Source organism: Oligoflexus sp. (assembly GCF_035712445.1).
Taxonomy (GTDB): Bacteria; Bdellovibrionota_B; Oligoflexia; order Oligoflexales; family Oligoflexaceae; genus Oligoflexus.
The window spans coordinates 1-92,236 of record NZ_DASTAT010000013.1 but is presented as its reverse complement, the minus strand read 5'-3'; the positions used below and the strand labels follow the sequence as shown (position 1 = coordinate 92,236).

The 92,236-nt window shown below is 54.4% G+C and carries 79 protein-coding genes and 2 pseudogenes; 35 read left to right on the top strand and 46 right to left on the bottom strand.

Annotated features, from left to right (window positions below; all coding sequences use genetic code 11):
• Positions 1 to 23: 23 nt before the first annotated feature.
• The 4 genes from VFO10_RS02075 to VFO10_RS02060 all read right to left on the bottom strand — a co-directional run bounded on the left by VFO10_RS02075 (position 24) and on the right by VFO10_RS02060 (position 4,668).
• Complete coding sequence (locus VFO10_RS02075) at positions 24 to 443, bottom strand: hypothetical protein (RefSeq protein WP_325137009.1); 420 nt, start codon at positions 441 to 443, stop codon at positions 24 to 26.
• 31 nt (positions 444 to 474) lie between these two features.
• Positions 475 to 1,893 carry a transposase gene (locus tag VFO10_RS02070; protein WP_325137008.1) on the bottom strand — a complete coding sequence of 473 codons (1,419 nt, stop codon included), beginning with the start codon at positions 1,891 to 1,893 and terminating at the stop codon, positions 475 to 477.
• Positions 1,894 to 2,233: 340 nt separating this feature from the next.
• Positions 2,234 to 3,304: a hypothetical protein gene (locus tag VFO10_RS02065; protein WP_325137007.1), complete on the bottom strand. Its 1,071-nt coding sequence runs from the start codon at positions 3,302 to 3,304 to the stop codon at positions 2,234 to 2,236.
• Positions 3,304 to 4,668: a helix-turn-helix domain-containing protein gene (locus tag VFO10_RS02060; RefSeq protein ID WP_325137006.1), complete on the bottom strand. Its 1,365-nt coding sequence runs from the start codon at positions 4,666 to 4,668 to the stop codon at positions 3,304 to 3,306. Before VFO10_RS02060 ends, VFO10_RS02065 begins: the two co-directional genes overlap by 1 nt.
• A 391-nt stretch (positions 4,669 to 5,059) precedes the next feature.
• Here VFO10_RS02060 and VFO10_RS02055 point away from each other — a divergent pair, with 391 nt between their 5' ends.
• Entirely contained in the window at positions 5,060 to 5,632 is a 573-nt protein-coding gene (locus tag VFO10_RS02055; protein ID WP_325137005.1) for a GNAT family N-acetyltransferase, read from the top strand.
• A 70-nt stretch (positions 5,633 to 5,702) separates the two neighbouring features.
• On the opposite strand, the gene VFO10_RS02050 is transcribed toward VFO10_RS02055, so the two are convergent.
• Positions 5,703 to 6,302, bottom strand: a complete 600-nt coding sequence (locus tag VFO10_RS02050; protein WP_325137004.1) for an outer membrane beta-barrel protein — start codon at positions 6,300 to 6,302, stop codon at positions 5,703 to 5,705.
• Between the two features lie 223 nt (positions 6,303 to 6,525).
• On the opposite strand from VFO10_RS02050, the gene VFO10_RS02045 reads away from it, so the two are divergent.
• The 3 genes from VFO10_RS02045 to VFO10_RS02035 all read left to right on the top strand — a co-directional run bounded on the left by VFO10_RS02045 (position 6,526) and on the right by VFO10_RS02035 (position 8,800).
• The gene (locus VFO10_RS02045) at positions 6,526 to 6,651 is read left to right on the top strand and encodes a hypothetical protein (protein ID WP_325137003.1); all 126 of its coding nucleotides are present in this window, start codon (positions 6,526 to 6,528) and stop codon (positions 6,649 to 6,651) included.
• Positions 6,652 to 6,831: 180 nt separating this feature from the next.
• Positions 6,832 to 8,022, top strand: a complete 1,191-nt coding sequence (locus VFO10_RS02040; protein ID WP_325137002.1) for a phosphopantothenoylcysteine decarboxylase — start codon at positions 6,832 to 6,834, stop codon at positions 8,020 to 8,022.
• On the top strand, positions 8,006 to 8,800 hold the full coding sequence (locus VFO10_RS02035; RefSeq protein ID WP_325137001.1) for a lysophospholipid acyltransferase family protein: 795 nt from the start codon (positions 8,006 to 8,008) through the stop codon (positions 8,798 to 8,800). Before VFO10_RS02040 ends, VFO10_RS02035 begins: the two co-directional genes overlap by 17 nt.
• Positions 8,801 to 8,807: 7 nt before the next feature.
• Here VFO10_RS02035 and VFO10_RS02030 read toward each other — a convergent pair whose 3' ends face one another.
• From VFO10_RS02030 to fliD, 3 genes are all read right to left on the bottom strand, one after another.
• Positions 8,808 to 10,127: a flagellar hook protein FlgE gene (locus VFO10_RS02030; RefSeq protein WP_325137000.1), complete on the bottom strand. Its 1,320-nt coding sequence runs from the start codon at positions 10,125 to 10,127 to the stop codon at positions 8,808 to 8,810.
• Between the two features lie 162 nt (positions 10,128 to 10,289).
• Positions 10,290 to 10,802 (bottom strand): flagellar export chaperone FliS, encoded by a 513-nt coding sequence (gene fliS / locus VFO10_RS02025; RefSeq protein ID WP_325136999.1) that lies wholly within the window; start codon positions 10,800 to 10,802, stop codon positions 10,290 to 10,292.
• A 14-nt stretch (positions 10,803 to 10,816) separates the two neighbouring features.
• Positions 10,817 to 12,175 (bottom strand): flagellar filament capping protein FliD, encoded by a 1,359-nt coding sequence (fliD, locus tag VFO10_RS02020; protein WP_325136998.1) that lies wholly within the window; start codon positions 12,173 to 12,175, stop codon positions 10,817 to 10,819.
• Positions 12,176 to 12,211: 36 nt separating this feature from the next.
• Between fliD and VFO10_RS02015 the strand changes: the two genes are divergently transcribed.
• Entirely contained in the window at positions 12,212 to 13,135 is a 924-nt protein-coding gene (locus VFO10_RS02015; RefSeq protein ID WP_325136997.1) for a GNAT family N-acetyltransferase, read from the top strand.
• Positions 13,136 to 13,154: 19 nt separating this feature from the next.
• On the opposite strand, the gene VFO10_RS02010 is transcribed toward VFO10_RS02015, so the two are convergent.
• The 6 genes from VFO10_RS02010 to VFO10_RS01985 form a co-directional block, all read right to left on the bottom strand.
• On the bottom strand, positions 13,155 to 14,000 hold the full coding sequence (locus VFO10_RS02010) for a flagellin (RefSeq protein WP_325136996.1): 846 nt from the start codon (positions 13,998 to 14,000) through the stop codon (positions 13,155 to 13,157).
• Between the two features lie 206 nt (positions 14,001 to 14,206).
• On the bottom strand, positions 14,207 to 15,169 hold the full coding sequence (locus tag VFO10_RS02005) for a DUF4340 domain-containing protein (RefSeq protein ID WP_325136995.1): 963 nt from the start codon (positions 15,167 to 15,169) through the stop codon (positions 14,207 to 14,209).
• Positions 15,166 to 17,004 carry a Gldg family protein gene (locus tag VFO10_RS02000; protein WP_325136994.1) on the bottom strand — a complete coding sequence of 613 codons (1,839 nt, stop codon included), beginning with the start codon at positions 17,002 to 17,004 and terminating at the stop codon, positions 15,166 to 15,168. Before VFO10_RS02000 ends, VFO10_RS02005 begins: the two co-directional genes overlap by 4 nt.
• Entirely contained in the window at positions 17,004 to 17,732 is a 729-nt protein-coding gene (locus tag VFO10_RS01995; protein ID WP_325136993.1) for an ABC transporter permease, read from the bottom strand. The genes VFO10_RS02000 and VFO10_RS01995 overlap by 1 nt, the downstream gene beginning before the upstream one ends.
• Positions 17,732 to 18,661, bottom strand: coding sequence for an ABC transporter ATP-binding protein (locus tag VFO10_RS01990; protein WP_325136992.1), 930 nt, complete (start codon positions 18,659 to 18,661; stop codon positions 17,732 to 17,734). The genes VFO10_RS01995 and VFO10_RS01990 overlap by 1 nt, the downstream gene beginning before the upstream one ends.
• A 106-nt stretch (positions 18,662 to 18,767) precedes the next feature.
• Positions 18,768 to 19,268 carry a hypothetical protein gene (locus VFO10_RS01985; RefSeq protein WP_325136991.1) on the bottom strand — a complete coding sequence of 167 codons (501 nt, stop codon included), beginning with the start codon at positions 19,266 to 19,268 and terminating at the stop codon, positions 18,768 to 18,770.
• Positions 19,269 to 19,443: 175 nt separating this feature from the next.
• On the opposite strand from VFO10_RS01985, the gene VFO10_RS01980 reads away from it, so the two are divergent.
• Both VFO10_RS01980 and VFO10_RS01975 read left to right on the top strand, forming a co-directional pair.
• Positions 19,444 to 20,454 carry an iron ABC transporter permease gene (locus VFO10_RS01980; protein ID WP_325136990.1) on the top strand — a complete coding sequence of 337 codons (1,011 nt, stop codon included), beginning with the start codon at positions 19,444 to 19,446 and terminating at the stop codon, positions 20,452 to 20,454.
• Positions 20,451 to 21,206: an ABC transporter ATP-binding protein gene (locus VFO10_RS01975; RefSeq protein WP_325136989.1), complete on the top strand. Its 756-nt coding sequence runs from the start codon at positions 20,451 to 20,453 to the stop codon at positions 21,204 to 21,206. The genes VFO10_RS01980 and VFO10_RS01975 overlap by 4 nt, the downstream gene beginning before the upstream one ends.
• Here the strand turns inward: VFO10_RS01975 and proC are convergent.
• On the bottom strand, positions 21,203 to 22,012 hold the full coding sequence (gene proC, locus VFO10_RS01970; RefSeq protein ID WP_325136988.1) for a pyrroline-5-carboxylate reductase: 810 nt from the start codon (positions 22,010 to 22,012) through the stop codon (positions 21,203 to 21,205). The genes VFO10_RS01975 and proC overlap by 4 nt on opposite strands.
• 94 nt (positions 22,013 to 22,106) lie before the next feature.
• On the opposite strand from proC, the gene VFO10_RS01965 reads away from it, so the two are divergent.
• Positions 22,107 to 23,129: a hypothetical protein gene (locus tag VFO10_RS01965; protein ID WP_325136987.1), complete on the top strand. Its 1,023-nt coding sequence runs from the start codon at positions 22,107 to 22,109 to the stop codon at positions 23,127 to 23,129.
• Between the two features lie 99 nt (positions 23,130 to 23,228).
• Entirely contained in the window at positions 23,229 to 24,206 is a 978-nt protein-coding gene (locus VFO10_RS01960; protein WP_325136986.1) for a hypothetical protein, read from the top strand.
• 43 nt (positions 24,207 to 24,249) lie between these two features.
• On the opposite strand, the gene VFO10_RS01955 is transcribed toward VFO10_RS01960, so the two are convergent.
• Positions 24,250 to 25,086 carry a GNAT family N-acetyltransferase gene (locus VFO10_RS01955; protein ID WP_325136985.1) on the bottom strand — a complete coding sequence of 279 codons (837 nt, stop codon included), beginning with the start codon at positions 25,084 to 25,086 and terminating at the stop codon, positions 24,250 to 24,252.
• 98 nt (positions 25,087 to 25,184) lie between these two features.
• A complete protein-coding gene (locus VFO10_RS01950; protein WP_325136984.1) occupies positions 25,185 to 27,539 on the bottom strand; it encodes an adenylate/guanylate cyclase domain-containing protein in 2,355 nt (784 codons plus the stop codon).
• Positions 27,540 to 27,660: 121 nt separating this feature from the next.
• Here VFO10_RS01950 and VFO10_RS01945 point away from each other — a divergent pair, with 121 nt between their 5' ends.
• The 4 genes from VFO10_RS01945 (at position 27,661) to VFO10_RS01930 (ending at position 32,946) form a co-directional block, all read left to right on the top strand.
• Positions 27,661 to 28,287, top strand: coding sequence for a hypothetical protein (locus VFO10_RS01945; RefSeq protein ID WP_325136983.1), 627 nt, complete (start codon positions 27,661 to 27,663; stop codon positions 28,285 to 28,287).
• 118 nt (positions 28,288 to 28,405) lie between these two features.
• Positions 28,406 to 29,623: a hypothetical protein gene (locus VFO10_RS01940; protein ID WP_325136982.1), complete on the top strand. Its 1,218-nt coding sequence runs from the start codon at positions 28,406 to 28,408 to the stop codon at positions 29,621 to 29,623.
• Positions 29,624 to 29,794: 171 nt separating this feature from the next.
• Positions 29,795 to 30,979: a hypothetical protein gene (locus tag VFO10_RS01935; protein WP_325136981.1), complete on the top strand. Its 1,185-nt coding sequence runs from the start codon at positions 29,795 to 29,797 to the stop codon at positions 30,977 to 30,979.
• 5 nt (positions 30,980 to 30,984) lie between these two features.
• Entirely contained in the window at positions 30,985 to 32,946 is a 1,962-nt protein-coding gene (locus tag VFO10_RS01930) for an ABC-F family ATP-binding cassette domain-containing protein (RefSeq protein WP_325136980.1), read from the top strand.
• Here VFO10_RS01930 and VFO10_RS01925 read toward each other — a convergent pair.
• Entirely contained in the window at positions 32,943 to 33,416 is a 474-nt protein-coding gene (locus VFO10_RS01925; protein ID WP_325136979.1) for a hypothetical protein, read from the bottom strand. The genes VFO10_RS01930 and VFO10_RS01925 overlap by 4 nt on opposite strands.
• 87 nt (positions 33,417 to 33,503) lie before the next feature.
• Positions 33,504 to 34,028, bottom strand: coding sequence for a hypothetical protein (locus tag VFO10_RS01920; RefSeq protein WP_325136978.1), 525 nt, complete (start codon positions 34,026 to 34,028; stop codon positions 33,504 to 33,506).
• A gap of 35 nt (positions 34,029 to 34,063) precedes the next feature.
• Here VFO10_RS01920 and VFO10_RS01915 point away from each other — a divergent pair, with 35 nt between their 5' ends.
• Both VFO10_RS01915 and VFO10_RS01910 read left to right on the top strand, forming a co-directional pair.
• Positions 34,064 to 34,705, top strand: coding sequence for a hypothetical protein (locus tag VFO10_RS01915; protein ID WP_325136977.1), 642 nt, complete (start codon positions 34,064 to 34,066; stop codon positions 34,703 to 34,705).
• A gap of 142 nt (positions 34,706 to 34,847) precedes the next feature.
• Positions 34,848 to 35,423 (top strand): superoxide dismutase, encoded by a 576-nt coding sequence (locus VFO10_RS01910; protein ID WP_325136976.1) that lies wholly within the window; start codon positions 34,848 to 34,850, stop codon positions 35,421 to 35,423.
• A 69-nt stretch (positions 35,424 to 35,492) separates the two neighbouring features.
• Here the strand turns inward: VFO10_RS01910 and VFO10_RS01905 are convergent, their stop codons facing one another.
• Entirely contained in the window at positions 35,493 to 36,083 is a 591-nt protein-coding gene (locus tag VFO10_RS01905; protein ID WP_325136975.1) for a hypothetical protein, read from the bottom strand.
• A 301-nt stretch (positions 36,084 to 36,384) separates the two neighbouring features.
• Between VFO10_RS01905 and VFO10_RS01900 the strand changes: the two genes are divergently transcribed.
• Positions 36,385 to 36,561: a hypothetical protein gene (locus VFO10_RS01900; protein ID WP_325136974.1), complete on the top strand. Its 177-nt coding sequence runs from the start codon at positions 36,385 to 36,387 to the stop codon at positions 36,559 to 36,561.
• Here the strand turns inward: VFO10_RS01900 and VFO10_RS01895 are convergent.
• Genes VFO10_RS01895 through VFO10_RS01885 form a run of 3 tightly spaced genes read right to left on the bottom strand, consistent with a single transcriptional unit; the run spans position 36,558 to position 40,455 of the window.
• Entirely contained in the window at positions 36,558 to 36,794 is a 237-nt protein-coding gene (locus VFO10_RS01895) for a hypothetical protein (RefSeq protein WP_325136973.1), read from the bottom strand. The genes VFO10_RS01900 and VFO10_RS01895 overlap by 4 nt on opposite strands.
• On the bottom strand, positions 36,791 to 38,065 hold the full coding sequence (locus tag VFO10_RS01890) for a hypothetical protein (protein WP_325136972.1): 1,275 nt from the start codon (positions 38,063 to 38,065) through the stop codon (positions 36,791 to 36,793). Before VFO10_RS01890 ends, VFO10_RS01895 begins: the two co-directional genes overlap by 4 nt.
• Before the next feature lie 2 nt (positions 38,066 to 38,067).
• The gene (locus tag VFO10_RS01885) at positions 38,068 to 40,455 is read right to left on the bottom strand and encodes an adenylate/guanylate cyclase domain-containing protein (protein ID WP_325136971.1); all 2,388 of its coding nucleotides are present in this window, start codon (positions 40,453 to 40,455) and stop codon (positions 38,068 to 38,070) included.
• Between the two features lie 192 nt (positions 40,456 to 40,647).
• Between VFO10_RS01885 and VFO10_RS01880 the strand changes: the two genes are divergently transcribed.
• Complete coding sequence (locus VFO10_RS01880; RefSeq protein ID WP_325136970.1) at positions 40,648 to 42,315, top strand: ABC transporter substrate-binding protein; 1,668 nt, start codon at positions 40,648 to 40,650, stop codon at positions 42,313 to 42,315.
• Positions 42,316 to 42,317: 2 nt separating this feature from the next.
• Here the strand turns inward: VFO10_RS01880 and VFO10_RS01875 are convergent, their stop codons facing one another.
• From VFO10_RS01875 to VFO10_RS01850, 6 genes are all read right to left on the bottom strand, one after another.
• The gene (locus VFO10_RS01875; protein ID WP_325136969.1) at positions 42,318 to 43,460 is read right to left on the bottom strand and encodes a hypothetical protein; all 1,143 of its coding nucleotides are present in this window, start codon (positions 43,458 to 43,460) and stop codon (positions 42,318 to 42,320) included.
• A 52-nt stretch (positions 43,461 to 43,512) separates the two neighbouring features.
• Positions 43,513 to 44,895 carry a DUF1501 domain-containing protein gene (locus VFO10_RS01870; protein WP_325136968.1) on the bottom strand — a complete coding sequence of 461 codons (1,383 nt, stop codon included), beginning with the start codon at positions 44,893 to 44,895 and terminating at the stop codon, positions 43,513 to 43,515.
• Complete coding sequence (locus VFO10_RS01865; RefSeq protein ID WP_325136967.1) at positions 44,892 to 46,547, bottom strand: hypothetical protein; 1,656 nt, start codon at positions 46,545 to 46,547, stop codon at positions 44,892 to 44,894. Before VFO10_RS01865 ends, VFO10_RS01870 begins: the two co-directional genes overlap by 4 nt.
• Positions 46,544 to 47,251 (bottom strand): hypothetical protein, encoded by a 708-nt coding sequence (locus tag VFO10_RS01860; protein ID WP_325136966.1) that lies wholly within the window; start codon positions 47,249 to 47,251, stop codon positions 46,544 to 46,546. Before VFO10_RS01860 ends, VFO10_RS01865 begins: the two co-directional genes overlap by 4 nt.
• Before the next feature lie 91 nt (positions 47,252 to 47,342).
• On the bottom strand, positions 47,343 to 48,410 hold the full coding sequence (locus VFO10_RS01855; protein ID WP_325136965.1) for a hypothetical protein: 1,068 nt from the start codon (positions 48,408 to 48,410) through the stop codon (positions 47,343 to 47,345).
• Between the two features lie 50 nt (positions 48,411 to 48,460).
• The gene (locus VFO10_RS01850) at positions 48,461 to 50,284 is read right to left on the bottom strand and encodes a single-stranded-DNA-specific exonuclease RecJ (RefSeq protein WP_325136964.1); all 1,824 of its coding nucleotides are present in this window, start codon (positions 50,282 to 50,284) and stop codon (positions 48,461 to 48,463) included.
• On the opposite strand from VFO10_RS01850, the gene VFO10_RS01845 reads away from it, so the two are divergent.
• The 4 genes and pseudogenes from VFO10_RS01845 to VFO10_RS31365 form a co-directional block, all read left to right on the top strand.
• Entirely contained in the window at positions 50,262 to 51,092 is an 831-nt protein-coding gene (locus VFO10_RS01845) for a hypothetical protein (RefSeq protein WP_325136963.1), read from the top strand. The genes VFO10_RS01850 and VFO10_RS01845 overlap by 23 nt on opposite strands.
• Positions 51,093 to 51,210: 118 nt before the next feature.
• On the top strand, positions 51,211 to 52,503 hold the full coding sequence (locus VFO10_RS01840) for a M23 family metallopeptidase (protein WP_325136962.1): 1,293 nt from the start codon (positions 51,211 to 51,213) through the stop codon (positions 52,501 to 52,503).
• Positions 52,504 to 52,598: 95 nt separating this feature from the next.
• Positions 52,599 to 53,222 (top strand): carbonic anhydrase, encoded by a 624-nt coding sequence (locus tag VFO10_RS01835; RefSeq protein WP_325136961.1) that lies wholly within the window; start codon positions 52,599 to 52,601, stop codon positions 53,220 to 53,222.
• Positions 53,215 to 53,481 (top strand): annotated as a pseudogene (locus tag VFO10_RS31365) (M28 family peptidase); the annotation flags it as partial. The gene VFO10_RS01835 and the pseudogene VFO10_RS31365, both read left to right, overlap by 8 nt.
• 57 nt (positions 53,482 to 53,538) lie before the next feature.
• Here VFO10_RS31365 and VFO10_RS01830 read toward each other — a convergent pair.
• A complete protein-coding gene (locus VFO10_RS01830) occupies positions 53,539 to 54,864 on the bottom strand; it encodes a TldD/PmbA family protein (protein WP_325136960.1) in 1,326 nt (441 codons plus the stop codon).
• Positions 54,861 to 56,318, bottom strand: coding sequence for a TldD/PmbA family protein (locus tag VFO10_RS01825; RefSeq protein ID WP_325136959.1), 1,458 nt, complete (start codon positions 56,316 to 56,318; stop codon positions 54,861 to 54,863). Before VFO10_RS01825 ends, VFO10_RS01830 begins: the two co-directional genes overlap by 4 nt.
• A 91-nt stretch (positions 56,319 to 56,409) precedes the next feature.
• Between VFO10_RS01825 and VFO10_RS01820 the strand changes: the two genes are divergently transcribed.
• Together VFO10_RS01820 and VFO10_RS01815 are read left to right on the top strand one after the other, a co-directional pair.
• Positions 56,410 to 57,153, top strand: a complete 744-nt coding sequence (locus tag VFO10_RS01820; RefSeq protein ID WP_325136958.1) for a hypothetical protein — start codon at positions 56,410 to 56,412, stop codon at positions 57,151 to 57,153.
• Positions 57,154 to 57,241: 88 nt separating this feature from the next.
• Positions 57,242 to 57,631 (top strand): hypothetical protein, encoded by a 390-nt coding sequence (locus VFO10_RS01815; protein WP_325136957.1) that lies wholly within the window; start codon positions 57,242 to 57,244, stop codon positions 57,629 to 57,631.
• 545 nt (positions 57,632 to 58,176) lie between these two features.
• Here VFO10_RS01815 and VFO10_RS01810 read toward each other — a convergent pair.
• The 5 genes from VFO10_RS01810 to VFO10_RS01790 all read right to left on the bottom strand — a co-directional run bounded on the left by VFO10_RS01810 (position 58,177) and on the right by VFO10_RS01790 (position 65,905).
• The gene (locus VFO10_RS01810; protein ID WP_325136956.1) at positions 58,177 to 58,869 is read right to left on the bottom strand and encodes an LOG family protein; all 693 of its coding nucleotides are present in this window, start codon (positions 58,867 to 58,869) and stop codon (positions 58,177 to 58,179) included.
• Between the two features lie 100 nt (positions 58,870 to 58,969).
• Positions 58,970 to 61,321: a hypothetical protein gene (locus VFO10_RS01805; RefSeq protein ID WP_325136955.1), complete on the bottom strand. Its 2,352-nt coding sequence runs from the start codon at positions 61,319 to 61,321 to the stop codon at positions 58,970 to 58,972.
• Positions 61,322 to 61,362: 41 nt separating this feature from the next.
• Positions 61,363 to 63,918, bottom strand: a complete 2,556-nt coding sequence (locus tag VFO10_RS01800; protein WP_325136954.1) for a DUF4159 domain-containing protein — start codon at positions 63,916 to 63,918, stop codon at positions 61,363 to 61,365.
• Positions 63,918 to 64,859 (bottom strand): DUF58 domain-containing protein, encoded by a 942-nt coding sequence (locus VFO10_RS01795; protein ID WP_325136953.1) that lies wholly within the window; start codon positions 64,857 to 64,859, stop codon positions 63,918 to 63,920. Before VFO10_RS01795 ends, VFO10_RS01800 begins: the two co-directional genes overlap by 1 nt.
• Positions 64,859 to 65,905: an AAA family ATPase gene (locus VFO10_RS01790; RefSeq protein WP_325136952.1), complete on the bottom strand. Its 1,047-nt coding sequence runs from the start codon at positions 65,903 to 65,905 to the stop codon at positions 64,859 to 64,861. Before VFO10_RS01790 ends, VFO10_RS01795 begins: the two co-directional genes overlap by 1 nt.
• Before the next feature lie 157 nt (positions 65,906 to 66,062).
• On the opposite strand from VFO10_RS01790, the gene VFO10_RS01785 reads away from it, so the two are divergent.
• The 6 genes from VFO10_RS01785 to VFO10_RS01760 all read left to right on the top strand — a co-directional run bounded on the left by VFO10_RS01785 (position 66,063) and on the right by VFO10_RS01760 (position 72,160).
• A complete protein-coding gene (locus VFO10_RS01785; RefSeq protein WP_325136951.1) occupies positions 66,063 to 66,254 on the top strand; it encodes a hypothetical protein in 192 nt (63 codons plus the stop codon).
• A 352-nt stretch (positions 66,255 to 66,606) separates the two neighbouring features.
• Complete coding sequence (locus VFO10_RS01780; protein ID WP_325136950.1) at positions 66,607 to 66,909, top strand: DUF503 family protein; 303 nt, start codon at positions 66,607 to 66,609, stop codon at positions 66,907 to 66,909.
• A gap of 8 nt (positions 66,910 to 66,917) precedes the next feature.
• Entirely contained in the window at positions 66,918 to 67,727 is an 810-nt protein-coding gene (locus tag VFO10_RS01775; protein WP_325136949.1) for an enoyl-ACP reductase, read from the top strand.
• Between the two features lie 67 nt (positions 67,728 to 67,794).
• On the top strand, positions 67,795 to 69,675 hold the full coding sequence (locus tag VFO10_RS01770; protein WP_325136948.1) for an ABC transporter ATP-binding protein: 1,881 nt from the start codon (positions 67,795 to 67,797) through the stop codon (positions 69,673 to 69,675).
• Between the two features lie 3 nt (positions 69,676 to 69,678).
• Positions 69,679 to 71,460: an ABC transporter ATP-binding protein gene (locus VFO10_RS01765; protein ID WP_325136947.1), complete on the top strand. Its 1,782-nt coding sequence runs from the start codon at positions 69,679 to 69,681 to the stop codon at positions 71,458 to 71,460.
• Positions 71,447 to 72,160 (top strand): HAD family hydrolase, encoded by a 714-nt coding sequence (locus tag VFO10_RS01760; protein WP_325136946.1) that lies wholly within the window; start codon positions 71,447 to 71,449, stop codon positions 72,158 to 72,160. The genes VFO10_RS01765 and VFO10_RS01760 overlap by 14 nt, the downstream gene beginning before the upstream one ends.
• On the opposite strand, the gene VFO10_RS01755 is transcribed toward VFO10_RS01760, so the two are convergent.
• Entirely contained in the window at positions 72,153 to 72,914 is a 762-nt protein-coding gene (locus VFO10_RS01755; protein ID WP_325136945.1) for an endonuclease V, read from the bottom strand. The genes VFO10_RS01760 and VFO10_RS01755 overlap by 8 nt on opposite strands.
• A 182-nt stretch (positions 72,915 to 73,096) precedes the next feature.
• On the opposite strand from VFO10_RS01755, the gene glpK reads away from it, so the two are divergent.
• The 4 genes from glpK (at position 73,097) to VFO10_RS01735 (ending at position 78,631) form a co-directional block, all read left to right on the top strand.
• A complete protein-coding gene (glpK, locus tag VFO10_RS01750; RefSeq protein ID WP_325136944.1) occupies positions 73,097 to 74,623 on the top strand; it encodes a glycerol kinase GlpK in 1,527 nt (508 codons plus the stop codon).
• A 178-nt stretch (positions 74,624 to 74,801) separates the two neighbouring features.
• Positions 74,802 to 76,778 carry a hypothetical protein gene (locus tag VFO10_RS01745; protein ID WP_325136943.1) on the top strand — a complete coding sequence of 659 codons (1,977 nt, stop codon included), beginning with the start codon at positions 74,802 to 74,804 and terminating at the stop codon, positions 76,776 to 76,778.
• Positions 76,779 to 76,940: 162 nt separating this feature from the next.
• Positions 76,941 to 77,594 carry a hypothetical protein gene (locus VFO10_RS01740; RefSeq protein WP_325136942.1) on the top strand — a complete coding sequence of 218 codons (654 nt, stop codon included), beginning with the start codon at positions 76,941 to 76,943 and terminating at the stop codon, positions 77,592 to 77,594.
• Between the two features lie 323 nt (positions 77,595 to 77,917).
• Positions 77,918 to 78,631, top strand: a complete 714-nt coding sequence (locus tag VFO10_RS01735) for a hypothetical protein (protein WP_325136941.1) — start codon at positions 77,918 to 77,920, stop codon at positions 78,629 to 78,631.
• Here VFO10_RS01735 and VFO10_RS01730 read toward each other — a convergent pair.
• The 9 genes from VFO10_RS01730 to VFO10_RS01690 are packed head-to-tail and all read right to left on the bottom strand — an operon-like array spanning position 78,625 to position 90,199.
• Complete coding sequence (locus VFO10_RS01730; RefSeq protein WP_325136940.1) at positions 78,625 to 79,572, bottom strand: ABC transporter ATP-binding protein; 948 nt, start codon at positions 79,570 to 79,572, stop codon at positions 78,625 to 78,627. The two genes, VFO10_RS01735 and VFO10_RS01730, sit on opposite strands and share 7 nt — an antisense overlap.
• Positions 79,572 to 80,459 carry an ABC transporter permease gene (locus VFO10_RS01725; protein WP_325136939.1) on the bottom strand — a complete coding sequence of 296 codons (888 nt, stop codon included), beginning with the start codon at positions 80,457 to 80,459 and terminating at the stop codon, positions 79,572 to 79,574. The genes VFO10_RS01730 and VFO10_RS01725 overlap by 1 nt, the downstream gene beginning before the upstream one ends.
• Position 80,460: 1 nt before the next feature.
• Entirely contained in the window at positions 80,461 to 81,441 is a 981-nt protein-coding gene (locus tag VFO10_RS01720) for an ABC transporter permease (RefSeq protein ID WP_325136938.1), read from the bottom strand.
• Between the two features lie 2 nt (positions 81,442 to 81,443).
• The gene (locus VFO10_RS01715; protein WP_325136937.1) at positions 81,444 to 83,105 is read right to left on the bottom strand and encodes an ABC transporter substrate-binding protein; all 1,662 of its coding nucleotides are present in this window, start codon (positions 83,103 to 83,105) and stop codon (positions 81,444 to 81,446) included.
• The gene (locus VFO10_RS01710) at positions 83,089 to 84,342 is read right to left on the bottom strand and encodes an ROK family transcriptional regulator (RefSeq protein WP_325136936.1); all 1,254 of its coding nucleotides are present in this window, start codon (positions 84,340 to 84,342) and stop codon (positions 83,089 to 83,091) included. Before VFO10_RS01710 ends, VFO10_RS01715 begins: the two co-directional genes overlap by 17 nt.
• A 17-nt stretch (positions 84,343 to 84,359) precedes the next feature.
• Complete coding sequence (locus tag VFO10_RS01705; RefSeq protein WP_325136935.1) at positions 84,360 to 84,953, bottom strand: hypothetical protein; 594 nt, start codon at positions 84,951 to 84,953, stop codon at positions 84,360 to 84,362.
• Positions 84,934 to 88,047, bottom strand: coding sequence for a glycoside hydrolase family 2 TIM barrel-domain containing protein (locus VFO10_RS01700; protein WP_325136934.1), 3,114 nt, complete (start codon positions 88,045 to 88,047; stop codon positions 84,934 to 84,936). Before VFO10_RS01700 ends, VFO10_RS01705 begins: the two co-directional genes overlap by 20 nt.
• Complete coding sequence (locus VFO10_RS01695; RefSeq protein WP_325136933.1) at positions 88,044 to 89,396, bottom strand: GH1 family beta-glucosidase; 1,353 nt, start codon at positions 89,394 to 89,396, stop codon at positions 88,044 to 88,046. The genes VFO10_RS01700 and VFO10_RS01695 overlap by 4 nt, the downstream gene beginning before the upstream one ends.
• Positions 89,393 to 90,199, bottom strand: a complete 807-nt coding sequence (locus VFO10_RS01690) for an ABC transporter ATP-binding protein (protein ID WP_325136932.1) — start codon at positions 90,197 to 90,199, stop codon at positions 89,393 to 89,395. Before VFO10_RS01690 ends, VFO10_RS01695 begins: the two co-directional genes overlap by 4 nt.
• 328 nt (positions 90,200 to 90,527) lie before the next feature.
• On the opposite strand from VFO10_RS01690, the gene VFO10_RS01685 reads away from it, so the two are divergent.
• Positions 90,528 to 91,535, top strand: a complete 1,008-nt coding sequence (locus VFO10_RS01685) for a glycosyl hydrolase family 17 protein (RefSeq protein WP_325136931.1) — start codon at positions 90,528 to 90,530, stop codon at positions 91,533 to 91,535.
• 35 nt (positions 91,536 to 91,570) lie between these two features.
• Positions 91,571 to 92,236 (top strand): annotated as a pseudogene (locus VFO10_RS01680) (thiol oxidoreductase); the annotation flags it as partial.

Genomic DNA, 92,236 nt, shown 5'->3' with positions numbered 1-92,236 from the left:
CTTGAGAGTCAGGAGTTCTTGATCTATTGCCACGGCATAAGATCCCAGTTGAAGAACTCCTGAATACTGTCTTCTGCTATACTGTAGCCATGACCCTTGGAATTCTGCCGTTTCCACTTTACTCCAGCATCTTTGAATAGCTGTTCTACGAGGGGAAGTAGCAAGACCTCCATCTCTTCATAATCCGCTCCCTCGGCTTCATCGATGATCGCTCGAACGGAGTTATCACTATCGGCTTTTTGTCCCCAAGCATAGTACAACATTCCAGCAACAATGACCGAAAGACGGTGAGTGCGGCCACCGGGCACCAGTTTTTTCAACATTGCGATCCAGGTTCCATATACTTCCTTTCCAACCAAGCTTTCGAAGTCGCGACTTGTTCGTGAGCGACGCGTCTTCATTGGACTTTTTTTTGCCGATCTTGAAACGGTCTCTTTCTGCATGATATTCCCTCGTAACTGGGGTCAGGAAATTTTAAGCCGCGTTCAGTTTAATCCATACTGCTCCACCCGGGTTTGACTTTTCGCGCAGAAATTTCTTGAAGGAATACGGATCATCTTTGCTTTGAATATATTCAGATAGGCTCTCCCTCAAGGCTTCCGAAGTCACACCTTCGCTTGGTGGCAGATCCTTCCTGATTGTCCTCATCCATGCACCGAAAGACTGCCAAACAAGATCCTTATGAGCTATGGCCAGGTAACACAGAATCCCTTGAGCGATCGCGGCAAGGTTGACGAAGACATGGTATGACTTTAGTTTGGTTCGGACGTTTTCGCGATAACCGTCGCTCTTCCGATGAAGATACTGCCCGTCATCGCCTCGCTTAAGCTTGTCCATGTCTCTCATCCAGAAGTGATAATCAAAGCCACCGAGTGTATGAACGAGGGCCTTAAAGGACATCTCGATCCCGAACCGCGCGTGATAAAGTCGAATGGCCTCCTCTGGCTTTAGATTCCAGTCGTTGGTCATCAGAATGCATTGACCTCGAACCGGGTGATCGCTGAGGATGAATCGCACCTTTCCCTTCAGCTGCTTCCAAAGAAGATCGACGACCAGATACCTTGTCATGACTCCATTCTCGTCGCGAATTGGGCTTGGAATCTCTTCAAATTCAGCGCTTTTGGACTTGAATAGATCAAAGATTGCAATACGTTCGCCATACTTTTTGGGTCGCCCTCTCGCGGGCTTAACCGAAGGCAGTGCTGGCATATAGCCGACTGCATTGTTCCTTACACGAACGAGCATGGCCCCGTTTTGCTCCGCCATGGAATCCAGCATGGTCGCTGAAGAATAATAGGCATCCGCGACCAGGAGAAAGCTCCGATTTTTCTGGCTTAGAGTAGACGCGACCATGGTGTTCATCTTGTCCAGTAGAGTCCTATGATCACGATTGCTAAAAATAAGACCCTCGTGTATGCGCGCCGAGAGGAGGACGGCGCTTATCTTATTACCGAAGCCCTCCACCAAAAGCGAGAGCATTTGCATCGAATGAGCCATGATGAATTCCGGCTTTGAGTTGTTCGTCGATGATTGATAGCAAAGCTTTACTGAAGGCATGCGCCGCCCTTCTCGCGGTGCTTTGATACCGTCACACGCAAGAACGATGCGACCCTGGACAGTCACCGGCTTGAAGATCCTGAGGCAGAGCTGCAGCCACAGCTGATTCAATATATCCAATTTGACTGCACAGGATGAGAAGCTATCGAGGAGCGACTGGTATGAGTTCGGCCTCAAACCGAAGGACCTTACGAAGCTGGTTACACCAGCGGTGTCACGCCGGACGCAAAAGCCAAGGACAACCAGGGCAGCCCACTGGGCGGTTCGGAGCCTGGAAAAAGCAGGTCGAAGTTCAAAAAACACTTGGATCAAAACGGAGCAAAGATTAACATCCATGTTGTAGCTCTGCCGGTGTTGATTGTCATTTTTTTCGCAGAAAACAACATGGGACATTGGCTTGAGCTGCTCAATTTCTTTTTATTCAAAAGCTGGCGTAATGCTGGCTATTTTTATGTACGGAGTTCGAAGAACTCCGGACTCTCCAGTTGCTAGCTATCATAGTTAAAACATCAAGAATTCGAACGAAAATTCAGTGAAAACGGGATCTTTAGACGCCAACTACCCCATCCAGTAAAAGGAACGAGAACACACGCTGTGCAAGGAAACGAACATCAACCGAGAGACATTCTTAATATCTCGGGAAGACACCCGCACTGTACTGAATTGCGTCCCTCAATCACCCGGGGAAGATCTTCATTTCGCGAATCTGATCTCTTAGCCTTAGAGCGTTCAGCGCAGATGCCGCCAGAAGCAGCGCGCGTAGCAGAATGAGGAGCACTGCCTCCATCAAGAAGGCCTCATCCGACGTTGTGCCGAGGACCTGGGCCCTCGGAGTTGCACCGCTCAGCTTTCTCAGCCTGGAAACTTCAGCCCCAAAGATTTCCATGCTCTTCCATGCCCGCCCTTTTGTTGCAACGTCGAGAGATCGTTCAGCTTGTTTCAGTTGATCTTCACTTTCAGTAATTTCTGGAACAGAAGCTAATGCCCCAGAGGCAGCTTTGGATCTTGATTTGGCGTAGACATGGAAGGAGAGCGCTGAAAGGAAATACCCTAAAAAAATCAAATGAATGATGATCCTAAGCCAATCAAGCGAACGTCTGAAGTTCATGCTTACCAATGAAAGAAACGCGACTTCGCTGGCCAGAGCTAACGGGACTGCATATTCAGGAAGAATGTCGTGTTCACGATAGAACTCCACCTGCATAGCCGTCATCAGCAGGGTGAGACAGACAACAAGGAGCAGCCTGAGCATGAACGAAAGTGGTATTTTATTGAATATGCGTCCTTCCTTTGTGATAGATGGAATTTCGTCCGCTTTTTCAGAATCTGGTTCCTTCCGTTTCAGAGGCATGCCATCAACCAGCCTCAGGGTTTGCTCGATTTGGACGCCCTTGCCGCTGAAAGTGAATGGATTATCGAAGCAACAGGGAGAGATTTCATATTGGACATCAAATAGGGCAAGCGCTCTGTCCGCAACAATATCTTGAACAATGACGGGAGCAGTATTACCGCTCGGCTGCTCCTGTAAGGCGCTTGGAACTTGATGAGTTTCTTCATATGTCCGGGCTGAGCCTGACGCGGACCCGCTGGAACTATCAGACTGGACATCCTCAGTTCTAAGTTTAGGCACTATCTCAAGATGATCGCTCCGCCTGGAGCCGTTCCGTTCCCTGGCTCTGCTCAGGATTTTTTCGCGGTTTTTGAGATAGTACTCTCTGTTCTTTTGTTTTTTTGCTGTCGTGCTCATCAAGCACCCTCCGGAGTCAGCCTGGATCGCAGCCTCGCAAACATTTCCAGGCAGTAGCCAAAGCTAAGACGTGGCAAGGCATCACGAATAGTCTTCAGCTGATCTTTTAGCGGATCACGGAGATCCGTCCTGAGCAGCCGCTCAATCTCCAGCCTCAGTTGGCGCTCATCAGCCGGCAGCTCTGGATCAGTATTGAGTCCCAGGCGCAGTTTTGCCTTGTTGATAGGATCCTGGAGAAGGTGACTTACTATGGCACTGGAAACCTCTCCGAAGTTTCTTGAAGTTCGCTTGATGAAGCCAGGAATGTCTTCAAGCAGCTTCTTTAGCTCATCTTCTGTCTGGGGTCTCATGAGTGCCAGTCCAGCCTTCTCGACGATATCCGCCTTGTTTTTCAAGGCGCAATCGAGGCCACTGAACAGAAAATTGATACTCTTGGCACGGGACGCAATATAGGGATCAGACGCAATTGGGAGAAGCCGCTCCATGAAGTAAATCTCATGGCCCCGCACGCGAACGTATTCCCGGAAGAACCGCTCCTTCTCACCCTTGGAAACAGGGATCTTCACCAGTTCTTCCCAGGCAACCACGATGCGATCCACTTCACCCTTCATCGTGAAGATGTCACGACCGGAAAAAGAATCAGTTGATTCAGGGTTTTCGTTTGGGACTTTGGGATGGGAATTAGGGGCCGCCTGAAACACGGGTGCAGTCTGCTCAAAGAAGGCCTCCCCAGTTTCCGAATGGGAGGGAGGGCTATACGAGACGATGGGGTAAGGTTGGCAATCAAACGAATCACCCACAGCACGCTTACGGATACTCTGAATGTGGTTGCGGCTTTCCATCACATCCTGAAAAAATTCAAAGGCTATCGGCGCCAAATAATAATCATTCGAACTTTGCTGGTATTTTCCCTGATAGTTCAGAGTGCGTACCGCTTTGACTTTGACGTACCCCTTCTTCTCCAGAGAGCGAAGTTTTTTCCTGACCGTTGACTCGCTGATCTTGGTCGACCGCGAAATGGTGGCGATTGACGGGAAAGCAGGATGGTCCAGGAACCCCTTATCAAAGGGCAGGAGCGACCCAATATAGGTCAGGATACTGTGTTCATAGTGATCGATGTCATGAAGATGATCGAACGCCCTGAGGTAGCGACCACCGGAAAATACCGGATGATCCAAAGGAAAAACTTGATGCAGGTTTGACATGATTCCCTCAATCCATGAGGGAGACCGGCAGGTGTTGAAAAGTAGACGTGACCGTACTAATCTCCGAATGGAGCGTCGGGGTCTGCTTTGTCGTAATTGCCAGGCTCCGGGTTCCCGGAGATAGAGGGGCCTAATCCTCTGTCTCCACCTAAAAGCCAACTGCCTCCCAAGATATTTAGTTCACACAAAAATTCAAACTCTAATCTGTGTTTCGAAAGAGAAACGTGCAGAAGGCTTAATAGTGAAGGCTTTCACGCGACCAATAGTTTTGAGAAATTTGCGACCAATTGCGACCAATCAGGGCGAATTATGGTGGATAACGAGAGACATCGGTGAACGTCGCGAAGAGTGGCAATAGGTTGAAATTATTAAAATTAGTTATAAATGCAGCACGTTAACAAATTCGCATCAGAAACAAGAGCTTTTTGACAATGGGAAAAAAGCTGCTAGAATAGGCGTAAAATTATGACGCGCTTAAAATAAGTGACAAAAACACAAGCGGCAGCCTTTTTGCAAAGGCCTCTCCCGATTCTTGTATGAGGTCGTGTTCATGGACAATTCTCTCGCTTCTCAACTGGCATTTTTGGATCCTTTGGATCAATTGCTTTTCTCGGAACGCTACGATCTGAGGCCGATTCAGCCTGCTGATGAGGCAGGGGCCGTAGCTGTCATCGAACAAAGTTTGATGAGTTATCCCGATGAAGGCACCGTGCTGGCGTCCACTCGCCGGCGATTGCCGCGCTTTCTGGCAAGTTATCAGGAAGACGGCGCCGTCTATCTCGTGCTTAGGGATCGCGAGGGCGGGCAGGTGATTGGAGGCGTTGGTGTGCGTCCTTTTGCAGGACTCGACCCGCGCGAACACATCGGCGAAATACGTGAACTCGTGATCAGTCCTGCCTATAGGGGCCTTGGGCTGGGTCGCAAGCTGATGAAAGCCGGCATTCAAAAAGCCCGTGAACTCGGCTACGTAAGGCTCTATCTGGAAGCCACATCCGAGATGAGGCATGCGCAGACTCTATTCCGTCGCATCGGTTTTAGGCCGGTCGAGTTTCAGCAGAAGGAAAGTAACAGCAGCCGACGCGAAATATTCCCCAGCTATTTTGTGCTGGAACAGGCGGATTGAGCAGGCGGACTGATCTGAAGTGACTGGCGGACACCCGATTCCAGCGTGTCCGCCGTTAATGATACAAGCCTTACATTCTTACCCGAGCTCCGGCGTAAATCCCCGGCATGCTGACCTGAATGCTATCCGAGCCTTCGAATTTGAAATTGAAGGTCCGATAGCTGGCACCAAAGAGGAAATCCATGGTCTGACTCGCCGGGAAAAAGGCATCCCAGGCTATCATTGCCGCCACGCCGCTGGAATCGTCCGTAGCGCCGGCAATCTCTGCGCTGGCCTGGGCAATCCCCACTCCAAGGCGGAAGGTCCCGAAGGCCGCATCACCCAGGCTGTAGCCGTAGCCGGCTTTCAGCATCATGACAAGGTCGAGGTCAAGGTCGACATCGTACTCCACCCCAGCGGATTTATCGGAAAATGAAGCCTTTCCCGTCGAAAATTCCGCACCGAGCTCGATGCGATTCCAGGTATCGCGCTTGATGCCATAACCCACGTCCGCCCCCAGAAGGTAAGCGGTGCCCGGGGAACCCGAACCGGCCTTGAACGATTGCCCCAGATTCAGAAGACCGCCCACATAAGGGCCTCCGAAATTTTTATCCACAGGTTCGTCCACAGCCCAGGCCCGGCCCATACACAGCCACAAAGACATCACAGCAAACACTTGAATCAGCCGCATACAATCTCCGCCATAAAAACATATAGAAGCGACACAATGCTGTCCATCATACCTTACAGGCTCCTGAAGTCTATCGGCACCATGAATCGAGCGCCGGGACCTGGATTTGGCTGGACAGCCCGGCTGATTTCCACTAAGCTCCCCCGACCTATACGCTTAGGTTCGAAAGTCGAGAGGAAAAAAAATGGCTTCCCCTACCAAAAGATCCAAAGTTAGACGTGCAATGAACAAAGCTCGCGCCGGCAAAAAGCGCAAAAATAAAGTTCGCATCGAAGGAACAACTGCAGCCAGCCTGCCACTGAATGTTCCCAACGCCAACGAGCGCGCACAAAAGGCAGCCAACGCCTAAGGTTAAAACCTAGGGTGAAGCTGACTTGATCTGGGGCTGAACAACCGCACCTCCGTTGGACGTGTGCTGTCGTTCAGCCCCATTGTGTTTTGTCAAAACCAGCTGACGGAATGATTTGACGAATTGGCACCAAGACCTATATTCAAAGCTGGACTCACATCGCAGGAATAGGTGTTTTTGATGGCGTCGCATGATCTCCATGTCAGTCAAATATCGGCAGCGCTGCGTGCGCATTCCGTGGATCTTGTGGTCTCGGGCTCGATCGGAGCCGTGGAAAGCGTTCGCTTCATCCGCGCGCTGCGGCGTATCGGAGCTGAAGTGCATCCCTGGTTGACGCAAGGCGGCTCGCTCTTCACCACCGAAACCGCACTGTCGTGGGCCGCTGCAAGGCAGGTCCGCACCCGCTTTGAGGGTGAGGCCTCGCATATCGCACAGAATGATGCCTGCGTCGTGGCTCCGGCTTCTGCCAGCCTCATCGGCAAGATCGCGCATGGTCTGACCCATACGCCGGCCACGGCCTTGATCGCGTCCTATCTGGGTCAAGGCAAGCCTGTGATCCTCGTTCCCAATATGCATGACAGCCTTTTGCATAGCCCGATGGTGGCTGAGAATCTGCAGAAAATCAGCAGTTTTTGCACAGTTCTGGCCGCTCGCGAAGAGGAAGGCAAACAAAAATTTCCGGACCCCAAACAGCTTGCCGATCGCGTTGCGCATCTTTTGAATCAAAAACACGGCCGCAGATTTTTAATCACAATGGGCACGACGCGCGGGCCGATTGATGATGTCCGCTATATTTCCAATTATTCCTCGGGCGCTTTGGGAACCCATATCACCGAGGAATTCTATCGTTACGGTCACCGCGTGCATGTCGTCGCCGGGCCCTGTCTCGTGCGGCCACAGAGCTATTCGACCCTGACCAGCGTCACGACCACGGACGAAATGCTGAAGGCCGTGCAGGATTCTGCCGCTGGCGGTTTGGATGGAGCCATCTTCGCCGCTTCCGTGCTGGATTTTGTTCCCGCTGAAAAATTATCCGGCAAGGTGCGCAGCAAGGACGAACTGAAAGTGGATTTCGTGCGGACGCCGAAGATCATCGCCGCGGTTCAGCAGGACCTCCGCTTCAAGGTCGGATTCAAACTGGAAGTCGCCGCCGATGCGCATGAGCGTGACGCTATCGTCACCGATTACCTGAAGAAATATAGACTCTCGCATCTTGTTTATAACCAGCTGCAGGATGTGAATCAGACCGAGCATGCAGCCCAGGCTTTCGCAGGCACGGTATCCCATCCACAATCCTTGAGCGGCAAGGATGCGATCGCCGAGTATTTGGTCCAGGAAGCAGGGAGAATGTTCCATGAACAACACAACTGAGACTTTGAGCAAACCTATGACCACAGGTTTTCCAGGGCAGGACTATCTTCGCGCTATCGTCTTTTGGAGCACCTTCGTCCTCGCCACGGCTGTTTGCTATGTGATCCTGCTCGTCATCGTCCTTTGGAAAAAACTTTTTGATCCCAGTCGGCTGACACATGGCGCGCACTGGCTCGCGACCACCTGGGCCCGCATGATCATGCATGCCGCCCCGGGCTGGCGCTGGAGCTACAGCGGCTTTGAAAATCTTCCCAAGGAAGGCGAGCCGCCCTGCGTGCTGGTGGCCAACCACCAAAGCTCGGCCGATATCGGTTCGATTTATCTAACCGGAGCGCAGTTCCGCTGGCTCTCGAAAGATACCGTCTTCCGTCTGCCCTGTATCGGCCATGCGATGAAGTGGGCGGGTTACGTGCCGATCAAACGCGGCGATCGCGCCAGCAGCGTTGCGGCTGTGCATAGCAGCGCCCGCTGGATTCAGCGCGGTGTGTCGATGTTTTATTTTCCGGAAGGCACGCGGAGTGAAGACGGACGCCTGAGGGATTTCAAGATCGGCGCCTTCCGCCTCGCGATCGAGGAAGGCGTTGCCATCTGCCCCGTCGTCCTTTGCGGAACGAAAGATATGATGCGAAAAAACTCGGGGATTCCCAAGGCCGCGCACCTGATCCTGGACGTGATGCCCAAGATCTGGCCGCTTCCCGAGGAAACCCCCGAACTATTTGCTGTGCGGGTCCGATCCTTGATCGAAGCCCGCCTTCGCTACCTGGAATCCATACGCTAATTAACTATTAGCGTTTCATGTTCACCACTTCCTCGATCATGCTGTCGGTTGTGGTGATGGAACGGGAGTTGGCCTGGAATCCACGCTGACTCCGGATCATCTCCACGAACTGCTGGGCCATATCCACGTTCGATTCTTCCAAAGTCGAAGCATAGATGGAACCGCGAACGCCGGACTGCGGCGTGCCGATGCGTGGTGAGCCTGAGTCATTGGTCGCATAGAACTGGTTGCGGCCGGCTTTCATCAGTCCGTCCTGGTTTTCAAAGGTCGCCAGGGCAAACGAACCGAGGATGCGTTCGATACCGTTGGTGTAATAACCTTTGATCTTGCCATCCAGGTCGATCTTAAGGGATTTGATGTTGCCCGATTCATAACCGTTCTGACTATGGAACACGGTGATGGACGAGGACGCGGTGGAGCTCGAAGCGCCGACGCCGTTGCCTTCTTCCGAACCCATGTTCTTGCCGAAGTCGATCAGGATCTTCTGATCCGGCACAGCGCCCTTATTGAAGTTGGCGCTGGACTCGTTATAGGTTTCTTCCAGCAGATTGCCTTTAGGATCGAATTTCACGGTACCGCTGGCGATTTCCTTGATCTTGGCGCCATCGGCATCGGTGACTTCCTTGCCATCGACGGTCGCATGCCATTCCCAGGAAATGCCCTCATCATCGGCCACACGGCGGAAGTAAGTGGTCATCGCATGCTTGGTGCCATGACTATCGAAGATATTCACTGTGGTGTTGAAGTTGGAAGTCTTGACTGGATTATTGATATCAAAATCAACCGGCAAGGGTTCTTCGCGCGAGTCGAGGTTGAGGTTCATCACCACCTTGTCGGTGCCTTTGGGGGGAATGTTGTTCGTCACGATGCGCACGTCGGTGAGCTTGGTGGAAAGCACTCCGTCCTGATCCGCTTCATAGCCCTGCAAACGGCCGCCCGTCGCATCCGACAGGTAACCGTCCTTATCAAAGTTGAAGGAACCGACGCGGGTATAGAAAAGTCCGCCGGCTTCCTGCTTCTCGCCTTTCGGGTTATTCACCACGAAGAAGCCGTTACCCTGAACAGCCATATCCGTAAGACGATCGGTGACGGACAAACCACCTTGCGTGTGAATGGCACGCACGCGGCTCAAGCGAGCACCACGACCCAATTGCGCTTGTCCTGCGGAGCTCCCAAGGTCCAAAGACAGAAGGTCATCGAATTCCACCCTGTCGTATTTAAAACCCTTGGCGTTGGCATTCGCCAGGTTGTTCGCCACGACAGCCATGCTGTCAGACATGACGGACATACCCGTGACTCCAGTGTACAGCGCCTGAGATATAGCCATAGAACCCCCTCTGAAAGACGATCGCACTCATAACGAGTCTCGATTCTTATTCAGATTAACACGCAGGTTTCAGTCCGGAGGATTGTTGAAAAAAGACATACATCGGGGGCGTGATGGGCAGAATAGCCCCGGCATTTTCATACCGGGGCCGAGGGGTTTTTTTTAGGCTGTAAACTTCATCTTTTGCTGGTGATTTCCAGCACTCGCGTCCTGATTCGCACCGGCTTTCATCTGGGGATTGCCGTTGGCTTCCACCCACTTCTTGTATTCTTCCGGCTGCAGTTTTGGAGAAGGAACGCCGTCGGGACGAGGATTTTCCACAACGTCCTGCCACGCTGTATAAAGCGTGCGAAGCAGGCCTTCGACTGTGCGCAGGCATTCCACATCATTATTGATATTGCCTTCGATCAGCTTGTCGATCATGAACACATAGAGGTTTTCCAGATCAACCGCCAGCTGACCGCCGACTTTGAAGTCGAGGGTGGCCATCAGTTCGGAGATGATTGCGGTGGCTTTGCTGATCTGCTTGCCTTTTTCGGCGATTTTCTTATCGAGCATGGCGACTTCAGCGTGCTTCACAAAGCGAATGGCTCCTTCATAGAGCATGAGGAGGACCTTTTCACGACTGGCCGTCGTAATCTGGGTCTTCTGATAGGCTTTGTAGGGATTGTTCATCTTGAAGCAGCTCCTTACCCGTTGTTGTTATTATTGTTATTCGCCGCAAACCGCTGCGCGAGAAAATCGCCTTGGGCCTTCATCCCGGAAAGTGTTGATTCGAGGCTCGTAAACCTTCTCTTTATCGATTCTGCCTTCCGGGCCGCCTGCTGCTCTTTCCTTGCAATCCCTTGGTCCTGGTCCTTGATGATGTTATCGAGGGCCCTTGTCCGACTCTTCAGGATACCGTTCTGAGCATCACGCAAAGCTTTCACCTGATCAGCGAGGCGTGCTGCAATCCCCATCGAATCCTTGCCCCGAATGAAGACCTTGGCAACACCTTCGTAATCTTCGGTAAGAGCCGCCTTAACTTTAGTCTCGTTGAAGTCCAGCTCACCCGTTTTGGGGTTGGTCGTAATGCCAATATCCGCCAAAGATCGGTATTTGCCTTGGCTATATACGGGATCGGCCATGGCGCTTCTTAAATTTCTCATGACCGTTTTAATTGTGCCGTCGCCGGCAAGAATGCCGGCTCGACCCGTCTTGGCATCGACCTGAAACTGGCCGTTGATGAACTTCGAAATCTCGTTGTACTTTTCGACGAAGCCGACGATCGCTTCCATCGTTAGATCGACATCGAAGTTGATCTGGACCTGAACGCGCGTGCCAGGCTCGGAACGCTTGACGTTGAAGACCACGCCATCGACCAGTTCTTTCAGGTTATTGGTTTCATCCGTGACCGGCACATCCTCGAAGAGGACATCCAGGTTACGGCCCACCACCTGCTCTTTGAATTCGAGGAAGGTCGTATCCTCGTCGATTCGGATCTTGGATTCCTTGCCGGATTTTTCGCTGACCACCAGAAGACGATAGGGATCAGGCATGTATTTGGTGTTAATCACCATGGCCTTGACGCCGCCATCGGCCTCATTGATAGCCTGGGCGACGTCCTGCAGCGTCGATCCTGGTTCGACGGTGATATCCAGGTCATCCTCCCCTTCCCGCTCGATCACGAGATAACCGAAGCCGACCGGGGTTTGATCCTTGTCGGGGAAACCATAGGCCAGTTCCTTTTCCGACTTCGCAAGGCCGCGCACTTCAAATTCGTAGCTTCCAGGAAGGGAAAAACCCGAAACGGTGCCGTCGAGGATATCCGGGTGGGAGGACTCGACCTTCATCTTGTAAAAGTCGGTCTTGGTTTTGATCTTGTTTAAAGCGCCATCCAAACCATTGACCATGTCGATCAATTTTTTGAATTCGCTTCGTTCGGTATCCACCGTTTCCCGGCGCTTTTTGGCCGTCTCAATCGGCAGCTTTTCAACCTCGATCAAACCCTCTACAATCTTAGGGTCGAAGAGGCCTGTGGTCGCGCCCGGCATGCTGCGAACACCCATGAGCATTCCCCCTTATTTGACTGGAAATGAAAAACGATGAGTCTTTATCACCCGAAAGAACCAATCCATTTTCAGCATCGCAATCAACTTTTGCAAGAGTGCTTGCGGCCAGACCCCTTGCCTTTTCCGATCGAGCAGGAATATCCCATCGTGCTGGCTCCGGAAGGTCAGAGTTATAGCTACTGCCATGACTTTCAAAATCAACTCTGTTCCCACGCCAATTTATGGCCGCGCAAGGTCATCAATGCCTTGGGGCAGGAGCAGTTCCTGATTGGGCTGGTGGGCAACGTCGCCACGGATCCTCGCTTTCGAGGTCATGGCCATATGCGCAGTCTTCTGACAGCTGTGGAAGAAGTCGCACAAAAAAACCGTATGCAGGCTTTATTTTTGTGGAGCGACCTGACTTCATTCTATCAGAAGCTGGGCTACGTGTCAGTGGGACAGGAATACCACTTTCATTTTCTGGAGCCGCGTTCGGGCAGCAAGGCGAAGACCGCGGCCCGCCTTGTGCGGATGGATTTGCAGGGGATTACCGACGAACTGCTCGCGCAGCTTCAAAAGCTGAAACCGAAAGTGTCGATGACGCTGGAGCGAAGCCTTGCGGAATTCCGCCGTATGCTCGAAATTCCCTGGATCAGTCTTTATGTGGCTTATGAAACGGCCGATGTCGTGGCCTTTGCGTTGATCGGCAAAGGCTACGATATGATGGGCGTGATCCATGAATGGGGCTGCGCGGACGCCGCCTACCTTTTGGACCTTGTGCAATATGTGAGAAAGGAACAGGAGCTGCCGCAGTGCATGCTGCTGACACCGGGGGAATTGAAACCGGCGCTGCATCAGGCGATACTCGCCCAGGCTTCGGCTGTGGAGGCCGTGCCGATGGCTTTGATGAAACCTTTGGCGGAAGGAAAAGAAAAAGAGCTGAATCAGCTCTTCATCTGGGGCTTGGATTCGATCTGAAGGAACCAAACGAAGCCAGTTACGTATTCTGCAGCAGCGTCAACGCCATCTTCGGAATCGAGTTGGCCTGCTGAAGGACGGATGTACCGGCCTGCATGAGGATATTGTTTCGCGTCAGTTCCGATGTTTCCAGCGCCACGTCCACATCCTTGATCCGCGAGTTGGCGGCGGTCAGGTTTTCGATCGAAACGGAGAGGTTTCGAATCGTGGAGGAAAGGCGGTTGTCGATCGCACCGAGTTCACCGCGGATCGAAGACACGTCCTCGATCGCGTTGTCGATGATGCTCAAGGAGCGCTGCGCGTTGACCTTGGTATCAATCGAGAGTTCTTCAAGACCCAGCTTGTCCGAGTTCACATCGGATTTGAAGGCATCAAAGGAAATCCGGTCGACGCCCAGAAGGTTGAGACCCCCGGTGTTCACCTGGAAGTCGAGCGATCCGCCGGTACCATCCAACAGCACAGTGCCGTTGAATTCAGTAACGTTGGCGATCCGGTCCACTTCTTCCTTCAGGGACTGATATTCCTCGTTCAGATAGCGGCGTTCCTGGGCACCGATCGTATCCGATGCGGCCTGGACACCGAGTTCGCGCAGACGAACCAGGATGTTCTGAATTTCTTCAAGACCACCTTCCGCAACCTGGATCAGAGAGATACCATCCGACGCGTTACGCTGCGCCTGGATCAGACCACGGGTTTTGGCGCGCAGTTTTTCTGAGATCGCAAGACCGGCTGCATCATCGCCTGCTTTGTTGATGCGATAACCACTCGACAGTCGTTCCAAGGAACGATCGAGTAACCGTCGGGTGTTGATCAAATGTCTTTGAGAAGTAAGCGAAGAGACGTTGGTCGCGATCCGCAAACCCATGAATTACCCCTCCGAAGCACTCCAAAGGAAAGCCCTTCGAGTGACAGAACTCGACAGCATATGCATTCTTTGAAAATGATGGCTGCTCTTTTTTATTCTAACACACGCTGTCTTCAGCATTCAATGTGGCGGGGAGGCGACCGCGGGTGAAATCTTTGCCGGGTGGGCCAGAGCGGACCTCGGATGGGCCGCTCTGGACAGAGCTTTTACTGCAGGAACGCTTTCATATCATTGAGAAGAACAGGGACCTTGGTGGCATCAATAAGAACCGGAACAGGCAGCTGACCGGCCTTGAGCCAGTAGCGAGGGGTGGCCCCGCTTTCTTCCAAAATGGACCAGGTATCAAAATCCGTGCGCTCGCTTTTCAGGGCCAGCGTGAATTTCGGCGTCAGTTTCTGCAAAGCATCCAGCTCGGAATCCTGCGGATAGCCTTCGACGCGCAGCTTCAGAACCTTGTCAATCCAGTTGCGGAAAGCCTCGCTGGGTTTATCCTTGGCTTCCGGATACCAGATCTGTTCCGAACCCTGGTTTTTGCGGAAGAAGCGCCACTCCTTGCCGTCCTGGGTCACATAAACACGAGCGACAGCATCCTCGGCGAAGCTGAAGGGCTTCGACATCGCCATGCGGGACTTGGGTTTCTCGAGCATGCTCATGAGTTTGCGCTGGACCAGGATCACAAGATTCTTGTCCTTATCCAGCGCAAAGACCGTGGGCGACTGGAAACTGCGTTTCCCCATCAGAAGCGTGAAGACCTTGCCGTCCCCATAATGAACCTCAAAGGTTCCCGTGGGCTTATCCAGGCCAAAGTCAGCCAGGTTCACTTTTCCCGCTTCACCGATCTGCTTTTCCACCCGGAAAGGAGTGAGTTCGGCCAGAACCTCCTTGATCCGATCCCCGACGAGGTAGCGATCCTTGACCCTGACATCATTAGGACCTTCTGCCTTTTTTTCCTCGCTGTTGATCCAGAACGCATCCGGGACCTTGCTGTCCTTGCTCAGTTCCACTGTTCCATTTTCATCGGTATAGACGATCTTTTTCAGGGCTTCCTTGGATACGCTGATCCACTCCTTGCCCACGCTCTCGCTGTTCACTGTGGGCCGCGATGCAAACCAGGCAAAGGCCAGGGACGCTATGAAAAACGCCACATAGGGTATGATTTTGACTCTCATGTGCGGCCTTTCTTGCGACGATTGACGATAAATCCAAGTATCAGAATCAGAATAGGCGCGATGTAGATGGAGCTATGGAAAACGACCAGCTCCCGGCTTTTTGAATGCTGAATGCGAACGTCCTCTTCGGATTCCAAAGCGCCCGCGGTATTCATGCGGTCCGTCAGCCAGCGGAAGGCATCGAGCGCCATCCACTGGTTCCCGTTGTAATAAAGGGGAGGATCGGACAGCATGCTCGAATCGGCGAAGACCAGAATGCGGGACTTTTTGCCATCGGCTGCGGCTTTTTCTGCCGCTGCGGCCAGAGGATAGGATCCGCGAACCTCATTGGGATCGTACTCAAAGTTCTTGTTGGCATCAATAAAGGTGCTGCGCAGGCTCATGATCGTGGCCACAGGATGCCAGGCGTTGCTGCCGCTCTCCACAACCAAATAGCCGGAATTCAAGGCCAGGATGTTCAGCTTCTCATCGTTCCGCGTCAGGGTGGAGACCGATTCATGGCTGCCGAAGAGATTGGTGAAGATCAGGGCCCGGTCGAATTTCTGCCGCGTGGAACGCACGAAGTCACGGTCGTTGGCCAGGCGTTCTTTGCGGAACTGAATGCCGACTTCTGTCAGAAGCGTCTGGAGTTCATTCTGATCAGCGATGACTGTTTCCTCGGCCTGCTCACCGGCCGAATCCACATCCAGGGCCATCAGGATCTTGCCGCCGCGATTCAGATAATCGCGCAGTGTCTGCACTTCCTCCTTGGTAAAGGCTGCCGTTGCCCCCACCACAGCCACGGCTTCGGCGTCTTCGGGAATCGCATCGAAAAGACTCGACAGGGTCTTCGGTGCGAGGTTCTGGGAACGGAGGATCTTTTCGAGGTTGCTGAGTGAACGCAAGGGACTGTGACGATCTATGCCCCAGCCCATTTCCCCATGGGAGGATGTGAAATAGATCGCGCCCTGGTTGGAAACGAGCTGCAGAAGCGCCTTCTGAAACTGGGCGTCCAGCGTGCGGAGTTTTTTGCGGGCATTTTCCAGCTTATCACCGAGGTCGATCCTCTGCCGCTTGCCGTCCCTCAGGAGCACGATCTGGCCGTTTTTGGAAACCTTGAATTCCTCGGCCTGGGTCGGATAGAAGTCCTTGTCGTAGAATTCAAGCTTCAGGTTGCTGTTTTTCTTGGACAGGATTTCAAGATACTCACGTACGAAGGAGGCGACTTCGCTATCCTTGGCAAAGAAAACGCCGGTGCGCACAGGAGCATCCAGGGAAGCCACCGCATTCAGCGTGGCCTCACCGGGTTTTGTGCTTTTGAAATAGGAAAGATCGAAGACCTTATCCTGCTTCGCGGCCCCATAGTTCAGGGCAAACATGCCGAGGAAGAGAAAGCCGATGCTGAGCCAGATCTTTGCCGAATAACCAAGGCGCTTGGGCTCGGCGTTTTCACCCGTGCCATTCATTCGATGGCTGAATTCCACGCCGAGTCCCATGAAAAGCCCCAGGAAAAGGCTGGTCAAAAAAAGGACCAGAAGGGCCTTCTGACCCAGCGTATCGGGATTCATGCTGGTATCAAGGGTCAGCTTATACACATAGAAGAGACCGACCCCGACCATGGTCAGGATCTTCCAGCCCAGGACGAGTTTCCAGGACTGACTTTCGGCCTCAAGCCCGTCGCTTTTGGCCTTCTGCATGAAAAGAAAAGTCAGGGCCATGGGAATCAGGGCGACCAGGACGCCGATGATGACCGCAAGCTTATACGAATCGTAGGTTTTCAGATAACGCTCGGCGATGAAGATCAGAGCGAGTCCCAATAGAAAAAGCGGGATGCGTAGCGCGCGAAGTTGATTCATTAGCCTTGCAACCTCCGTGTCTCAAGCGATTTGATGGAACATTCCAGAAAGAAGAAGATAAGACTCGCGTAATAGACAACATCACGGGTGTGCAGGATGCCGTTCATGAAAGGGCTGAAGCGCTGGTTGTGAATCGACATATAGGAGAAGATTTCGCGGAAGGGTTCATCCACGCGATAGGAGAGCAGCCACATGACGAGGAAGAAAACAGTGAAGGCCGCAGCCGTGATACCGGCAATCAGCTGGTTAGGCGAAATCACCGAAGCGAAAAGGGAAATCGCCAGAACACCCGCGCCGAGCAGCGTAACGCCCAGGTAGCCGGCAGCCATGTGCCCCAGGGAAACCTTGCCTTCCAGGAAAATAAGGCTCGGCAGGTAGATGCTCAGAACCTGTAAAATGAGGAACATGACAAAGGCGGAAAGGAATTTGCCATAGACCAGCTGTCTTTCGCTCAGCGGCGAGGTATAGAAAAGCACGATGGTTCCCGTCTGCTTTTCTTCAGCCAAAAGCCGCATGGCCAAGAACACGGCCGCGACCATGCCGATACCCGAGCTGATGAAAAAGAAGTCGCGCAGAACCTCGCTGGACAGTTTCGCCTCGTCCCCGATCGCATAGACGTTGAAGAAGACGCCATCGAGCAAGAGGGCGAAACAGACGATGATGTAACCCATCCAGGTGGTGAAATAAGCGCCAAGTTCCCTTCGCGCGATCAGCCATATTTTATTCATCAGCTTGCTCCATCGCTTTTGATCAGTTTGAGGAACAGCGTTTCCAGTTCCGCTTCCTTCTTCCCAAGTGCCAGAAGACGCCCACCGGACTGCACCACGGCCTTGGCGAGTTCGCCACGAATATCACTGGCGCATTGAACATCGAGGAACAGGCCGTTCCTTCGATTTTCCTTGATTTCAAGGACGCCGGGCACGGCCCTGAGAGCTTCGCGGACGCGATCATCGAAGGCCTCCAGTTCGATCCGCACTTCCAGATTCTGTTTGACCTCGCCGCGCAGCTGGGTCTCAGAACCTTCGGCGACCAGACGGCCGCGATCTATGACCAGGATGCGGTCGCAGGTCTTGGTGATTTCCGACAGGATGTGACTGGAAAGAATTACGGTATGCTGGCCTTTCAGGGACAGGATCATATCGCGCATTTCGACGATCTGGATGGGATCGAGACCGTTGATGGGTTCATCGAGAATCAAGACCCGCGGTTTATGCACCAGGGCCTGGGCAATCCCCACGCGCTGCCGGAAACCGTGCGACAGCTCGCCGAGGCGCACGTCCGAGACTTCATGCAGGTTGGTCTTGTTCATGGCTTCATCGACGAAAGCCGGGACCTGGTCGCGCGACACGTTTTTGAGGCGCGCGACAAAGTGCAGGTAATCGCGGGTGGTCATCTCGTTGTAGAGAGGGGGCGTGTCGGGAAGATAACCAATCATGCGCCGCACATCATCCGGGGCCTCAAGGACCGAGTAACCGCCGATACGCGCATCACCGCGGGAGGGGACCAGGAAGCAACCGAGCACCTTGAGAATCGTACTTTTTCCGGCTCCGTTCAGACCCAGAAGACCGACGATCTCACCATCCTTGATAGTGAAACTCAGGTTCTCGACCGCTCGTTTGTTGCCGTAAAACTTGCTGATCGAACGAACTTCAATCATGTGAGAATTCCTTGAAGAGGTCATGAACTGACATCAATCTTCAAAGATATCAAAACGATGAGGCAATGCAAGGCTGGGTGCTTAAATCCGAATTCTTTTTAATTTCTCATTTATAGACCAAAAGCGGTGTGCGCTCACGATAGGAGCCTACGGAAAGGATTTCCGGGGCCATGGGTTGATAGCCATTCAGGGAAAAGGAGACGCCGACCAGAAGAACACCATCGCGTCCGCGGGGAGCGCAGGGCCGATCCAGATCGCATTCGTCTTTATTATAGGGACGTTCATGCTTGACAAAAGTTCCCTCCCAGGTCTTTGGCAGGGGGATTTCCATTTTGGATTTTTGCGGCTCCTCGGTTGCGACGGCTGTGGCCACCTCCGCTGCCGGCGCTGGGGACTTTGCTTTGCGGATTTTTACCGCTTTACGGGCGATGACGCGACGTGGCGTCGGCGCCGCTGCGATCGTGGGCGCTGGAGATTCGGAAACCACTTCATAAGGAGTGGTGACAGGCGTCGGTTTTTCGGGATTTTTGATATCCAGGCCCAGCCAGGCCAGATATGTCAGGGCACCTAGAGTCAGGGCCATCAGGGTCGTTTTGCCTTTTTTCATCATCAGCTCCGCAGTCACAGCAAGTCAAAAGGAACAGGCACCGAGCCCTAATATATGCTTTTTTGACATATATTCAAGGGAAAAACGTTGCCTTTGCAGCCGGATATTCGTATCCATGTCGTGCAGCGGGCCGTGCCCGCCGGCCCTATGGAAATAATCAAAGGAATTTCAGGCCTTGCGCGTCAGCTCCCGACCCAACTCGCTCGCCATTTGGGGTACAGCCCTCCTGTGCCTTCTGGTCTTTATGCTGTCCTGGTCTTTTGGGGGTGCACCGGCCTATCCCTGGCAATTGCTGAGTCAGTCCGAAGACTTGGACATGCTGCAGCGGATTTTGATCGATATTCGCCTGCCGCGGGTCGTAGCGGCCTGCCTGATCGGGGGGGCTTTGGCGGCGGCCGGGGTTTTGACCCAGGGACTTTTTCGTAACCCTTTGGCCAGTCCTTCCGTGATCGGTATCAGCAGCGGCGGAGTCTTGGGAGCCATCCTCGCCTTTTATCTGGGCGTGAATTTCGTGAGCCTTTGGATGCTGCCGCTTTTCGCGCTGGTAGGCTGCGTGCTGACCACGACCATTCTTCTGCGTTTCGCCCGCGATCCCCGCGGTTTTCCCATCGAGGACCTTCTGCTGATTGGTTTTGCTCTGAATGGAATACTGAGTGCCTTAACATCCTTTTTGCTCTCCATCTCGCTCAATGATTTTGATAAAGCGCCTGCGATGATGAACTGGATGCTCGGGACTTTGAGCGGCAAAACCTGGGAGCATTGCCTCATCGCAGCCGGGCCCCTTTTGGGCGGCATGATCTTCGCGCAAAAACTCGCCTATCGCTTCAATGTTCTGAGCCTCGGCAACGATGTGGCGCAAACCCTGGGATTGGATCTGAAGCGCCTGCGAACCGAAGCCGTGCTTTTGGTGTCCATCCTGGTCGGCACATCCGTTTCGCTGTCGGGCATGATGCCTTTCATTGGGCTGATCGTGCCGCATTTTACCCGCATCCTGGTGGGGCCGGATCATCGGCAGCTTCTGGGTCTTTCCGTGATCAATGGCGCCACGCTTCTGATGCTGGCCGATCTTTTGGCCCGCGTTCTGATGCCGCCGCAGGAAATTCAGGTGGGTGTCCTCATCTCGCTGATCGGCTCGCCCTTTTTCCTTTGGATGCTTTATCAAAGACGGAGGCAGGCTGCCTTATGACGAGCGCTTTGAAAGTGGAGCAGCTGGTCCTGGCGGCTCAGGATAAGATCCTTCTCGATTCGATCGAACTCGATCTGGAGGCCGGCGGCATTCATTTGATCCTGGGCCCGAATGGTGCGGGAAAAACCTTGCTTCTGCGCTGCATGGCGGGGGTTCTTCATCCGACGGAAGGTCGCGTCGTACTCGGCGATTCCAAAGGCCCCATGCCGCTGAGCTGGACTCCCCTCAGCAATTCCCTGCCTTTTGCCTTTTCCGTGCGGGAGCTGGTGCTGATGGGCCGTTATCCATGGCACCAGGGCTTTCCAGGGAAAAGCGATGAAGCGAAAGCCCGCGATGCCTTAAGACGGGTCAGCATGCTTGATTTCGCCGATCGGGTCTACAACAGCCTCAGTCGCGGCGAGCAGACGCGCGTGGACATCGCGCGAGCCATCGCTTCGGACAGCCGCTTGATGCTCTTTGATGAGCCCTTTGCGAACCTTGATATTGATGCGAGCCTTCATATGACGGAAGTGTTTCGCGCCCTCGCAGACGAAGGCCGCACCCTTGTGCTGTCGCATCATGATCTTTATTCGACCCGTGATCTGGCCACGCATCTGGTTTTTTTGAAGAAGGGGAAAGTGATAGCCGCAGGACCCTGCGCTGCGCTTTTGACCCCGGACATGATCCGGGAAACCTATGATGTGGAAGCGCGGGTTTACGCCGATCAAGCGACCGGCGATTGGTTCATCCGTTTTCAGAACGCCCCGCTTTAACTGTTGCGACCCAGCTCCTGGGAACGCAGCGTGGCTTTTTCCACGGCACTGACAAACATCGAACGCAGACCGCGTTCTTCGAGCTCATGCAAAGCGGAAATCGTGGTGCCGGCCGGTGTGGTGACCTGATCCTTCAGGATCGCAGGATGCAGGCCCATGCTTTTCACCATGGCGGCGGAACCAAGGACAGTTTGCGTGGCCAGCTTCAGCGCCAGTTCCTTGGGCATGCCCATCTTAAGGCCGCCATCGGCCAGCGCTTCGATCACCATATAAATATAGGCCGGGCCGCTTCCGGAAAGGCCCGTGACGGAATCCATCAGCGATTCCTTGGTCCAGTAGGCTTCACCCACCGCCTTGAAAATCTGCTCCGCACGATTTTTATGCGATTCCTCGGCCTTTTCATTGGCGCACATGGCCGTCGCGGCTTCACCGATCACCGCCGCGATATTGGGCATGGCGCGAATGATGGGCCCTTCATACTGAAGCTCTTCGGCGATGGTGCTGGTTTTCTTGCCCGCCAGTATCGAAATGATGAGGTTATCGCGTTCGAGTTTGCCGCCAAGGGTTTTGCCGATGGTGGGCAGATCCTGCGGTTTTACGCAGAAAATAAGCACATTTTTATGCTGCTGGATATCGTTCAGAGAAGCAAGGCCACGCGCGCCGCTGGTCCCCACGACCTGATCCACACGATGTTTGTCAACATCATAGACTTCAATCGGCAGCGGGTTTTTTGCCGAGGATTTCAGGAGTCCGCGAACCAGGGCCGCGCCCATGTTACCGAGACCAACAACAGTGATCTTTTCCATAAACACTCCATGGATCGTTTGCGCAGTGGGGCTTTTTTTCTTATCCTGGAGGGAGTCAATCCCGCGCAACTGGTTTCATTTTGGAGGCTCCCCAGTGACCTGCCGAACGCTGCTCGCCCTCATCAGCGCTGCTATGGTTTGGAATCTTCCAAATATCACCCTGGCTCAGGCAATGCAAGGTGACAGCGAGCAAAGCCTTGACCCGGCAACCAACGCGAAGGAAGTTGAGAACGAAACCGATGCTGTTCTGCAGATGCAGGCGAAAAAGCCGCCGGTGAAGGCGAAAAAAGGTGCGGCTCCGACCAAAGCCGGCAAGGGCAAGGTGCCGCCTAAACCCGCAGCGAAACCGGCGCCGAAACTGATTCCCAAACCTGGAAAACCCGCCTCGCGCCCGGCACCCAAACAGACTCCGTTTTTTCCTCCTGCGCCGCCGACGCAGCTCGATCCTGTGGATAATTCGCGTTTTCAGGTGCCAATGCCCGAGGAAAAAGGTGACCTGAATATTTGGGGAGAAGATACGACGACCGCGCCGGCAGGTGCATCCGCAGAATTCCGTAATCAATTTGGTCTGATCGGCGCTGGGAATTTCATGGGTTTCGGCTTCGGTCTTGAATATCTGCGTCGCTCGACGAGCTGGCTCGACTGGGGTCTGCAGCTGACCTCCACCCAAACGCGCCTCACCAACTCCAAAAATCCTGAAACTGATGAATTCCTTGCGCCCGAGATGAACGCTGCACGCGTGTCGCTGCGCCTATTCAATAGGCGCTGGCTTTACTTCGGCACAGGACTCAGCCTGGCCATGATCCAGGGAAGCTATGGCTGGGAAGGCTCCGGTGTCGTGGACGAGGAAATTTCATCAGAGTTCAAGGCGCAACTCGTGGTGCTGGACTTTGTCCTGGGCAGTCAGTGGGAATTTGGTTCGCGATTCTATGTGGCCGTGGACTGGCTTGGTTTTGGAATACCCTTGGCAGGATCGCTGAACTATACGGAAAATTCCGACCTGGATGATCTGACTCGGATTTTGAGCGGATCCAATACGGACGAACGCGTTCAAAAGGAGCTGGGCGCTCAGTTTCGGCCCTATTATGGCCTCCTGAAGTTTGGAATCATGCTGTAAGACCTGGTCACATGCAAAAAAGGCTCAAGATTTTTTGCAATTTTACCGATATATTGTGTACAATCTTTTTTTACCAAGAGATTTTGAAAGGTTATGCACATGAAAACTCCAAGCAGAAACTGGCAGGAAATCCTGGCTCCCGATGAAGAGCAGTGCTTTACCCGGTACACCGACCAACTCATGGCGATTCAGAAGGAAAAAAACCGGGAGTTTGGTCCCGGACGCATGCTGCATCGCAAGCAGCTGATCGGTCTTCAGGCGCAGCTGGAGGTCCTGCCCGGTTTGCCGCCGCATGCCGCTCAGGGTCTTTTCGCAAAGCCTGGCTTTCATGAAACGCTGGTCCGCATTTCCAATGGCAGCCTGAGCGTGCAGCAGGATCGCGTGCCCGATATTCGCGGCTTTGCCATCAAAGTCCTGGGCATCAAAGGTCCGGGGGCCCTTGGTGGAACGACGGAGGCCCAGGATTTTCTTTTGATCAATCGGGAGGTCTTTGGCCTCCGCAACAGTGATGCCTTTGTGAAACTTGTGGTGGCCGCGTCTCAGGGCGGCAGCGCGCTCTTCAAGCATTTTTTTAAAGAGTATGGCCTGATCGGAGGATTCCGTCAGCTGGCCAGTTCGATGAAAAGCTTAAAAAGACCTTTCACGGGCTATGCGACGGAACGATTCTTTTCCGCTTCGCCTTTGGCCTGTGGACCCTATGCTGTGCGCGTACGCCTTCTGCCGCCTGAAGGTCAGGCCATCAACCCTGCGGCATCCGAAGACTGGGCGCGCGATCTTTTGGAGCGCTTGAAGAAAGGGCCTTTGCGCTATGCTCTTCAGCTGCAGTTTTTTACGGTGGACGATGAAACGCCCATCGAAGATGGTTCAAAAAATTGGGATGAAAAGGATGCACCCTACGTGACGGTCGCATACCTGACTCTGCAGCCGCCCGCGGCAGCTGGTTTTGCTGATCTTCAGAAACGCGTTGATGAAGCGCGCTTTGATCCCTGGTGTGCGCTCGTCGAGCATCGGCCGCTCGGGGATGTGATGCGGGCTCGGAAATTTGCGTACTTTGCGAGCCAGAAGAATAGGAAGTGATGGCAACGACGGTGTTCGACCCGTGCGAGTCGAGCACCTGCATTCAGCCAAACGCATAACGCCTGAACTCGCAAAGCAACTGATAGCCCAAACGCTGGTAAATCCTGTTGGACACAGGATTATCGAGCTGGGTGAAAAGACAGCAGTACTGATAACCATCATCCAAAATTTTTTGCGAGACACGGCCCACCAGTTCACCGGCATAACCGAGCCCCCGCTGCTCGGGAGGCGTATAAACAAAGCTGATGCAGCGCCCGTGGATCAGTTTGCGCCCAGCCACGGTCATGCTCACAGGTTGCCCGTTGACGCTCAGACTGTAAAGGTCACCTTCTTTAATGCGTCCCAGCTGCTGCAGCCTGGCATTTTCATCTCCGGGATAGGGCTCGTTCAACTCCAGGCAAAAAGCCTTCAACCAGCTCACATAAAGATCAAGGTCGCTCAGACGTGCGGGTTCAAAAACCGCTCCGGTTGGCGTTGGCAGGGAAACCTGATCCAGCCGATAAAAGCCCTGTCTCTCGGCAAAGCTGATGTGATTGTGCAAGGCCGGCCAATGCTGAAGGAAAACATCGGTCACCTCCTGCGGCCCCATAAGTCCCGGCAGCGTCTTTCCGCTGTCTCGCCAATCCCGGGCCAATGCTGCCACAGCCTCGGCCCGACCCAGGGATAGATAGGGAGCATAGGGGGGCGTGTGATGCGCGTAGAGTTGAATCGCAGCACCATCTGTCACGACGAAAAGCTCGTAATCTGGAATGATGCCCGGATTGTCGCGAATCATTTTGAATATTCCATAAGGAACATTGTTGCGCATGTCATCCTGAGCAAGAAACTCCAGGACCCCTGCAGGTACATCTTCTATACGCTGGTAACGATGGACTTTCATGGAATTGATCGCGCTCCTCTGCCTTCCGTCTCACTCCAAGAGATAGCTTATTGAACCCTGGAAAGACACATATTGCAGCGAGCGCGAATGCGTCATTCTCACTTGTGCTTGAAGGTGTAAACGCCATCCCACTGCTGGCCCGGCGATTCTTCGATATAATGATCGATGCGTTCGCAGTACATGATGCTGGCCTTGTCATCCGGCTTCATCTGCAGGCAGCTGATAAAGTGCTGGCGGGATTCTTCCCATTTCTGGGCTGTATAAGCCTTGCGGCCCAATTCGAACCTGGCAATGAATTCACGGATCAGCTCGGGCGTGGGCAGAAAGTCGGGCCGCATCAGGTGAAAGACTTTCACAGGCTCGTTCTTGCCTTTCACGCGGATGTCATCCAGATCGCGGGTAAAGAACTTGCCCGGCGTAAGCTTTGCGTGTGTGAACTCACTGATCATGATCTTGATACCGTATTCCTTGGTCAAGCCTTCCAGACGTGATCCGAGGTTCACCGCATCGCCCATGACCGTATAGGTGAAACGTTCACCCGAACCCATGTTACCGACCGACATGGGACCTGTGTTGAGGCCGATCCCGATATCAATGTCAGGGAAGCCTTTGGCTTTGAATTCGAGGCGCAGCTTGTCGAGCGCATACAGCATCTCGATTGCAGCCTGGCAGCCTGTTTCGGCCGGGTTTTCCAGCTCCAAAGGAGCACCCCAGAAAGCCATGATCGCATCCCCGATGTACTTATCCAGAACACCCTTGCTGCGCAGGACAATGCTGGTCATCGGGGTGAAGTATTCATTCATCAGCTCGCTCAATTTTTCCGGCGTCAGTGTTTCTGAAATGGTCGTGAAGCCACGAACGTCCGAGAAAAATACGGTCAGCTCTTTCTTCTCGCCGCCGAGCTTCAACTGCTCGGGGTTCTGCAGCACCTGGTCGATAACCTCGGGGCTGAGGTAATGCTGGAACGCGCCCTTGACCATCTTCTTTTCTTTTTCCTCGGTCACGTACTTATAAAGAGTCACAACCGTGAACATCAGCGTCACTTCACCAGCAGGGACGACCATGAAGGTCCAGATACCTTGCCCCATCCAAAAGATCTTATCCACATAGTAGTAGCCCACGAGGAAGGCCATCAGGGAAAGGCCCGATACAAGACCGGAACCGAAGGAGAAGATCAGCGTAAAGACAAAACCCAGGACCAGCATGATCTGCATTTCAGTTTTGAATATGGTCGCAGGACGCTTATAAAAGTCGCCGCGCACGATGTTATCCATGACCGCCGCATGGTTTTCAGCGCCGTTGATCGTGGGATCGAAAGCATTGGGACGCATATCGTTGATGCCCGTGGCGGTGGCGCCCAGGAGCAGGACGGAATCCTTCAAGGCGTTTTTCTGCTTTTCCGTGAAGTCATCACGATAGGCGGCGGCCAGTCCATAATGCGGAATGGTTTCCCCGCGTCCGCGCGGATTGATCAGAACGCGGCCTTTTCCGGTGGAATCGACCGGAATGTCGATCGAATCCGAAGGGTCGTCGCGGTTGATCAGGGCGAGGCTTTCGATGCCGTTATTATTGAAGAAGACGAAAATCTCGCGGTTCAAATATTCCGCCATGGTTTTCAGGGCAAGGCAGGGCATCAGGTGGCCGTTGACATCCGCCACGAGAGTCAGCCAACGGTTGATGGCATCCTGATCCGCATCATTGTTGAAAAAAGCAAAGTGGCTGCCGACTTCATCAATGATGGCATCATTGACCTGGATGGCCTCCGGTTTCATCAAAGGAAAGTCGGACAGCTTTTTCCCGGCCGGCATATCAACGCCCATGATTTCCGAGACGGCAATGCGATCGATGCCTTCGAAGTGATTACGGCCACCGAGGGCTTTTTTGGCTTCGACCTTGGTTTCCATATAGAAGTAGCCCAGGACGATATTGCCAAAATTCTGCAGGGCCTCGCGGAATATTTGATCGGCGGGACTCAACTTTTTCATCTGGCCGATGGACTGCATCACAAGATTGAGGTCGCGTGAATGCTGCCGGCTGCCGGTGAGATCCAGGAGCTGACCTTCGATATCATCCAGGCTCGGGCGCTCGGGCTTGTCGTAGACGGCGTCAAAGCCTATCCATTTTACACCGTGTTTTTTCAGGTTTTTGAAAGCCTGATCATAGTAACGGCGGGAAAAGGGAAAACGCCCGAACTGATGGATCGAGTCATCATCAATGGCCAGGATCCCGACTTTGCCTGTTGGCTTTTGTGGCCCGCGTAGGCTTGTGACCTTGATATCGAACCAGGCGCTTTCGATGCGATAAAGAGGATCGCGTTCGTTCGAACCAACCGCGAATCGAAAATAGTGCTGCCTGAGGGCCCACCACGACGCACCGACTATGGTGCCGCAGATCAACCAGATTGGCAGAAGCTTCGAAACCTTGCCCCAGACTTTACGCACGATTGCTTTCATCGCCCCATCCTTTTGACTTTAGATCGGCTGTCCAAGTCTTCGGAAGAAAGGAGAAAACTTTTATGCTCGGGAAAAACTGAGTTAAACTTTCCCTGGTAACTTTCCAAGGGGGTGCCTCACAATGGACATCAATCCGAGCCGACCCGACGCCGGGGAAACTGGCGAGCGGCCTTTGAATTTGAGCGATTTTGCGCAACGAAACCAAATGACGGAAGATCGCGTCTGGGAGCTGATCGAGGAAGGCGAGCTGGCGGCGCGTTTTGTGAATGATGAGATCCTGATCCTGCGGGAACAGGAAACTGCAGATGAACCGCAGATTGATTTCCGTGAAGCGCCGCAGATCGCGATCCATGATTCATCCGATATTTTACCCATTCACTCCGAGCCGACCATGGAACCGCCCAGGATCGATCCCGTGATCGAAGCCGCGCCAGCTCCTGAGAGCACGTCGTCTCCGGAAGCGCCCCGCCCTGAACCGATGAACTTTGAGGCCCAGGATCATCATGATGATGATGCCCTTCCCGCCGATGATTATCGGGATCTCCTGGTCTTCGCGCAGGATGCGATGAATCGCACCATGGATCTGTCCCGTCAGCTGCTTGCGACCAAGGACGAACTCTTGCGCATGAAGGACGAAAGAATTCAGCAGCTGCAGTTCGAGCAGCAAAGAAATGAACTGGAAATCCGCCGTCTTCGCAAGAAGGTCGAGGACCTGGAGACGCTCTGCCGCCTGACGCCAAACCCGTAAATACCTGTAACTTAAGGGAATAAATCCGCGAAACCCGGCAGATTTTTCCCCTTCAGTTGCGCCGTCCCGCAGTCGATAGCCTTCAAAGAAGTATCGACCTGCGGAACGGGGTTTGCCTTTGCGAAAGATTTCAACAACAGCCCTTATCCTGGCCATGCTCGCGAGCGGCCTTGCCGAGGTGCGCGCCGAGGAAATCCCTGAATCCTTCGTTCCCGTGCGGCCGAATGCGGTCGGCGGCGCTTTCACAGCGATTGCCAACGACGAGGATGCGATCTGGACCAACCCCGCAGGCATCGCCCGTATTCGCAAGGCCCGCAGTCGTTCGACGGTCAACCTGATCAAAGTTCCTGCGCTGGTGGTCGGTGCCAATACCAAAAGCCGCGAATTCATCCAGGGCGTCGGCAACAGCTCCGATAACGCGGATCAAATCGCAGCCCAGGCGGATCAATTGGGTGAAAAACCCTTTTGGGCCACGACCGGGGCCTATCCTCTCATGATGTTTGATATCGACGATGTGCCAGCTGTGGTCGGCGCCTATACGACGACCACTCTGAAATCCGTTGTGAATGAAGACAACCCGGAACTCGCCAACACCAATGCGATCTCGGATGTGGGCGGCCTTTTCGGAGTGGCCTTCACCAATCGCAGCAATCGCTTCAATATCGGGCTTCAGGCTCGCTATCTGGCCCGCTATGCCTATGAAGACAAGGTGCCACTTACGACCCTGGCGGACGGTCGCGCCCTGCAAAAACAGATCAAGGACAAGTCCAATAAATCAACAGCTCTCGCCATCGACATGGGAATGCTTTGGACCTTCGCCGATTTCTGGTTTCCCACGATCGGCATGGCGATACTCAACGCACCGAGCGGCTGCCGCTCGGATTACCTGAACCCCTTCAGCAAATCCCGCATCAATGTCTGCGGGACCGTTTTCCGCGGCGAGTTTGCCAATGAAGAAGCCGTGTCGACTGTTGACCCCACCGATATTCGCTTTGGAATTTCCATCACACCGCGCTTTGGTCATAAGCTCGGAGCGCGCATCGCGGTCGATATGCATCATAACGTGGTCATTGCCGGGGACAAGGTCTACGGTCTGGATGGACTCGACCTGATCAAACAGCTGCATGCCGGCATTGAGTTTTTCACCGGCAACCCGCTTCTGCCTTCGCCTTTGACCTTCGCCTTCGGTATGAATCAGGGCTACTATACGGTCGGAGCTTCCGTGCGCCTTGGAGCCTTGTCCCTGGATTTTGCCAGCTTTGGTCGCGATATCTCCTCGACCGCCAGTCCCAAGGAAGACCGTCGTCTCCTCGGCGGCCTCTCGCTCGACTTCTGATTTCAGCCCTTTATCACAGCCAAAAAGACTTCTTAAACTGCGAAGTGTCTCCCTTTCTGTCAACTCGCTGGGAAATTTGCTAACATTCCAGTATATCTTGCAGGGCATCCTCAACCCCCAGGATGGGACTCCGAGGGTCTCCTGGATCAGTCTCTTCAAAAAAGGCTTGGCATGAGAGTAAAATTTACCACCCCTCTTGTTCTGGTAACGTTGGCCACACTTCCCGCATGTGTTACGTCGCGGCCCCATGGCACCGCGCAGACCAGTACGGCCAAGGCGATTGCTGCCAATAAAACCAAGCCACTGGCGAAGGAAGGGCAGAAGACGCAGGACGGGCATGACGCAGCCGTTGCCGCCAGCGCTCAAACACCCGACGCGGCCCCGGTCGCAAGCGATTTAACCCGGACCTTCAATCGCCTCAGCGATCCGACCATGCAACTGATGGATGAGGATATTCGTGCGGCCACGGCTCTGCACCCTGCTCCCAAGGGCAGTCTGGAGGAAGCGGTTCTGATCCTCGCGCAGCTGCGCCTTCTGAAAATTCAAACCGAGCAAAGCAGCAAATTCCAAAGCCGCGATCTTTATGAGCAGGGCGAAGGCAATCCGCCAGCCGCCGCTTCGAATTCCAATCAACCGTCGATGGAAAAGCAATTCCGCGATCTGGATATCGACCTTGTCACGAGTTTCAATCAGAACACGCATCTGAAGACTCTGCCGACGCTGGCCCTGGTGAAAACGCTTCTGGAGCAGACGTCGAATTCCCCGACATTCCAGAGCGGGATGCAGACCATCATCGACCAGGAAGCCCAAAAATGGGCCGCGCTGCAAAAAACGGCGAAGCCTGAGGAGCAGCCCACCCCCGATGCGGCTGCACCCGCTCCCGTCGATGGGACCGCGGCAGCTCCGGCAGCACCCGAACCTTCGCTCAGCATGACTCCAGTGGATGGGCATACAGGCCCTGCCGACATCAAGCGAAGCGATGCGATCCTCATGCAGTCGCAGAAACTTGCGGACAAAGGTGAATTCAAACAGGCCATCGACTTCGCGGCTCGCATCGATACCCGCGATCCCTTCTTCGATCAGGCCAAGGAAAAAATAAAGATTTATAGCAACCGGGCCGTGCAGGATCTTCGTCAGAAGGCCGCGCAAGCCTTTCAAAACGCCATGCCGGTGGCCGACAATCGAGCCAAGGCCGCTTATCTGAAACAGGCCAAGGAACTTTTGGAACAGGCGCTCAAGGATTATCCGGTCGCGGATCAACTCGACACTGTTCGCGATAACCTGTCTGTGATCACCAGGGATCTGAGCGGTATTGATCAGGAAACGGCAGGCGCAAACACTCCAAAGACGCAATAGGACCCATGTTAGCTCTAGAAAATCTGCAAAAAAATTTCGGCAGCCGTATCGTCCTCGACCATATCAGCTACCGATTTCCTGATGGAGAGAAAGTGGCTCTCGTCGGTGCCAACGGCGCGGGCAAGACCACCCTTCTGAATATCCTCACCGGTCTGGAATCCGCCGATGGCGGCCGCATCGTGACGTCCCAGAATTTGAAACTGGGATATCTGCCGCAGGAACCGGAAGCCCATCCCAAAGAAACCGTCCTCGCCGACTGCCTTGCCGGTCATCGCGAAATCTACGAACTCAAGGTGCGTATGGACGAGGCGCTGGAAGCGCTGCAGACCGACAGCTCCGAGGAACTAGTCGCCCGCTATGAAAAGGCGGAAAGCCAGTTCTCGCAGGCCGGCGGTTACAGTCTGGAAGCGAAGGCCAGCGGAATTCTGCATGGTCTCGGCTTTCGTCCGGATCAGATTCATCAAAGCCCCAAGGCCCTGTCCGGTGGCTGGCGCATGCGCCTTGAACTCGCGAAGGTGTTTCTCAATGAACCCGATATCCTGGTGCTTGACGAACCGACCAACCACCTCGACCTTCCGAGTTTGATCTGGGTGGAAAAATATCTGCAGAGTTTCCGCGGGACTCTGCTCTTCGTTTCGCATGATCGTTCTCTTCTGAATCGCCTCGCGACCGTTACGCTGCTTTTGAGCCACGGGGAATTGAAGGCCTATCGCGGGAACTTCGATTCGCTCCTGGAACAGCGCGAGATGGAAGAGCAGCAGATCGAATCCCGCCGCGAGAATCTGGAACGGCAGAGAGAGCAGCTCGAAACTTTTGTGGAGCGTTTCGGAGCCAAGGCCAGCAAGGCTCGTCAGGCCCAATCCAAAATGAAGCAGATTGCCAAGCTGCGGGCTCTGGAAAATGAATTGAATCCATCCGCTGCCGATCAGACCTTTCATCTGCAGCTGCCACCGGCCCCATCATGCGGTCGCGATGTGCTGACGGTCAAAAATCTGAATATCGGTTACACGAAACCACTGGCGACCAATATCAATCTGCTTTTGGAACGCGGGGCCCGCGTGGCCATCATCGGCAGCAACGGCATTGGGAAATCAACCTTCTTAAAAACGATCTCTGGCCAGATTCCGAGTCTCGGGGGTGAGGTGCAAACCGGCCATCAGGTTCGCATGGCTTATTTTGCCCAGAATCATGGCGAGATCCTCGATCTGAACAAAACCGTTCTGGAAAACGTGCTGAGCACCCGCGCGGACCTTGGAGACAAGGAAGCGCGGCAGATCCTCGGCTCCTTTCTTTTTTCCGGTGATGACGTTTTCAAAACGGTGAAGGTGCTGTCCGGTGGAGAAAAAGCCCGCGTGGCTCTTTGCCGTTCGCTGCTTTTGCAGTCGAACCTTCTGGTGCTCGACGAACCGACGAACCATTTGGATATGTCCTCGGTCGAGGTCCTGATCGAAGGCCTGGAAGCCTATACAGGAACGCTGCTCTTCGTCAGTCACGATCGAACCTTTATCGAAGCCCTGGCCACGCATATCTTCGTGATGCTGCCCGATGGCCGCTCCGCCTTATTCCACGGCAAGCTGGAAGATTATAAGCGTCTCGCCGCACAACAGGGTTTCCCCGATGTTCTGGACGGCGGAGACACCAAAGCGCCCCAGAGCAAGGCCGTGGAAAGCAAGGACAGCAATGCTGACTTTGATCTGGCCAAACAGCTCAAACGCGATCGCAGCCGCTTTCAGAAAGCCATGGAAAAGCTGGATGCCGATCAGCATAAGCTTCGCAATACCCTGGCTCAGCTGGAAAAGAAACTGGCGGAACTCGATCCGAATGATTACGTGAAGGCGACGGAAGTCAACCGCACGCTGCAGGAGGAAACAGGTCGTTTGGAGAAACTTGAAGAGGAGTGGCTCGAAGCTGCCGACGGACTGGAGCAGGTCGAAAAGCAGCTCTCCGCCATGGGAAGGCTGAATTAAGCATCAGGCTCGGCATCGGGTTCTTCAGCCTCTTCCGCGTCTTCAGGCCGGTAATTTCGCGAACGGGTGCAGGGAATGGGTTCGCCCTGCTTCACGTTCGACAGGTCCACTTTCAAAAGATTCGGCTGAGTTTTCCGGATGAAGGCCACGGCCTCTTCCGGGACGGCGAAGAACGGATAATCGTTATAGGCATAGGACTTCAGGAATTTTTTCGGTCCTTCCATCATGCCGCAAAATAAAAAGGGATAGCGCAGGCGTTTTTTCAGCTGCAGAAGTTCAGCGAGGATGGATGTGCAGACGTCTTTCTCGTCCTGAAAATCGACAATCAGATACTGGAGCTTATGGGCCACAAGCCAGTTATGAATGCCAACAGCCAGCTCGGCGCAAGGACGGCAGTCATTGCCATTCGTGCAAACGTCGACCGCATTGAGGACCACCGCTTCGTCGATTATTTCGGGAACAAAGTCCATAAGTCTCTTGATCTCCCGCTGTGATTTCCGATCCCTATATACCCGTCGATTTCTGCAAAAAAACTGAGGGAATATATCAAACGCCATTCAAACATCAAGATCTATCTTGTCCGCAGATGAAGACAGGATCCTGCTTCCAAAGACTTGCCGCTGATCTATCCATTGACCGATCACACGTTTTCGCATGCTGTTCAGATCAATTTTTTCCAGTGATTTTCGAATTCTAAGAAGCTCTTCCGCCAGCTCGGTCCGAAGGGTTTCAAGACTCTGGTTTTCCATGACCCGTTTCTTCATGGCGACGGGTATCCGATCATCACCCAAAAGCTGGAGGAGTCTCTGATCCTCCTGGGCCTCGTAGGCTCCAACCTCGACCAAATGACGCGCGTCGAGCTCACAGCAGAGACCGATGGTCAGGCGATAAAGGGCGGCCTGGGTATCGTCGGGATGGGGCAGCTGCTGAAGATTCAATTGAAGCAGCCAAATGCCCCCGTTGGCATCCTTGAAATCCTTCTGCGCCTTCTGTTCCACCCAATGATTGAACTCGGCCGCCGCACTCGCTACACTGGCGATCACCGGGCGTCTTGTTATCCCCGAAAGGGTAGAAAAAGACATAGGCGCCGTGCTCCTCATTTCAAGCAGGATGGATCGTGCTCCTTTTTATTCTAACGAAAGTCCCGGGCCGCATAAAGATGGGCGGTTTTTGCCTGCTCATCCTCCTTCTTCAGGGCTGCGTCTATCGCTTCAGCAATACCGCCATGCGCCCCCCGGTCGGCGTGCGGACGATTGCGGTGGAAGCCGTCTACGATGTCAGCCGCGAGGTCATCCCGCATGAGCTTCTGTGGTCGGCTGTTCAAAGGGAACTGGTCCGCAGCGGGCGCCTTATCCTGACCAGTCAGGACGAGGCCGATGCGATCATGCTCATTACCCTGAACAAGGCCTCTGTGAACCCAACGGGCACACCCAGCCGCGAGCCGATCAGCCGTGATCCCGTGGTCAGCGAAACGGAGAAACCCGCACCGCAGGAATTCCGTAACCTGAAGCGGGCGGGCAATCGAACGACAGATGAAGCCGTCAACATGGCAATTAATGTCGAAGTGCACGATCTGAAAACCCGCGCGGTGCTCTTCAATCGCAGCTACAGCGCCGGGACGACCTTTAAAAGTCTGCGCTCAGAAACCATCACGCCCGTGTCCAGCGCCTATCTCAATTACGAGGAAGCCCTGCATGCCAAGGTCAAAGAGCTTTCCGAACAACTCGCAAGCCGCATCGTGGCTGACTTCCTAATGTGAAGGCCCCAGCACCTGTCAAAAAACCCCCAGGTCCAGGCGGCCAGGGGACGCAGGAAGGTAGGACGCCTCGCCTATTCACTTGTTCTGAGGAAATGGCTCTCCTATAGTAGTCACGATCTGTCTTACTTACAGGAGAAAACCAATGGCTTTTAAACTCCCGGAACTGCCTTACGCCCAGGATGCACTGGCGCCTCATATCTCCGCCGAGACCTTGGAATATCACTATGGCAAGCACCACCAGACTTATGTCACGAACCTCAACAAGCTGGTTGAAGGCACTCCCAACGCTGAAAAAAGCTTGGAAGAGCTGATTAAAACCACTGAAGGCGGTATTTTCAATAACGCGGCCCAGGTTTGGAACCACACCTTCTACTGGTACTGCTTGAGCCCCAAAGGCGGCGGCGAACCCAAGGGCAAGCTGGGCGACCTGATCAAGTCGAGCTTCGGTTCCTTCCAGACCTTCAAGGAAAAGTTCACCGACGCTGCCCTGACTCAATTCGGATCCGGCTGGGCCTGGCTTGTGAAAAAGCCTGACGGTTCGCTGGGCATCGAAAAGACGTCGAATGCAGGCTGCCCTTTGACCAGCAATTTCAAACCGCTTCTGACCTGTGATGTGTGGGAACACGCCTACTACATCGACTACCGCAACGCGCGGGCCAAGTACGTCGAGGCTTTCTGGAACCTCGTGAACTGGGACTTCGTCGAAAAGCAACTCTGATCCCAAAGAAAAATGGATCGATCTCCCCGATCGATCCATAGCCATTTCCAGTTTTGAAGAACGTCGGCATTACCGGCCGAGGCTTTTATCCAGCGATCTCAATTTACGAGCGTAGTCCCCCAGAACCTTCAGGTTCTGCTGATAGGCTGAAGCATCACCCAGAGTGAAGCTGGGACCCCGCACATAGTAGCGAATTTCAAGACCGCGCTGCCCAAAGAACCTGATGGTCTGATCAGGCTGCATCATGCCCGTGGTGAAGCCCACTGAAGCATCCTGCTGCTGCGCGATCTGGATTTGACGGACCACAGCATTCACTTCCGCCAGTTCCTGCTGCAGGATGCGATGACGATAGTCCACCAGCATCCGGCGATTCTCCTGATAAGCAGAGGCTTCGCCGAGCGAAAGACCCGAGAAGCTGCGTACGAAGTAGCGAACTTCCATATCCCGATCGGCGAAGAATTTTTGGAATTGATCAGGCTGCAGCGTGTCGCCATTGATTCCAATGGCCCAGACGCGGCTTTCATAATCGTCCAGTTCCTGGATCACCTGATCCACCTTCTGGACTTCACTGAGGACATCGACACTGACCTTGGGAAGAGCCAGGCCCAAAGAGGAAGCGAAAAATAAAGCAGCCGTACAAAGATGTGCGAGAACTTTCATCGACATGATCCTTCCAAAAACGTGAATAGGAATGACAGGGCGAGCCCATTAAGTCACGTTTGAAAGATCGTGTAAACTCCAGGAATCACCCAGGATTTTGCTCGGGAATGTCCAGCAAGGGACTTACAGCAGTCGGTATTTTCTGTCTGGCCGTCCGACCAAACTTGGGCGACTTTTCTGTAAGGCGGTCGCGGCTTGCACACTTTTTGGGAGTTTATTTTTTTTCTGAGAAGAGCAATGTCTTTCCGTGAGTCGCGTCTTTTCCTTGGGTGGAGACGTGAAAGCAGAGAGGCTAAAGACCATGTCAGAAAAATCAAAACGCGCTATTATACTTGCAATCTCGACGCTGCTGAAAGGCGGCATGGAATATCACAGAGTCGTGCAATACATCCATACGACTTATTATCTGAATACGGATGAGGCCGAACAGCTTGTAACGCAGGCCCAAACCCGCCTGCACCTGCATTTTGTGGCCTAAGAGTTCTTGAGCCAGGTCAAGGCTTGCCAACGCTGAAGCGCATGAAGAAGGACGGCTTTCCGCTCGGGATCACCGCCACGCTCTGCGAGATCAGCCAGCTGCTGACGGAATTTGAAGACCTTCACGTAGCAGAGGAACACGAAGAGCAGCATGGCAACCGCCAGATAGGGTCGCCCGAAAAAGAAGGGAACGATCCACGCCACATGCAAAAGCACTCGAATGACAAACTTCATTTTTTATCCAAAGACGGAGGGGCCGCGGTGAAAGACCGGGCCCTGACGTTAACGTTGCAGATGCCTTTTTCGTCTTCCGGGAAATGAATCCAGAAGTCCCAGGTGTGTTCGCCTTCGGGCATGAGCGCCGTTTCAAAGTAGACACCGATGCGATTCTGGGCCGGATAGCGACTGACGGGATGTTTGATCATTTTTTCCACGGCCGGCATATCACGGATGAGCCTTGGGAAAAAGCCCAGCTCAGCGGCCTTGCGACTGATTTCGAAATGCAGCGCGAAGAGCCGCCCATGATTACGGCCGAGGATCTTATAGCGGCATTTGCTGCGGCTGCAGTATTTCTCCGAAGGCATCCGCGAGGCGCCTTCGAATCTGGGATCGAGCACATTGATATCCAGATTTTCCAGCTCGCTCCGGTCCCAGAGCCATTCGGTATCCTTGTCACCGAGCCAGGTGTAATAAATCCCACTGCCGCGCCGCAGATATTTTTTCGCATCCACCGGCAGAGTCAGAATCATGGGCATGAAGACCGAGTCATCAAAAAAGTTGACCTCGGGCATCAGCGACATCTTGATCTTGAAATAAAGGATTCTCAGATAGAACTTCAAACCGCCCATCAAACCCATGTCGCCGCTACGTTTGGAATTGATGAAGGCGTCGATGTCCTCGGAATCAAAATGCAGCGTGAAAAAGTTCTTCACATCCCCGACGATCAGAAGGTCGGACTGCGAGGCGACCGGATGATAGTCTTGAAAAGCCGGATCGGCGAGCAGGATGTTATCGAAGACGAGGTGATTGCGTTCGCTGTAGTTATACTTGTAGTATTTCGCGTTCACCATCCGCTGCTTGTCCTGCAGCGTCACGGGATCGGTGAAGTCCTTCGCCGCATAGTCCCCGGGACAGCTGGCCAGGTATGCGTAACCCCGCCGTGTATCGAATTCCACGAAGTTGCTGGACCGGCAAGGCCCCTCGCCTTTCCCATCGAATTTCGTCCCGAATTTCTCATCGAAGAAGCTGATCCGGTCGAAGGGCACGACCGGCTTTTTCATCCAGTCCTTGTCCTCGGGAAAGATCAGGCTGCCTTCGTCATCCAAAGGATCGAGCTGCATCGGCAGCTCCTGCCAACGCTCGGGCAGATCCGGGCGGAACGCGAAAAGATGCAGGGTGTCACGCGGAATTTTCGAGCGTTGTTTCAAGGGGACCTGATGCATGATGAGAAAACCAGGGCAGGCCCAGGCGGTGGAGGTAAAGACCACGGCCCAAAGGAAGAGCACGCTTACGAAGCGACGTCGTCCGCGGAAATTTCCTCGAATTCTGCAAGAGCGTATTGGCATAAAAGATCCGTTATAAGATCTGTCTGTCGCGCATCCAGATCCAGGTAGCGAACACCATGCAGATAACGCTCTTCGTTTTTCTGCACCCAACGGACCTCGACCTGGAGCTTTTGCAGGCCAAAGCCAGCCAGCTGCTGATACAGGACGCCATCCATCGAGTCAATATTCAGTTCCAATCTGGTCCCACGCGGGATAAGGCCCGGCAACGAAAAACTCATGCCGGTCGAGGAGAAATTTAACAGATGAGCCGGCCCGGATAAAGTTGTGAGAAGGATGCGCTCGGGTTTGGCAACGCTCCAGCGGCGTTCCACCCTTGTCAGATAGGCTGTTGTCTTGTAAACCTCTTCGGCCTGAGCGCGCAGCTCTGGCTGACTCAGGAAGGGATCATACTCCCAGGATTCCACCATTTCGATATGGTGCTTGATGGCAATCAGTCGGCGCTTGGCGCGCGCATTGATCGTTCCCAGCGGCTCGACGAGTTCTTTGGTCGTCGGACCCACCAGAACGGAATGAGGCAGACAGGCCCCTTCCAGACGCTTCGCAAAGTTCACGCCGTTGCCGATCACGGTGAAATCGAGTTTTTCCCCGCTGCCGAGGTTGCCTAAGAACACGGCCGCGGTATTGATGCCGATACGCAAGGGAAAGACGGGTTCGCGACGCTTGGCGGCACGGATCATGCGGGGTACGTTCGCACGTTGGATTTCAAGAGCGGTGAGCACGGCCTGCTCCGCATGATCTGTGGATTCCTTGTCATCATGGAAGGAATAGCCGAAGAAACAGAGAAGACCATCCCCGAGGGTCTTGTTGACGATTCCGCCATGACGATGGACGGTGGCGCTCAGTTCCTCGATCAGACTGCGGAGGCTTTCAAAAGCCGTGCGCGGCAGCTGATTTTCCACCATGAGCGAGAAGCCGACGATGTCGATGAACATGATTGTGAGTACGCGTTCCCGCGCTTCCAAAGCGAGGCGCTCCGGATGCTTGGACAGTTCATGAAGGACGGTTTTTTCAACCGTTCCCTGCAGAGTCTGCTTGATGTACCAGGACTTGAGTTCCATGGCGCGGATGCGGAAACCGGCAATACTGAGGCCGATGAAGAAAAAGCTCATGCTGGGGCCGAGCCAGGGAAGCATCCAGCCCAGCCAGGCAAAGGCGTAAAAACAAACCAAAGCCCAAAGGCAGAGGCTGCCGACCAGAATCATGATCAGAACCGCAGGACTCAGCCAGTAAGCGAGCAGCGCGGACAGACAGCCAAAGCCGGCAATCAGCCAGGGACCGGCTTCGATCGGACGCAGCCAATCCTTTTGCAGGATGTTGTTCAGCACGGCCAGATGTGAGAAGGCGCCGGGAATGATGCCGAGCGGGCTCGGTTTGAAATCCACGTTTCCTGTGAAATACATCTGAATAATGTAAATGTAGTCGTCGCTGGAAATGCGCAGCAGTTCCTTGTCCTGAACCTTGGGCTTCATGAGAAGGCGGAGCGGCCGCACCGATTTCACCATGTCTTCGCGTTTGGGAAAGTTGATGTAAGCGCTGCCATCGCGGGATAAAGGCAGCTCGCCTTCGTTCACATAAAGCTGGCCCTGTTTGAAGTAGGCGTTGCCTGTGGCGCGCAGCATCACATGCGGCAGGAGATGATTTTTTTGCAGGCGGATGAAGGGATGAAAGCGCCCTTCCTTCTGTCCGTAATGAATGTGACCGATGCGATAAAGAGCCTCGCGCAGGAACACATCCGGCCCATACACAAAGCCATTGCCATAGTCCAGGATCGGCAAGGCCTCGGCCTCCTGATCGGCCGTCAAAGGCGACTGGGGCAGCTGACGCAGATAATTCTTCACATCAAACGCGGGATCATTCAGATCCCAGGGCTCACGGCCGCGAACCTCTTTCAGACTTCCATAGGCGCCCATTAAAATAGGCGTTTTGATGGCTTTCAGACGGGCGCTCAAAGCGTCCCTTTCCGCCTGCTGATCAAGCCCCACATCCGTCACGGAAAACAGCGCGTCGATGACGATCGCCTTGGGCGAGCGGGAATCCAAAGCTTCCAGAAGTTCCACCCACTGACTCAATTTCAGATTGGGGCTCTGCATATAGGAAATGGTCGTGTCATCCATCCCATAGGATTTAATGTTCTCGTGAATCCGGGGCGCACGATCAATGTGCTGGCGCAGCTGAAAGAAGAGCGGATTGACCAGACGGGTTTCCGCTTCCATGGAAAGGGGCGAGAACTCCCAAGCGGTCAAAGCGCCAATCCAAAACACGCAGATCCCCACCGCCAGCTTTAAGCTGACTGATGGGCTTTGCAGCCAATGTCCTGGTTCGCGACTCAATCCCGGCTCCTTGGAAAAATTTCTCTTCAGCGGTATCGGAGAAATCCAGCGGAACCCAAGCGTCTCACGCTTGGCAAAAAAGGAAGTCCCTGCCCTTTTGCGCAAGGGTTCCCGCGGTTCGCTCTGGTTTCCCCATCCACATTCCCCTATGATGGAGCATGACAGGAGTCTGCTTCGAAAAGGAAATCTGCGATGCCTATCTTCGCTTCCGCCAAACGCCGCGCCGTCCTGGGCTGGTTGGCCTCATTTTTAAGTTTGGGCATGGCGTCCCAATCTTACGGAAAACCATTTGTAATCGGCAGCTTACAGGATCCTTACCGGATCTATCCCCTGCTACAGAAAGCCGGGGATGGCAAAGTCGTTCGTCATCTGATCAATCCCCCTGTCCTTACTGTGCGGAATGATGGCCGCATTATCTGCATCATCTGCAAAGACACGCCCGAGCTTTTGAGCCGCAAGGACGATGATGGCAATACCACCACGTACATGGTGGATCTTGAACTCAAAAAGAAACTGAAATGGGGCGACGGCACGGACATCACGCCTCAGGATGTGAAGTTCACACTGGAAACCATGGCCCGCGCGGATTATGGCAAGGGCAAGGATCCTCTGCTGCCCATTCGCCGTATCGAAATGGATCCTGACCAGAAGAATAAGATGCGTCTGATCCTGACCCACAGGCGACCGGATGCGTTTCAGCTGTTTGCGATTTCCCTCTTGCCGGCCCATAAGGCTGAGCTTATTCAGAAGCTGCAGAAAGACCCGCATGACGCCAACTGGTGGAACAAACTGCAGGACCCTGGGCTTTATTACGGGGCTTACATCGTAAAATCCGCGACTGCGGAGCGGTGGACCCTGGTCTCGAACCCGGAAGGCGAATGGGAGGAGGCACCGACGCAGGATCTGGAGCTGCGTCTCTATAATGGCATTCCGGCCCTGGCCAAGGCGCTGCAAAATGGTGAAGTGGATCAGACCGCCGAAGGTGAGCTGAGCTGGTTGAATTGGCTGGAACTCAAAGAGCAGGTACCGAGCCTCGACCAGAAATTCAGTCTGCAGAGCCGTCCCGGGCATACGCTGGAACTTATTATTCTGAACCTGCGCAGCCCTCTTCTCGTGAATCCCCAGCTGCGACAGATCCTGCAGCATACCATCCAACGGCAAGCGTTGGTGCAAAAGCAGCTCCAGGGCCATGGTCTGCCGGCCTTCACGGCCCTGCACCCGACCCAGCTGGAACGCATCAATGAAAAGGTCGTGGATCCTTATCAGCCGCAGCGTGTGGGTCAGCTTTTGGAGCAAATCGGCGGTCGCAAAAACAGCGAGGGGACTCTGATCATCGACGGCCAGAAGATCAACCTCGTGCTGACCTGCTCGGATATACGATTGAAATCAGGCTTTTACCAGCCCGTGCTGGAAGATCTGAAAAAGATCGGCGCCAATGTTCAGCTGGAAATTATTCCGGAAGAGGAATTCATGCGCCAGACCCTGCCGCAGCGCCGCTTCAGGGACATGGCCTGCATGCGTTGGAATCTGCCGCCCCTCACGACGCCGATCAACCTGATGCATTCGCTGGCCATACCCAGCGCGGATAACAATTACTTCGGGCAGAATTTCAGCGGCTGGGATATGAACGTGGTCGATCGCATTCTGGAAACCATGCAGCGTGAAGCGGAGCCTATCCAGCTGCAGCGTCTGCTCGCACGACTCGATAAGCAGTTCATGAGCGAGCTGCCCGGTTTTCCGCTGGTTTTCCTGCCTGATGTCTGGCTGAATCGCAAGGAACCAGCGAAGGATATTCTGGAAACTCAGGAAAGAATATCCGCGTATCCGAATGCCGCGGACCTGCCGGTGCGGAAGATGTGAGCTTAGAATACAGCGCCCAGCACGACGACGTTCGATGAGTCGTCGTGCTCATAGCTGCCGATCGCATTGACCCCGTTGCGCCTCACCCTCACTTCATCCTTCGACTTGCTCGCTTTCAGAAGAACGAGTTCTGCGAAGAACTGCTTATTGCGAATGAATCCACCGACCCGCAGTTCATTGGACGTGACCTTGGTCTCGACGTCCTTATTATCACCGGGGACACGCGTGGGATCGAAGAGGAAGACACCATCCTGCCTCGTGATACTGCCTTTGATACCTACGACGGGAAGGATCGCGAACTCAGCGCCGATGCCGATAGCCAGGGTCTTGCGGAAGTACTGATCAATCTCCACGCCGCGCAGGAAGATATCACGCTGGTCCTCGGGACTCGTGGCATCCTCATCGCGATCATCATGTTTATAGGACCATTTCAAAACGGAAAGACCGAGCGAGAGACGATCCGAATAGGTTAAACCCAATTCCAGACCGCCCATACCGGGATCGGAAATAATCTTCTGCTCGCCTTCGATCGTGGCCTTGCCGCGCAGCGGTGGTGCCGTGAAGGCCCCTATGCTCACATTCTGCACGCGATAGTTCACACCCAGGGAATAGCCGGACATCGTTCCTTTGTAGCGGGTGCGATCATCATTGCCCACGCCGTAGCCACCCAGGAGGTCAGCCTGATGAGACTGGTAGCGGAAGGTGAAGGCGCCGCGGAGTTCAGGCAGAAGATCCACCACGAATTTCATCTTGTAATCGCGGACCCAGAATTCCTCGAAGGCTTCGCTATTGCGCTGATCCGATTTCCCGCTGATCTGCCGCGAATGTTCATTCCCGGAAAGGCCAAAGGCGGCGCCGCCCAGGGGAATCTGAAAAGCCAGCCCGACGTCTTTTTTATTGGTCGTATGCTTGATCTGAGCCGGGGTATTGTTATTGGGATTGATCAGATAACGGGATTCCTCGGTGCGAACCAGCCTGAGACCGCCGATGATGGTGCGATCGGTGGGAATGGCCGCAGGATTCACCTGAAAAGGATTGGGAACCAGAAGGGAGGTCACGGGCCAGGCTCGTTCCTCGACGTTGTCGGCCAGCACTGTTTGCGAACCGAAAAGACAAATCGCGACTAAAGCCTTCACTGGCTTCATGGCTGGCCCTTCCTGGAAAATTCAACGTTCACGCGAAGACGCTCAGACCATTTTAGCTGGTTTTGAGTCGCGTGAGAGCAGGAATTGATTCCAAATACGTCCGATAGGTGGTGGTATACGTTGCACCAAGCGTCAACTCCAGGACTGCGCCTCCCAGGTTGCTGGGGCTCAGGGTGAAACTGCCTCCGGTTTCCACAGCGCCGCTGTCCTTATTGATGCTAAGGGCTCGCAGGTTGTCGTCTGTCGCGCCAACCACACGCCCACCCAGAATTCCACCGCCAATCATCAAGGCGCCACCGACTGGCCAATGGTCACGACCGTTGTTGTTGTTCACTTTGGGTGTGCGTCCAAAATCAGAATAAAGGACGATGAGGGTATTGTCGAGCTGGTTCGCGGCTTTCAGTTCGGCCACGAAGCGGCCCAAAAGGTAGTCAAAGCTTTCCACGACAGGCTGCATGGCCCGTTCCTGCCCCGCATGGGTATCAAATCCGCCGACACCGAGGTTCAGGCAGGTCACGAGGTTATTTTTCAGAAGTTTCAAAGACAGGGCGAAGGCATCGCGCATGCCGTTATTCATCGTCCGCGGCGCGTTCACACCAAAGGGCGTCCGATCCTCGTTGGTCAGTTCAAGCTTGCTGCCCACATTGTCGGCGAACTGCGTTTGAATTTTCGATTGAGCCGAAGCAACGGCTTTCAAGCGGTCGTAATCACCTGTCTTGGCCTTGGCCCTTTCAATCGAGCTATTCAGATAATTCAGGATCAGCATCTTCTGATCCATCGCATCGGTATCCTCAGGGTACATGGAACGATAAAGGTCAAGATTCTGGGCCCGCACGACGGAAACCGGACTCAAGAGGCCACGGTCGATCTTGGGATCCATCCCGCCATTCAATTGAATAATGGGAATGGTGGCCGTGCTTTCACTCGCGACGATCGAAGGGATGGAAGCGGCGTTCACGTTGCCCGAGTTACTCAGAACGCCAGTATCCATGTACACGGCGCCGGCCATATGCGAGGTCGTGCCCATGTTCAGGCCCCGGACGACCAGCACGTCCTGCCCCATGGCGGCGACGTTCGGCATCCAGCGTCCGATTTTTTCCGTGGAACCGGCGAGCTGCTGCGCGGCACCCCAGTCGTACATCATATCAATGCCCGAGGTCGACGAAGGTTTGGGATCGGTGATTTCAAGGATATCCCAGCCGCCGCTCATATTGATCCAAATCAGACGACGCGCGGGTGGGTACTGACCGGCCGCAAGGGCCTTGCCACCCGGAATCATCTGCGAAGCCATCAGATATCCGGCCAGGTACGTGCCGCCCAGCATCAGCTCGCGCCGGGTCAGATCCGGAAGCTGCGATGGATGGCAGATATGACCATGGCCCGTACCTTTGATGATGCTGTCTTTCAGCACCTGCTTATCGATTTTGTTCTTCATGGATCTTTCTCCAACCAACAGGTGACGGCATCCTTGAGTTTGAAAACTTCGGAATTCGCGGGCCCGGGAGGCATCACACCCGACGCCATCATCTTGATGGCCGTGGCGCGCAGAGGACGCCATTCGGCTTCCGTGCGCAGAGGCTGGCGACTGCCGGAACCGTTGTGGCAACCCGTGCAAAGAGTCACGCGAGACTGCACATCACCAGCGAAGGTATACGCGCGGTCTTCGCAGGTGGTCGTGGTGGTCGGAAATTCGCCGAGAGGCGGAGCCGACAGAGGATCGGTCGCGATCCCATCGCTGCGCGTACCTTCCAGGAAGGCAGGATGCGTGCTGATCGCATAGACCAGCTCGCGGAAACTGTAATTGGTGGTCAGGAAATAATCCGTGAGTTTGGTTCGCAGATTCTCCTCGTCGACATAGAACTTGCGGCCCATCAGCCACTTCCAGACGTTTTGAACCGTACAGGTGGCAAAGGCCTTATCCCCGCGCACGATTTCAGCGAGGTCGGCGACGCTTGTGCCCGTCTTGCTATTGAAGGTTGTGGAGACTGCGGCCTGGCCACCGCTATAAAGGTCACCGCCTTCACCCCAGACCATGAAGAAGTCCGCGAGGGGATCGAGCGTCGCATGACAGCCGGAGCAGCCGGGCGCCACGCGAAGGTTGCCTGGATCCTGCGGGAACACGCGGGGAAGGTCCGCGGTGAATTCCCGGCACAGAAGACGCTTGTAGAGTTCATTGGCGCGCGTTCTGTTTTTATCGTAGCGGCGCAGCCAGCCGAAAGTGGAGAGGATACCGCCCGAGCTGTAGTCATAACCCGAGGTTTTGAGGAGCCGGAACCTTGTGTCACTGAAGGCTGTGCTTTCCACGATCTGAACCACCTCTTCACTCAGATTGAGCTCATCAATCTTGAAGTGATGGCGCTGACCATAGAAGTGAGCCACGGCTCCGTCCACAGCTGTAAGGCCAGGCTCAAGCACCTTGGTATAAGGATAGTTCTGGACCACGACAGCCGTCGCAAGACCCGCAGCCTGGCGGCTGAGCGATTTGATCACGGAATAGCGGGAATCAAAGGTTTCCGTCGTACCGAGTTCGGCGTTGCGGGCTTCCTCTTCATTGGGGCTTTGCACAAAGCAGGAACTCAGATCCTGACCGCAGGCCTTCACGATCGAAGGGCAGGCCCAGGCGACGATGCCGGGATACCAGAAAACGGAGACGGGCTGTTCGGCCGACAAAGGACAGCCTGAACCGAGACGCGAATCGAGGTTACTCGTCCACATGCAGCGGAATCGGCCATTGGCCCCATCCAGGCGACCGCAGGTGATGCTCGCAAATTTTTCCTGCTTGCCGTCGATATCCTCACGCAGAAGTTCCTGCAGATATTCCTCGGGCAAACCGACCCCCAGGACGCGCTCATGATAGCGAAGCACGGAATCATAAAAGCCATCACCATCGAGGAAGGTCCGCACAGCAGTTTTGTAGGCCGCATCCGAGACGGCATTGCTGGTGAATTCCTGATCGGTGGGCATGGTTCCCGTCAGAAGATACTGGGCACGACGCAGAGCCGCTGAAAGATCCTGGGCAGCCTGCAGTGGGGCACTGAAAAGTCCCAGAAGGGCCAAGGAGAAAATAATGGGGCTTGAAAATTTCATAGCAGCAAAGCCTCCGCATCGATCAGAAGGGTGGCGCAGACCGGAATGTAACTGGCGTTGGTCACGCGCCCATTGACCAAAGCTGTCTGCAGGATGGCGTTCAACTGGGTCATGGCATCAGCCGAGATATTGGAAGAAGGCAAACCGATAAGGCGCTGCGCAAGAAAACGGATGTTGGTCGTGGTGTCCGCGGGATCGGCGGGAAGGATGGATTCCCACCCAGCGTGCTGCCTTTCATCGGGATCGACAAGGCTGCCGCAGACCTCCTCGGCAACTTTCAATTCCGCCAGCAGTGAGGTCGCATCATAGGTTTCCTGCGGCACGATCGCGAAGTTATTGCTCGCTCCACCCAGCAGCATGCGATACTGCTCGACACGACCGATCTCCCGCGCGACCACCGCACCCTGCTCGCGATACTGAAGCAGAAGCTGCCTGACGAAGGTATCAGGATCGGGCCGCACACCGGCAGGGGCATGGGTCGTGGACACGGCGTGAACTTCAGCCAGGGCGGCTTCGTTCACATCTCCGGCCTTGTCACCAAGGGAGGCACCCAGAACTTCGGCCGTGCTGGCCTGCCGGGCGCCTTCGCTCACGCTTCTTTTTTTGAAGACGTAACAGCCGGGCAGTGTCTGGGAAGCCAGGGCCAGGATCACGATCCTTACCCAGGGTCCAAATTCGGGGTGACGCGCACACAGGCCAATCATAAAGATCCCTCCACATCAAACCCTTCGGCAGATTCCAGGACAGATTCAATTTGATGGCCTTAATTCTTTAATTACTACGTTTTGCGCAAAATCAAAAATTTGATTGGATTCCCGCAATTCCACCGATTCCGAACAATTTATACTTGGCGTTAAATTCGGGTATACTTTGCCCGTCTGTGCCGCTGACGCCGATGAGCCCTGCAAAGACAGGGATGCCCATATTCATGCTCAGCTTCATCTGCAGGCTCAGCATGGGAATGGTATCCATGGTCACGTTACGATTGTCAGCATAGGAAAGGCTTTTGTAGATCAGGGTGGATTCAAAACCGAAAGGGCCGAGGGGGAAAAAGCCGGCCAGCTGCACGCGGAAGTAATCCTCTTTCACGGTCGCGCCACGATCGGTGCGATTGCCGCCGCCGCTGGCCTCGATGGCCGCGAATTCTCCATAGACGAGTCCAAGGCCAAGGCGGGTGCGCATAAAGATGGAAATGGTCGTCGGATCGTAGATACGGTCTTCAACCACAAAACTGGATTCATCAATATTGGTGCTTTTGGTGACATTGCGCTTTTTTTCGGCTGCGGTTTTGAACGCAAAGCCGCCATCGAAGTTGCCACCATGTTTCACGACAGCAAGATGCCCATAGGTGGTCGAAGCCTCGTCGAATTTATCCGTGGCTGTGAAGAAGGCCGATTCGGATTTGGCTTCGAAAGGGCTCACGTAATAACCATCCACTCCCAGGACAAGATCCAGGGCATTCTGAGTCGCATAGACGAATTCAAATTTGGGCTTGGTTTCAAACCAGGTGGATTCCGTAACGATGCTCGGCACCTGCTCGCCTTCTTCCTTACGATAGTTGGCAAGGACCGGCAGGGTCAGACGCAGCGAGGCATTGGCCCCAATCGCAAACTGCTGCATGTATTTCGCGTAGTTGATCAGGATGCGATCGTAGCTGCGGGTGTTGGTGCCGCTGGTTTTCACCGACCCGTCGAGCAGGATGGACTTGGCCACAGCCTGAAAGCCAGGCGTGCGACCGAGGACCACCGCATCACGGCCGACCGTATCTTCGAAGAGGACTTCATAGGTAAAGGCCTGGGCTGATCCGGATGCCAGAAGGCTTGCACAAAACAGCGCGCGAGACCAGGGCCTTTGACCGGGCATGATGCATTCCTTTGCGTTGTCCAAAAATGGGGCTTACCCATTTTAAACCTTCAAGGAATCGGTTCCCAGTCCTTTCCCATGAGCGAGAGCGAAGTCTGGCCACGGAAGGTGTTCTTTCCCGCATAGACTAAAAAACGGGCGCGTTTGGCAAATTCCAAACCTTCGATCACATCATGAAAGAACATGATCTTTTGCATCGCGCCACCATCCGGGATCACCATCACGGAGGTGTGCTTCGGTTCACCCGTGGCCCGATCCTGAAGGAAGCGAACATTTTTCACCTCGCCTTCCATGCAGAAGAGCGGCTCTTCGAAACCGTGGCCGAAGGGTTTCATGTGCTCAAGCTCATAGGCAAGGTCGAGGTGCAGAAGATGCCCGGGAACCTCGCAATCATAATGGACCTTGCTGGTCCAGATATCGGGATGGATCGCCCTGACCTGCTGGGCATACTGAATCAAAGCCGCGCGGATCGCCTCTTCATTCTCGCGTTTGAAGGTGAAGCCGCCCGCTGCCCGGTGCCCGCCGAATTTTTCAAAGAGGTGTCCGGCCGCGGCCATGGCATCCGTCACATCAAAACCCGGAATGGATCGGGCGGAACCCTTGCAGACCTCTTCCTGCCTTTCAAAGAGCCAAGTGGGACGCCAGAAGCTTTCGGCGATTTTACTGGCGGCAATCCCCACAACGCCTGTGTGCCAGCCTTCGGATCCCAGGAACAGCACCGGCTCGTCCGCATGCTCCCGCGCCAGGACCTGGGCTTCGCGCACAATGCGATTTTGAATGAGCTTCCGCTCTTCGTTGCAGGTATCCATGAAACTCACGAGGGCTTCGGGATCGTTATGAATGAAGGCATGGATCACCTCGCGGGCGTGATGCAGCCGTCCGACCGCATTGATCCGGGGACCGATGCGAAAGCCCACGTCCTTTTCATCAAGACCCTTGTCCAGGGCACAGGCTTCCTTGAGACGCCGCAGCACCTTCCGGTCGCTTTTCAGCAGCGAGCGGACGCCCATATTCGCGAGCTTATGATTGACACCGTTCAAGGGCACCACATCGCAGATCGTGGCCATCCCGACCAAAGCCAGGATATCGTTCCACGCCTGGGCCGGAACAGCGAACTGCTGAGCCAGTTTCCTGAGCAGGACAAAGGTGATGCCGGCACCGCAGAGCTCCTGGTAATCAGGGCTCGGATGCATCTTGGGATTGAGGATAATGCAATCCGGCATCTTTTCCGGTTGGATTTTATGGTGATCCGTACACACGAAGATGACGCCGCGGTCTTTGCAGTACGCCGCCTCACGGTTGGCCGTGATGCCGGTGTCCATCGTGATGATCACATCCGCTTTCTCATCATCTATTAAATGCTGCACGGCTTGCAAATTCAGCCCGTAGCCCTCTTCAAAGCGGCAGGGGATATACCAGGTGAAGTTCGTGAAGCCGAGGGCCTCGAAGAACCAAATCCAGCTGACACAACTCATGGTGCCATCGACATCGTAATCCGCATAAAGGGCGATGCGTTTACCTTGACGGATCGCCTCACTGATCACAGCGACAGCATCGAGAAGGCCATAATCTCCATACTGGAGTTGGTCGATCGCCGAGAACTGCCGATTTTTTCGAATGATTTGGGAAATATCGGCCAGGTTGCGCGGACGCTCATCCTGATGCGCTGACCACTTCTGAAATTTTTGACCCACTCCTGTTTCCTCCGGTACCGGATCATAGCAGGGGCAGATTCTGCCTTCCACGGCTAAAGTTTTGCCGGGCTGTGCCGAGATGATTTGCGAAAGATCATTATTCATCGCCTTGCAGGATGCGGGGCGAGCGGCTTTCAGAGATAAAGGACAGGACGTCATGAAGGTGCACAACGTTCGCAAACCCGTGCTCATGCTCTTCTCACTCATCATCTCGCTTAATCTGGTGGGCTGCTTCGGAGGCGGCATAGATCCCACCGAAGATCCGGTGCAACCCAGCGATGGCAATGCTGCAGCCAATGCCGACGAAGAGGAAATGGCGGAAAATAATGCCGGTCTGAATGAAGCTGGCGGTGAAGACGCGATCAATGGCGCTGAAAATAATATGGCTGGCAACAACCAGGGCGCAGAAAACGGCGGCAGTGATGGTGAAGCGATCAATAACGCTGCGGATGAGGATTTCTTAAACGGCAATAACGCCAACTTCGCGGAAGGCGGCAATAATCAGGGGAATCTGTTCGGCAACAATCCGAACGGCGGGGGCGCGAACAATAATCTTGGCGCAAACGGTAATACCGGCCTTGGTAACAATAATTTCGGACTGAATGCGGCCAATCAAGGCGATGGTGCATTGATCAATGGCGCTGGTGACGATATTCTGGAGTCACCAGATATCAATAAAGGCGCAACGGATAATGGGCTGGCCGCAGAGGCGCCCGACAGCGTCCTTGCCCCTGTTGCCGAAAATCCGACAGCGCCAGGCTCTGGCGCGGTGACGACCGGCGGCGTTGTGCGTTATGTAACGCCCGGTGGATCCAAACTGTACGATAAACCCAATGGTGCAACTCTGCGAAACCTGGAGCAGGGTGATCATCCGTTGGTCAATGAAGAAGGTGAATGGTCTCGTACATCCGATGGCTATTATGTGCCATCTGCATCACTCACCGCAGCTCCTATCGCACGGGCCAAGCAGGCCAAGGAATGGAGATAGTTCTAAGGGAATGCACCCGGCTTTTCTGGGTTGACACGTAGGGATTTTGCTGGTTCCCTTGTCGACTTCATGACCTGTTGGGTTATAATGGAATTTCAACTCAAAGGAGGGAACTGGCATGTTCAAATTGCGCAGCTGCGCTATGGCTGCAATTCTATGCCTTCAGCCCGCATGCAATCCGTCTCAAGATCACGACAGCGTTCAGCCACGCACTGTAAGCCCAGCTGTGACAACCAGCAAACTCGAAGCCCCGGCTGCGTTTGTAACCCAACATACGGTCGAAAAAGGCTCCAGCATGTATCAAACGCTGAAGAGCGAAGGTCTTTTTCCCCAGACTATATTGGAACTCGTGAAAGCCGCGAAGCCTGTTCTTCCGCTGCAGGACGTTGCATCGGAAACCATGTTTGAAATCACATGGGACGGGCCCGAGAGAAATACGCCTTTGAAACTGGCCTTGAGGTACGCCGCCGACTCAAGCCTGGTGATTGAAAGAAACGGCCCCGGGCTTGAGTGGACGGCAACCAGAATCGAGCATCCGATCAGCGTCGTCCAAAAAACCTTCCACGGCTTCGTCAGCAGCAGCCTTTGGGAATCCGCTGAATTCGTCGGGATGGATCCTTCCCTGATCACCAACCTCGCTGAAGTTTTCGCCTGGCAGATCGACTTCAACCGCGAAGTGAAGCGCGGCGATCGCTGGCGTTTGACCGTTGAGCAGAAGATGGTCGATGACAAGGTCATCGGCTGGGGCAATATCCTGGTCGCGGAATATGAAAACAACGGCCAGCTTTTCACGGGCATCCGTTATCCCGCGGAAGGCGAGAACGCTTCGTATTATTTCCCGAATGGCCAAAGCCTGAAGCGCATGTTCATCAAGAGTCCGATCAAATTCGGTCGCATCACCTCGGGTTTCTCGCGCAGCCGGTTCCATCCCGTGCTGCATATTCATCGCCCGCATAATGGTGTCGACTATGGTGCACCTCCCGGAACGCCGGTCATGGCTGTGGGTCATGGCACGATCGAATCCATCGGCCGCAACGGTGGATCGGGCAACATGATCAAGATTCGTCATAATGGAACCTATTCGACCGCTTATCTGCATCTGAAGGGTTTCGCGACGGGTCTGCGCAGGGGTTCGACCGTGGAGCAAGGCCAGGTGATTGGTTACGTCGGTTCCACAGGCCTTGCCACCGGACCGCACCTTCACTTTGCATTCTATGAAAATGGGGCTTACACGGATCCTCTGGGTCTGCGTTTCCCCGCCGCTGAGCCGATCGCAAAAAATCAGCTGCCCAAGTTTAACCAGCTCGTCCAAAACGTGATGCGTACGCTTCCCGACTGGCAGCTGGCACAGCAGGATCCACCGGCCTCGGAAACCCATCCTACCGGGTCTGATGCTTCTGTGATTCGCTGAAAAGCCCGACAAATCTGCAAGCCTGAGTTTCTGCTCAGGCTTGTTTTTTTTTGCCCAGTCCGTTAGAGCCTAGGAAACGGCTCATGGAGGATGGGATGGATTATCAAGCGAAACAGGCTCAGGTCATTGAAGCATTTCGAGCAGGGAATCAGAGATTTCTGGCAGGAACTTCCCTGCACTCTTCACAGTCCTCGCTCAGCAAGCTGAAGGAATATGCCAGAGTCGGACAGTCACCCCATGCCGTCGTCCTTTGCTGCTCGGATTCGCGGGCTCCTGTGGAACTCATCTTCGATCAGGACCTGGGAGATGTCTTCGTCATCCGCGTGGCCGGCAATATCGTGGCTCCCTCGCTTGTCGGCAGCGTGGAATTCGCTGCCATCACCTTCGGCACTCCGCTTGTGATGGTGATGGGTCATACCCTTTGCGGCGCCGTCCGGGCTACCCTCAGGCACATCGAAACCAAGGAAGCCCTTTCCACCGAGGGCCTCAATGACATCGTCAACCGCATCAAGCCTCACATCTACACGATCGCCAAAATCAAGAATATCAGCGACGAGGAAAAAGCCGATCGCGCCGTCGAAGCCAACGTGCGCGCATCCGTCAGCCAGCTCTCCCACTCCAGCCGTATCATCGAGGAAATGGTGAGCCTCGGTCGTCTGAAAATCATCGGCTCGGTTTTGGATCTGGCCACCGGAGTGGTGACTTTTTTGGATGACTGAGAGGTCCTCACGCATGTTCCGTGGTATCGCCATTGGAGTTATCGTTGGTGGGCTGCTTGTCTCTCCAATTTTGATCCATACCATGCAGCCTTTGATTGGAGTTCATGAGAAGGCTGATCTTTCACTCGCGGATGCCTCACGATTGGAGACCACACCAGGGGCCGATGATAACGGCAGCGGCGTTGCAGTTCTTTTGGAATTGGCGCGCATTCTGAGTGCTCAGCCTCCGCCTGTTCCCGTGGAACTCGTGGCATGGAATCTGGAGGAACCGCCTTTCAGGACACCCAACTTGTCCAGGCTGTGCACGGTCTCATTCCTAAAGAGTGAAGGCAAAGCGATCGATCAAAGCTCCCGGCAGGCGCTGACTGTGGGTCGAGCGACTATCGTAGGTGCTGCTGCTCAGGATCATCTCACTGTGATCGGTGAGGCCCACGAGGTTTTCACCAAGCATGCGATAGAGCGATTCATCAAAGCGCATCACGTTCACCGGACCTTGAATCTGGCCGCCTTGCACCCAGAACGTGGCAAAGCGGGTCATGCCGGTCATGCGGCAGGCTTCGGCGTCCGAGAAGTTCATGTACCAAAGGTTACTGATGTAGAGCCCGTCGCCCAGTTCTTTCAGGATGGATGAGGCCTTCAGCGTTCCAGGCTTTAAATAAAGGGATTCGGGTGACTCGCCTTCATGGGCTCCGGTGGGTGCCAGCTGATACTCACGGCTGCTGCGGGCGGAAACCAGAGCGCCTTGATGCTGGCCGCTGTTGATAAGGTTGACAGCATCGGGCTTGGTGAAACCGAAGTCATCAAAATCGGGTGCGACCCCTCCGGCGACGTCTTCCGAGAGGTGGATCATCGAAGCGAGTTGCTGCTCACCGTCCACCAAACGCCGCAAAGGTGAGGATTTGGTGCGCTGGGATTTGACGCCGAACGAACGCCACTCCAAAAGGCTGATGACTTCAGCGAGGGCGCTGGGAGTCAGGTACACGCGGTATGATCCGGGCTTGATGGTGACCGCGGGTTTTTTCAGATGCTCCAGCTGTTCACGGCAGCTTTGCATTTTTGTTTTCAGGACTGCATCATCCCATTCAAGCCCCGCATAGTTCGCTTTAACAGCTTTATCCGCAGCGTGATAAACGCTCCAATCAAGATTGAAGCTGTAGTTCTCGTACCAGTTCCTTTGACCCAGAGTATTGGCAAAGCCGCGATAAATTCCGCCCGCGGCCTGAATGCCGACAAAATCCAAAGCCTGAGTTTCCTGACGAATCGCTGTAGTCCATTGTTCCAAAGACGGGAGTCGATTCTTCTCCAGTCTCTCGCTTGATTTGGGTTCACGGTTGATCAGGAGATAAGGATCCGCGGGCAGGAGAGGAATCATCTGCCGCAAACTCTGAAGGGTATTCTTCACACGCAGCGCATCTTCCGCGCTCTGTCCCGCCAGTGTCAGCTCGCAGGTCGCATGCCGCTGATCTTTGATAAGCCGGACCTGAAGGCGATCATGCTGCACCTTGCCGATCTGCCGAACCTTGCCCTGGTTGAAACGGCAAAATTCTGAGTCTTCACCCTGAAATGACAGGAGGAGTTCCTCGCCCTTTTGCAAGGAGGCCTCGGCTTTGTCCATCAGCTCGTAAAAATAGGCCTTTTTCATCCCTCGCCTCCAAACACTTCCACCCCAGAGAAAAGACAGGCGGGTGAGGCGTGACCCACGGTAATAGCCTGATTCGGCTCACCTTTTCCGCAATAAGCGGTCCCTAGAATATCGCTGGTTCCGGCGTTGCCGACCATCTTTAAATTGCGCCAAAAGCTGGCCGAAATACCCCTATAATTGGGCTTCCGCACGACCGCTCCCAGCTTTCCATTTTCAATGAGCCGCGCATACTCGCAGCCAAACTGAAATTTATTCCGTGAATCATCTATGGACCACGAACAATTTGTTTCCATGGAAATACCGCGTTCGGTCGCGGCGATCATAGCATCAAGGGAATGAGGTCCCGGCTCGATATTCAGATTCGCCATCCGATCAATCGCCGGTCGATTCCACGATACAGAACGCGCATTCGCAACACCGGGAAGCCCGGATCTTTGCTGCGAAAGCTGACCGCCCAGGCCTGCAACGAGCAATCCCTTCTGAATCAGAAAAGTTTTCTCCGCCCGCGTGCCCGCATCATCAAAAAGGTAGGATGCGAACTCATGATCGCGATGCGGATCGAAGGTCACATTCAAATGTTCGGAGCCATACTGATAGCTCCCAAACATCTCGGGCCGCACGAAGCTTGTGCCCGCATAGTTGCGTTCATCGCCCAGGATGCGGTCAATCTCAAGCGGATGACCGATGGATTCATGAATCTGAAGTATCATCTGATCCGGCGCCAAAAGAAGATCCATGACACCCGTCGGACAGTTCGGGGCATAGAGGAGCTGCAAAGCCTCCTCATGAATCTTATGCGCTGCTGCCCGATAGCCCATGTGATCCAGGACTTCAAAACCACCCTGACGACAGGCCGAGTGCCCATTCATGCTGCGCATCTCGGTCACGCCCTTGTCATGGACGGTCACCGACAGCATCGGATTCACCATATCAAAGGTCTGCTCGATATCCGTTCCCAGGGAATTCACCAGATGCATATCCCAGCGTCGCCGATGCAGCTGCGCCTGGTGGTCGACAAAGCGCGCATCATTCTTTTTCAGATCAAGGCAGAGTTCGCGCAGGAGATCGATACGCTCCTGCAGCGGCACGTTTTCCCACGGTTTTTGAGTGGGTGATTGGTACCGGCCTTTTTCTGCCTGCAAATGCTCGGGCGAATAATGCGTCACCGACCAGCCGCGGCTGATTTCCGCGCGTCGCAGGGCGGTCCGGAAGGCTTCTTCCACACCGGCGCGCGACGTATCAGCTGTCGCCGCATAACCCGCGGCTCCGCCCTGATACACAGTGAGCATGAAGCCAGCATCCTCGATCAGGCGCGGGGGTTCCACCACGTCCTGGCGAACCTGGAGCTGCTCATGGGAACGCCGCATCCAGCGCAATTCGAAAAAATCGACGCCAGTTGCCAAAGGGCGCAGGACCGCCAAAGCATCCGAAACCTGCATAAACCATCCTTCCATCTGTCAGGGGACCTCTTCGACCCATAGCAATTTGCAGGGTCCCCGTAAATGAGTCATAATTATGGAGTCACCGCCGCAAAGGCTTTCCCCTATGCATGCATTGCGCAAAAGCACGGCCCTTCTTTGGGGCACCTTCATCCTCGCGGGCTGCGGGCCTCAAGGCCATGTGCAGCGCGTGATTCATCCGCCCTTGGATCTGAGCGGACGCGACGCTAAAAACGCTGTGGAGCAGGCGGCAGCCACGGGACCCCGCACCCGGCAAGGTTTGCCGACGCAATGCGAGCTCGCGGTTCGGGTGAAAGATACCTTCTGCATCAGCTGTGATGAAGGGGGTTTGGATATCGAGCGCTGCTATGTGTTCCGTGGACTCTTCAATGCTGCGAAAAATTGTGTTTACTCCGCAGAACACATCAAGTGTCTGAATGCCGCTCCGCCCTTTGCCTTGAAAATTCCCATCAAAGGCTCCCTGGAAAAAAGTCTGCAGGAGAATACCCGGATCTGGCAGGAAAGCCTGAGGACCATTGCGAAGCCGCAGCTCAGCCCTGATCTGCAAAAAGCTTTGGAGGACGGTTTAAAGCAAACCGGGGATTTGGTTCAAATTCTGGTGAAGGCCCGCAAGGATCCGCAGTGGATTGATCAAAACTTCCCGCAGCTGGCGCCGCCCTTGAAAAAAGCGTTGGCCGAACTGCAGCAGCAGAAAGAGGCCGGTCAGCTGAAGCTTCTGCAGATCCTGCAGGTCAGCCGGCTGATGCTGGAAGCCAGCGGCACCTCCACTTCCCTTTTGCCTTACTGGGAAGCCCTCAGCGTCGAAGGTTTGGAGGAGCCCGGGGAGTAGTGCCACCGCCCCGGGGTAATTTCTGAGTTTTTGCTTCCGTCCCACCGTCAACTCAAGCCTTGACGAGACAAGAAGAGACTGAGCCCTGATGTCACCTTTCATTTCCCCAAAATCCCTGATTCTGGCCTGCCTGGGTCTTTTGATAAGCGGCTGTCCTGGCAAGGATTTTGTTGAAAAGAGAAGTGAAGACAAAAAGGCGGACTGCCTGGCTTACGGAGGCGATTGGTTGGAAGATGCGTGCTTCCGATTTAACCATCAAATGGGGCTTCCTGGAGTGGAAGTTCAGGATACTGACTGGAGCTGTGGAGTCAATTCATCGACTCGTATGTTGAAAGCTTACGGCCACTCAGTTAACTATCAAAATCTGAAACAGGAATTTGGGAAGCTTTCTTTTAGTGTTCCCCTCGTGAGTTCTGTTGAACTGGACATTATGAGCCTTCAGCCAGTTATCAGGATTTCTCCACATTCAACTTTGTGAGGAAGCTACTGACTGAAGGAAAGCCCGTGGGTGCTTTGCTTTATCTAGGCATGGATGAGTATGAAGGAGCGGTCATTCCCAAGCTCCACTGGGTTGTTGTTTCAGGGTTCGACGATTCACAGGAAACACTCACGTATTTCGATACAGATGATGAGTTTGGCCCCCCTTCCCGGATGTCTTACCAGGGAGAGAGTTCGTGAGTCAGGCTTCCGTGCGTTTCTCTGGGGGAAAGAATGGTATATTTTGGATTGATCGCCCTCTTCCTCCGGAATTCGTAACGTTAATAAACGTTTCATCGAATCAGTTGAAAGACGCTCCCCGGACTACAGTCCAATCATTAAGTTTCGACGGTAAAGGCGATGGAAGTCACCTATAAATGCAGTGACGGCAATGAAGTTGTAATATCCAGACGACCAATGAGCAATGGTGCTCCAGGTGGAACCCCTCGTCCAGGATCACCTTTTATACCCCGGTTTCAACGCTCCTGACGAGAAGCACCTGCACATTATTGCCATTTTGTCATACAAAGGAGCTGAAGCGTCAGCTCAAGCCTGCGTTTCCGCTTCGGCCTTCTTCTTATAAAATTCCTGGATACTCGGCATAAGATGCGTTACCACCTCATCCACGGACCGGACCAGCACGATCTGGTCGAAATCCTTGCGGTCCATGAGTTTGCGGTCGAGCGGATATTTTTCCATCCAATCCAAAAGTCCTTCCCACATGCTGCCGAGCAAAAGGAAGGGTCTGGGCGCGATATGACCGACCTGCATGAGCTGCCAGGTATAAAACAACTCCAGCATGGTCCCGATGCCGCCGGGCGTCACCACCACAGCGTGACTGATCCGCATGAATTCATCGAGGCGCGATGAAAAACGGCGGTGATGATACTTCACATCCAGATGGGAATTCGTATCGGTTTCAAAAGGCAATTCGATATGCAGACCGTACGAGCGACTCTGATTGCTGCCTTCTTTGGCGCCCACATTGGCTGCTTCCATCAGTCCCGGCCCACCGCCGGTCACGATGTCAACGCCCTGCGCTGAAAGCTTTTTAGCCAGGCTGTAAACCTGCCGATACTCATCGGTATCCTGCTTGATACGCGCGGATCCAAAAATGCTGACTCGATAAAAATCACTGCCGATTTCCGTCACAAGGCTATCAAGATCAGCGACTATTTCATTCAGCTGCTGGATTTTTTTACTTAGAAACTTACGGACACGTTTTGGTTCTACCGCCATGCAGGAACTCCTCAAGGCCATGCAATCCATAAGTCCAGGTTAGCAAACTGGAAACACTGAAGCATAGAGGATTCTGGAGACAGCTCCAGAAGCCACTGCGTCAACTAGGACGAGCAACCTGCTGTCCGTCGAGGACTTCAGGCCCCGTAGTCGCATCAGTTTTCTTCTGCGCCTCGTGGGCCAGATGAAATCCGCGCGTCCCAAAGAGCGCATCCCAGCGCCGCACGATGACCTCCAAGGGCAGGCAGAGAAGAAGCAGAAGAGCCCAGCCGCTGGAAAAGACCCAGTAATAATCGGGAATCACTTTCTGCTCGGTGCGCTTGATGGTCGTCAGATCTCCGGTCACTTTCGCGAGCCAATCCTGTATCTGAACTTTTTCCTGATCGCTATCGAGTTCCACAAGCGTGGCGCCAGTCAGGGTTTGCAGCTGAGTCAGGCGATTGAAGGAACCCTCCATCTCCCGATCACCGAAGACCTCGGGCACGACACCATAGATGGACGCTTTCACCTGACCAAAAGCCGGATGCGCGCCTTCGATATTCAGCTCACAGGCAAGGCCACTCGCAAGCCTCGTCGGAAGGGAACCGCTCAGCACCCATTGATCTCCACTCACCATCTGCCGGAGTACATCTTTCGAAGGCACGACCTGACCGCAGACTTTAAACTGCCAGTCGCTGCCTTCATTGATGAAGCGCGCGGCTGGACCACGCACGCGCACCGACCAGGGTGTATAAGACCCCTGGGTTTGCAGGCTGAGATCCTGCAGCCAGAGCGGTCTTTGCATTTCCTCGCGCAAAAGCCAGGTCATCGCGGAACGAAGGAAGCTGTGATAGGTTTCGCGCGATCCTTTGGGGCCCGGGTTCATTGCGAGCTGCCAAAGCGAATCGGAAAAAAGCCAGATCGCACGGCCCTTGCCTGGATACGAAGCGGCAGCCAGAAGGCTCTCGCGGCCATCGGCGGTTTCCGCCATCAAAAGCGGCGTCACGCCTTCGGCCTGCAATTCAACCTGATCGAGCCGATGCAGACCCTTGAAGGTTTCCTCGGGCGCAAGGTTCAGATCAAGTTTGATCCAGTCCTCAAAAACCGTGGCGAGCGTGCGCTTCTCACGATCGGGTTCCGCGGCTTTGATCGTGAATTTCAGATTCGGATCATAGGGCACGGCCGGTGGATTCATCCAACCCGTGGCATCGTCCTTGCGCGGACCGCCCTGGGTTTTAAAGGGCAAAAGCGTCGCCAGCGGTGAGGAACTGAGATCGAGTTCATGCAGGGCGCGTGGACCGCCGATGAAAAGAAGACCGCCGCCGTTCATCACGAAATCCACGAGATTTTTTTGATAAGCGGGTTCCAAGAACTGATAGAGGGAAAAGTTCTGAATCACCACCGCGCGGAAGTTCGGCAACTCTTCATTGAAGAGGCGATCGACCGGGAAAGGAATCAGACTCAGCTCGCGTTCATTGGTCAGCTGCACATCCGTGGGATCGCGCAGAATGAAAAAGCTGATCATGTCATACTTCGGTTCCGACTTCAGATAACGCCGCACAAAACGCCCATCCCAGCTGGGCGAGCCGAGCAGATGAAGGATGCCGATCGTATTGGGAAGGATTTCAAGACTCTTATAAAGCGTGTTATCCCAGATCGTCGATTCATTGCCGACTGGCAGAGCCTGCACCTTGATCAAATGAGTGCCGCGCGGCAAAGGCGGCAGCGGAATGGTCACGGTCAGCTGCGATTCACCGGGACGGAAGGTCACGTTCAAAGACGCGAGGTTCCGCGTCAGGACCGAAGCCTGCAGCTGCACGGTCAATTCCTGATCCAGATTTTTTCCACGGCGGTGCACCGTCGTTTCCAGTTCGATATTTTTCTGATCAAAACCAAAGTCAGGTCCGCCGACCATTTCAAGCCAGATGTTATCCTGCTCGGCATGCGGGCTGGCCAGGATCAATCCGCGCGGCTGACCCTCGCGCCGTCCCATATCCTTGAGCTGCTGCGGCCAGGGCTGGTTGGGCTGCGAATCGCCGCCGTCGGACAGAACGATCCACGGATCCATTCCGGTCAGGGGCAGCCAGCTGCGAATCCCGAGGGACAAGGGGGTAAAACCTTGTGCGACCTCATCGGTGATATCGGAAAGCTTCGTTTCCTGAAGACGACAGGCCATCTGCCGACAGGATTCATCAAGGCGGCTGAGGAGAGTCTGCGTGCGCTCCTGCGAGGCCGCATCATTCATGCTGGCCGAATCATCGCGCAGGATATGAATGGTTTTCAGACTCAAAGAACTTGAAATCAGATCTTTGTCCATGCGGGGAAAGACCGCGAGCAGAATCGGCGCCACCCAACCCACGCGCAGGGCAAAGGCCAAAAGCCCCCGCTGCCAGCCGTAGCGCCTGATCCAAAGCACAGCCAGAATCACAAGACCAACGCACACGGCGATAAATAGTTCTCGAAAGTCCTGCACTCAGCGCAACCTCTGCATGAAGCCGGATACTGAAAGAGCGATCAGCGCAGCCTTTTCAGGATTTCCGGAAGATGAATCTGATCTTTCTTATAATCGGTCGCCAGCGCCACCATCATCAGGTTGATGAAAACCCGGACGGCCTGCTCATGCGTGAATTTTCCAAAGCAGCCGCCGGCTTCTGGTTCATCCAACGTGAAGCGGAGGAAATCCCCAGGCACCAGCACCATCGCAATCCTTTGATCAAAATGAAAACCTTCCCAGACCTGGTTTCCACACTGAGGCAGCGACGCGAGCAGGTGAAAACTTCGCATCAGTTCGTGATCGGGTGGAATCGGCTTCCACGTGCCTTTCGGAATGGCTTCCAAAACAGCCTTCTTAAAGGCATCCGATCCATTGTGGTTTTCAACGACCAGAAAACCGCCGCGCTGCATCCAACCCGTCAGCTCTCCAAAAGCATTTTTATCCATGCTTTCCAGAATCTGCGGGCGGTTCACCCATAGCCATGGCTGCTGATACATCGAACGCTGCACATTCAGAGTATTGATGACCTGCTCATCCAGCTCAATACTGGTGCGTCCCGAAACATCCTTCCGCAGAGAACCGAGTCGCGGCGCTCCCGGATAGCCGAGAAGATTGAGCTGCACGCCGGCATCCGCGGGCTGAGGCAGAGCACTGAGAGCCAGAAGTACTATGAACCACCGCACCGACCAGGGATATTTTTGCAGAAGACGCCTGAGGCCGCTGCCGATGATTTCCAGCCAGACGGCCACGACCAGAATCACAAGGCAGAGATAAATCCAGGGCCTTGCATCATTCTCTGTGCCCGACGCCGGTTTTTCGCGGACAAGGCCTTTGGTGCCCAGGCTCAATTGCGGCGGCAGCTGATCGGGTACGGCCTTGCGGCCTAGACTTTCTCCAAGAGGCACATTGCTGAGCTTAAGGTCGGGAGCCTCATAGGCCTGGGAAATATCCTCGATACGCGGCCATGATAACTGCTTATCCGAACCACTCGCGTATTTTTTCCCGGTCGCCTGCAGCACGGCCCGCAGCATAAGAGGCAGCTGCCCATAACTGATTTGCCCAGCCCGCAAAGGATTCAGGGGTATGGTAAAGCCGACGATGCGAAGACCCAGCTCCTTGTTCCTGAGCGTCATGGCCAAAGCCCCCAAAGGACTGTCCACCTCACCGCCCAGCTGCAGAGCCCCGATCGACTGCAGAATGCCCACATACTGATCGCGGTGCTCGACGTTGTCACAGTAGGCCGGCTTGCCTTCCAAAGGTTTGGGAGCCTGGGCCAGAGCTGCAAAACAGGTACAGATCTCATCATAATTTCCAAGATCCTCGCCCGGCAGGAGCCAGACCAAAGCATCCGAGCGACTCCGTTCCAAAACACTGCGCTCGGCCACAAACATCGGGCAAAAACCCTTCACGGAAGCCGCCGGCCCCACTTCGCTGACGACCAAGGACGGCGTATTCCAATGACCCGTGGATCGAAGCTGATCTATGCGCTGCGTCTGATAGCCAAGCACTTCAAGACTGGTTTTCAGGTGAAAAATGGAGTCTTCCAAAAACATTTCACCGCGGGGCTTCGAGATGACCAGGGCATCTTCATTCTGAAGCTGAAGCCAGCTGCGAAATTCATTATCGAGCAGAAGATCATCCGGTCCGGCCGGCGTCACGGTCCAGACTATGCTCGTGGCCTTATCTTTCTGCTTTTTCTGCAGCTCGGCGACGGAGAGGTTGATTTCCAGTTCGAGGCTTTTCATGTCCGCTTCGAATTGAAAATTCTGCGTGATCAAATTCTGGCCATCCATGTCTGCGCTCAGACGACCCTGGATGACCTTGCCTTCTCCGGTCCGGCGGAGCGTGACATGCCAGAGCCCGCTGGGCGCAGCGCTGCCGGTTGCTTTCGGTTTGGCTTCATCAATGAAAAGATTGTCCATGGACTGCGGTCGACCGGGCAAGGGATACCAGGAGATCTGCATTTTCTTTTCAAGATAGCGCCAGTTGAAATCCTCCCAGCTCGAAAGATCCGTATCGGACACCACGATGAGCTGATCAATATCCGAATGCTTTCTCAGAAGACCCTCGACCGTGGCCCCGAGCTTCACACCCGCACGATGAAAACCCTGGGCCTGAATCAGGGCGGAAACCCTTTTCAGATCCGCATCCAGATGAATGGTCGGATCAGACGTCGTGCTGAAGCTGATCCGGGCCTTTCCTTCCAGGGCATCCATCATTTTTTGGGCTTCCGCTCCGTACTGCCCTGCCGTCGTGCCCAAAGCGTGCGACGGACTCAAATCAAAAAGGATATGCGTCCGACGCAGATCCAAATCATCGGATTTCATAAGGGGCTCGGCGAGCTGAAAGCTATAGATGCCGAGTGCGATCGTGGCCACGAAGAAGCAGAGCAGCGGCCAGAGCGGCGGCGGAATCCAGCGGAATTTCGGCAAAACGGTGAGTTCGAGCGGAATCACGCGCAGGATAGGCAGCCAGTAGCGATCCTTCTGTCGCCTTACGATAAACCAGATCACAAGACCCAAAGCGGCAGTCAGAAGGGTCGCCATCATCATGGGACCGCTGCCCTGATTTCCCATCAACCGATCCTTTCCCCTGTAAGGGCGGCTTTAGCCGTGTGCCATGACTGTTCCAGGTGAAAGAGATAACGCTGGATGGAACTCATATCGTGCACCTGCAGGTAATGCCGATGCGATTTGAGCCATTGATTCTGCACGCTTTCCACCCACTGCGCGATGCCCTTCTGCAGATGCTGTTTTTCCAGGAGCACATCACCCAGATACTCGCGATGCACCGGCGCTTCTTCAAAATAGGAGTCATCCATCCGCATCCAGGACACATCCGCTTCCAGGGACGACAGCGCATGAATCCAGCTCGTCAGGGGACCTTTCTTATCGAGAAGCCACTGTGGAATTCCACTGAGGCCATCACTGATCCAAATAAAAACATCGGAGCGTTCCGCCTGCATGGCGGAAAGGGAACGCGGCTCGATCGGCACCTTCTCGAAATTCTCGAAGGCCGTCTTCTGCAGCTGTTCAAAATGAATCGCCAGTTCCGTCGGCGACCGCATGGTCACCTGCTGCAGGTCACTCCCCTGCAAACGGTAAAGCTTCACATGGTCACCGGCCTTCAGATACTGATAGCAAAGATGCAAGGCGAGGCGCCAGCTCAGTTCACGTTTTGTGCAGACCTGCCGACCGATCGCTTTCAAAAGCCTGGGATCAGGCCAATTCATGGTCGGGCTGTCTTCCACGAGAATGCGGATGCGACAGCTCGCTTCGTCAAAATGCTCGCGGATCACGAGCTGTTCGGTTCGCGCAAAGGCTCGCCAGTCGATCAGCTGCACGGGATCACCCAGCGTATAACGCCGACTGCTGGCCGGCATGCGCGTGGGCCGCATCAGATTCAAACGCTGGCTGCCGTGAAAACGCATGGTGCGCACCGGCTGCGAACCCGATGGGTCAAACACATGATAAGGCGTCAGCTGACCCAAGTGGGGAACCGAGGCGTGGCTCGGCATTACATCCATCCTTTCACAGCAAGGTGGGCTGTTTCTTCGATGTGCGTGACGAGGCTATCAATGAAGGCATCTTCCGCATTCTGCTCGTTCTGCGCCTGCACCACGAGTTTGATCCTATGCCGCAGCACCGGCTTCACCAGACGGCGCACATGACGCCAGCGCACAGTATCGGACCCTTCGAGCAGGGCCAGCGCGCGGCAGACGGAAAGCATACTGATCCCGGCGCGTGGACCCGCGCCATACCAAATCAGATGACGCAGATGATCGGGACAGTTGGGATCCTGAGGCCGCGTGGCCCGCACGAGTCGATTGATCACACTCAAAAGTTCATCCGGGACCTGCACGTCCTGTTTGGCTGCGATAAGCTGCTTCACCGTCGCAACCGACAAGCGCGGCGCATCCGCATCGGTCTCCTGCAGTCCGTGCTGTTCCCCGACCAGTTTCGCCTGGGCGTGAGCCTGCAGAATTTTTTCTTCGGCGTCCTGATCCGGGTAATCCACCAGCGTGTGCAGCAGGAAACGGTCCAACTGAGCTTCCGGCAAGGGAAAGGCGCCTTCCGATTCAAACGGGTTTTGCGTGGCGAAGACCATGAAAGGATCTGGCAGGATATGCGCGTGCCCACCGACTGTACAGGTACGCTCCTGCATGGCTTCCAGCAGCGCCGACTGGGTCCGCGGCGAAGCGCGGTTGATTTCATCGGCCAAAAGCAGGTTGACGAAGATCGGGCCATTATTGAATTCAAAGGCCTTGCGCCCGCTTTCCGGGTCGATATTCAGAATATCCGAACCGATAATATCGCTGGGCAGAAGGTCAGGCGTAAACTGCACACGACCAAAATGCAGGTGCAGATGCTTGGCAAAAACCCGGACGAGTGAAGTTTTGGCCAGACCAGGCGCACCTGTCATCAGAATATGCCCACCCGAAAGCAGACAGCAGATCGCTTCCACAATCAAATCTTCCTGGCCAAAGATGGACTGGGACACGTCGCGTTTGAGGTCCTGCACCAATCGAGCCGCCTGTTCCAGTGACATCTTTTGTTCTTGCATCGACGCCTCACCTTTCACGGAATTGCAAAATCGGAATCAGCCTCTAGTATCCTACCTCGGGGCTCCATTCCGCTACAAGAAGATGTCCCTTCCTGCGATGCGCGCTTTTGCCTAAAACCTGTGTGCAGACCATTTCAGGTCTTTTGCAGGAGTTTTCATGAGAATTTTTTTTCCGAATCCCGAAGCCGGTGGGGCCGCTCTGGAATACATTGTCGTATCCGTTTTCGGGCTCTTGCTCGCCATCGCTTCCATTGCTTTTGTCGGCAACGCGGCCAAACAAAAGCTCGGGGCCATTGAGCAGCAGCTGGGCATCGAGCTGAACCTCGACGAACTCAATCCCTTCGACTAAGGCAGTTTGATGGCACGAGTCTGGGGTCTTTTACTGCTCACTCTTCTTGCAGGGGAAGTCGCCTGGAACTCGGCCATTTTATATAGTTCACTGCAAACAGTCGTGAAGATGCGCCACAAATTACAGGTTCAACCCGATGCTTTGCGATCGCAGATCTGCCTTGGGGAAAAGTCGGAAAATGCCGGACTTTTTTGGAATGAGGCCGGGCGGTGGGTCGATGCCTGCCAGTCGCCTCGCAAAACCGGCCGTCTTCCGCGTATCTGGCGGCTTGTGCATACCCATAATTACCGGATGCTTTTTCTGCGGGAGGTCCCTATAACCTTTGCTATCGTTATAAAGCGTTGAGAGTCATATGTTCTTTATCGTTTCCAAGCTTACTTTCGAACCAGAACCCACACCTCGTGACGCCAAGGAATTGGCCCAGCTCGCTGATAAACTTCGTCAAAGATTCAAGATCAGCATCCAGATCGTGGATGAATTCTATAAAGGTGGCCAGGCCGGAATCGTGGTCGCGGCTGTGCACCGTGAGGAAATGCAGCTCAGCAATCTGATCGACGAGATCGCCGACGCCTGCGAAAACTCCGGTTATGGACGCATTCATTCGGAAAGCACGATCCTGGAAGACTTTGAATCGTACGCCAACGAAATGGAATGAGGTGAATCATGGGACTGTTGACCGGCAAACGCGGGATTGTGATGGGCATTGCCAACGAGCGCTCCATTGCAACGGCCGTATCGCGCACGCTGCATAAGGAAGGGGCCCAGCTCGGGTTCAGCTTTCTGCCCGACACCGGGGAACGCAAACGCAACGAAGAGCGCGTGCGTCAGGTCACCAAGGATCTCGATCCAGCCATTGTGGCGTCATGTGATGTCACCGCGGATACCGACATTGAAGCCTTCTTCGCTCAGGTTCATGAGAAGATGGGCTCGATAGATTTTCTGGTCCATTCCATCGCCTATGCGCCGACGGAAGACCTGAAAGGTCCGACCTACATGGCGAGTCGCTCAGGTTTCGCAACCGCCATGGACATCAGCTGCTACAGTCTTCTGGCTGTCGCCCGCGCGGCGCGTCCTTATTTGAACAAGGGCGCTTCGATCGTGGCCATGACCTACTTCGGTGGGGAAAAGGTGATGCCCGGCTATAACCTGATGGGCGTTTGCAAGGCCGCGCTCGATGCCGCAGTTCGCTATTGCGCAGCCGAGCTGGGACTCGAAGGCATGCGCGTGAATGCGATCAGTGCCGGTCCCGTGAAAACACTGGCTGCATCCGCCGTCGGTGATTTCAAAAAAATGCTGGGACTCTATGAGCAGTCGTCCCCGCTGCGGGCCAACATCACAGCCGATGACGTGGGAGCCGCGACGGCCTTCCTTTTGAGCGATTACGCCCGCATGACGACCGGCGAAATCCTTCATGTCGACGCAGGGTATCATATTATGGGCACCGCACAGTACTCGGAAACAAATCCCGCCTGATCCACTCATGAACTTGGAATGACACCTCGAGCGGGTTATATTGGTTGTATTGAACGCTGGGTGTCGCTTGCAATCTCTCGTGGCTGTTGCCTGTGAAAGACAGGCACCCGCGACGACCCTCCTTTATTGTCTGCCGCTGGCTGACAATAACGCAGCTGAACAACTTCATATCCTTTTCGTCGGAAGGCTCAGTTCATTCATGCGCTATAGTCCCGCACGGCTCTTCATCGAAAATTTGAAAAAGCATCGCTTTGCCTATGGCCTCGGAACCGCGGCCATGCTGATCACCAGTCTGTCGGAAGTTTTTTTGCCGAAGTTCATTCAATGGTCCATTGAAGTCCTGACGGAAAAAAATACCGCGGATCCCCATGGGACTTTGGATAAACTGGTCCTTGGATTGATTGCGACCCTCACCCTGGGCTGGTTGGGCCGCGTGGGCTGGCGACAGATTCTTGCAAGGCAGACGCATCTGGCCGGTCATGACATGAAGACCAGGCTCTGGTCAGTCCTGAAGGATCAGCCGCTGTCGATGCTCGATCGTTTTTCACTGGGCGATCTGATGAACCGGGCGACAGCGGATTGGAACAAGACCCGCTTTATTCACGGCTTCACCATAGTCCTGACCTTCGATTTAATTTTTTTCACTACGCTGTCGGTCATTTCCATGCTGATGATCCATGCGAAGCTGGCTTTACTCTGCCTTTGCATCATCCCCTTTCTTCCCCGGCAGATCATCAAAATCAGTCGCCGTGAATACACCTTTCATCAGGTGGCCCAGGAGCAGCTTTCCCTTCTTTCTGATCTCATCTCCCAAGCTGTTAAAACCGTGCGGCTGCAGCGTGCCACCGCCAGTGAGAGAGTTTGGGAGGAAAAACTCGGAACCTATGCGAAAGAATATGCCCGTCGGCAATTCAAAGTCCTGCATGCCAGCTGGCAGATCTTCGTCCTGGGTGCCCTGCCGACGATTTTCGCTTACGGCATCCTCTTCACCTATGGCGTCATGGAGGTGCAGGCGGGACGCGTGAGCATCGGTGCTTTCATCGCGCTTCAATCTTATGTCCTTCTCCTTCAATCACCGCTCTTTGAACTTGGATCAGTCATCTCCGAATGGCAGACAGGTTTCGCGAGTTTTCACCGCCTCACCGAGATCTATAACCTGGAACGCGATACGCCCAGTACCTCAGACGCCGTGATTCACCGTTTTCATAATCCAGGCGTGGCTGTGCGCCTTCAGGATCTTTCCTATTCGTTCGATCAAAAACAGGACGTTTTAAGCCATATCAATCTCATCATCCCTCAGGGTGAAAAACTGGGTTTGGTCGGTCCGATCGGATCAGGCAAGAGCACCCTGGTGAATTGCGTCGCCGGTCTTCTGGAGCATCCCCAAGGCCAGATCCAAATTCATGGCCTGAATCGCGAACAGGGTCAGCGGGATTGGATCGTCAAACAGATCACGATGGTTCCGCAAAAGCCTTTCCTCTTTGCCGGCAGCATTCGGCATAATCTTTCGCCTGTCGGCACTGCGGATGAGGCCGCGATGATCGACGCTTTGAAAACAGTGGAGCTTTGGGATGACGTGCAAAAATTCGTAGGCGGTCTGGACTGTTGGATCGGCGAGTGGGGCATCAATCTTTCCGGCGGTCAAAAGCAGCGTCTGTCGCTGGCCCGCGCTCTTCTGAAACCATCGCCCATTTTAATTCTGGATGACTGCCTGAGCGCGGTCGATTCCATCACGGAAGCCAGGATTCTCGCGCAGCTCAAAACAAGGCTCGCGGGGCACACGGTGATCTGGACGGCTCACCGCCTCTCCACGCTGCAGCTCTGCGATCGCATACTCCGGCTCGAAGACGGCCGCCTTCTGGACCTGAAGTGGGAAAAGCCGGTGGCCCGCGTTCCGGAAAAACCTTTGCGGAATCCCCAAACTCTTGATGCTGTGGTCGAGGTTTAACTCATGCAAGCACATAACGATCCGATTGATCATCAGGGTGATTTCTCTGCGGTCCTCGCCCTCTTCAAGCATAGCCACGGCACGCGCGGCCGGCTCTTTTTTTGCATCGGCCTTGTGATCGCGTCCGCGGGGCTCCTCATGCTCTCCGCCAAGCTCATGGGGCATCTGGCGGAACTCCTGTTGCAAAAGCAGCCCTGGCCGCTTCTCCTCGGAACGGTCGCCAGCATCCTGGCCATTGAAAGCGTCAACATCTTTATCTATTACCACGGCCGGGTCGGTATTGCATACGTCACCAACCGGGTCGCCTTTCAGATTCGCGAGGCTCTTTTTCGTAAACTCAATCAACTGCCGATGGCCTACTATGACCAGCAGCCCCTGGGCCGTACGATCACCCGTTTAACTGCCGATGTGGAAGGCATTGAATCCTTCTTCAGTAACACCCTTCCCCGTGTTCTGACCGCGTTGATCACAGTCGTCTCCGTTCTGATCGCCATGCTGCTGACCGATTTTAAAATAGGCTTTTACATCTGTCTTTCCAGCCTGCCTGCGATCATCTTCACCGTTCTCATGAGAAAGCCGGTCCGTTTCTGGCTGCGCGACTATAAAAAACGTTCCGCCGCCATCAACGCCCAGCTCGCGGAATTGATCAATGGACTTCCTGTCATCAAAGTCTTCGGTTTGGAAAAATGGAGTCAGAAGGTTTTCCAGCAAAGCTCCGAGGACATGCTCAACTCCGCCTTCAGCCTGATGAACTGGAACACTTTCATTCGCCCGGCCGCAGCCTTCCTTTGCTCGATGCCGATCGTGATCATCCTCTGGTGGGGCGGGCACATGGCCCTGGATCAGCAGATTTCCATCGGTCTTCTGGTGGCCTTTATTCGCTATGCTGAGCGCTATTTCCGGCCGATTATGCAGCTCTCCTTTGAACTGCATCTGATTCAGGACGCGATCGCTTCATCCGAGCGGGTCAGTAAAATGCTGGATGAAACCGAGGAGTCCAAAATCCTCGGCCCCAGTGGCGGGCATAAAGCCAGTGTCCAGGGCTCGGTGGAATTCCATGACGTTTGGATGGAATATCTGAAGGATCAGCCTGTTCTGAGGGGGGTGGATTTCAAGGTGAAAGCCGGGACTTCGGTGGGGCTTGTCGGCAAGACCGGCTCTGGAAAGTCCACCACCGTTCATCTGATTCCCCAGCTTTATCCCATTCAAAAAGGCGAAATCCGCATCGACGGGGTTTCGCTGGAAGCCTGGGACCGCACAATTCTTCGTGAACAGATCGGCATTGTCTCCCAGGATGTGGTGATTTTCCAGGGAACCCTGCGGGAAAATCTTCTGGTGACCATACCTGAAGAGGCCCAGCCCGATGATGAAACAGTGCTGAAGGCCTGCCGTCGCACCGGCCTTTCCCTGGTCATGGATAAGCTGGCCGCAGGCCTGGATACGATCCTTCAGGACGGTGGTTCGAATCTCAGCATGGGCGAACGCCAGCTGATTGCCTTCACCCGGATGCTCCTGCGCAATCCTGCGATTTTAATTCTGGATGAAGCCACCGCCAATGTTGACGAGCCCTGCGAGGCCTTGATTCAAAAGGCCATTTTGGAAGTTTTAAAGGGGCGAACCTGTTTTATTATCGCACATCGGTTGAGTACCATCCAGCATTGTGACAATATTCTGGTATTCCAGGACGGCCGCATCATGGAGCAGGGGCGCCATGATCAGCTGGTGGAGCGGCAGGGGCATTATTCTCAGCTGGTGAAAAGGCAGATTGCACATGAGTATATTTGAACGGTTTCAGCGTCGTATTGAAGACACGCTCGCGGTGGGTGAAAAGCCGGTTATTATTTTTGATATCGACGACACCATCATCGACTGCCGCCATCGCAAGCATCGCGTGATTCATGACTTCATCAAGCAGACTCATGTTCGTGAAAGCTTCGCTCTTGAATGTCAGATCGTCGAGAAGATGAGCTGGGAGAACGTGCAGTATCGCGTGCTGGATACTCTGGCCCAGGAAGGCGTGCGGAATCAACTCTTCGGTGAGCAGCTCTTTCAGTACTGGCGTCAGCACTACTTCACCTACCCCTACCTTGTCGACGATAAACCTTTTCCTGGTGCCCTTGAATTCGTGAATCACTGCCATGACCTGGGTGCCACCACCGTGTATCTGACCGGCCGTGATATTCCCGGCATGGGCCAGGGGACTTTCGATGCCATGCGCAAGCTCGGATTTCCATCCGATGATGAACGCGTGCACTTCATCCTGAAAGAAGACCCCGCGATCAATGATCTGGAATTCAAGATCCTCGCTCTCGACAGAATCGCTCCCCTCGGCCGCGTGATCGCTGCCTTTGAAAACGAGCTGCCGAATCTTCACGCGATGGCCGAGCGCTTCCCGGAAGCCGCCATGTACTGGCGTAAAACCCTATATTTGCCGAATCCTCCCGAGCCCTTGGATCATGTCGAGGTGCTCCTCAGTTTCAAGTAAGCGAGGTCGATGCCCCATCCGCTCCCGCAAGCGGATGGGCATGAAACGATGTGACGAGTCGACTTTCCTTACGCACGGCATTCGATAGATTGTGCACATGACGAATAGGCACGGGAATGCGGTATTTATCTGTTAAACTCATCACCATTTCGACCGAACTCCCCAGATCCGCAAGGTGCCCGGGTGAAATAAAAATCGGCTTCACCTTATCCCGCGACCGCACGGCATAACCTATGGTTTGCTTATGATGCACGATGGGACTCATTGATCCCTTCACAATTCCAGGCTCTTCATATTTCCCACAAAGAATATTTTTCGCCGAACCGATCGTCGGAATATTCAGCCAAAGCCCCAGATGACTGGCAATCCCGAGTCTTCGCGGATGCGCAATCCCCTGACCATCACAGATCACAAGATCGGGTTTCACCTTCAGCTGCGCGAACCCTTGCACCAAGAGCGGCAGTTCGCGAAACGAGAGCAGCCCTGGCACATAGGGAAAGCCCACCTTATCCTGCACAGTGACCTCTTCGATCACCGAAAAATCCCGGCGATCCAGCACGACAATCGCCGCGAACAGCGTGTCTCCCCCAATATCATTCGAGACGTCACAGGCCGCGATCAAATTGCATGCCGACGGAAGGGGCTGCAAAACCACGCGTGAGGCCAGCTCCTTTTGCAGCGCGATGGCTTCGGTCGGGCTGATGTCCCAGGGATGCAGAGTATTGATGTCCATTTCCACCTCACAGACGATCATGAATACCTCGGACAGAATAGGAAAAATCAGCAGGCAAGGTCAATTGGGGGGATTATGTTCATGTCCAAACGGAAATCAGTCGGCGCCTCTCTGTGCGGCCAAGGCTTTGGCCCTTTCGCGACGGCGCAAAAAGCGTTACAAGAAATTCAAAGCAACGGCAAGACACAACGGGAGGCACTCTCATGGCGACCGGAAACAGCTATCTTCTGGCTCTTGACCAGGGCACCACCAGCTCACGCGCCCTCTTGATCGACCAGCAAGGCCAGGTGGCCGGCATGGCTCAGCAGGAATTCCGTCAGATTTACCCGGAACCAGGCTGGGTCGAGCATGATGCCCAGGAAATCTGGGATTCGCAGGCCAAGGTCGTGAAGGACCTTCTCACAAAACTGAGCGGTCAGGATCGGCTTGTCGGCGTCGGCATCACCAATCAAAGGGAAACCACCATCGTGTGGGATCGCAAGACCGGCCGTCCCATTGCCAACGCCATCGTCTGGCAGGATCGACGAACCGCCGCTTACTGCGAACAATTGAAAGCCCAGGGATTGAGTGAACGCATTCAGAGCAAGACCGGGCTTGTCATCGATGCCTATTTTTCAGCCTCGAAAATCCGCTGGCTGCTTGAAAAAATTCCGGGCGCGCGGGATAAGGCCCAGCGCGGGGAACTCGCCGCGGGCACGGTCGACAGCTGGCTGATTTGGAATCTGACCCGCGGTCAGGTGCATGCGACCGATGCCACCAACGCGAGCCGCACCATGCTCTATAACATTCATAATGGAAGCTGGGATCAGGAGCTGCTCGATCTTTTTGAAATTCCAAAGTCCATGCTGCCCGAAGTGAAATCTTCGAGCGAAGTATATGGAAACATGGATAAAGACCTTTTCGGTCACGCCGCACCCATAGCCGGCGTCGCAGGCGATCAGCAGGCCGCTCTTTTCGGGCAACTCTGCATCGAACCGGGGATGATGAAGAACACCTATGGAACGGGCTGCTTTCTCGTCCTCAACACTGGGAACAAACCCATCACCTCGCAGAATAAACTCCTGACCACAGTCGCCTGGCGCTTGGGCAAGGAAACCACCTATGCTCTGGAAGGTTCGGTTTTCATCGGCGGCGCGGTTGTGCAGTGGCTGCGTGATGGACTTGGTCTGATTGCCAATTCCAAGGATATCGAAGCCCTGGCCGCGAAAGCGAAGGACAACGGCGGCGTGTACTTCGTCCCGGCCTTCACTGGACTCGGCGCTCCCTACTGGGATCCCTATGCACGCGGTACCATCATCGGCCTGACGCGCGGCACCGGACGCGAGCACATTGCCCGCGCGGCTTTGGAAGCGATCGCCTATCAGACCCGTGATGTGGTCGAGGCCATGCGCGCCGATGCGAATATCCCGCTCAAGGAACTGCGTGTCGATGGTGGAGCCTCGGCCAACCCACAGCTCATGCAGTTTCAGGCTGATCTTCTCGCAGCCGCCGTGGTCCGCCCGCGCTGCCTGGAATCCACAGCCATGGGCGCCGCATACTTCGCCGGCCTCGCCACCGGATTTTTCCCGCATATGGATGCCCTCAAGGGCCTTTGGCAAAAGGATGTACGTTACGAGCCCCGGATGCAGGAAAGCGAAAGACGCCGGCTCTACGGGATGTGGAAAGCGGCGATCAAACACGCATCCGGCTGGGCGCGTGATGCCGAGGTTGGGGCCCAGCCACAAGCCTAGCGTCCTTTGCCCGAAGCCTCCTGGGGATCAGGCGTGCTTTGCACCTAATCCCCGAGGCTCCAGCCTCTCTTTGCCCCTAACCCTGATCCCCGAGGCTCCAGCGTCTCTTTGCCCCTAAACCTGAAATCAGGCATAATGGAGTGATCCAACACTCCATTTGCTATATCGTGGGTTGAATATGAAAGCGATTGCCCTGGGACTTATCGCCTCGTCCTTGCTGAATGGTTCCATCCGTTCGGATCGCATGCGTCCCGACGTTCGCCATTGGGCCGAGGATATCTACGCCGCGGCCCCGCGTTATGAAGATCATGAGGACTTCCTTTCGGACGTGAACGTCGATGAAGATTTTGAGGATCTGCAGGAAGCGCAAGCCAAACAGATCGCCGAATTAAAAAAACTGGAAGAGATCGACCTGACCAAGGAAAGCGCCGGCGGCGGGTTCCTTCTGGCCAAACAGCTGGTCGAGACCTCGCTGAAAATCTCGACCTATCAACGCCTGATGGCCGAGCGCGATCTTTTCTTCAAATCCAAAGACTGGCGCCTTCAGGACGTGACCGCCCGCAGCAAAATCCCGAAGCAGTCTGAAATCGAATCCCACTCCTTTAAAACCGTGGGATTCGCGCGAAACCTTGTCAACAACTACACCTTCGAACAGGACCGCAATCAGTATCTTCTGATCCGCCTGCTCGCGCGTACGCAGAATTCCAACCTCTTTCTCTTCCTCGACCAATTCAAAAAACGTTTCCCCAATTCCAGCTTCCTACCCCACGTAAACCTTGCGCTGGCTGAATATTATTTCCAGCTGAAGGAATATGAAAAAGCCGAGGGCCTACTGAAGTCCATCATGGACAACAAGCTGACCCCCGTCCGTCCCTATGCAATCTATAAGCTCGCCTGGGTTCACATCATGCGCACCCAGAACGAAAAAGATAACGCCAAACGCATGGCCGGCCTTGAAAAAGCTGCTGTGGCCCTGCGTCTGACCCATAAGCTGATGAATGACTGGGATGCCTACAAGCCGGCTTTTAAACTCAAAGAGGAAGCCGCGGTTGACCTCGCCTGGGTCTTTGCCGAAATGCGCACACCCAAAGCTGAGGTCCAGAAGTATTTCGAAGAGAATAAACCCAAGCCCGCCTATCACACCTATCTCGTTTACCTGGCTGTCGATGCGATTCGCGATGGTGACAGCAAGCTCGCCGAATCGGCCTTTGCCGAATACCTTCCTCAGGAAGTCGAGAGCCGCTACTATCCTCGTGACCTCATGAGCCAGATTGATCTTTTCATCCAAACCCGCAGCTTTGATAAGGTCCTCGAAGGCTACAAAAAAATTCGCGGACTCTTTGACGAAGAAAGCCCCTGGATGAAGGAATGGCAGAAGGACAAGCTTCTGGTCGAAAGCTATCAAAAGCAGTTGTCCAACCACCTGATCCTGACCGCCTCGAAGATTCAGCAGGAAGCGGAAAAAATGGGCTCGCAGCCGCCTCCCAAAGCGGTCAAAGGCCAGCCCGTCTATGATGCCAGCAAGCTGATGGTGATCAGCAAGAGCTACTATGATCTTTTCATGGACTGGTATCCCAACAGTGATGCGCAGGATGAAGCGCGCTACAACTATGCCCTGCTCGTCTTTCAAAACGGCGAGATGGAACGCGCCATCCAGCTTCTGACCAAAATCGCCAACGATACGAAGAGTGAGCATCGTCGGGACGCAGCCTATAGCCTCGTGGTGGCTGCGGCCAGCTGGGACTCGACGCAGGCAGTGCCTAAACTGCCTGAGCCAGGCAAAGCGAAAAATCCCGTGCCTCTCACCAAGACCAAAACAACGCTGATCGAGAAGATAGACTTCTTCTATAAAAACTGGCCAGAAGATGAACAGAATATCCCAGCTCTTTACACAGCCGCTCAAACACTTTTCGAGTTTGGTCATTACGAAGATGCCATGCGCCGCTTCGATGGTCTTGTGAAGCTCGCTCCCAAAACTGAGCAGGGTGAAGCAGCGCTGAACACATTGCTCAGCTATTATGTGGAGGTCGGGCGTTGGGATGATCTGATTACAATCTGCAAGGAGTATCTTGCGAATAAGACGGTGGCCAGCTCGGGGCATCGGAAGCTGATCAGACAGACCCTCGATTACGCGAAGTCACAAAAACCTCAGTGAAACCTCGGAACCCGGCCCCAGCCGGGTTTTTCATTATCAGAGCCTTTTGGGCATACCATCAGCTTTTTGTCCTCGCCTTGCAATATCTCACGACCCCGGACCGTCTCATGTCGCAGCCTCAAAAGGGGCTATCATCACATTCGACTCAGTCCGGAGAAGCTCATGAAATCCTTGCTCGCAGCTGCCCTCTTATCCGCTCTGGCGGCCTCTTCCGCCACGGCTCAGGTTCAGTTCGAAACCCGCGCCTTTCACTCCAACCTGCGCATTGATGCCGGTCGCGTAACCAGTGAAATCTTTGGAGATATGAACTACGAAGAAAACATGAGCGAGGCCTTTTTTAATACGGCTGGCCTCGGCTTTGGTTTGATTGCGCCTGTGGATGAAACTGTGGAATTCGGTCTGGGCGTGAGCTTTGCCCGCTACAATCCGACCCCCGGGAATGAACTGAATCAAACCGTCGCCAATGGTTTTACCCGCATTAACTTCGCCCATACGGCCAACGGAAAATTCTATATGCTGGCCGGCGTTTCCCGTCAGCAGCTGACACAGCATTTTGAAAGCACTCCGTATACTCGCGTCCAGGCCCGCTATACCCCGATCGTGAATGGAGATCTGGGTCTGGGCGCCAGTTTTCAACTGGATCAAGTCGATATCGGCTTTGAGTATAAGTATACCAACACGCTGAGTCCCGGCCGCGGGACGCTGAAAAGCTCCTGGAAAATTCCAAGCTTCATGGAAGGTTCGGGCAAATCCAAAATCCGCGATGTTGTTCTGGAAGGCCAGGAGCTGGCTCTGACCTGCGGTATTAAACTCTGAGTTCAAACGTTCCAAAGACTTCAACTCTCTCAGACAGAGATTCTGTATTTTGTCTTTGAACATGGGATCTTACAGTAACAAGCGTGGCATGGAGATCAAGACCGACCCATGCCCGTTTCAACAGACTCTATTTCCTCAAACTTATCTAACACTTAAGCCCGACACTCCCTAAATTTCTCTGCATACGCGACTGCCAGGGGATGCCAGCCCATCTTAAAACCATAATATTATCAGATAATTAAAGAGTGCTCCTCTCCGGAGCACTTCTTGCGAATACCACCGTGTTCCATCATCGCAAGCTCGGCCTAAACCAGGAGTGACTCATGAACGCCATCTGGAAAATTCTGCCTCTGACTGTCTTCTTCTTTCACTGCAAACAAGTCGAGAGACCCAGTTTACCCGTAAAAAAAGAAGCCATCAGCGCCGAGGCCTCGCCCTTCTTCATCGTCAACGAAGAAAAAGTGAGCACGCGCACGGACGCCTTAAATCTTTGCCCCGTGACCTGTGACGAGCAGGATGCCCTGTGGACCGGCACATGGTCTGATCGCAGCCCCTTTCCCAATACCCAAGGCGGCGTTTGTGAATGCCGTGATAAACCCATGTTGGATGCATCCGTTTCCGAGGCTCCCGTTTCTTCCGCAGAAGAGCCCATGGTCGAAACCATCGTCTATCAAATGGATGAAAAGGAAATGACAGAAATCTTCGAAGTGGAGGCCACAGCCACGGCGGGTACATCATCCGCAACAGCCAAGGCGGATGCCACCGAAGGCAGCAAGGCCGTCGCCAAAGCCGGTGATTCCGTCAGCAAAGCCGAATCACGCCCCGATGTTTCCGCCACTGTGCATCGTGACGAGGAAACCGGCCAGGTCACAGCCACCGCCAAAGCCGGCAAGGCCGTCGCACGAGCCAAGACTCCACCATCCGATGGCGCCACGACCAGCATCAATAAGGAAACCGGCACAGTGAAAGCCTGTGCGCAGGCCGGTGAAGCCCGGGCTTGTGCCGTCTCCCAAAGAGATCCCTTCGCCACTTACTGAATATCATGGCAGGCAACCTGATGCGTTTGAGAAACAGAACGCAAGACAGGTTGCCTCATAGCGCCTTCCGCACAGGATACCGCGCAGCGCGGCCTGAACGAACAGCCCTGTCTCCGGCTGATAAATCCAGGTGGGTAACCGGGAATACCCCGTTTCTGTATGCGCCGTCCATCAAGGGAAGGAAAAGACGCCATCAACCCCCGCGTATAAGGATGCTGGGCGCGCGCAGCAATCTCTTCACTGGGTCCACACTCCACAATCTGGCCCGCATAAAGAATCGCAATGCGATCACAGAAAGCTGTCATCAAAGGCAGATCATGAGTCACAAAAAGCACGGAAAATTTCTGCTCACCCTGCAGCTTCACCAGAGTCTGAAGAATTTCGCGCTGCACAATCACATCCAGCGCCGTGGTCGGTTCATCCAGAATCAGGAGCGGAGCTTCCAAAAGAAGAGCCATGGCTATCATCACCCGCTGCCGCATGCCGCCGGACAATTCATGCGGATACGCATGCAGATGCCTGCCTTCCAAACCCACGCGTGCCAGCCAGCTCAGGGCCAGGGCTTCCGCTTCATGTCGCGGCATGCTCCGATGCGCGTTCAAGGTATCCAGAAGCTGCTCGCGAATCGTCAAAACAGGATTCAAAGCATTCAAAGCATTTTGAAAGACCATGGCGACATCACGCCAGCGAAAGGCCCTCATCTCCTGGGGGCCGAGATCCAAAATGTCCTGACCACGATAAATGATGCGGCCGCTGCTGATATAAGCGGGTGGCGGCAGGATGCGGAGTATCGCTTTTGCCAGCGTGGATTTCCCGCAGCCGGATTCTCCCGCAAGGCCGAGGATTTCCCCGGGACGAATATCAAGGCTGAGATTCTCGATGATCGGCACAGGACCTGCCGCATCTGCCATCATGATGGAAAGATTTTCAATCTGCATCATCACGCCGTCCTCACCACAGGAGTTAAACCAGGATCAGCATGACCCACACGGCGGCGCCAGGCCTTCTGCACCTGCAGCCGTGGATCTGCGATCTCATCAATCGCAAAGTTCAAAAGAGCCAGGGCGAAACCCAGAAGCGCAATGCAAACTCCGGTGGGAACGAAGGTCCACCAGCTTTCGGTCATGAGCGCCGCATCATTGCTCGCCCAATAAAGGTTGGTGCCCCAGGTTATGGCGCTGATGTCACCAAGCCCAAGAAATTCCAGCCCGACCTGGGCTCCCAAGGCATAGATCATCGCCCCTAAAAACGTCGATAATAAGAGCGAAGCCATGTTCGGAAGTATTTCAAAGAGCATGAGGCGCAGGCTCGATTCACCGCCCACAATCGCTGCGGCGACAAAATCCCTTTGCCGTAAACTCAAAGCCTGAGCCCGAAAAACCCGCGCATTCCAGGCCCAGCCCGTCGCAATCAGCACCAAGGCAATGGTCAGTGTGCCGCTCGGAAGATAAGCCGCCACGACAATCGCCAGCGGCAAACCGGGAATGACGAGAAAGATGTTGCTGACGAGGGATATGACTTCATCCACAAGTCCACCCCAGTAGGCAGCAGCCAGTCCAAGCAGGGCCCCGATCAAAGTCGTTCCTGCACCAATGGCCAAAGCAGAAAACAGCGAATGCCGTCCTCCGACGACCATCTGGGCCCAGACATCCTGCCCCTGACCCGTTGTTCCCAACCAGAATTCTTGAGACGGTGGCTGCAGCGGCGTTCCTAAAAATGCCCTGGGATCCACAGTGAAAAAAGGCCCCAGAATTGTGAGCAGCGCAAAGAAGATCAGGATAGCCAAACCCCAAAGGGATTTTTTCTGTGACAGCAGTCGACCGAGCATATCAACCCCCGAGACGAATCCTTGGATCCAGTAGTGTCGTAAAAAGATCCACCAGCCAGTTTGCGAGCAAAACAGCCAGCGTAATCATCAGAAAGAGTCCCTGCATCAGGGGAAAATCCTGGCTGCGAACAGCCTGCACCAAAAGGAATCCCTGACCCGGATAGGAAAAAACCACTTCCGTCAGAAGCGATCCGCCCATCACAAAACCAAGCGCCATTCCAAATCCTGTCATGTTAGGCAGGAGCGCATTGCGCGCCGCATAACGCCAGATGATGCGAAAGCGCGAAAGCCCTTTGGCTTCCGCCAGAGCCACATAATCCTGGCCCATGGCTCCCATCATCGCATTGCGCATGCTCAGCATCCAGCCGCCGATGGTGGCCAGGACGATGGACAGGGCCGGAAGGAAGGCATGACTGATCACATCATAAAGCCTTGTGAAAAAGCCGGCATGAGCAAGGTCAGCGCTCATCGCATGACCCAAAGGAAACCAGCCCATGCGAAAGGCCAGAAGATAAAGAAGGAGCATCGCAAACCAAAAGTAAGGAAAAGCTCCAAAGAAAGCCAGGACGGGCGGCAGCACACTGTCCAGCCACGATCCGCGTTTGGCCGCGGCCACGATGCCAAGTCCTGTTCCCAAAACAAAACTGATCAGGACAGCTGTACCCGCCAAAAAAAGAGTCCATTGAAAACCCTGGCCGATCACATCGACAACCCGCGAGGGATAGTAAACCACCGAGATACCGAAATCGCCTTGCAAGAGATGTTTGAGATAGGTGAAGTACTGCTGATAAAGCGGGGCATCGGTCAAACCAAAAACCTGTTTCAGAGCTTCCAGCGCCTCGGGCTTCAGCTGTCCCTGAAAGCGGGCAAAAATAAGGCTGGCCGGATCCCCCGGAGCCAAACGCGGCAGAAAAAAATTGATCGTGATCGAAAGCCATGCGGCCAGAGCATAGAAACCAAGTCGTCTCACAAGGTGGAGCATGATCAGTATCCTCGCTGCCGTGGTTTGACTTCATTCAAAAGCAGAAGAATCTCCGGGCGAAAATTCGGCGAAAGAGCGGCATAGGGATTTTCAGCCGTCGGAAAGCCTTCAAAATAAGCACTATTGTAAAGACCCCAGGCCGGTGCCGGAAAAAGCGGAATCGCCGGTGCTTCGCTCATGAAAATATCCTGCAGCTCATAGGAAATCTCCCGCTGCCGCGCGGCATCCACAGTTCGCTCCCATTCTTCAAGGAGTTTCGTCGCCTGCGCATCGGCATAGCGGTGCCAGTTCCCGGGGGCCAGCTCATCCTTGGCTTTTACAGTGCGCGCATCCATGATCCACCGATAGAATCCATAAGGATCCGTGCTCTCACTCGACCAGCTGATCGAGCCTTGAAACTGGCCCTTCTGCAGGCCTTCAAACCAGGATCCAAAATCCCGGGCCTTGACCTTCGCATCAATTCCAAGCTCCTGCAGCTGGGTGGCGATGATCTGGGCCGCACGGACCCAATCCGACCAGCCGTTCACGACGGTGATTTCCAAAGTGAGAAGCTGCCCCGCGGCATTGCGCCTTTTTCCGTCACGATCTTTTTTCCAGCCTTCCTTCTCTAAAATCTCGATGGCTGCATTCGGATGATAGTCCAGCCACTGCTTTTGCTCGGGCGCAGGATCCTTGCGCCAGCGCTTATAGGCATCTGTTAAACCCGAAGCATGAGGCGGCTCGGTATAGCGGTACATGGCGACATCAGCAATACGTTCGCGATCAATGCCCATGCTGATGGCCTTGCGCATGCTGACACTTTGAAAGGGTTCATCCTGCGTATTCAGATAAAGAAAAATCATGGGCCCTACGAGAGGAAACCAGTAGTGATGATGTTGCGGATCTTTCTGAACAAAGACCCGATCCACAGCCGGCATGAAGTTACCGGCCAGGTCGACTTCACCGTGCAAAAGCGCAAGGTTCGCCTGATCATTGCTGGAAAAAGCTGGAAAACGTAGGCCTTCAATCGAAGGTTTTCCCTTCTGCCAGTAACGCGGATTGCGTCCCAGTTCAAAAACCTGGTCCTCGAATAGCCTCACTTCAGTAAAAGGTCCCGTGCCCACAGGATCGGGATTGGCAAACTGAACCGGATCCGGGATCCTGCTCCAGATATGTTCCGGAACGATCGTCTGATTCGCTAAGGTCGCAAGGCCCGGTGTATAAGTACGCTGCATCGAAAAAACCACATCCCGCGAGCCTGAGCTTTCCACATCGGATAAAAAGCTCCAGACACCACCGGCGTCCAGGGCCGGAAATTTCTTCAAAAGCTGAAATGTGAAAACCACATCCTGCGCCCGTAAAGGCTGACCATCCGACCAGAGCACAGTATCCCGAATCGTCATCCGAAGACGGCGAAAGTCCTCGCCTTCCCACGCATAGGCTGTCGCCAGCCAGGGAATGAATTCACCCTTCATGCGGTTATAAACAAAAAGCGGCTCGTAAATGGCGCCGTTGGTAAATTCGCGAGCACTGCCCGAGGTGAGCAGCGGATTGAAGTTGCGCATCAGGGACGTTTGGTTTCCAACAGAGATCGCCAGTACCCGCCGCCCCTCTTTTTCGCTCCGCGGCACACAGCCTTGGAGCAGAATCACACAAGAGGCCAAAACACTAATGAGGGCTCGCATGGTTGACATCCTCTTCCTGATCCCAGTTTTCCCGTGCGACTCCTTTCAAAGGAAACCATGAGAGATCATTCATGGCTTTCTCCAGTATCATGGTCGCGGCTCCCAGAGCGATATGATGCTCCCCCAGCTGACTCCAGCGCAAAGGAATCGAATGCAGATCACTCCAGATCAAATGCTGACGAATGACCTCCCGCACTTTATCCAGCACACGATCCCCTAAGAGGCTCATGCTTCCCGTCAAGACAATGGAATCAAGATCCAGCATGACGAGCAGGTTGGAAAGAGCGGCCCCCAGGGCAAAGGTCGCTTCATCAAAAATCTGTTCCGCTGCAGGGTCATTGGCCAGAACCGCTTCCATCCAGCGCTGCATGGTCAGCTGAGAGCCGGACAGCATACTGAAAGGATTATGCCGACCCACGTCCTGGGCCCGTTTGAGCACACTCCCGCTGCCCAGCACATCATTCAGGTTCTGATTGCTTTCACCCGGAACAAGATGCACCAGCATGTGTCCGATTTCCCCAGCCAGTCCATAGCGCCCGCGATGAATGTGGCCATTCAAAATCAGACCGGCACCCAAACCCGTCCCGAGTTTGATGAAGGCAAGATTTTTGCGTTCAGGTTCCTTGGCCCACCAGAGTTCGGCCAGGGCCCCAAGGTTGGCGTCGTTTTCAAAGAGCACCGGCAAACCAAAGCGTTCCCGCAAAATGGTGCGGGGATTCCAGCCCTTCCAGGCCGGCAGGATGCCCTCATGAATCGGGGAATGCTCCTCATCAGGATGCACAGGGCAAGGCAAACCCAGACCAATTCCGATCACAGGGCACTGATCCTGCGCGGCCGCCTCTTTCATGGATTCAATCGTTTCCACGATCAGCTGCATGGTTTGCTGCGGCTCATTCTGAACGGGGCAGCGACGAAAACGCGATTCCCGTATCATGCCCTTCAGGTTGATCAGGGCAAATGCCACATGAGTGGCTCCGATATCCACACCGATAATCGAATAGGCATCACTGTGAAACGAGAGCATCATCGGCCGGCGTCCGCTCGTCGAATGCCGTACGCCTTGCTCGCTCACCAGATCGCGTTCCAAAAGTTCCGCAACGATGGCGGAAACAGAGGAACGGCTCATGCCTGTCATGCGCGAAATATCTGCACGGGAAATCTCCTGCTCCTGCCAAATCATGCGCAAAAGCGTGGTGCTGTTGATGGTTCGCAGATGGGATGCGTCGACTGTTTCCATTCCCTTGGTCCTTTGCATTAGATTTCCACGACGATTTTGTTGCCGTATGGGTCGACTGTTTCGACCCAACGCCCCTGAGGGGTTCCGCCCAGGTCACGAATGGCGTAAAAAGCCAGCGGTACCAAACGATAGGAGTATCCTTCAGCTGTATAGCCGACGCTATCTTTAAAATTGTCGAGCATGGATTGATAAGCCTGAATTGCAGCGTTTCGGTAAAGCGTCCGCTGCTCCTCGCTCAAACTTTCATGAGCGGATAAAGCGCGCAGAGCCATGGCCGTTTGAAATTGACTTTCACCACTGCGGGCGATCGCCAATTCGGTGGCCCAGGCATAGAACATGGCGGCCAGGCGTGCGGCCGGAGCGCCTGCTTCCATGGCCCAGCCTGTAATGCTCCAGCGCTGCGCCGGGCTTACGGCGAGCCGGGTAAAGGGATTCTGGTCATCCTTCAAGATCGAGGTGCTGGGATAAACGCCGGCCCCATCTTCGAGCGCGGGCAAGGCCGTATTTTCCAGGGAAAGAGGCTCCAGCTTGTCCCCGCCGCCTTTCGGACTGCCGCAGCTTGCCAGCAGCAAGGCCAGCACACACAGAGACTTAAATATTGATGTCGACATAAGTTGTCCACTCCTGTTCATCGCCATGTTTTCCCGATCCCGGCGCGTAGGGGAATCGCGGTGAATGCTCATCCAAAGTCCGCATCTGATAACGCATTCCCACCTGGCTGATGGGGCGATCAACGCGGAAAGGCTCCAAACCATAGGCAAGAGAGATCTGTCCTTGAAAAGGAAAGGTCAGGTTATAGTCACGATAGTAATCGTATGGACCCCAATCGTTCCATTTGGTGATAAGCTGGGCCTGCAGGCGTTGCCAGCGCAGAGTGCTGCCAAGGCCATAGCGTTTGATAAGTCGCTGGCTGTCACCGTTGGCCTGCCCTGTGCCGCCGTAAACCTGGTGGATCATCCGAAGTCCAGGGGATAGGACCTGAACAGCGCGGAAGACAGCGTCCCAAAGATTGGCAGCCGGTGGCGCGGATGCAAAAGCAAAGACGGTTCCATCAGCCAGGACGCCAATGCTGCTGTCGCGGCTGGTGGGAAAACGTCGATAGATGAGATCAAGACTCGCCGCAAAGGGAGCTGACTCACGATCATCATTATCCCAGGCGAAAAACCAGCTGTCCGGTGTGGGGTCGAACACAAAAAGAAGCTCTGCCCCGAGCATTTCACGGTTATCCAAAACCGCGAAGGTATCATTCAAAAGATTGCGTGGGCGAAGACCTGCGGTATAAGTTCCCGTCGCCGCATCGAACTGGTCCGTATTCAAAAGAGGATCATGCGGAATGGGACCGACCAAAGGCTTTTGATAAACGATCTGGGGCGCGACGCTAAACGCTCCTGATCCTGCGGAAAACCCAGCCGCGACGTTATACTGGTTGCCGCGTTCTGAAGGCTTGAGCGACCATTTGGTCAGAACGATCGAACTATCCGGTCCACCGTTGGCCACGAGTCCGCGATAGGCTCCTTGAAGATACCAAGGCAAGGGCCCTCTGCTCTGGATGAGGCGGAATTTTCCAGCGAGCGTATCCGCAGTCTTCACGGACGATCCTTCGGTCACTTCATATTTTGAACCGTTATATCCTGCGCTATCCGTCTCTTCCGTTTTCACGTAGCGATCACCAATACGTTCGCGGCCGGACTGCAGAAGGCCCCATTCACTTTTCAAACCGAAGAATCCGGTTTTAAAACTGACGCTCGACCGCCCCGCTCGACCACCCGGATCGGTCAGGGCGCTCGTGGCGACCGATTTTTGCTCGGCAAAGGCTTCCTGATGCATCACGGTATAATTCAGATCTGCGAGCTGGCCGGTATATTTCACGATAGCCATGGGCTTGGCGCCCCAGTAAATCTGAGGTCCGAGCGCTATCTTAAGCCCCTCCAGCTGCGATTTACCGCTAAAAACAAAGCCATTCGGCGCATCCGAGTTATAGCGATCAATACCGGCCATATCATAGGTTTCCTGGAAGAAACCGAAGAAGTCGCCTTCATCCGCCCAGTGCCCGTGCGGCGCGCGGTAGAAACCTTCCAGTTTAAAGGCATCCTCGTTCCATTCAAACCAGGCGCGGTGGAGCTTCACCCGTTCGCGATCATTCAGAGTCACATACTTGCCATCCTCGCCCTTGACCTTGACGGGTCGGCCGCGGTTCTCATAAAAGATTTCATCCATCTTGTTTTCCGCAACATGCCCCAGCACATGAATCGCTGCACTGGCTTCCAGGCGCGGGTCCGGGCGCCAGCCCCATTCCAAAGTCACCGATTCCATATGATCATCGGATGACCAGCCTTCCCGCGTGCCCTTGTTCGTATTGCGACCGGAACTCTGGATGGATTCAAGGTGAATGTTTCCGCTTTTCAAAAAGAATTTCTCGACGTCCACGAGTCGCCCGGCGGCCCGCAAGGCAGCCGCTTGAGGCTCATAGGCCTGGGGCTGCATATCCATTATCCTGGTCTCCCAGCTGCTGCGTTCGACGGCATAGGGATTCAAAGCGAAGATATCGCGCAGCATGAAATAAGCAGGCCTTGGCGTCAGCTGATAACGGCCCCGCGCATCATTTTTGCTTTTGGCCATGATGCCAAACCATTCCTCGTTCATGTTGTTCGAGCCCTCCTGAAAATCATAGGCATAGCCCTGATTCGACCAGGAAGCGGTTTGATCATGAACGGCAAGGTTTTCCGTCTGCTTATACTTCCACCATTCGTCGGACCACTGAAAAACAAAACCACCGACCGCGTTGCCAGCCCCGCCATGGCCATAACTATTCTGATAGATATCGAGCCACTGACTCTTTAAAAATTCCGCCTGCGCCACCCCATCTTCACGTCCACTGCGGGCATTGAAGGCATCAGCTCCAAATTCGCTGAAAAATACGGGTTTTCCGAGTCCGGATTTGACGCGGGTAAAAAGATCCGTGGCCGTCTTCCCGCGATAGACATTGACGCCCAGCAGGTCGATAGCCGGGGCTTCCTTGGCAATCAGGTCAAGGTACAGAAGGTCACCGTTGCAGATCGTGACCAGACGCTGCGGATCGTTCGCCTTGATGGCGGCTGCGATTTCTCCAAAAAGACTGTAAAGATATCGGGCCTTCGCTCCATCGCGCTCGCCCTGGGGAAGATTTTCAATCTCGCTCGATGTCCAGGCGAGGCCATAGTTATTTTCATTCCCGAGCATCCAAAACAGGACACCGGGCGTATTTTTATAGCTCTCCACCATAGCCAGAACGTCTTTTTTTATAGCCTCCCGCAGACGAGGATCCGAATAATCGACAGGCGACTGCGGAACACCATCCACAGTGAAACCATAGCGTCCCATCAGGTGATTCATAAGCGTGTGAATGCCATAGGTCTCGTAAATGTAAGTCACCCAGCGTGGAGGAATCATGGCGAACTGTCGGATTGCGTTCACGCCCATGTTCTTAAGAAGCGGCATTTCCACATCCAGAACCGCGCGAATATCGGCATCCGATCGCGTCCACAGGTCATAGGAATAATTTTCACCAACCGGAATGGATCCCCAGTTAACACCTTTGATCAAGAAAGGCTCGCCATCCCGCAAAACGCGGGCCCCTTTCTCATCCTGCTGAACCGTGAAACGCGGAGCCGCCAGGGCCAGGCTGGGCAAAAACATCAGACTCAATAAAAGCAGGAGGGGCCTCATGGAATTATCCTTTGCTGAATCAGGTCGCGATACCAGTAGGCACTGTCCTTGGGTGTCCGCTCTTGAGTTTCATAATCAACCCAAACCATGCCGAAGCGTTTTTGATAGCCATAAGCCCACTCAAAATTGTCGAGCAGCGACCATTGAAAGTAGCCTTTAAGATTCACGCCCTGCTCCAAAGCCTCCAGCATCGCCGCGGCATGTTTTTTAAGATAGCGAATGCGCCGATCATCGCGAATGCGGCCGCTGGCATCCGGCGCTTCATCATAGGCAGCGCCATTTTCCGTGATATAAAGGGCTTTCGGTTGATATTCGTTCTGCACAAGCAGAAGGAGGTCGGTGAGACCTTGAGGCGCAACTTCCCAGCCCATATCGGTAAGGTCGACGGGATCCAGGATCACCTGAGGCGGCTTTTGCCCCGCAGCGTCCTCTGCACCGCGCAGGATCCCACGCGAATAGTAATTGATGCCAAGAAAGTCCATGTCCTGCCGCATAAGCGAAAGGTCACCACTATGAACAAAGTCCAACGCTCCTCCGCACTCCTCTTCCACCTCGGCGATCATGTCAGAGGGCAGTGAACCCTTGAAAACAGGATCGAGATACCAGCGATTGAAGCCTCCATCAAAGCGTCGCAGGGCCTCCTGATCCGGCAGGGAATCGGAAGCCGCATATCCGGGCGTCAGATTCAAAACGATCCCGGCCTGCAGATCGGAACGCGCGCTGCGGATGGCCTGCATGGCCAGCCCGTGCGAAAGAAGAACATGATGGGCAGCGATCCATCCCGACCGGGGATCCTTCAGGCCAGGCGCATGCTCACCCTTCCTGTAACCCAGGGTCGCAATGCACCAGGGTTCATTATGTGTGATCCAATGCTTCACGCGATCGCCGAGGCGTGCGACCATTTTTTCCGTGTACTCGGCGAAATGCTGTGTGATGTCACGATTGAGCCAGCCGCCGCGCTCTCCGAGCACGGCCGGCAAATCCCAGTGATAGAGCGTCACCCAGGGCTCGATCCCGGCACCGAGCAGCTCATCCACGAGGCGCTCGTAGAACGTGATCCCCTTTTCATTGATCGGACCTGTTCCACGCGGCATGACCCGCGGCCAGGCTAAGGAAAAGCGATAGGCCTGAAGATTCAGCCTTTTCATAAGAGCGACATCATCCCGATAGCGAAGATAATGTTCGCAGGCCCGGCGTCCATCGCTGCCATCCGCAATACGCCCTTCTTCCAAACAGAATTGATCCCAGATCGAAGCACTGCGGCCATCGACATCGGTTGCCCCTTCAATCTGAAAGGACGATGTCGCGGCACCAAAGAGAAAATCCTGAGGAAACGCTTTCCAATTCATGAGGGTCTTCTTTCCAACCTGGGGTTACGGATGGCATCCAATAGGAGAGCCGTATAGGGATCACGGGGATGAGCGATCACCTCGTCCGTCGGACCGCTTTCCACGATCACGCCCTTGTTCAGGACGATAAGGCGATCAGTCAGGTAACGCGCACTGGCGAGATCGTGTGTGATCAGAAGCAGAGCGAGACCTTGCTCCCGACGCAGACGCGCGAGCAGATTCAAAATATCCATGCGAATGGAAACATCGAGCATGGAGGTCGGTTCATCCGCTACGATAAGCTTCGGGTTCACAGCCAGGGCGCGAGCGATGGCCACCCGCTGCCTTTGTCCGCCGGACAGGGCGTAAGGATAGGCGCTGGCCATCCTTTCAACTGGAGTAAGCCCCACCATGTGCAACAGTTCATGGACGCGCTTCTGCAGCTCGCCACGCGTGACAAGGCCATGACGCAGAAGGGGACGCTCCAGATGATAGGCCACGGTATGCGCGGGATTCAGAGATGCGAAAGGATCCTGGAAGATCATCTGCACCAGCGAACGATAGGCATAAGACGCAGCCCGGCGCTCTGACTGAAAGACCTCGCAGCCATTCAGCCAAAGTTCGCCACGATCGGCTTTTTCGAGTCGCAGGATGATGCGGCCTAGGGTGCTCTTGCCACTGCCCGAGGCTCCGATCAGCCCGACAATCTCACCAGCGTTGACGTGAAAGGAGACGTCCCGTAATGCCTCAACGGCCGAGCGCCGGCGCATCAGTCCGCTGGATTGATAGGTTCTTGTAATGTGGCAGAGACGCAAAAGCTCCATAACGGGTCACTCCAGGCTTTTTCAACCTTAAGACCATTTTGTTTTGATTAACTACTAATCCCACCATTTGGACAAATCAAGTTCTCATTGAGAACTAAATCCCAGGACTCAGCGCACATAGCACCACTTCGCTATTTTTAGTCTATTTTAATAGGCTTTTCGTAAGGATTTCGGAATCCGCGTGCGTTCAAAATTCGAAACTACAGAATGACTGCCTGGTTCGTATTTATAAAATGTAAGGACCCTGCGGTCGCAAAACCGCTTGCCGTCGTCACCATTTTGTTTGGTATAAGTACAATCATGAATTCGACACAGCATGGAGGATTACATGCAAACGTGGATACTGAAACTGCTGCTCGGTGGCTGTTCATGCCTCGCTCTCAGCTGCGCCGCTTCCTCAGCGCCTTTAAAGATCTTTCCGACGGACAGCGTGAAAGCCATTTCCTATTCCGGCTATCGCAGCGGCCAGGGGCCAGGGCGTGCGGAACCAACGGAAGCCCAGTTAAGCGAGGATCTAAAACTGCTCAGCCGTCACTGGAATACCATTCGGCTCTATGGAAGCGGCCCGCAGAGCGCAGCTGTTTTGCGCGTCATTGACCAGGAAAAACTGCCTCTCACGGTCATGCTGGGCGCCTGGCTCAAGGCCGAGGTCAGCAATCCCGCCTGTCCCTGGGGCGGAATCCATGCGGAGGCCGAGCTTCAAAAAAATCGCGCGGACAATCAGACCGAAGTGGATCAGGCCATTGCTTTGGCGAAGGCCTATCCGTCCCTGGTCACGGCCATCAGCGTCGGCAATGAAATCCTGGTGGACTGGACCGATCACAAAGTGCCGGTGGATTCCGTGGTCGCTTATGTGAAGCGCGTGAAGGCTGCAGTCAAAGCGCCTGTTACGGTCGCTGATAACTATGTGCCTTTTCAAAAAGGCCTTGATGAGCTTGTCGAGCATTTGGATTTCATTACCATCCACAGCTACCCGATTTGGGAACAAAAGGACATCGACGGCGCGCTGGCCTTTGCCCAGCAGAATTATGAAAGCGTCCGGCAGCGTCATCCGCAAAAACCGATCGCCATCGGTGAGACAGGCTGGGCCACTGTCACGAACGGAGTCGGCATTCCGCTGGCCTTGGCTCATGAATCCGCCCAGGACCGCTATTTCAAGGAGATGAGTGCCTGGAGCCAGAACCAGGGCATACCCATATTTTTCTTTGAAGCCTTTGATGAGGATTGGAAGGGAGGCCCGGATCCTCAGGAACCCGAGAAACACTGGGGTCTTTTTACCAAAGACCGTCGCCCGAAATTGGCTGTGAAAAGCCTTTATCCTGATTTGATTCCGTAAGAGTTCCTTGGCCGTAAAATTTAGGGGGGTACAGTATGAAACGTTTAAGTTCCGGGTTGCTTCTGCTGCTGAGTTTATGGGAAACGCAGGCGGACGCCGTGGCTGTCACGGAAGGTTCCATCCGACCGAGGCGGCGTCATGAAAATGATATGGATTTTTCCAAGTATAATCCCTTCTATTGGGAGGGGCGTCAGGCGCATTTTAAAGTCGAGGACTGGACTCCTGATGGTGACAATCGCATGCGCTTCACCTTTTACACCGAGTGGCCCCAGGATGCGATCCCGACCCGCGGCCCGGATTTTTCCGCTGTCTACATCGGCAGTCCCAATGCCGGCAGTGAAACGGAGCGCAGCAAATTCGCACTGAATATTCGCATGACGACGGTCGGCGATTTTAAAACCTTCACGGCTGAACTGGGACCGGGGGAATTCTCGGCGTTTCGCGACCGCATGAAGCCAGGCTCTGTTTTAACCTTTGAATTCCGCTTTTTCATGAATGAGGGCTTCGATCTTTGGCAGAAGCAGAAGATGGCCAACCCTCATAACATCTCCGCCTATTATTCTGAATTTTTCCGGGTCCGCATTGGAACACCGGGCCTTATCATTGATGATCCGGATCGCCCCGACGGCACGCCTCATCCCCTGCGCTATGCAGGAGGCGCGACCACGATCCCCACGGTTCGCGTGGAACCGTGGAAAGCC

Coding starts and splice junctions, on each gene's coding strand:
- VFO10_RS01730 (WP_325136940.1), bottom strand. CDS start 79,572: ATGATGCAGATTGAAAATCTTTCCATCATGATGGCAGATGCGGCAGGT.
- VFO10_RS01910 (WP_325136976.1), top strand. CDS start 34,848: ATGGCTTTTAAACTCCCGGAACTGCCTTACGCCCAGGATGCACTGGCG.
- VFO10_RS01795 (WP_325136953.1), bottom strand. CDS start 64,859: ATGCCGAGCCACGCCTCGGTTCCCCACTTGGGTCAGCTGACGCCTTAT.
- VFO10_RS01975 (WP_325136989.1), top strand. CDS start 20,451: ATGACGAGCGCTTTGAAAGTGGAGCAGCTGGTCCTGGCGGCTCAGGAT.
- VFO10_RS01900 (WP_325136974.1), top strand. CDS start 36,385: ATGTCAGAAAAATCAAAACGCGCTATTATACTTGCAATCTCGACGCTG.
- VFO10_RS01950 (WP_325136984.1), bottom strand. CDS start 27,539: ATGAAAGCAATCGTGCGTAAAGTCTGGGGCAAGGTTTCGAAGCTTCTG.
- VFO10_RS01845 (WP_325136963.1), top strand. CDS start 50,262: ATGAAGGTGCACAACGTTCGCAAACCCGTGCTCATGCTCTTCTCACTC.
- VFO10_RS01800 (WP_325136954.1), bottom strand. CDS start 63,918: ATGGGAAATCAGGGCAGCGGTCCCATGATGATGGCGACCCTTCTGACT.
- VFO10_RS02050 (WP_325137004.1), bottom strand. CDS start 6,302: ATGCGGCTGATTCAAGTGTTTGCTGTGATGTCTTTGTGGCTGTGTATG.
- VFO10_RS01700 (WP_325136934.1), bottom strand. CDS start 88,047: ATGAGGCCCCTCCTGCTTTTATTGAGTCTGATGTTTTTGCCCAGCCTG.
- VFO10_RS01825 (WP_325136959.1), bottom strand. CDS start 56,318: ATGGAAGGATGGTTTATGCAGGTTTCGGATGCTTTGGCGGTCCTGCGC.
- VFO10_RS01820 (WP_325136958.1), top strand. CDS start 56,410: ATGCATGCATTGCGCAAAAGCACGGCCCTTCTTTGGGGCACCTTCATC.
- VFO10_RS01760 (WP_325136946.1), top strand. CDS start 71,447: ATGAGTATATTTGAACGGTTTCAGCGTCGTATTGAAGACACGCTCGCG.
- VFO10_RS01925 (WP_325136979.1), bottom strand. CDS start 33,416: ATGGACTTTGTTCCCGAAATAATCGACGAAGCGGTGGTCCTCAATGCG.
- VFO10_RS02010 (WP_325136996.1), bottom strand. CDS start 14,000: ATGGGTTTGCGGATCGCGACCAACGTCTCTTCGCTTACTTCTCAAAGA.
- VFO10_RS01785 (WP_325136951.1), top strand. CDS start 66,063: ATGAGAATTTTTTTTCCGAATCCCGAAGCCGGTGGGGCCGCTCTGGAA.
- fliS (WP_325136999.1), bottom strand. CDS start 10,802: ATGAACAATCCCTACAAAGCCTATCAGAAGACCCAGATTACGACGGCC.
- VFO10_RS01685 (WP_325136931.1), top strand. CDS start 90,528: ATGCAAACGTGGATACTGAAACTGCTGCTCGGTGGCTGTTCATGCCTC.
- VFO10_RS01735 (WP_325136941.1), top strand. CDS start 77,918: ATGAACGCCATCTGGAAAATTCTGCCTCTGACTGTCTTCTTCTTTCAC.
- VFO10_RS01815 (WP_325136957.1), top strand. CDS start 57,242: ATGTCACCTTTCATTTCCCCAAAATCCCTGATTCTGGCCTGCCTGGGT.
- VFO10_RS01835 (WP_325136961.1), top strand. CDS start 52,599: ATGGATTATCAAGCGAAACAGGCTCAGGTCATTGAAGCATTTCGAGCA.
- VFO10_RS01990 (WP_325136992.1), bottom strand. CDS start 18,661: ATGATTGAAGTTCGTTCGATCAGCAAGTTTTACGGCAACAAACGAGCG.
- VFO10_RS01745 (WP_325136943.1), top strand. CDS start 74,802: ATGAAAGCGATTGCCCTGGGACTTATCGCCTCGTCCTTGCTGAATGGT.
- VFO10_RS02030 (WP_325137000.1), bottom strand. CDS start 10,127: ATGGCTATATCTCAGGCGCTGTACACTGGAGTCACGGGTATGTCCGTC.
- VFO10_RS02040 (WP_325137002.1), top strand. CDS start 6,832: ATGGCGTCGCATGATCTCCATGTCAGTCAAATATCGGCAGCGCTGCGT.
- VFO10_RS02015 (WP_325136997.1), top strand. CDS start 12,212: ATGAGTCTTTATCACCCGAAAGAACCAATCCATTTTCAGCATCGCAAT.
- VFO10_RS01775 (WP_325136949.1), top strand. CDS start 66,918: ATGGGACTGTTGACCGGCAAACGCGGGATTGTGATGGGCATTGCCAAC.
- VFO10_RS01895 (WP_325136973.1), bottom strand. CDS start 36,794: ATGAAGTTTGTCATTCGAGTGCTTTTGCATGTGGCGTGGATCGTTCCC.
- VFO10_RS01880 (WP_325136970.1), top strand. CDS start 40,648: ATGCCTATCTTCGCTTCCGCCAAACGCCGCGCCGTCCTGGGCTGGTTG.
- VFO10_RS01935 (WP_325136981.1), top strand. CDS start 29,795: ATGAGAGTAAAATTTACCACCCCTCTTGTTCTGGTAACGTTGGCCACA.
- VFO10_RS02070 (WP_325137008.1), bottom strand. CDS start 1,893: ATGGATGTTAATCTTTGCTCCGTTTTGATCCAAGTGTTTTTTGAACTT.
- VFO10_RS01715 (WP_325136937.1), bottom strand. CDS start 83,105: ATGCGAGCCCTCATTAGTGTTTTGGCCTCTTGTGTGATTCTGCTCCAA.
- VFO10_RS02045 (WP_325137003.1), top strand. CDS start 6,526: ATGAACAAAGCTCGCGCCGGCAAAAAGCGCAAAAATAAAGTTCGCATC.
- VFO10_RS01860 (WP_325136966.1), bottom strand. CDS start 47,251: ATGATTGGCCTGTGTGCGCGTCACCCCGAATTTGGACCCTGGGTAAGG.
- fliD (WP_325136998.1), bottom strand. CDS start 12,175: ATGGGTGTTCGCAGCATGCCGGGCGCGACCACAGGCCTCTTCGACCCT.
- VFO10_RS02035 (WP_325137001.1), top strand. CDS start 8,006: ATGAACAACACAACTGAGACTTTGAGCAAACCTATGACCACAGGTTTT.
- VFO10_RS01720 (WP_325136938.1), bottom strand. CDS start 81,441: ATGCTCCACCTTGTGAGACGACTTGGTTTCTATGCTCTGGCCGCATGG.
- VFO10_RS01995 (WP_325136993.1), bottom strand. CDS start 17,732: ATGAATAAAATATGGCTGATCGCGCGAAGGGAACTTGGCGCTTATTTC.
- VFO10_RS01930 (WP_325136980.1), top strand. CDS start 30,985: ATGTTAGCTCTAGAAAATCTGCAAAAAAATTTCGGCAGCCGTATCGTC.
- VFO10_RS02005 (WP_325136995.1), bottom strand. CDS start 15,169: ATGAGAGTCAAAATCATACCCTATGTGGCGTTTTTCATAGCGTCCCTG.
- VFO10_RS01830 (WP_325136960.1), bottom strand. CDS start 54,864: ATGAAAAAGGCCTATTTTTACGAGCTGATGGACAAAGCCGAGGCCTCC.
- VFO10_RS01695 (WP_325136933.1), bottom strand. CDS start 89,396: ATGAATTGGAAAGCGTTTCCTCAGGATTTTCTCTTTGGTGCCGCGACA.
- VFO10_RS01865 (WP_325136967.1), bottom strand. CDS start 46,547: ATGAAATTTTCAAGCCCCATTATTTTCTCCTTGGCCCTTCTGGGACTT.
- VFO10_RS01780 (WP_325136950.1), top strand. CDS start 66,607: ATGTTCTTTATCGTTTCCAAGCTTACTTTCGAACCAGAACCCACACCT.
- VFO10_RS02000 (WP_325136994.1), bottom strand. CDS start 17,004: ATGAATCAACTTCGCGCGCTACGCATCCCGCTTTTTCTATTGGGACTC.
- VFO10_RS01855 (WP_325136965.1), bottom strand. CDS start 48,410: ATGCCCGGTCAAAGGCCCTGGTCTCGCGCGCTGTTTTGTGCAAGCCTT.
- VFO10_RS01740 (WP_325136942.1), top strand. CDS start 76,941: ATGAAATCCTTGCTCGCAGCTGCCCTCTTATCCGCTCTGGCGGCCTCT.
- VFO10_RS02075 (WP_325137009.1), bottom strand. CDS start 443: ATGCAGAAAGAGACCGTTTCAAGATCGGCAAAAAAAAGTCCAATGAAG.
- VFO10_RS01710 (WP_325136936.1), bottom strand. CDS start 84,342: ATGGAAACAGTCGACGCATCCCATCTGCGAACCATCAACAGCACCACG.
- VFO10_RS01960 (WP_325136986.1), top strand. CDS start 23,229: ATGAAAACTCCAAGCAGAAACTGGCAGGAAATCCTGGCTCCCGATGAA.
- VFO10_RS01755 (WP_325136945.1), bottom strand. CDS start 72,914: ATGATCGTCTGTGAGGTGGAAATGGACATCAATACTCTGCATCCCTGG.
- VFO10_RS02065 (WP_325137007.1), bottom strand. CDS start 3,304: ATGAGCACGACAGCAAAAAAACAAAAGAACAGAGAGTACTATCTCAAA.
- VFO10_RS01765 (WP_325136947.1), top strand. CDS start 69,679: ATGCAAGCACATAACGATCCGATTGATCATCAGGGTGATTTCTCTGCG.
- VFO10_RS01690 (WP_325136932.1), bottom strand. CDS start 90,199: ATGGAGCTTTTGCGTCTCTGCCACATTACAAGAACCTATCAATCCAGC.
- VFO10_RS01945 (WP_325136983.1), top strand. CDS start 27,661: ATGGACATCAATCCGAGCCGACCCGACGCCGGGGAAACTGGCGAGCGG.
- proC (WP_325136988.1), bottom strand. CDS start 22,012: ATGGAAAAGATCACTGTTGTTGGTCTCGGTAACATGGGCGCGGCCCTG.
- VFO10_RS01870 (WP_325136968.1), bottom strand. CDS start 44,895: ATGAAGAACAAAATCGATAAGCAGGTGCTGAAAGACAGCATCATCAAA.
- VFO10_RS01955 (WP_325136985.1), bottom strand. CDS start 25,086: ATGAAAGTCCATCGTTACCAGCGTATAGAAGATGTACCTGCAGGGGTC.
- VFO10_RS01705 (WP_325136935.1), bottom strand. CDS start 84,953: ATGTCGACATCAATATTTAAGTCTCTGTGTGTGCTGGCCTTGCTGCTG.
- VFO10_RS01905 (WP_325136975.1), bottom strand. CDS start 36,083: ATGAAAGTTCTCGCACATCTTTGTACGGCTGCTTTATTTTTCGCTTCC.
- VFO10_RS01985 (WP_325136991.1), bottom strand. CDS start 19,268: ATGAAAAAAGGCAAAACGACCCTGATGGCCCTGACTCTAGGTGCCCTG.
- VFO10_RS01725 (WP_325136939.1), bottom strand. CDS start 80,459: ATGCTCGGTCGACTGCTGTCACAGAAAAAATCCCTTTGGGGTTTGGCT.
- VFO10_RS01810 (WP_325136956.1), bottom strand. CDS start 58,869: ATGGCGGTAGAACCAAAACGTGTCCGTAAGTTTCTAAGTAAAAAAATC.
- glpK (WP_325136944.1), top strand. CDS start 73,097: ATGGCGACCGGAAACAGCTATCTTCTGGCTCTTGACCAGGGCACCACC.
- VFO10_RS01790 (WP_325136952.1), bottom strand. CDS start 65,905: ATGCAAGAACAAAAGATGTCACTGGAACAGGCGGCTCGATTGGTGCAG.
- VFO10_RS01840 (WP_325136962.1), top strand. CDS start 51,211: ATGTTCAAATTGCGCAGCTGCGCTATGGCTGCAATTCTATGCCTTCAG.
- VFO10_RS02055 (WP_325137005.1), top strand. CDS start 5,060: ATGGACAATTCTCTCGCTTCTCAACTGGCATTTTTGGATCCTTTGGAT.
- VFO10_RS01920 (WP_325136978.1), bottom strand. CDS start 34,028: ATGTCTTTTTCTACCCTTTCGGGGATAACAAGACGCCCGGTGATCGCC.
- VFO10_RS01875 (WP_325136969.1), bottom strand. CDS start 43,460: ATGAAGCCAGTGAAGGCTTTAGTCGCGATTTGTCTTTTCGGTTCGCAA.